Here is a 115,343-nt window from a genome sequence, read left to right as displayed (position 1 = left end):
GTCACTGGCGGATAATGATCAGCTGGCGGTGAGCGGAGGCACAGACGAGGCGGCAGGGATACCGGTGGAAGAGACGGTCAAGTCCCCGCTGGAACCGGACAGCACAGCATCGGAAAATGCAGGGGAAGCAAAACTTGTGATCGAATACACACGTTCTGATCTGGAGGAGCGCCTTGAGGCGGTTAGAACTGAGGCGGAAAAGTACCAGGATGATCAGACGATGAGTCAGACCTCCCGGTATGCGACGGCGGAATATGTGAGAAATCTCTGGGACCGCGAGCTGAACCTGATCTATTCAAGCATCCATAAAGAGATGGACGAGAGTGCAGCGGAAGCGCTCCGCCGGGAAGAAGTGGAGTGGATTCGAAAGCGCGACCTGGCGGCGGATAAAGCCAGTGCGAAGTCAAACAGCACACCATCCCAGAGCATCGAGTATGTCCGCACATCAGCGAGCGTGACGATGGACCGATGCTATGAACTGCTGGAAAATTATGGGGATTACCTGGAGCCTGAGAAAAAATAAAAGACGACACATCGGCGCATTTGAATCACTAAAAAATTCAGATGCGCCGGTTTCACTTATGAAGAAGTGACAGAAAAGCCGTTTGACGGCAGAAAAGGTCCACCAGAATGCCACGGAACAGAAAAAACATCTTGCCAACAGAACGAGAAACGATTATAGTATAAGTTATGAGAATCTGCGCAGAAGACCGGCGCACCGGCTTTATGGGCAGATCCCGAAAAAATAATATAAATAGAAACTGTACAAATGTGTCATTTTAAACACAGGCGTCTGAATTTTAGACAGCCGGAGAAGGAGGCGTTTTTATGTCCGCATTTTTCGCATCATGTATTTCAACAGCTTTAGAGGCTGTGATTCTGGCCGCAGTTGCCCTGGCGGGTATCGTTCTGGGTAAGAAATTCAGAGATAAAAAAAGTACACAACAGTAACCAGGAGGCAGTACCATGCAGAAATATGGTGTAAACGAACTGAGGAGAATGTTCCTTGAATTCTTCGAGAGCAAGGAACATCTTGCGATGAAGAGTTTCTCCCTCGTTCCGCACAACGATAACAGCTTACTTTTGATCAACTCCGGTATGGCACCGTTAAAGCCGTACTTCACAGGCCAGGAGATCCCACCGAGGCGCAGAGTCACCACATGCCAGAAATGTATCCGTACCGGCGATATCGAAAATATCGGTAAGACAGCCCGCCACGGCACATTCTTCGAAATGTTGGGAAACTTCTCCTTCGGCGATTACTTCAAGACAGAAGCGATCCACTGGGCATGGGAGTTCCTGACCGAATGCGTAGGAATCCCGGCAGACCGTCTCTATCCGTCCGTTTACCTTGACGATGATGAGGCTTTCCGCATCTGGAACGAGGAGATCGGAATCCCGAAAGAGAGAATCTACCGTTTTGGCAAAGAAGACAACTTCTGGGAGCATGGTGCAGGTCCGTGCGGCCCGTGCTCTGAGATCTACTATGACCGCGGAGAGAAGTATGGTACAGGCCCGGAGGACGTTATGGGTGGCGAGGGAGACCGTTTCATGGAAGTATGGAATGTCGTATTCTCCCAGTTCAACAATGACGGACACGGAAATTACACCGATCTGATCCAGAAGAACATCGATACAGGTATGGGACTCGAGAGACTGGCTGTTGTCTGCCAGGATGTGGCATCCCTTTTCGATGTAGATACAAACCGTGCCCTGATGGACGAGGTGGGCGCTCTTGCACACTGCAGATATGAGGAGGACGACAAGAAGGACGTTTCTCTCCGTATTATCGCTGACCACGTAAAGAGCTGCACATTTATGGCATCTGACGGAATCATGCCGTCCAACGAGGGCAGAGGTTATGTATTCCGCAGACTTTTAAGAAGAGCAGTACGTCACGGACGTATCCTCGGCATCGAGGGAAGCTTCATGACAAAGCTTGCACAGGTCGTTATCGATCTCTCCAAGGACGGTTATCCGGAGTTAGAGGAGAAGAAAGATATGATCCTCCGCGTGATCGACCAGGAGGAAGAGCGTTTTGCCAACACCATCGACAAAGGTCTTGAGATCCTTGCTGATCTTGAAAAAGATATGGAAGCAAAGGGAACAAAGGTCCTTGCCGGTGAGGATGCGTTCAAGCTCTACGATACTTACGGATTCCCGATCGACTTAACAAAGGAGATCCTCGACGATAAGGGACTCACTGTCGATGAAGAAGGTTTCCACAAGGCAATGCAGGTTCAGAGAGAGACTGCAAGAAGTGCCAGAAAGACCACAAACTACATGGGACGCGACGATATCTACCAGAAACTCGACGCATCCTTAACATCCGCTTTCACAGGATATGACAAGCTTGAGGATGAGTCCAAGGTGACAGCCCTCGTAAGACTTGCCGCTGATGAAGAGGGCGAGGATGAGATCGCAGACGCGGTGACAGACGGTGAGAAAGCATGCGTTATCACCTCTGAGACTCCATTCTACGGAACCATGGGCGGTCAGGTCGGTGACCGCGGCGTGATCGAGAGTGCGAACGGCAAGTTCGAGGTAGAAGATACGATCCATCTTCAGGGCGGAAAGATCGGTCATATCGGACATATGGTAAGCGGTATGTTCCAGACAGGTGAGACAGTAACTCTTAAGGTAGATGAGGAGAACCGTTCCCTGATCGGAAGAAACCACAGTGCGACCCACCTTCTCCACAAGGCATTAAGAACCGTACTCGGCACACACGTTGAGCAGGCTGGTTCCCTTGTAACAAGAGACAGACTTCGTTTCGACTTCACTCACTTCTCTGCAATGAGCCAGGATGAGATCAAGGAAGTTGAGAATATTGTAAATAAAGAGATCCGCGCGGCACTTCCGGTTGTTACAGATGTTATGAGTCTGGAGGACGCAAAGAAGACAGGCGCGATGGCGCTCTTTGGAGAGAAATACGGCGATAAGGTCCGTGTCGTAAGAATGGGAGACTTCTCCACAGAGCTCTGCGGCGGTACCCACGTTAAGAATACCTCCGAGATCAGCTGCTTCAAGATCCTTTCCGAGGCTGGTGTAGCAGCAGGTGTAAGACGTATCGAGGCACTCACCTCTGATGGTCTGATCCATCACTATGAGAATGTAGAGCAGGAGCTTCATGCGGTAGCAGCTGCAGCAAAGTCCACTCCGGCTGATTTAAAGACAAAGATCGAGTCCATGATGGAGGAGATCAAGACACTCCACTCCGAGAACGAGAAGTTAAAGAGCAAGCTTGCCAAAGAGGCAATGGGCGATGTAATGGATCAGGTTCAGGAAGTGAAGGGCGTGAAAGTCCTCGCAGTCCGCGCAGACGGCGTTGACATGAACGGCTTAAGAAACTTAGGCGACCAGTTAAAGGAGAAGATCGGAGAAGGCGTTGTTGTGATCGCATCCGTTCTTGACGGCAAGGTAAATCTTATGGCTGCTGTGACAGACGAAGCCCAGAAGAAGGGCGCTCACGCAGGTAACCTCATCAAGGCCATCGCAGGTCTTGTAGGTGGCGGCGGCGGCGGACGTCCGAACATGGCGCAGGCCGGCGGTAAGAATCCGGAAGGCGTTGCGGACGCACTCATAAAGGTTGCGGAAGTCGTTTCTGAGCAGGTAAAATAAGTTAAGAATGAAGGCTGTTTCAAGCCTTTTTGATGCCGGGCTGTGCAAGGTTGCCCGGCATCAAAAATAAATTTGAAAAAAATGCATTTTTCTAGTAAAAATAGGTTGACGAATGTGTAATTTATGATATAATCATACCAGTGCTAAAAAATACCCAAACAGTTGTATTATGCACAATTACACAACTGGAGGGAGGTTAGGTGTGAGCTATGTCAAACGTAATCGTTAAAGATAACGAAAGCCTGGACAGCGCTTTACGCAGATTCAAAAGAAACTGCGCAAAGGCAGGTATTCAGCAGGAGATTCGTAAAAGAGAGCATTATGAGAAGCCGAGCGTAAGACGTAAAAAGAAGTCTGAAGCGGCAAGAAAGCGCAAGTACAACTAATAAGCGTACAGGGGCTGTTCCTTTGGGGACGGCTCCTTTTTCTTTTTTAATACGAGAGATCTCACCGAAGTTCCAAAATTAAGGGTTGTGGTGATAAAACCGATACGGAGCAGGGGACAAAATACGGTTGCGGGATAAAAAGAGACGTACTATACTATGGAAAGAGAGGCGGATATAGCTGCAAAAAAGGCGGCAGTCTGCGGGAAGCATTGTCAGCAGTATATGAAAATGGATATGCGTGCAGACAAGCATCAAGTGCATCAGAGGAAGGAGACAAACAAATATGGAAAAGAAAATTGAAAGTCTGATCAGGGAACATAAAATTATTGCGATCTTAAGAGGTGTACCGTCTGAAAAGATCGTTGATGTTGCAAAGGCATTATATGATGGTGGGATCCGCCTTTTAGAGATCACTTTTAACCAGAAATCCGAGACAAAGCTCATTGATACTCCGAATGCTATCCGCGCGGTCCGCGAGGCGCTGGGGGACAAGATGGTGATCGGAGCCGGAACCGTGATGTCTGTGGAGGAAGTTCGTGCGGCGAAAGAGGCAGGCGCATCCTTCGCACTTGCTCCGAATGTGGACGAGACTGTAATTAAAGAGACTGTAGCATGCGGTCTTGAGTCAATTCCGGGCGCTATGACTCCGTCTGAAATCGCTGACGCTTACCGTTGCGGCGCATCTGTTGTAAAACTTTTCCCGGCAGGAAATCTTGGTCTTTCTTACTGTAAGGCTGTCATGGCACCAATCAACAACGTTCCGATGATCGCAGTTGGCGGTGTGGATGACAAGAACCTTCCAGACTTCTTAAAAGCTGGCTTTATCGGTCTTGGAATCGGTTCCAGCCTTACAAACAAGAAGATGATCGAAGAGGGCAGATACGATGAGTTGAAGGCCTTGGCTGAGGTTTATGTAAAAGCAGCAGAGAACTAAAACAACAGGAGAGCAGTCATAAAATGAAAAACTATACGATCACGATCGACACAGGAACAACGAATACCCGTGTGTACCTGTTTAATGAGAAATATGAGGCAGTGGCATCCGCAAAATCCGAGATCGGTGTCCGCATCACCGCTATCGACGGTAATAATAACCGCTTAAAGGCAGCAATCAAGGGCTGTCTTGAGGATGTCTTAAAGCAGGCTGATATTACATATGACGATGTAAAGCAGGTCGCTGCGTCCGGAATGATCACCTCCAACGTGGGACTCACAGAGATCCCTCACGTGGTTGCCCCGGTATCTGCAGAGGACCTTGCGAAGGCGGCAAAGAGTGTTCTTATCGAGGATGTATGCCCGCTCCCGATCCTCTTTATCCCGGGAGTGAAAAACCGCGACGGAAAGCTGGATCTTACGACCTTCGAGTCGATGGATATGATGCGCGGCGAGGAGGTTGAGACCGTTGCTGTGATCGAGAGCCTTCCAAAGGGACAACCGTATCTTCTCGTTCTTCCTGGTTCCCACACGAAGTTTGTCTCCGTGGACCGCGACGGAAAGATCACTGGCTGCCTCACAACGATCACGGGAGAGCTCCTCTCCGTTATCACAAACGATACCCTGATCGCGGATGCGGTTGGACATTCCTTCGCTTCTGAGGAGACTTATGCGAAAGAGTATGTTCTCGCGGGATACGAGACTGCCAGGAAGACGGGAATCGGCCGCGCATGTTTCTCTGCAAGGATCTTAAATACCTTCGCGGAGCCGGATAAGACGAAGATCGCAAGCTATGTTCTCGGCGCTGTCTTACAGAACGATATGGAGGCCGTAAAGAACAGTAGCGCGTTAAAATGCGATGCTGATACAACGGTTGTGATCTACGGGAAGAATCCCCTGAGAGAAGCTCTCATGGACCTCTTCGCTAAGGAGAATTTCTTCAGGCATGTGACGGAATTCATCCCGAAGGACTCCGTTCCTACATCTGCCAAAGGAGCCCTGCATATTGTATCTCTGACAGAAAAAAATAAGTAAAATTACGAAAACTCAGATAGAATTCACATCAATTTTATTGATCTATCACACAACTTAACACGTTCTAAGCGCCTGACAGCTTGACGGCAAGGGCTGGTTTTCCTAAAATAGATATGTATAAAGAATCTCTAAACTTTCTGAAAACAATGGGAAGAGATTCAGAAGAAAATATCTAAAAAGGAGAGACTTGTTATGAAAAAACGAGTATTAAGCTTGGCCCTCGCCGCAGCAATGGCGGCATCCCTCACCGCATGCAGCGGTAATTCTACCACAACAGAGACAACGGCAGCTGTCGAGGAGACGAAAGCTGCTGAAAATGCAAATACAGAGAGCAAAGAGGCTGACGGTTCCGGCGTGGATGTATCCGACTGGAAGAATAAGACGGTTACATGTATCGTTCCTTACGATGCAGGCGGCGGTACCGATACAGTTATGCGTGCCTTAGCAGACGCCGCAAAGGGCTCCTTCAAGAATATTTCCGTTGAAAACCGTTCCGGCGGCGGCGGAGCGACAGGTATGCTCGCGGGTGCCAATGCCACGGCAGACGGAACTACCGTTACCATGATCACGGTAGAGCTCGCGACACTTGAGGCAATGGGGACAAACGCAGGACTTACATATTCCATGTTTAAGCCGATCATGATGGTAAACAGCGCATGCTCTGCCATCACGGTAAACGCGAAGGACGACCGTTTCAACACCATCGAGGATTTCATCAACTACGCGAAGGAGAACGAGGTCTCCATGGGCAATTCCGGTAACGGCGCGATCTGGCATCTTGCGGCAGCTGGCCTTGCAAAAGAGACAGGGGCGAAGTTCAAACATGTCGCTTACGACGGAGCAGCAGGTGCGATCACAGACCTTCTCGGTGAGCATATCGATGCGGTAGCGGTTTCCTACGCAGAGGTTGCAAACTATGTTGAATCCGGCGATTTAAAGGTTCTTGCAGTTATGAATGATAAGCGTCTTGACACGATCCCGGATGTTCCGACATGTAAAGAAGCCGGTTACAATGTAGTTCTCGGTACCTGGAGAGGTCTCGGCGTTCCGGCAGGCACACCGGATGAAGTGGTAGATCAGCTCTATCATATCTTCTCTGACGCGGCACAGTCAGACGCGTTCGTTGATTTCATGAACAAGTCCAACAATGTGATCGATATCATGGATGGACCGAGTTTTGAGGACAGAATCATTGCTGACCTTGAAACTTATAAGACTCTTGTAACTGATCTCGGATTAAAGATTCAGTAAATATCAAAAGGGGACCGCGGTATCAGCCGTGGTTCCCATCTGGAGGCTATGCCGGAGGAAGCAATTTCCGGGTGCCCGGCAGAAAACGATATTATGAAGAATCGAGGTCTCAGCTATGAGAAAAGGAAATATTATTGCGGGCATTGTCTGTGCGGCAGTTGCCCTCTATGTCATCGTGACATGTCTCAGTTATCCGAGGGCGGAAGCTTACGGTACAGGTGTTCCGGGTCCGGGACTCTGGCCGGGCATCATCGCGGCGCTTCTCCTCATCTGCTCGGTCGGTCTGATCGCCGGAACCCTGATGATGAAAAAAGAAGATCTCCCGGAGCTTCCGATGTGGACACCGGGAACAAAGCGTGTGTACATTTCCATGGCGATCCTGCTGGTTTACATGTTGGTGTTGTCCACGGTTGGATTCATCATCCCGTCTGTGATCATGCTGTTTGCGTTCTGCCAGTGGTTCCACAGAGGGGCCGTCTGGAAAAATGCGGTGATCTCCATCGCGGTGATCCTTGTGATCTACTATGTATTCAAAAATTTCCTGAACGTGCCGATCGATTTCGGTATGTTCAGCATATAGGAGGGCTGAGATATGAGTTTCTTTCTTGAAGTTGTACAGTCAGCGTTCAGCCCGATGGTCTTATTCTACATGTTCGCGGGGGTTGCGGCGGGTATCTGCATCGGAGCACTTCCGGGACTGACCGCAACAATGGGTGTAGCACTTCTTCTTCCGCTTACCTTTGGTATGGATGCTACATCCGGTATCTTAATGTTGCTTGGGATTTATGTCGGCGCGATCTACGGTGGATCTATCTCTGCGATCCTCCTTCATACGCCTGGTACACCGGCATCCGCGGCCACAGCTATTGACGGATATCAGTTCTCCAAACGCGGTGAGGCGGGGCGTGCGCTCGGTATCGCCACACTTTCCAGCTATATCGGCGGTGTTGTGAGCTGTCTCTGCCTGTGGCTCATCAGCCCGCAGCTCGCGAAGCTTGCGTTAAAGTTCAGCTCGGCTGAGTTCTTTTTACTTGCGGTATTCGGCCTTTGTATCATCGCCAACATCTCCGGTGAGAACATGGCAAAGGGCCTGATCTGCGGATTCTTAGGAATCTTAACAGCTACCGTTGGTATCGACAGCGTAACAAGCTACATTCGTTTTACAGACAACGCGAACCTTCTCTCCGGTATCCAGTACATTCCGGTCATGATCGGCCTCTTCGCGATGAGCCAGGCCTTCGAGACCATCGAGGATATCTACAGCACCGACGAGATCGATGCGACGGTGACAAGACTTCTCCCGACAAAAGAAGATATGAAGACCATGTTCCGGGTCGCTCCGGTTACCGGTCTCATCGGAACCATCATCGGTATCATCCCCGGTGCAGGTGCCGATATCGGATCCTTCGTTGGATACAACACCGCCCGCGGCATGTCCAAACATCCGGAACTGTTCGGAAAAGGAAGCCCGGAGGCCGTAGCTGCTTCTGAGGGCGGCAACAACGGTGTAACCGGTGGTGCCATGATTCCGATGCTGACACTCGGTGTTCCGGGTGATGCTGTAGCAGCTATCATGATCGGCGCGTTAACGATCCAGGGTCTTACCCCGGGACCGATGCTCTTTAAGACCAACAAGGTTCTCGTTTACACGATCTTTCTTGGAATGTTCGTGGCAAACACCATCATGGTGCTCCTCGGATTCTCCTGTATCCGCCTTTTCACAAAGGTACTTAGCGTTCCGAAGACGATCCTCACACCGGTCATCTTTATCCTCTGCGTCGTGGGAAGCTATGCGATGAGGAGCAACTTCTACGATGTAGGAACGATGTTGATTGCAGGCGTGATCGGCTGGCTCATGGGTAAAGTAAAGATCCCGACAAGCCCGGCGATTCTCGGCCTGATCTTAGGCCCGATGGCTGAGAAGAACTTCCGCACCGCGCTCTTAAAGTCCAGCGGGAATGTGGGTGTATTCTTCAATACCCCGATCTGCTGGTTCTTTCTGGCCCTGATCGCATTCACCCTCTTTGGCGCGATCCGCGGACAGTTAAAGAAAAAAGCGGAATAGCTGTTAAGAAAAAATACATAAAAATTCAGGGCACCCTGACCGGGTTTTAAATTAATTTCCAACGGTCAGGGTGTCTTTTTTGGTAAAAACCTACAAAAATTATGAAAAACCATAGGAAATCAAAAGTATCTTTTGTGAAGACTTTCCATAAAACCATTGACAAGTTGTTCACAAACGTCTACAATATGTCGTGTGAAAATTTCATAAAGAAACCTAAAAAATCGTTAAGAAAGTATTAGGAAAGAGAAAAGGAGTAGGTTTTATGAGAAAAAGAGTAGTATCGCTCGCAATGGCAGCAGCTATGGCTCTCTCCCTGACAGCTTGCGGAAGCAGCTCCAGCAAAACAGAGACAACTGCAGCAGCTACAGAGGCAGCAAAAACAGAGACAACTGCAGCAGCTGAGGGAGCAGCTACAGAGGCAGCAGCTTCTGGCGTTGACACATCCGCATGGAAGGATAAAACAGTTACATGTATCGTTCCTTACGATGCAGGCGGCGGTACCGATACAGTTATGCGTGCTTTAGCAGACGCAGCGAAGGGTTCCTTCAAAAACATCTCCGTAGAGAACCGTTCCGGCGGCGGCGGAGCAACCGGTATGCTTGCTGGCGCAAACGCTAAGGCTGATGGCACAACCGTTACCATGATCACAGTAGAGCTTGCAACTCTTGAGGCTATGGGAACAAACGCTGGTCTTACATATTCCATGTTTAAACCGATCATGATGGTAAACAGCGCATGCGCAGCTATCACAGTAAACGCGAAGGATGATCGTTTCAACACGATCGAAGACTTCATCAACTACGCAAAAGAGAACGAGGTTTCCATGGGTAACTCCGGTAACGGCGCGATCTGGCACCTTGCAGCAGCAGGTCTTGCAAAAGAGACAGGCGCTCAGTTCAAACACGTTGCTTACGATGGAGCAGCAGGTGCGATCACAGACCTTCTTGGTGAGCACATCGACGCAGTAGCAGTTTCCTACGCTGAGGTTGCTAACTACGTTGAGTCCGGCGACTTAAAGGTTCTTGCAGTTATGAACGACAAACGTCTTGATTCCATTCCGGACGTTCCGACATGCCAGGAAGCTGGTTACAATGTAGTTCTTGGTACATGGAGAGGTCTTGGTGTTCCGAAGGATACTCCGGATGAGGTTGTTGACCAGCTCTATGAGATCTTCTCTCAGGCAGCACAGTCTGACGCGTTCGTTGACTTCATGAACAAGTCCAACAACGTGATCGACGTTCTTGACGGCGCTACATTCGAGGAGCGTATCAAATCTGACCTTGAGACATACACAGCTCTGGTTACAGATCTTGGTCTGAAAGTACAGTAATGTAAACCGGCTCACCGGGGAGTGGGAAACCCACTCCCCGGTTTTGTCTGTGAGGGCTTTCCCCAGGGAGACCTCTGCGAGACAGTTGTTTTAGAATGGAGTTTCAATATGAGAAAAGGAAATATTATCGCAGGTCTGATCTGCGCAGCTTTAGCTGTTTATGTGATCGTTACCTGTCTTGGCTACCCGAGAGCAGAAGCTTACGGTACAGGCGTTCCGGGTCCGGGACTCTGGCCGGGGATCATCGCAGCCCTTCTTCTGATCTGCTCCGTAGGCCTTATCGTCGTTACCTTGATGATGAAGAAAGACCAGTTCCCGGAGCTTCCGATGTGGACACCGGGTACAAAACGTGTATACATTTCCATGGCGATCCTGCTTGTATACATGCTGGTATTATCTACACTTGGATTTATCATTCCGTCAGTGATCATGCTGTTCGCGTTCTGCCAGTGGTTTCATAAAGGCGCTTTCTGGAAAAACGCACTGATCTCCGTGATCGTGGTCCTGGCAATTTACTTTATTTTCAAGAACTTCCTGAATGTGCCGATCGACTTCGGTATGTTCAGCATTTAAAGAAAGGGGTAGCAGAATGAGTTTCTTTTTAGAAGTATTTCAGAGCGCGTTCAGCCCCATGGTACTGTTCTACATGATCGCAGGTGTAGCAGCCGGAATCTGTATCGGAGCACTGCCGGGACTTACCGCAACTATGGGTGTAGCCCTTCTTCTGCCGCTTACATTCGGTATGGATGCCACAGCAGGTATCCTCATGTTACTTGGAATTTACGTGGGAGCAATCTATGGCGGATCTATTTCCGCGATCCTTTTACATACACCGGGTACACCGGCCTCTGCTGCAACCGCTATTGATGGATATCAGTTCTCCAAGCGCGGTGAGGCAGGACGTGCACTCGGTATCGCAACACTTTCCAGTTATGTGGGCGGTGTTGTCAGCGTTCTCTGCTTATGGCTCATCAGCCCGCAGCTTGCGAAGCTTGCATTAAAGTTCAGCTCTGCTGAGTTCTTCTTACTCGCGGTATTCGGACTCTGTATCATTGCCAACATCTCCGGCGAGAACATGGCAAAGGGCTTGATCTGCGGATTCTTAGGAATCTTAACAGCTACTGTCGGTATCGACAGCGTAACAAGCTACATCCGTTTCACAGACAACGCAAACCTTCTCTCCGGTATCCAGTACATTCCGGTTATGATCGGTCTGTTCGCGATGAGCCAGGCTTTCGAGACCATTGAGGATATCTACAGCACGGATGAGATCGATGCGAGCGTAACAAGACTTCTTCCGACAAAGGAGGATGTGAAGACGATCCTTCGTGTTGCTCCGGTTACGGGCCTCATCGGAACCATGATCGGTATCATCCCTGGTGCCGGTGCCGATATCGGATCCTTCGTTGGATACAACACTGCCCGCGGCATGTCCAAACATCCGGAACAGTTCGGTAAAGGAAGCCCGGAGGCAGTAGCTGCTTCTGAGGGTGGTAACAACGGTGTAACCGGTGGTGCCATGATCCCGATGCTGACACTCGGTGTTCCGGGTGATGCCGTAGCAGCCATCATGATCGGTGCGTTGACGATCCAGGGTCTTACCCCGGGACCGATGCTCTTTAAGACAAACAAGGTCCTCGTTTACACGATCTTCCTTGGAATGTTTGTGGCAAACACCATCATGGTACTCCTCGGATTCTCCTGCATCCGCCTTTTCACAAAGGTATTAAGCGTTCCGAAGACGATCCTTACACCGGTCATTTTCATCCTCTGCGTCGTAGGAAGCTACGCGATGAGAAGCAACTTCTACGATGTAGGAACGATGTTAATTGCAGGCGTGATCGGCTGGCTTATGGGTAAAGTGAAGATCCCGACAAGCCCGGCGATCCTCGGCCTGATCTTAGGACCGATGGCTGAGAAGAACTTCCGTACCGCACTGTTAAAGTCCAGTGGTAACCCGGTCGTATTCTTCAACACCCCGATCTGCTGGTTCTTTCTTGCCCTGATCGCGTTCACACTGTTTGGTGCGATCCGCGGACAGTTAAAGAAGAAAACAAATTAAAAATTGTGAATTTTTAAGCCGCGTCTGCTCTCCGGTTTTATGCCGGGGAGAGGGGCGGCTTTTGTAATAGAAAATTTTGAGGAATTTCCTGTATATGGCGAAAGGATGCCGGTTGACAGAAGGCAGGAAAGAATAATGGAAAGACATGGCGCATAAGATTTTGCAAGGCATAATTCGGCGGAGTAAGACATGAGAGGGCAGAAAAACGATGATGTTACCCGGACGGACTCCGCCGGGGTGTTTGCGGACGCATTGGGCGGGGAGACGCTTTTGACGCTCATCGGGACACGGGCGGTACATATTGAAAATTACAGGAGCATTCTTGTATACACGGATTCAGAGATCCGGATCCAGTGCAGGCACTATATTCTTTCTGTCTCCGGGAAAAAGTTAAAGATCTGCTATTACGATAAAGATGAGATGAAAATATCCGGCCGCCTGGAGGTGATCCGGTTTGAATAGATTTGAAAAATTGTGGGAGGGAAGCGTGAAAGTCCGGATCGATGGGAGAGGGATGGAGCGCTTTTTTAATATCGCGGCGCAGAGAGGGATCGTGATCGAAAAAATCGAGACAAAAGAGATCCCTGCTGCGGAATATGACGGCAATCGGCATGATCGATATGATAACCATGTTGAAAAGAAAGAATTGGAAAAAGAGGACAAGAAACAGGGGAAAACTGTCTGCTTCGAGATATCACCGAGAAACTTTAAACGTCTGAAGCCGATCGCCCGGAAAACAGATGTCCGTCTGCGGATCACGGAAAAGCACGGTTTTCCATTCTGGCTGATCCTGGGCCGCCGCAGAAGTCTCTGGGCCGGAGGTCTGGCAGCCTTTTTTCTGCTGATCTATCTTTCATCTTTTTATGTGTGGGACATTTCCTTTGATGGAAATCATCGTTTTACGGATGAGATGCTGCTGCATTTCATGGACACGATTCCGGTGCAGTGTGGGATGAGAAAAAAAGAGATTTCCTGTGGGGATCTGGAAAAACAGATCCGGAACGCGTTCCCGGAGATCGGCTGGGTATCCGCAGAACTGACCGGCACAAGGCTTACAGTCCATGTGCGGGAAAATGACGGGATCCTGAAGGCGGAGACCGGATCAGATGCGCCCTGTGAGCTCACAGCAGGATCAGATGGCACCGTGACAAAGATCATCGTCCGGAACGGGATTGTCAGGGTGAAAGCCGGGGACGAGGTGAAAACCGGGGATGTCCTGGTCTCGGGGAAGCTTCCGATCTACGATGATTCCGAGACACTTGTGAAGACAAACTTAGTCCATGCGGATGCGGAAGTCTACGCAGAAACAACGAGAACGGTTACATGGAAGATCCCGGTTGTGGAGGAGATCCGCGCGGGAACAGGAAAGAAACGCAAGGGCGTGTTCTTTAAATTCCTGGATACGGAATTCTGTTTCCTGATGCCGGACCTAAAAAAAGAAAGCAGCTGGGAACTTTTCATGGAAGAATCCCAGCTCAGATTTTCGAAAAATTTTTACCTTCCGGTCTACGGCGGGATCCTTGCTGCCAGGGAATATATTCCCTACGAAAAAGTCCTCACAAAATCAGAAGTTTCGGATTCTGCTGACCGGTATTTGAACGAATATATGCAAAATCTCACCGAAAAAGGTATACAAATCCTTGGTAGTGATGTTAAAATAGAGAGAAGTGAATCACACTGGAAGATTCATGGAACACTGACGGTGGTGGAGGACATCGCGAAAGAATCCCCCATGCCGGAAGATCAGGAGGAGATTCAGACAGTAGATGAGCATCATTGAGACAATCATAGACATTCCGGCAGAACATGAGCGGAAGGTCTGCGGACAGTTTGACAGTTATCTGAAAAAAATCGAGCGGACGCTTCACGTATCCATGGTGGCGCGGGACGGGGAGATCAAGGTCATCGGACCAGATCATGCGGTAAAGCGCGCGAAGAGCGTATTTTCAACGCTTCTGGAACTCTCGAAGCGGGGCGAAGAGATCGGGGAGCAGAATGTGGATTACGCCCTGGCTCTTTCCTTTGAGGATAAGGACACGGAAATGCTTTCCCTGGACCGCGATATCATCTGTCACACCATAAATGGAAAACCGGTAAAACCGAAGACTCTTGGACAGAAGCAGTATATCGATCTGATCCGGAAAAAGATGATCGTGTTCGGCGTGGGACCTGCGGGAACCGGAAAAACGTATCTTGGCATGTCCATGGCAATCCAGGCCTTTAAGAATGGAGAGGTGGGCAGGATCATCCTGACACGTCCGGCCATCGAGGCGGGAGAGAAATTAGGCTTCCTTCCGGGCGACCTTCAGAGCAAGATCGATCCGTACCTGCGCCCACTTTACGACGCCCTCTACCAGATCATGGGCGCGGACAGCTATCTTCACAATTCAGAGAAAGGCCTGATCGAGGTGGCGCCTCTCGCCTACATGCGCGGACGTACCTTAGATAACGCCTTTATTATCCTGGATGAGGCCCAGAATACGACCCAGGCACAGATGAAGATGTTCCTTACAAGGATCGGTTTCGGTTCCAAGGTCATCATCACCGGCGACCAGTCCCAGAAGGATCTGCCTGCAGGCCAGGTATCCGGCCTCGACGTGGCGCTTAAGGTACTGAAGAATATCGACGATATCGGAATCTGCCGGTTCTCCAACGAGGACGTGGTAAGACATCCGCTTGTCCAGAAGATCGTAAAGGCATATGATGAATATGAAGGCCGTGAGAAACCGGAGAGAAGATCTTACACGGAACATGGAAAAAGCGGCCGGGAAGGACGGGAACAGAGATGACAGTGACAGTGGAGTACGAAGCGGAGGAAAAACTGGATCTTCCGTACGAAGAGATCATTAAAAACGTGATCGAGGAATCCCTGGATTATGTAGAATGCCCGTATGACGCGGAGGTGAATGTCCTCCTTACGGATAATGCCGGGATTCACCAGATCAATCTTGATATGCGCGGGATCGACAACCCGACAGACGTTCTGTCGTTCCCGATGTGCGATTTTGAGACACCGGGTGACTTTTCCCATCTTGAAGAAACACCGGAGGAATACTTTGACCCTGACACAGGGGAGTTACTTATGGGGGATATCGTAATTTCCGTGGACAAGGTGAAAGAGCAGGCAGAGAAGTACGGCCACTCCCAGACGAGAGAGCTGGCATTCTTAGTTGCGCACAGCATGCTTCATTTATCCGGCTACGACCATATGGAGGATGATGAGCGGATCCAGATGGAGGACATGCAGAGAGAAATTCTGGAACGGAGGGGTTACAGGAGATGAGAAGACGGGGCAGAGCATTTATTATTGGTATTGGAATCATGATGGCTGCGGCAGCTCTTTCCGGGTGCGGAAAGAAGGCTGAAGAAGCAGCTGTGACAACGGAGGCGCCTACAGTGATGCCGGAAGAGACGAAGACCATCGTTCTTGAGACAGAACCGACGACGGAGGCGGAGACGGAGCCGGAAGGCCCGGAAGAGCGCAAAGAGGTCGACGGAAAGATCCAGAGTTACCTGACCGGTGAGATGGTGGATGTGGCGAAAGCTAACAGACGCCCTGTTGCGGTCATGATGAGCAATGATAAAGCATCTCTGCCCCAGTACGGCATCAACCGGGCAGATGTTGTCTACGAGGCGCCGGTGGAGGGCGATATGAACCGCTACATGGCGATCTTCGAGGACTATGATGATATCGAGCGGATCGGTTCCGTCAGAAGCTGCCGTACCTATTATACATATTTCGCAAGAGAGTACGATGCGATCTATGCCCACTACGGACAGAGCACCTTCGCAGTTCCGTATCTGAAAAGTGTGGACAACATCAACGGTGTCGATGGCACAGGCGGAAACGCGTTCTACCGCACAAAGGACAAGAAGGCGCCGCATAATGCCTATACAAGCGGCGCGAAATTAAATAAGACCATCGGCCAGCTGGGCTACCGCACTTCCTACAGCGATACCTACACGGGACATTTCCAGTTCTCGAAGAATGCGTATGTCCCGGCGGAATCCGACGCGAAGGACGCGTACAAGTTCTACCCGTCCTACACGATGAATAATCCGTGGTTTGAGTACAATGAGGGAGACGGAAAATATTACCGGTTCCAGTACGGCGGAAAGCACAACGGAGACGGCGGCCAGATCGCTGTCAGGAACGTGATCTTCCAGTACGTGGAGTGGGGACATTACGCCAGCACCGATTACCTCAATATCAACGTTCACAAGGGCGGTGCGGGTTATGTGTTTACAGGCGGAAAGTGCGTTCCTGTGTCCTGGAAGAAGGACGGGGACTTCGGACCGACCCGCTACTATGACTCTGAAGGAAAGGAAGTTATGCTTAACAAAGGAAAGACCTGGATCTGCATTGTAGGGGCGGACAGGTACAGTAAAGCTGAGATTTATGGAAAGTAACAGACAGAAAAAGAGGAAGGAATCCAATTTCGTCGTCCAGGGAAGTATCCTTGCAGTGGCATCCATCGTCGTGAGGATCATCGGAATCGCTTACCGTATTCCGATGATCAACATCATCGGCGATGAAGGAATGGGATATTACGGAACAGCATTTAATGTATACAATATTGCACTGCTTCTCTCATCCTACAGCCTGCCGCTCGCTGTGTCGAAAATGGTTTCCGCGAGACTTGCGGGAAAGCAGTACCGGAACGCAGCGAGAATCTTACGCGCGGCGCTCTGTTATGCCACCATCGTGGGTGCCTTTGCGGCTGCGGTGATCTGGTTCGGTGCTGATTTCTTCGCGAAAGACGTATTTTTTATGCCCTATGCGGCATTCGCGCTAAGGACATTAGCCCCGACGGTATGGATCATGGCCTATCTCGGCGTGTTCCGCGGATATTTCCAGGGACAGGGCACTATGGTGCCCACCGCCTTTTCCCAGGTCTTTGAGCAGATCGTAAACGCCATCGTCAGCGTTGCGGCGGGAAGCTTCCTCTTTAACGAGGCGTTAAAGACAGAAGTGTTAAAGAATCAGACGGGAGACGGATATTCCAACGCCTGGGGCGCTGCAGGCGGTACCATCGGTACAGGTGCGGGCGCATTTACCGCATTGATCTTTCTGCTGTTTTTATTTGCAGCCTGCGCGAAGATGAGAAAGCGCCGGATCAGAAGAGACCAGACGGAGGTTCTGGAGAGCTATGGGGACATCACAAGAGTCCTGTTCTTCACGGTAGTCCCGGTCATCTTGAGCTCCGCGATCTACAACTTAAACAGTGTGCTGGACAACGGGATCCTCGCGTACAATTTTAAGACTCTCGGACAGGGGGATGAGTTTGCCTCCATTTGGGGTGTGTATACAGGAAAATACCATCTGCTGATCAACGTGCCGATGGCGATCTCAAATGCCCTTTCTTCCTCTCTGATCCCGTCCGTATCAAGGGCGGTGGCTATGGGAGATAAGAAACTTGTGAGAGAGCGCGTGGCATCCGCGATCCGGTTCTCCTGTATCGTTGCGATCCCGTCTACGGTGGGACTCACGGTGCTTGCGGGACCGGTAAACAACCTTTTGTTCTCCGGGGATAATTCCCTGGCGATCCGGATGACGATTTACGGTTCCCTTGCGGTGGTATTCTACTCCGTGTCCACGGTCACAAACGCGATCCTTCAGGGCATCGATAAAATGCGCCTTCCGATCTTCCACGCGGTGATCTCCCTGGTGCTTCACCTGATCGCCCTGGAGATCATGGCTCTCGGATTCCACATGGGAATCTACAGCATGGTATTCTCGAATATCCTGTTCGCGCTCTTCATGGTCTTGATGAACGCGAGATCAATCCGGAAGCTTCTCGGCTACCGGCAGGAGATGAAGAAAACGGTGATCATTCCGGTGATCGCCTCCGCGGTGATGGGAATCTTCACCTTCGGTTCCTACCAGCTCGCGCATCTCGCGGTGAAGAGCAACGCGATTTCTACGTTGTTTGCGATGATGATCGCAGTAGTTGTTTATGGCGTGCTGCTTATTAAGCTTGGGGCATTGTCCGCGGCAGAGTTAAAGACGATGCCGGGCGGAACGAAGCTCCTGAGAGTGTTCAGAAAACTGCATCTGATGTAGAGGCGGAAAGTACAGAAATAAACCGGGACAGCTGACTGTCAGTGCATGGACAAAAATTTGGTTTTTATGTGTTTAAAAATAGAAAAGAAAGCAGATAATACTTTCAAAGGAGGAATATTCCTATGAAAAAGTATGTATCCTGCTTTCTTTTCTTTTTCTTACTGACATCCGCGAGCTTGATCACATTGTTTCTCATGACGGTCGGGGAGGAAGCCCAGAGGGCGGAAGAGGTACAGATGCAGGAATCTGTGGAGGAACCGGTATTTGCGAAGGAGACAAAAGAGGAGATCCATGTGGTCTTGAATATGGAGCAGGTTGAAAATCAGACCGTGGCGGAGGATGAGGAACGGTATTTCCTTGTGGCGGAGGAAGGTTATCTCATCGTTTATGATAAAGGACAGGAGACCACAGACCTCTTCACCCATATGCCCCTGGCGGAATTCCCGGCGGAGGAGCAGGAGCGGCTGATGACGGGGATCTGGTTTCCGACAATGGCTGAAATTTTCAGTTACCTAGAGTCTTACAGCAGTTAAAATTCCGCCCGGAAAGTCAATTTGAGGTACTTTTTGCCTGAAATGGGTAAGATGCGGGACAGTTACTACTTGAAATTTTTGCGTCAGGTCGATATACTAGTATAAAAATTGTGTAATTGCCTGGCAGGTCTGCGCATTTGCTGCGCTGACCGTGAGAAAACTTGGCGGCGGAAAGCAAAAATCCTATCGGCGAAGCCGAGCTGGGATGGATTTTGCACGTAACTGTGAGGGTACTGAACAGTTACGAAATTGTTTGATACTGGGGTAGAAGACTTAAAGTCTGGAAATCGGTCTCAGATCACAGGAAAAACCGGAGACAGGGAGAAAAAGAATGACGGAGAACTTTAGAGGACGGAAAGGAATCATTATCGGCGGCGGCGCATCGGGACTTATGGCTGCGATCACGGCGGCAGAGCAGGGCGCGGCTGTTACAGTAATCGAGCACACGGCCCGTCCGGGAAAGAAGATCCTGTCCACAGGAAACGGAAAATGCAACCTGACGAACCTCTATATGGATCCGTCCTTCTACCGGAGCGATGAAAAGGGCTTTTGGGGGACTGCGATCCGAAATTTCCCGCCGAAGGCAGCAGTCGCGTTCTTTCGGAATCTCGGAGTCCTGACCATGGACCGCGGCGGATATGTCTACCCTATGTCCGGTCAGGCGCAGACGGTTCTGGATGCACTTTTAAGGGGTGCGAAAAGAGCCGGCGTTAAGATCGTCACCGGGTGCGAAGTGGAAAAGGCGGGAAGAAAAAAAGAACACTTTGAGGTCACAACGAATCTGGGAACCTTCACAGGGGATTTCCTGATCCTCGCCTGTGGATCGAAGGCAGCAAAGGCTACCGGATCCGACGGCAGCGGCTATGAGCTGGCGAAGCAGTTCGGACACCGGATCATAAAGCCTCTCCCGGCGCTCGTACAGCTCCGCTGTGAGGGAGATCTTCTCCCAAAAGCGTCCGGTGTCCGGGTGGATGCCCTTGTGAGCATCCAGACGGCGGATGGAAAGACGGCAGCAAAGGACCGCGGGGAACTGCAGATTACAGACTACGGAATCTCCGGCATTCCGGTATTTCAGGTGAGCCGGTACGCCGCAAAACTGCTGGACCAGAAAAAGAAAGTTCTGGCATCTTTAAACTTTCTGCCGGATCTTGATGAGACGAAGGTCCGGTATCTCTTGAGAGAACAGCGGGAAGTCCTTTCCGGGGAAACGGCGGAGGACTTTTTAAGCGGTATTCTTAATAAGAAATTAGCGTCGGTGCTTTTGAAGGCGGCGAAGATCCAGACGGACAAAAAAGCGGGTCTTCTGACATCGGAGGAGCTGGAACGTCTGGGTGCCACGATCCGGGAATTTAAGATCCCGGTGAAGGAGACAAATCCCTTTGAACAGGCCCAGATCTGCACCGGTGGTGTCGACACGGCAGAGATAGAAGCGGAGACCATGCAGTCGAAACGTGTTCCCGGCCTTTATATAGTCGGGGAGCTCCTGGATGTAGATGGAATCTGCGGCGGATATAATTTACAGTGGGCATGGTCCTCCGGGTACGCAGCCGGATGCCATGTGGCAGCAGGAATCGTTCCCGGGTATTTAAGAAACAGCCGTGCAGCAGGAAAAACGATGACGTTTTCCGGTGCGGAGGGAAACAGGACCCAGGGAAAACAGGAAAGGAAAAAACATACATATGATCCGGATCAATCAGCTCACACTTCCCGTGGACCACGGGGAAGAGGCCATAAAGAAAAAGGCGGCAAAGCTTCTAAAAGTCGATGAATCGGCGATCGGGGAGATCAGGATCGTCCATAGATCCATCGACGCGAGAAAGAAGCCGCAGCTGTTATTCAGCTATATTGTAGATGTGATGCTCGCGAACAGTAAAAGAGAAGGTACTGTCATAAAAAAGGCGGCGAACCAGAACATCCGGGCCGAAGGCTCCCGTCCATATGCGTACCCGGAGCACGGAACTGCGGAAATGAAAAAGCGCCCGGTGATCATCGGCGCCGGTCCTGCCGGAATGTTCGCGGCCCTGGCACTCTCCGAGAACGGCTGCGCTCCGATCCTTTTGGAGCAGGGAGATGCCGTGGAGGAGAGGACGAAAAGAGTAGAAGATTTCTGGAAGAACGGGGATGAGGCCCTGGATATCCGATCCAACGTTCAGTTCGGAGAGGGCGGAGCCGGAACATTCTCCGACGGAAAGTTAAATACACTGGTAAAGGATCCCTCGGGAAGAAACGGGAAAGTTCTCTCCACGTTTGTGGAGATGGGAGCCGATCCTTCGATCCTTTACGACCATGCCCCACATATCGGAACAGATGTGCTGCGGGGTGTGGTTAAAAATATAAGAAACCGGATCATCGCCGGCGGCGGAGAGGTGCATTTCCGGACGGAAGTCACGAAAATTCTGGAAGAGAATGGAAGAGTCACCGGCGTGATGACTGCAGATGGCGCTGTGATTGAGACCGATCATGTGATCCTGTCCGTAGGACACAGTGCGAGAGACCTGTTCGCGGAGCTTGATCGGATGAAGGTCTTTATGGAACCGAAGCCGTTCGCGGTGGGACTCCGGATCCAGCACCCCCAGGCGCAGATCAATAAGAACCAGTATGGAATGGAGGACGCCGGAAAGCTCGGAGCGGCGCCCTATAAAGTGACGGCAAAGACCACCAGTGGCCGCGGTGTGTATTCATTCTGCATGTGCCCGGGCGGAATGGTGGTGAACGCGTCCTCAGAAAAGGGACATCTCGCTGTCAATGGAATGAGCAATTTTAAGAGAGACAGCGGTATCGCGAACAGTGCCCTGATCGTGGCCATCACCCCGGCGGATTTCCCGGAAGCAGGACCTTTGGGCGGCATCGCGTTCCAGAGAAGCCTGGAAGAGCGTGCGTTCGCCCTCGGCGGAGGAAAGATCCCGATCCAGCTCTACGGCGATTTCGCCGCGAACCGACCGACGGTGGCCCTGGGAGACGTAGATCCTGTATTTTGCGGAGGTTTCTCCTTCGCAAACTTGCGGGAGCTGATGCCAGAGACCTTAAACGGAGCGTTTCTGGAAGGAATGGAACAGTTTGGAAGACGGATCAAAGGGTTTGACCGTGCCGACGCTGTCCTTGCGGGAATTGAGAGCCGTACGTCATCACCGCTCAGGATCTGCCGCGATGAGAGCCTTCAGAGCAGTTTGAAAGGGCTTTATCCATGCGGCGAGGGAGCCGGGTACGCCGGGGGGATCACATCGGCGGCCATGGACGGCTTGAAGGTTGCGGAAGAGATCATAAAGCGATATGCGGCGGCTGAGTAGTCAAACGTAAACAGTCAGCAGTGCGTTAAATAGCACTGAGGATTCCGCTGAAAGGAGACTTTTCATATGACAGAGAGAGAATTATTAAAAGATAAAAAGAGAATCGTGATCAAGATCGGATCTTCTTCACTGACACACGCGGAGACAGGCGATCTGAACCTTGCAAAGATCGAGAAGCTTGTCCGCATCATCAGTGACATGAGAGGCATGGGAAAAGAAGTGATCCTTGTTTCCTCCGGTGCCATCGCCACAGGACGCCAGACTCTCGGCGGAAAGAAACCGGAGACGGTTGCCGAGAAACAGGCATACGCAGCTGTGGGCCAGGCACGTCTCATGATGGTGTACCAGAAGCTTTTCTCCGAGTACAACCAGACTGCGGCACAGATCCTGATCACAAAGGCGACGATCCTGGATGATACCTCCCGCACGAACGCGAAGAACACGTTCAATGAACTTTTAAAGCTCGGAACGGTGCCGATCGTAAATGAGAACGATACCGTATCTACATATGAAATTAAATTCGGTGATAACGACAGACTGTCTGCCATCGTTGCAGCCCTCGTGGAAGGCGACCTGCTATTCCTTCTCTCCGATATCGACGGCCTCTACACCGACGATCCGAAGAAAAACCCGGACGCGAAGTTCATCAGCCAGGTGGATGATCTTACCGATGAATTTATGGCTATGGGTAAGGGAACCACAGGAAGTGACGTGGGAACCGGTGGAATGGCGACGAAGCTCCATGCGGCAAAGATCGCGACGGAGAGCGGAGCCGACATGGTGATCGCCAACGCGGACGATCTGGAAGTTATGTGGCGGATCTTAAAGGGCGAGGAGATCGGAACGCTCTTTAAAGCGAATAAGAGCAGTGAATTTGCGCTGTTGGATTATATCCAGAGCATTCACGCGTAATATGGGCTCTGAAAAGAAACTGAGAGGACAAGAGAAACAAATATGAAACAGGAACAGATCGACAGAATCAATGAGCTTTACCATAAATCCCAGGCCGTAGGACTTACGGACGCGGAAAAAGAGGAACAGGCAGCTTTGAGAAAACAGTATGTTGCCGATATCAAGGCGAGCCTCAGAGGCCATTTAAACAATATCTCCATCGTTGAGAAGGATGGCTCCGTGACAGATCTTGGAAAGAAATACGGAAATGTTGGAAAAACAGAAAGCTGATCTTAGAAAAGAAATACGAGGCCAGTTAAGGTTACTGCCGGAAGAAGAAAAAGAGATCCTGGACCGCCAGATCGCGGAGCGGGTCCTGACTCTTCCCGCGGTCACTGATGCCGGGGCAGTTTACGGATATGCGTCTTTAAACTGGGAGACTGGGACTGCGGAGATCTTAAAAGAGCTTTGGAAGAAAAAATGCATTGTCTGCCTTCCAAGAGTCATGGGTGAGACGATGGAGTTTTTCGTGACTGACTCAGAGGATGATCTCACTGAGGGCGCGTTTCACATTATGGAGCCTAAGAACGGATGCCGGAGCGCAGAGGAGTACCATTCGGAAATAGCTTCGGAAAAGATGGACCAGGAATTTCATCAGAAATCCAGGTATATTTTTCCGACAGCACCGATCCTGGTGCCAGGCATGGGATTTACGGAAAACGGCGTCCGCCTTGGAAAAGGCGGCGGATATTATGACCGGTATCTGGAGACGCATCCCGGTCATAAGACCATTGCCCTGGCATACGAGTTCCAGATCCTTCATGAGCTCCCGGCGGAGCCGTATGACAAGAGCGTGGATATGATCGTGACAGAAAAACGGGTGATCCGGTGCAGCATTAAGTAACAATATACAGACTGATATTTTTTGGACCGAAAATACCGTATGATACATTGCATGATCAGGCTCATAAATCAGGGAGGAAACAGTCATGTTAATAGAAATCGGACAGAAAGCAAAAGAAACTTCCTATATCCTCGGAAAAATGGGGACAGACTTAAAGAACGCGGGACTTCTGGCTGCGGCCCAGGAGATCTTGGATGAAGAGGATGAGATCTTAAAAGCCAACGCGGCGGATGTCGCAAAAGCGAAAGAAAGAGGAATGGCTCCGGGACTTGTGGACCGCCTGGAGCTGAACCACAAGCGGATCGAGGGAATCGTGGAGGGCATGCGCCAGGTCGTAGGTCTCGAGGATCCGGTGGGAGAGGTGATCTCCATGAAGAGGCGCCCGAACGGACTCCTGATCGGGCAGAAACGGGTGCCCTTCGGTGTTATCGGAATCATCTACGAGGCGAGACCGAACGTTACGGCAGATGCTTTTGCGCTCTGCTTTAAGACGGGAAATGCTGTGATCCTTCGCGGCGGCAGCGACGCGCTGGAATCCAACAAAGCCATCGTCACAGCGATCAGGAATGGTTTAAAGAAGGAAGGAATCCCGGAGGATGCCATCTCCCTGATTGAGGACACAAGCCATGAGACCGCGAGAGAGTTCATGCGGATGAACGGATATCTCGATGTCCTGATCCCGAGAGGCGGGGCAGGTCTGATCCGTACCGTTGTGGAGAACAGCACGGTTCCGGTGATCGAGACGGGTACCGGAAACTGTCATATCTATGTGGATGAGAGCGCGGATTTCGATATGGCGTTAGATATCATCTTTAATGCGAAGACCCAGAGGATCGGTGTCTGCAACGCCTGCGAATCCACCTTGGTACATAGAAAGATCGCAAAGGAATTCCTGCCGCTGATGAAAAAGCGTCTCGATGAGAAAAACGTGGAGATACGCGCTGACGAGGGTGCCCGCTCCATCGTGCCGGAATTTACGGCGGCCACAGAGGAAGACTGGGGAAAAGAGTACCTGGATTATATTCTTTCCTGCAAGATCGTGGACTCCGTGGATGAGGCTATCGCCCATATCAACCGGTACAATACGGGGCATTCCGAGGCCATCGTGACAAAGGACTACGAGAACGCCCAGAAATTCTTAAATGAGGTGGATGCGGCGGCAGTTTATGTCAATGCCTCCACGAGATTTACTGACGGATTTGAGTTCGGCTTCGGCGCTGAGATCGGTATCAGCACCCAGAAGCTCCATGCGAGAGGACCGATGGGACTTCTGGCGCTGACATCCACGAAGTATATTATTTACGGGGATGGACAGATCCGCAAATAGAAATACAGGCTGTAAAGCATTCCGGCGGATTTCCGCTGACGTTGGTCATGGGCGGAGAAGTAAAAAACAACGTAACTGTTCAGTAGGTCTGCGCACTTGCTGCGCTGACCGTAAGAAAACATAGGCTGGAAGGCAAAAATCCCATCAGCGAAGCTGATCTGGAATGGATTTTTGCACGTAACTATGAAGGTACTGAATAGCTACAAAACAACAAGGTTGCATTTTCGGGGAATCTTGGGTATAATCATTCGGGACAGTTCAGCCAGGGACGTTTATGCCAAAAAGAGAACGGCTGAACATAAAGGTTTATAAAAATAGTTGGAGAAATATCAGAATGACAGATAAAAATATTATCGCAGGTGCCCCGACAGAGGAACCTGCGAGACAGCAGTACTTTATGGAACAGGTGAAGAAGCTCGTGGAGGCGGAGAGCGCGAAAAAAGGCCGTCCGCTCACCTGTTTTATCAACACCTTCGGGTGCCAGATGAATGCCAGAGACTCCGAAAAACTCCTTGGAATCTTAAAGGAAGCCGGTTATGAGGAGGGAACCGATGAGAATTCAGATTTCGTCCTCTACAATACATGCACCGTTCGTGAGAACGCGAACTTAAAGGTTTATGGCCGCCTTGGATATTTAAGCGGTGTAAAGAGAAAGAACCCGGATATGATGATCGCCCTCTGCGGCTGCATGATGCAGGAGCCGGAGGTAGTCGCAAAGATCAAGAAGAGCTACCGCCATGTGGATCTGATCTTCGGAACCCACAATATCTTCAAGCTTGCGGAGCTGCTCTACGAGCGCTTCATGGAGAAGAAGATGGTGGTCGATGTATGGGAAGGAACAAACGAGATCGTGGAGGAACTCCCGATCGAGAGAAAGTATCCGTTCAAATCTGGTGTCAACATCATGTTCGGCTGCAATAACTTCTGCAGCTACTGCATCGTGCCGTATGTGCGCGGACGCGAGAGAAGCAGGGAGCCGGAAGATATTATTAAGGAGATCGAGGGACTGGTGGCTGACGGTGTCGTGGAAGTCATGCTTCTGGGACAGAACGTCAACTCCTACGGAAAGAATCTGGAAAATCCGATCACATTTGCGGAACTCCTGAGAAGAGTGGAAAAGATCGAAGGTCTTGAGCGGATCCGTTTCATGACCTCCCACCCGAAGGATCTCTCCGATGAGCTCATCGGGACCATGAAGAACTCCAAAAAGATCTGCAGCCATTTACATCTGCCGCTTCAGTCCGGCAGCAGCGAGATCTTGAAGAGAATGAACCGCAAATACTCGAAGGAACAGTACCTCGCCCTGGTGGAGAAGCTCCGTGCGGCGATGCCGGATATTTCCCTGACCACCGATATCATCGTGGGATTCCCGGGAGAGACAGAGGAGGACTTCGAGGAGACCATGGATGTGGTGAGAAAAGTGCGTTACGACAGTGCTTTCACCTTCATCTACTCCAAACGTACCGGAACACCGGCGGCTGCTATGCCAAACCAGGTTCCGGAGGACGTGGTAAAGAACCGTTTCGACCGCCTGCTTAAGGAGGTCCAGGACATCGCGGCTGAGGTCGTAAAGCGCCACGAGGGAACAGTACAAAAAGTCCTTGTGGAGGAGATCGATACTCACGAGGCAGGCTTTGTGACAGGAAGACTTTCCAACAACACAGTCGTACATTTCGCTGGAGACGCATCTCTGATCGGAAAGATCGTTGATGTCTCCTTAGACGAGGCAAAGGGATTCTACTATATGGGATCTCTTGTAAAATAAGATGAAACACATGTGACGCCCGGAGCCGAGTGCTTCGGGCGCTGTGGGCATGTTAAGGAATAGGAGAAAAGACGTGGGACAGATTTCACCAATGATGACACATTATCTCGAAACAAAAAAACAGTATCCGGACTGTATCCTTTTTTACCGGTTGGGTGATTTCTACGAGATGTTTTTTGAGGATGCCAAGACGGTTTCAAGAGAACTGGAACTGACACTGACGGGAAAGGACTGCGGCCTGGAAGAGCGGGCACCGATGTGCGGTGTGCCATTCCACGCGGTGGAAGGTTATCTCACGAGACTTGTCCAGAAAGGCTATAAGGTCGCTATCGCGGAGCAGATGGAGGACCCGAAGCTCGCAAAGGGCCTCGTAAAGCGCGAAGTCATCCGCGTTGTGACACCGGGAACCATCACGAGCTCCCAGGCCCTGGATGAGACAAAGAACAACTACCTGATGGCGGTTGTGTATACCGGAAACAATTACGGAATTGCGACGGTCGACATTACGACCGGAGATTTTTTTGTTACAGAAGTGACGAGCGAGCGGGCACTGCTTGATGAGATCAATAAGTTCACACCGTCGGAGCTCGTGTGCAACGAGGCACTCTTTATGTCCGGGCTGGACATGGATGAGTTAAAAGAACGGTATCATTTTGCCGTGACCGCCCTGGAAAACAGGTTTTTCTCGGACGATGACTGCAGAAAGATCTTAAAAGAGCACTTCCATGTGATGAGTCTGGAAGGACTGGGCCTGGGCGACTACGAGAACGGAATGATCGCCTCCGGTGCTGTTCTTCAGTACCTCTATGAGACGCAGAAGAATGACCTGTCCCATCTGACGAAGATCACACCGTATACGACAGGTCAGTTCATGATGATCGACACCTCCACGAGACGAAATCTGGAGTTAGTTGAGACCTTAAGGGAAAAGCAGAAGCGCGGATCCCTGCTCTGGGTTCTCGATAAGACAAAGACGGCCATGGGAGCGAGACTTCTCCGTTCTTTTATTGAACAGCCGCTGATCGATAAAGAGGAGATCGAGCGCCGTCAGCAGGCCATCGAGGAACTGAACATGAACTATATTTCCAGGGAGGAGATCCGGGAATACTTAAATTCCGTCTACGACCTGGAACGCCTCATGGGCCGCATCAGTTACAAGACAGCGAACCCGAGAGACCTTCTCTCCTTTAAGAATTCCCTGGAGATGCTGCCGTATATCAAAGATATTCTCGGAGAATTCTCCTGCGAGCTCTTAAAAAAGATGAATGAGGACCTGGACCCGCTCCGGGACCTCTATGAGCTGATCGACCGCTCCATTGTCGACGAGCCGCCGATCACGGTCCGCGAGGGAAACATCATCAAGGACGGATACAGCGAGGAAGCCGACAAGTACCGGAAGGCGAAGACTGAGGGGAAGGCATGGCTGGCGGATCTTGAGACGGAGGAGAAGGAAAAGACAGGGATTAAAAATCTGAAGATCAAGTACAACAAGGTGTTCGGCTACTATTTTGAGGTGACGAACTCCTTCAAGGACTTAGTTCCGGAGTACTTTATCCGTAAACAGACGCTGACAAACGCAGAGCGGTACACCACAGACCGCCTGAAAGAGCTGGAAGACATCATCATGGGCGCGGAGGACCGCCTCTACACCTTAGAGTATGACCTGTTCTGCGACGTGCGTGATCAGATCGCGGCGGAAGTCCTGCGGATCCAGAGTACCGCGAAGGCTATTGCGGGCATTGACGTGTTCACATCCCTGTCCACGGTGTCCATGAGAAATAACTATGTGAAGCCGAAGATCAACGAAAAAGGCGTTATCAACATCAAGAACGGACGCCATCCGGTGGTTGAGAAGATGATCAAGGACAGTCTGTTTGTCGCAAACGATACATATCTGGACAATGGAAAGAACAGGATCTCCGTCATCACGGGACCGAACATGGCCGGTAAGTCCACCTATATGAGACAGACAGCCCTCATCGTCCTCATGGCACAGATCGGAAGCTTTGTCCCGGCAGACGAGGCTAACATTGGAATCTGCGACAGGATCTTTACGAGAGTCGGCGCCTCCGATGACCTGGCTTCCGGCCAGAGTACGTTTATGGTTGAGATGACAGAGGTGGCGAATATCCTGAGAAACGCCACAAAGAACAGTCTTCTTGTCCTCGATGAGATCGGCCGAGGTACGAGTACCTTCGATGGCCTGTCCATTGCCTGGGCGGTCATCGAGCACATCAGCAACCCGAAGATCCTCGGCGCGAAGACATTGTTTGCGACTCATTACCATGAGCTCACGGAACTTGAGGGAACTATAAGCGGAGTTAACAACTACTGTATCGCCGTTAAGGAACAGGGGGACGATATCGTGTTCCTCAGAAAGATTGTAAAGGGCGGAGCAGACAAGAGTTACGGAATCCAGGTAGCGAAGCTTGCGGGAGTACCGGAGCCGGTCATCGCCCGTGCGAAGGAACTCGTGGAGGAGCTTGCCAGCGCCGACATCACGGCCCAGGCAAAGGAGATCGCCCAGATGAGTGCGTCCCCGCAGCACAAGGCGGTGGCGAAGCCGGACGAGGTGGATCTCAACCAGATGTCCATCTTTGACACGGTGAAGGACGACGATATCATAAAGGAACTCGGGGATCTGGAGCTTTCCAGCATGACCCCGATCGATGCGTTGAATACGCTGTACAGACTGCAGACGAAGCTTAAGAACCGCTGGCAGTAATGATACGAAAAAACCTTGTGGGTGCGGGTTTTCGCATGAAACGGCATGAAAGACAAATACCGGCGAGGGTAAAATATGAAAGAGAGGGAGAGAGACTATGCCGATTCAGGTGCTGGATCAGAGTACGATCAACCAGATCGCTGCGGGAGAGGTTGTGGAGCGGCCTGCTTCCGTGGTGAAAGAGTTAATGGAAAACGCCATTGATGCCGGTTCCACGGCGATCACCGTGGAGATCCGTCAGGGCGGTATCGGGTTTATCCGGATCACGGACAATGGATGCGGGATCAAGAAGGAAGAGCTTCCGTTAGCGTTTCTTCGCCACTCCACCAGTAAGATCCGGACAGCGGAAGATCTGCTCACGGTCTCTTCCCTTGGATTCCGTGGCGAGGCACTTTCCAGTATCGCGGCCGTCTCTCAGGTGGAACTGATCACAAAGACCTCTGGCAGCCTCACGGGATCCAGATACAGGATCGAAGGCGGCGAGGAGAAAGGCCTTGAGGAGATCGGCGCGCCGGACGGAACCACATTTATCTCCAGGAACCTCTTTTTCAACACACCTGCCAGACGGAAATTTTTGAAGACGGAGACCACGGAAGGGGCACACGTGACAGATCTCGTGGAAAAGATCGCCCTGTCCCACCCAGAGATCTCCATCCGGCTTATCGTGAATAACCAGAGCCGTCTCCACACCTCGGGGAATCACAACCTGAAAGACATTATCTACACCGTCTACGGGCGGGAGATCGCGGCAAACCTTCTCCCGGTGGAGGTGTCAAACGGAATCGTGAAGATCTCCGGATTTATCGGAAAGCCGGTGATCGCCCGGGGAAACAGAAATTTTGAGAATTATTTCATCAACGGGCGGTACATTAAGAGCGGACTCGTGTCCAAGGCCATCGAGGACGGGTACAAGAGCTATATGATGCAGCACAAATATCCCTTCACGCTGCTGCACCTCACCGTGGAGCCGGAGTTTATCGATGTGAACGTACATCCGTCAAAGATGGAGCTTCGCTTCAAGGACGGCGAGAACATGTACCGGGTGATCTGCCAGGCGGTGGTGGACGCCCTTTCCGGGAAAGAATTGATTCCGAACGTGAGCCTCATGTCGGAGCGGGAAGAGCGCGAGCTTGAGAAAAAAGAGACTGCCGCGGCGGGAAATCCGATCCCGGGAAGCGGGATGAGTGAGCCCGTAAAGAACGCCCGCGGTCCGGAACCTTTTGAGCACCGGCGCATGGAAGCCATGGGCATCCGCGAGGAACGACCGGCCTACGGGGAGAAGAAGCAGAAGAGCGAATGGATCCTGCCGCCGAAACCGCTGACAAGGGAACTGCCGCCGGAACGCGCACAGGCACAGCAGCCAAACGAGACAGGAGCGGCAGCGATGCCTGCGGCTTTGGAAGAGAAAGCTCCGGAGACGACAGGTGCGGCTTTGGCTGCGAAGAAAGCGGTCCCGGCTGAGAAAGAAGCACCTCTGGCAGAGAAGGAAGCGCTTCCTAAGCAGATGGAAATGTTCGACAACCGCCTTCTCTCGGAAACCGCGAGAAAGCGCCACCGTCTGATCGGCCAGGTCTTCGAGACTTACTGGCTTGTGGAGTACGACGGCAGTCTCTACATTATTGACCAGCATGCCGCCCACGAGAAGGTCCTCTTCGAGAAGAACTTCGCGTCCCTAAAGACGAGGGAATACACCTCCCAGCTCGTGAGCCCGCCGATCATCCTGACACTTTCCTTACAGGAGGCGGATCTCTTAAAACGCCACATGAAGGTGTTTACGGACATCGGCTTCGAGATCGAGCCTTTCGGCGGAAACGAGTACGCGGTGCGGGCGGTGCCGGACAATCTGTTCTCCCTGGCGAAAAAGGACCTTCTGATGGAACTCATCGACGGACTCTCCGATGAGAGTATGGGAAAGAATGTGGAGTCCATCTACGACCGGATCGCCACCATGTCCTGCAAGGCGGCGGTAAAGGGAAACAACGAGCTGTCCTTCGCCGAAGCGGATAAGCTCATCGATGAACTGTTAAAACTGGAGAATCCATATAACTGCCCGCACGGAAGACCGACGATCGTCGCGATCAGCAAATATGAGATGGAAAAGAAATTCAAGAGGATCATATAATGAAAAAGCCTTTGATCATAATCACCGGGCCGACGGCGTCCGGAAAGACCGCCCTGTCGGTGGAACTCGCGAAAAAGGTCGGCGGCGAGATCATCAGTGCCGATTCCATGCAGGTGTACCGCCACATGGATATCGGTTCCGCAAAGGTGACGAAGGAGGAGATGGACGGTGTCAGACATCACCTGATCGATGTTCTGGATCCGTGGGATGAATTTAACGTGGTCGTTTTCCAGAGACTCGCAAAGCAGGCCATGGAGGAGATCTACGCCGCCGGACATATCCCGATCATCGCTGGAGGCACCGGCTTTTATATCCAGGCACTGGTGAACGATATCGATTTTACGGAAAATGACAGTGATACGGGATACAGGGAAGAATTGGAGTGCCTGGCGGCAGAAAAAGGCGCGTCTTACCTTCACGATATGTTAAAGGAAGTGGACCCGGAGTCCGCAGAGGCGATCCACGAGAACAACGTGAAGCGTGTAATCCGCGCCCTGGAGTTTTACAAGAAAACCGGGACAAAGATATCCGAACATAACGAGGCGGAGCGGCAGAAAGAATCGCCATACAACTTCGCTTACTATGTACTGAACATGGATCGCGAACGCCTGTATCAGAGGATCGACCTGCGGGTGGATCTCATGATGAAGAACGGCCTGCTGGCGGAAGTGGAAAAGTTGAAGGAGATGGGCTGCACGAGAGATATGGTGTCCATGCAGGGGCTTGGATACAAAGAGATCCTGGATGCCCTGGATGGAACGATCTCCTTAGATGAGGCGGTCTACATCATTAAGCGCGACACCAGACACTTCGCGAAGCGCCAGCTCACCTGGTTTAAGAGAGAAAAAGAAGTTACCTGGGTGGATCAGGGAAACTTTGATTTTGATAGGGAAAAGATCCTCATGTGGATGCTTGAGGATCTGCGCGAAAGAAACATTATGGCAGTTAGAAAAAAGGAGAAATCATGGAACTTATAAAGATGTACGGAGAGCTTGGAATCTCTGAGAAGGTTTTAAATTATGGAAGAGAGATCGAGAAAAGCCTGCACGACCGTTTCGAGGCCATCGATAAGACAGCAGAATACAATCAGTTAAAGGTCATTAAAGCCATGCAGGAGGCGAGAGTCAGCGATATCCATTTCGCCGGAACTACGGGATACGGCTACAATGACCTTGGACGTGACACGTTGGAGGAAGTCTATGCGAAGGCATTCCACGGCGAGGACGCCCTTGTCCGCCCACAGCTGATCTCCGGAACCCATGCGCTTACCATTGCTCTTTCCGGAAATCTCCGCCCGGGCGATGAGATCCTTTCCCCAGTAGGAAAACCGTACGATACTTTAGAGGAAGTCATCGGAATCCGTGATTCTGTCGGTTCCTTAAAGGAGTTCGGCATTACCTACAGCCAGGTGGATCTTCTTCCGAACGGTGATTTCGACTTTGAGAACATCAAAAAAGCTATCAATGAGCGAACAAAACTCATCGAGATCCAGCGCTCCAAGGGATATGCCACAAGACCAACCTTATCCGTAAAGCGTATCGGCGAGCTGATCTCCTTTATCAAGTCTATCAAGCCGGATGTGATCTGCATGGTAGATAACTGCTACGGCGAGTTCGTGGAGGAGATGGAGCCGACAGATGTGGGAGCGGACATGATCGTCGGTTCCTTAATTAAGAACCCGGGCGGCGGACTTGCCCCGATCGGCGGCTATATCGTCGGACGCAGGGACTGCGTGGAGCGGGCGGCATACCGCCTGACAGCTCCGGGTCTCGGAAAAGAGGTTGGTGCCAGCCTCGGTGTCAGCCAGTCTCTCTACCAGGGACTTTTCCTGTCTCCGACCGTTGTTGCTGGTGCGTTAAAGGGCGCGATTTTCGCAGCAAACGTGTACGAGAAGCTGGGCTTCGGCGTCGTTCCGAACGGCACTGAGAGTCGTCACGATATCATCCAGGCCATCACCTTCGGAACACCGGAAGGCGTCATCAAGTTCTGCGAGGGCATCCAGGCGGCAGCGCCGGTGGACAGCTTCGTGACTCCGGAGCCGTGGGCGATGCCGGGATACGATTCTGATGTCATCATGGCAGCAGGAGCGTTCGTTCAGGGGTCCTCAATCGAACTTTCCGCAGACGGTCCGATCAAGCCGCCGTACGCGGTATACTTCCAGGGCGGACTCACATGGTATCATGCGAAGCTCGGTATCTTAATGTCCCTTCAGAAGTTAGTGGATGCAGGGATCGTGACACTGTAAGAGTGTGAACTTTTTCTTAACTCATTGTTTTTGGGCGTGAAATATGCTAAAATTTCCTGCATAGGCGAAACAAACAGCCGCCGGGACTGACGATCATGCGCAGTTCCAGCGATCGAGAGGAATGAAACAGTATGAAGAGTAAAAGTTCCTGGGCGCTGCTTCTCCTTCTGCTTTCCGGAATCGTTTTGGGAGGCTTTATCGGGGAGATGACAGCGAAGGTGCCGGGACTTTCCTGGTTGAATTTTGGAGAATCCTTTGGTCTTAACGATCCACTGATCCTTAACCTCGGGATCCTCGTGATCACGTTCGGACTCAGCATCCGGATCACGATGGCGAGCATCATCGGCGTGATCATTGCAATTTTAATTTACCATTTTCTGTAGGAAAAGGGGACATCTGCCGTATCGTGTACTTGGAGAGACAGGAAAGGCGGAATGTCAGTATGGAAAAGAAAAATGGAAAGACAATGAAGGGGCTTCCGATCTCAGAACGCCCCTATGAGAAGGTGCTGGAGAAAGGTCCGGTATCCCTCTCGGACGCGGAGCTTCTCTCCGTGATCCTGCGCTCCGGGACGAAAAATATCCCGGTGCGGGACATGGCGGAGGAGATCTTAAATGCCGGAAATCCGCCGGGACTCGCAGGACTTCTCCATGGAACAGTGGAAGACTATAAGGAGATCCGCGGTGTCGGTGAGGTGAAGGCGATCCAGCTTGCCTGTATCGGAGAACTCTCCGCCAGAATCTGGAAGGCGGCGGCATCGGAGAAGACCATCGTCTTTGACGCACCGTCGAAAGTGGCGGCTTTTTATATGGAGGAAATGCGCCATTTAGAGCAGGAGAACTTAAAGCTTCTGCTCCTGAACACGAAAAATATTCTGTTGAGGGACATCACAGTCTCCAGGGGAACGGTGAACGCATCCTGCGCGACACCGCGGGAGATCTATATCGAGGCGCTGCGCTTCAGGGCCTGCGGGATCATCCTGCTCCACAACCATCCCAGCGGGGACCCGGCACCCAGCCGGGAAGACTGCCTCTTCACAGAACGGGTCCGGGAAGCAGGGAGTCTTATGGGAGTCCCGCTTTTAGACCATATCATTATCGGAGATAATTCCTATGTGAGCCTTAGAGAACGGGGAATTTTTGAAACATGAAAAACAATACGAAATATTTTCTATTTGGACTGTCGCTTCTCTGCGTCTGCATGATCGGAATCACGACCATCAAGGGAAGCATCTTAAACCCGCTGAGAACCGCGGTAGGCTATGTGCTGGTGCCGATCCAGTCCGGCGTGAACCGGGTTGGCGGCGGCCTCTACAATGAACTGAGCAGTGTCGGAAAGCTTAAGACGGCACTGGCGGAGAATGAGACCTTAAAGACGAGAGTGGATGAACTGACGGAAGAGAACACGAGACTCCGCTCCGAACAGTTTGAGTTAGAGCGTTTAAGAAGCCTCTACGAGCTGGATCAGGAGTACATGCAGTACCATAAGATCGGTGCCCGGATCATCGCAAAGGACTCCGGCTCCTGGTTTTCCGTATTTCGCATCGACAAAGGGTCTGATGACGGAATCAAGGAGGACATGAATGTCATCGCAGGCGGCGGTCTTGTTGGCATCGTCACAGACGTGGGCGCGAACTACGCCACGGTCCGCTCCATCATTGATGATTCCAGCCGTGTGAGTGCCATGGCACAGCAGTCCGGGGACTCCTGCATCGTGGCAGGTGATCTGCAGCTCTTTAAAGAGGGCCGCTTAAAGCTTTCTTACATGGAAAAGGACGATGATATCAAGGACGGCGACATGATCGTCACCTCTAATATCAGCGGAAAGTTCCTGCCGGGAATCCTAGTGGGATATGCCACGGACATCACGGTAGACTACAATGACAACCTGACAAAATCGGGATACCTGATTCCTGCCGCGAGGTTCGACAGACTTCAGGAGGTCCTGGTGATCACAGACTTAAAGGATGCGGGGCCGGAGATCAATGAATAGCAATATGAAACGGATCATCGTAAACTTTGTTCTGGTGATTCTGGCATTTATCGTGCAGACGTGTATTTTTCCGCTGCTGCCGTTCCTGGCGGTATACCCAAACCTCATGGTGATCCTGGTGTTCTCCTTTGGATTTATCAGGGGAAGCGCATGGGGGATGGGCTACGGTCTGATCGTAGGACTTTTGATGGATCTGTCATCCGGAGGTCCTTTGGGGTTCCATACGCTTGTCTTTATCTGGATGGGCTATGTAAACGGAATCTGTACAAAATACTATTATGAGGACTATATTACGCTGCCGCTGGTGCTTTCGGCGCTGAACGAAGTATTTTATAATTTCTATCTTTATGTATTCGGCTTCCTGGTGCGGGGAAGATTGAATTTCGGTTATTATTTTATCAATATTATCCTGCCGGAGACGATCTTCACCGTTGTGACAACACTGATCCTGTACCGGCTGTTCCTGTATATCAGCCGCAAACTGGAAGAGATGGAAAAAAGGAGAGACACAACGATTGTTTAACGATTTTTCTGAGATCCTGAAAGAGTTTTTGAAAAAGCTGCTGTCGTCAAGACTTGTGATCCTGTCGGTGGTATTTGTGGGCCTTTATGCGATCCTGGGCATGCGCCTGTTCAAGCTGCAGATCATTGAGGGAGAGCAGTTCCAGGAAAACTATATGGCAAAGACGGAGAAAAAGATCAGTCTTACCGGTACCCGTGGAAATATTTATGACAGAAACGGGAATGTTCTTGCATATAATAAACTGTCGTACAATGTGACGCTTCAGGATAACGGAGATTACAAGAGATCCAATGACAGAAACCGGATGCTTTTAGAGCTTGTCCGGATTTTGAACCGCCATGGCGAGAGCGTGGAAGGTGATTTTTCCATTGGATATGATTCCTCCGGCGAGATGATCTTCACGACAACCAGTGAGACGGCAAGAAGACGTTTCCTGAGCGATTACTACGGATTAAAAAAGACGGACGAGCTGGATGACGCGGAAGGAAAATATCCTTCCGATGTGACGGCGAGGGAAGTCTTTGACGACAGGGTGAAGTACTACGGTCTTGACCAGCTGAAGGATGACAACGGAGCTCCTATCGAGTTCACCGACGAGGAAGCTCTCGGGATCATCAACATCCGCTACACGATGGGACTCACTGCATACCGGAAATATGAGTCCACGACGATCGCCTCCGATGTCAGCAAGGAGACCATGACGGATATCCTGGAAAACTCCGGAAACTTAAAGGGTGCAGAAATCGAGGAATCTACGATCCGTGTATACAATGATAGTGTATATTTTGCGCCGATCATCGGCTATATCGGAAAAGTCTGGGATGATGAGCTCGGAAAACTGCGGGAGACGAACCCGGATTACGAGCTGACAGACCTTGTGGGTAAGACCGGAATTGAAGCGTCCATGGAGACGGAACTTCAGGGCAAGAAAGGTTCCCAGACCATGTATGTGGACAGTATGGGACGGATCCTGGAGGTTGTTAAGAGGACGGAGCCGGAGGCCGGACATGACATCTACCTGACGTTGGACCGTGATCTTCAGATCGGTGTGTACCATATTCTGGAACAGCAGCTCGCCGGTATCATCACGGACAAGCTTGTAAACCGTGACCTGGATGACAACGATTACAAGAAAGCGGCGAATATCCCGATTCCGGTGAAGGATGTTTACTATCAGCTGATCAACAACAATGTTCTGGATCTTTCTGCGTTCTCCGCGCCGGAGGCATCCCAGACAGAGAAAAATATTTACGCGAAATACAGTCAGTCGAGAGAGCAGATCCTGGCTCAGATCAGGAGCGAGCTCACGGACGGATCCGCAAGAAAGATGGTGGACCTGCCGGAAGATATGTTTGCCTATATGCAGTATATCTACACGCTGCTTTCCGAACGTCAGATCATCAAGACGGATAAGATCGACCAGGAGTCCGACACCTACAAGGCATGGAAAGACGATTCCATCAGCCTCAGGGATTACCTGTACGATGGAATCGCTGAGAGCTGGATCGACACGACAAAGTTAAAGATCGAGTCCAGATATTCCGACGCGGACAGCATTTACCGGACCATCGTGGATTATGTGCTGGATGACCTGCAGAACGATGCGGCCTTCACAAAGAAGATCTTCCGGTATCTCGTAAACAACGGCACCGTATCCGGAAAGGAACTCTGCCTCGCCCTCTATGACCAGAATATCCTGGCATACGACGAGAATGAAGTCCGGATGCTGGAGGCGGGAGGAGACGAGTACGCGTTCCAGTTTATCAGAAAGAAGATCTCCGATATCGAGATCACACCGGCCCAGCTGGCTCTGGATCCGTGTTCTGCCAGCGCGGTCATCACGGACGTCCACACCGGTGAGGTGCGGGCGCTGGTGACATACCCGAGCTACGACAATAACAAGTTCTCCGGAACTGTGGATGCGGAGTATTACAATAAGTTAAATAATGACCAGTCCCTGCCACTCTTCAACAATGCCACTCAGGCACAGAAAGCGCCGGGTTCCACCTTCAAACCGATCATCGCGGTAGCGGCTTTGGAGGAGGGAGTCATCGGATTAAACGACACGGTGAACTGTACCGGCATCTATAAGGAGATCTCACCGGCGTTGAGATGTTGGATCTATCCGGGACAGCATGGACCTCTCGATGTGGTCCACGGTATCCAGAACTCCTGCAACGTGTTCTTCTCCGAGATGGGACACCGTCTCTCCATGGACGAGAACGGCAACTATTCACCGGAGCTCGGTATCGAGAAGATCCGGAAATACGCGTCACTGTTCGGTCTGGATGAGACATCTGGAATCGAGATCGCTGAGAGAGAGCCGCAGATGACAACGGAGAAGCCGGAGGCGTCCTCCATCGGACAGGGTAAGAACTCTTACTCTAACGTCCAGCTTTCCAGATATATCACGGCTGTGGCCAACAAGGGAACAGTCTTCAAACTGAGTCTTCTCGATAAGATGACAGATTCTCAGGGAAATCTCTTAGAAGATTTCACTCCGGAGGTCCGCTCTGTCATCGATGTGAAGGATTCCACATGGAACGCGGTCCACACCGGTATGCGCCGGGTTATCTCCGACGGCTCCGCGAGAAAGATCTTCAGCGATCTTGAGGTGGATATCGCCGGCAAGACAGGTACCGCCGAGGAGATCAAAAACGGACACCGCATCAACCATGCGTTCTTCGTTTCCTTTGCACCGTACCAGAATCCCGAAATCGCGGTGACGGTAAATATTCCCTATGGGTATTCGTCATCCAACGCGGCGACGGCCGCGAAAAATATATATCGTTTCTACTACGGATATACAGACCTGAATTACATTCTGAATAACAGTGCGTTGAACTCTTCGAACGTAGAGATCGGAGACTAATCCACGCACTGCACAAACAAAAAGCTGCAGCCCGGCGAATCTGCCGGGCTGTAAGGCGTTGACGGACCGGCGGTCTGGTTTACCTGCCGAAGTTACATAAAGGGGGATTTCAAGATGAAAGATGCTGTCGTAATCAAGGGAAATAAAGCGGGAATGACGGTCTATCTGGAGAAAGACCTGGATTTTGATGAGGTTCTTCAGGCAATCGCAAAGAAATTCAAGGCGACGGCGAAATTCTGGGGAGCTGCCCAGATGACACTGACACTGGAAGGACGGGATCTGACACCGGAGGAGGAGTACCGCGTCGTTCAGACTATCACGGATAATTCTGATATCGAGGTGCTGTGTCTTCTCGACACGGACGGAAACAGGACAAAGAAGTGTGAGAAAGCGCTGAACGAGAGGTTGATGGAGCTGTCGTCCCTCACGGGACAGTTTTACAAGGGAAATCTCCGGGACGGGGATGAACTGGAATCGGAAGCCAGTATCGTCGTGATCGGTGACGTGGAAAAGGGAGCGAAGGTCAGCGCGAAAGGAAATATCGTCGTCTTAGGGGCGCTCCGCGGAGCGGCTTACGCAGGTATCTGCGGGAATGAGGACGCGGTGATCGTCGCCTTCGAGATGGCACCGATGTCTGTGCGGATCGCCGGGCTTTCCCTGAAAAAAGCCGGGAACGGACGTCACCTGGGACGGGGGCCGATGATGATCCTGTCTGAAAACGGGAAAGTTGTAGAGGAGCCGATCAAGAAGAGCTTTCTGAGCGCACTGAATTTTATTTAAGCCAAATGCCTAACCGTCCTTGCGTGCAGGCACGCAGTCCGTTTAGTTGCTTGACAACCTTTAACTGTAAATTTTTTATAAACTCTATTTTTTACTGGAATTTTTTGCTTTTTTCATGTAAAATATATTTTGTGGATTTATGTCCAGGCAGCGCCATTCTCAGATAATAGAACCGCTGCGGTACATTACAACTGAATACAGGAGGATATTCTTATGAGTGAAGTCATTGTTGTTACATCCGGAAAAGGGGGTGTTGGCAAGACGACGACCTCAGCGAATGTCGGTACAGGACTTGCCATGCTTGGGGAAAAAGTAATTCTGATCGATACAGATATCGGTCTGAGAAACCTCGACGTGGTGATGGGACTGGAGAACCGCATCGTCTACAACCTTGTGGACGTCGTGGAGGGAAACTGCCGTCTGAAGCAGGCACTGATAAAAGACAAAAGATATCCAAACCTGTTTTTACTTCCGTCCGCCCAGACCAGGGACAAGTCTTCCGTGACTCCCGGCCAGATGCGAAAGCTGGTGGATGACCTGAGAGAAGAGTTTGATTATGTACTGTTAGACTGTCCTGCCGGAATCGAGCAGGGATTTAAGAATGCCATCGCCGGAGCGGACCGTGCCTTTGTGGTGACGACTCCCGAGGTGTCAGCAATTCGTGACGCTGACCGGATCATCGGTCTTCTGGAAGCAGAGGAGATCTCAAAGATGGATCTCATCGTAAACCGGATCCGGATGGATATGGTCCGGCGCGGGGATATGATGTCAATGGAGGACGTGACGGATATTCTCGGAATCCCAATCCTCGGCGCGATCCCGGACGATGAGGAGATCGTGATCTCCACGAACCAGGGGGAACCTCTGGTGGGAATGAATTCCTTTGCCGGACAGGCTTATCTTAATATCTGTAAGCGGATACTTGGTCAGGAGGTGCCGCTTATGGGGCTTGAGAAAAATAAAGGATTCTTCCATATGTTTAGCGGTCTCTTAAAACGGGCATAAATGAAGAAGAGGCTATTCCATATCCTGACAGGAAGAAATTCCGGAAACATAGCAAAAAAACGGCTTGAATTTCTGCTGATCGCAGACCGGGCCGGATGTACGCCGGAGATCCTCGAGATGTTAAAAAACGACATGATAAAAGTCATATCAAGATATATGATGATCGATCCGGAGCAGCTGGAGGTCAAGGTGATCCATATGGACCACAAAAGGGTGGGAGAGAAGCTCCCTGTCCTGTACGCCAGCATCCCGGTTCGTGAACTGCTAGTTAAGGGGACATTTTAATACATGTTTTCAGAATACAATTTTAAAAACTTCAATTTCCGCCTGCTGTTCTATGCCCTGGCATTAAACGCCATCGGGCTTCTCGTGATCAACAGCGCGGTAAACGGAGACAGAAGCTATATCAACCGCCAGTTGATCGGCCTTTTCGGCGGACTGGTGATCATGCTCTTCCTGGCTCTGACAGATTACCACAAACTGATGCGCTGCACCGGCGTGATCTACCTTGGATGTGTGGTGATCCTTCTCGCGATCATCGTTGCGGGACAGTTCGGAGGAGCCGGAACCGGTGCGAGACGCTGGATCACGCTTCCTGTTATCGGACGTTTCCAGCCGTCGGAATTTGTTAAGATCGGTCTGATCATTTTCTTCTCCTGGTTTCTGCAGCGAAATCAGGAGAAGATCAATAATCTCCGCACGTTGATCATCGTCGGAGCGTTTGCTGCTGTTCCGCTGCTTCTAATTATGAAGCAGCCGGATCTGTCCACGAGTATCGTTATCATGTTTATCATCGTATGCCTGATCTTTGTCGCGGGACTCAGCTACAAATGGATCGTCGGCGCTGCCGCCGTCGTGATCCCGGGGCTGGCCCTCACGGTATTTCTCGCCGAGCGGGGCGCTGTGCCGTTTCTGACAGGATACCAGGTAAACCGAATCCTTGCCTTCGTCAATCCTGGAAAATACGCGGACCTGAATGTCCAGCAGGATAACTCAAAGATGGCCATCGGATCGGGAATGCTGTATGGAAAGGGCCTGCTCAATGAAACGGCCATTTCCGTAAAGAACGGAAATTTCTTATCGGAGGAACACACCGATTTTATTTTCGCCGTGATCGGCGAGGAGATGGGCTTTGTGGGCTGCATGCTTGTGCTGGTCCTGTATCTTCTCTTTGTATTTGAATGCCTGCGAATGGCAGGGAGAACGAGAGACCTGACTGGAAAGCTTCTCTGTACGGGAATAGCTGCTCTCGTTGGATTCCAGGCATTTACAAACATTGCGGTTGCCACCGGAATTTTCCCGAACACCGGGCTTCCGCTTCCGTTTATCAGTTATGGTGTAAGTTCTCTGGTAAGTCTTTATATCGGCATCGGCGTTCTCTTAAACGTCGGACTGCAGCAAAATAAACTAGAATTCTAGGAGGTATTGTTATGAATGTTGGACTGATCGCTCATGATTCCAAAAAGAAACTGATGCAGAACTTCTGTATTGCGTACAAGGGAATCTTAAGTAAACATAACCTCTATGCGACCGGAACCACCGGCAAACTCATCGAGGAAGTCACAAACTTAAATATCCATAAATTTCTGCCGGGGCATCTTGGCGGAGAGCAGCAGATGGGAGCACAGATCGAGAACAACGATATGGATCTCGTGATTTTCTTAAGAGATCCGCTGTCCCCGAAGTCCCATGAGCCGGATGTCAACAAGGCTGTGAGACTCTGCGATATCCACAATGTCCCGTTAGCGACAAACCTCGCTACGGCGGAACTTCTGATCAAGGCCTTGGACCGCGGCGATCTGGAATGGCGCGAGATGTATAAGTAATGGGAAAGAAGATAAGATGGATCCCGGGAATCGTGGGACTCTGCCTGGTTCTTGGCGCGTCTGGCTGCGCGAAGTCCGCAGGTGCAGGAAGCTCCTACGCCCTGGATCAGAGGATCGGGACGTTTGCCGCCTCCGGAAGCGGAAGGACGGCGGATGGATTTGCGGCAGATCTGGCGGTAGTGACAGATGAAACGAGCATGGATGAGACGCTCACAGCGGAGTCTGCCGGAGTGTTTCCGTTAGACGGCGGAAATGCTGTTTTCGCACAGGATGTCTTTGAACGGAGAAACCCTGCCAGCACGACAAAGGTCATGACGGCACTTATTGCTTTAAAATATGGGAATCTTGATGATGTGGTGACGGTTCCCCAGGAGTCGGTGATCACGGAGATCGGTTCCTCCATGGCGGGAGTCGTTCCCGGAGACAAGCTGACACTGGAGCAGCTTCTTTACGGCCTTCTGATCCCATCTGGAAACGACGCGGCGAATGCTATCGCGGTCCACATGGGCGGATCCATCGAGGGCTTTGTGAAGATGATGAATGAAGAGGCTGTACAGATCGGTGCAACAGGGACGCATTTTGCGAATGCCAACGGTCTGACGAATGCGGATCACTATATGACCGCCTATGATCTCTATTTGATGTTCCATGAGGCGTTAAAGTATGAGAAGTTCCGGGATATTATCGGGACGAAGACATACACGGGGACCTATAAAGGGGCGGACGGATCGGACAAGACCGCATCCTGGAGTGTCAGCAACTACTATATGCTCGGAAAGAAAGAGATGCCGGAGGGCCTCTCCGTATTCGGCGGAAAGACCGGAACCACCCAGGCGGCGGGCTACTGCCTGATCATGGGGGAGAGGGACGCGGACGGAAAAGAGTACGCATCCGTTGTAATGCACGCGGACAGCCGCGATGCCCTCTATTCGGATATGTCGACGATCATTGAGAAGATCGACCGATAGCGGAAAACAGGAAGAAAAAAGCGTGAATGAACAGGATATGAAAGTTTTCGGGGGATTCGGAGGCTTTCGTGTCCTGTTTTTTGCTCCCGGCATCCGTAAAGAACTGTCGGCGGCAGATTCTGCAGGTGTTGGAAGTACATTCTGCTTTTGTATGAAATTATTTCGAAATTTAGAAATAATGGTTGCAAATTTTCAGCAAATAGTCTATAATAAATTTACAAACAAGAGATTTTTTATACAAAATATATAAAATCCAAGGAGGAGTGCATTATGGTTCAGATCATCGCAGGACGGAAGGGAAAAGGAAAAACTAAATATTTACTTGATATGGCTAACACAGCTGTGAAAGAGGCAAAAGGTTCAATCGTTTACCTTGATAAGAGCTCGAAACATATGTACGAGCTTAACAATAAGATCCGCTTAATCAACGTAGCGGAGTTCTCTGTAAGTACGGCTGAAGGCTTTATCGGTTTCATCTGCGGAATTATTTCCCAGGATCACGACCTCGAGGCTATGTATCTCGACAGCTTCTTGAAGCTCGCTGGTCTTGAGGGAGAAGATATCACTGCAACTCTCGCAGAACTGGATCAGATCAGTGCAAAATACCATGTAAACTTTGTATTAAGCGTATCCATGGATGGTGAAGAACTTCCGGAATCTGCAAAAGATATGGTACTGGTAGCTTTATAAAATAATCGCTCCTTCCTATATAAGAGTACATAAACACCTGCCTGACGGCGGGTGTTTATGTTTTATGGAAAAATGAAAAGCCCGGTTTAACGGGATATTTCCAGATCAGAGGACATATATTGCCAGGTGTCTGAAAAGAAAAATTAAAAATAAATAAAACGTCAAGCAAAAACACTTGACAACCATCTCCGTTTATAGTATGATATCGAAGGTGACCTGATATGGAAAAAATTGTAGCACAGGGTCTTCTGTATGATTTCTATGGAGAGCTCTTAACGGAGCACCAGCGGCGTGTATATGAAGATGTGGTATTTAATGACATGTCCCTCAGCGAGATCGCCGAAGAACAGGGAATCAGCAGACAGGGCGTGCATGACTTGGTGAAGCGCTGTGACAAGATTCTTTCCGGATACGAGGAAAAACTGAAGCTTGTCGAGAAATTCAACCAGACAAAGAAAATGGTAGAAGAGATTAAGGAACTGGCTGGCCAATATAAAAAGGACGGCGACCGATCCCTGATCGACAGGATCGAAGCAATTTCCGAGGAGATTGGGAAGCTGTAAGCCAGAGGGAGAGTTTTCATGGCATTTGAAAGTTTAGCCGATAAATTACAGAATGTCTTTAAAAACTTAAGAGGCAAAGGAAGACTGACAGAGGCAGATGTAAAAGCTGCCCTGAAGGAAGTCAAGATGGCTCTCCTGGAAGCCGATGTAAGTTTTAAAGTTGTTAAACAGTTTATCAGTTCTGTACAGGAGCGTGCAATCGGACAGGATGTCTTAGAGAGCCTGACTCCGGGACAGATGGTAATAAAAATCGTAAATGAGGAGCTCGTAAAGCTTATGGGTTCCGAGACCACAGAGATTGCCTTAAAGCCCCAGAATGAGATCACCGTGATCATGATGATCGGACTTCAGGGTGCAGGTAAGACAACGACTACGGCAAAGCTTGCCGGAAAGTTTAAGGCGAAGGGCAGAAAGCCGCTCCTTGCGGCCTGCGACGTTTACCGTCCTGCTGCGATCAAACAGTTACAGGTAAACGGTGAGAAAGTCGGAGTTCCGGTCTTCACGATGGGTGATAACCAGAATCCGGTGAATATCGCGAAAGCCGCTGTGGAACATGCCAGAAAAGAAGGCATGAATCTCGTATTCCTCGATACGGCAGGACGTCTTCAGATCGACGAGTCCATGATGGATGAGCTCGTCAATATCAAGGAAGCCGTTGAAGTCGACCAGACGATCCTCGTTGTCGATGCGATGACCGGTCAGGATGCAGTAAATGTAGCCGGAAGCTTCAATGATAAGATCGGTGTCGACGGCGTGATCTTAACAAAGCTTGATGGTGATACGCGAGGCGGTGCGGCGTTATCGATCCGTGCCGTAACGGGAAAACCGATCCTCTACGTCGGTATGGGCGAGAAGCTCTCCGATCTGGAACAGTTTTATCCGGACCGTATGGCTTCGAGAATCCTTGGAATGGGTGATATCCTTTCCCTGATCGAGAAAGCCGAGTTTGAGGTGAGCGAAGAGAAGGCGAAAGAAATGAGCCAGAAACTTCGCAAAGCAGAATTTGATTTTAACGATTTCCTGGATCAGATGCGCCAGATCAAAAAGATGGGCGGCATGAGCAGCATCTTAAACATGATGCCGGGAATGTCTCAGATGAAGGGAAATGTTGAAATAGACGAGAGATCCATGGATAAAGTGGAGGCGATCATTCTCTCCATGACGAAGGAGGAGCGGGCGAATCCGTTACTCTTAAATCCGTCGCGAAAGCAGAGGATCGCAAAGGGAGCCGGCGTAGATATTGCCGAGGTGAACCGGATCGTCAAACAGTTTGAACAGTCGAAAAAGCTTATGAAGCAGCTTCCCGGAATGATGGGAGGCGGCAAGCGGAAAGGGCTTGGCGGACTGGGCGGGATGCTTGGAAAGATGAAATTACCATTCTAAGTACCGCATTATGATAAGAAGGCAAATGCGATTCCCGCATGGCTGATAAACGAAAAAACCAAGGAGGTGAAATTGTCATGGCAGTTAAGATGAGATTAAGAAGAATGGGTCAGAAGAAGGCTCCTTTCTATAGAATTATCGTTGCAGATTCCCGCTCCCCGAGAGACGGTCGCTTCATCGAAGAGGTTGGATACTACGATCCGAACACAGAGCCGAGCACCATCAAATTCGACGAGGAAGCAGCTAAGAAGTGGTTAGGAACAGGCGCTCAGCCGACTGAGACTGTTGCTAAGCTCTTAAAGGCAGCCGGTATCCAGTAATCGAGGTGGATTCAATGAAGGAATTGGTAGAAGTTATCGCCAAAGCGCTGGTTGATAATCCAGATGAAGTCGTTGTTACGGAATCTGAAAAAGAAGAAGAGATCGTCATTGAGCTCAAGGTTGCCCCGACCGATATGGGAAAGGTGATCGGAAAGCAGGGAAGGATCGCGAAAGCCATCCGCTCCGTTGTGAAGGCGGCTTCTTCCAAGATGGATAAGAAAGTGATTGTTGAAATTCAGTAATCGTGAGGGACTGTGGACAGGATTTTTCCCGGCTGCAGTCCCCTTTCTGTCATTAAGGAGACAATATGGAAAAATATCTTCGCGTAGGCGTCATTACCTCCCCGCACGGCGTGCGCGGCGAGGTGAAGGTCTATCCGACCACAGATGATGTGATGCGCTTTAAAAAATTAGATAAAGTGATTCTGGATCTCGGAAGAGGAGAGACACGGGAGTTAAAGATTCGTCAGGTGAAATTCTTTAAAAATATGGTCATCCTGAAATTTGATGGCGTGGATACCATGAATGAGGTGGAAGGCTGGCGTCAGAAGGATCTTCTTATTACAAGAGATCAGGCGATCCCGCTGGAGGAGGATGAGTTCTTTATCACAGACCTCATCGGACTTAACGTTGTCACAGACGAGGGAGAGACACTTGGAACTTTGACGGATGTCATGGAGACCGGAGCGAATGATGTGTACTGCGTGAAGACACCGGAGGGAAAAGAGCTTCTTCTCCCGGCGATCCGTGACTGCATCCTAGACGTGGATCTCGACAAGGAAGAAATGCTTGTTCATGTTCTCCCGGGACTTCTCGATCTGTAGGGGAGGTATCAATGAACTTTCATGTACTTACCCTGTTCCCGGAAATGATCATGAACGGTCTGGAGACGAGCATTCTCGGCCGCGCGGCTGCAAAGGGAATCGTATCATTTGAGGCAGTGAACATCCGTGATTATACGCTGGAGCGCCACGGCAAGGTGGATGATTATCCATACGGAGGAGGAGCCGGGATGGTCATGCAGGCAGAGCCGATTTACCGCGCTTACGAGGCCCTTGTGGAGAAGATCGGAAAGAAACCACGTGTGATCTATATGACACCGCAGGGTCAGACCTTCAACCAGGGCATCGCGGAAGATCTCGCGAAGGAGGAAGATCTGGTGTTCCTCTGCGGCCATTATGAAGGCGTGGATGAGCGTGTCCTCGAGATGATCGCTACAGATTATCTCTCCGCAGGAGATTATGTCCTTACGGGAGGTGAACTGCCGGCGATGATGATGATCGACTGCATCTCAAGACTTGTGCCGGGAGTGCTGAACAATAACGTGTCCGCGGAGTTTGAGACGTTCCATGATAATCTTCTGGAGTATCCCCAGTATACCCGTCCGGAAGTATTCATGGGCAAAAAGGTGCCGGATATCCTGCTTTCCGGCCACCACGCGAACGTGGAGAAATGGCGCAGGGAACAGTCCATTATCCGCACGTTAAAGAACCGGCCGGAGCTTCTTGAGGATGCGGTCCTGTCGAAGAAGGAGCAGAAATTTCTCGACGAACTGTTGAGACAGCAGGAATTGGAGAACGCCCAGAAGGTCAAAAATAAAGAGAAAGCAGCGGCGGAACATGACGGGGAAGAGACCGTCTGATCCGTGCAGCAGCTGGAAAAATGAGACTTTTGCTCCACAAATATTGGTTACAGTTCAGCCATTACATCTTCTTGTTTTCATATTCATGAAAACAAGAAGCTTGGTGGTTCCACCATATGCTGATTTGGATGAAAAAGTGCTTATGCAAGCAAGCTTGCAACACACTTTCTCATTCAAACCAGCGCATGGCTGAACTGTAACAAATATTGTGCGATTTTTGAGAAAACCGCTTGCATTTTGGCTGACGGTATGGTAAAATACAAAACTGTGGTATCCGAAAGACGGGGAAATCCTGTCGATACGGAGGCTTAAATCATAAGAGATGGTCCGCTGCCGCAGGAAAAGATGATGCGGGTAAGAACATCGAATACTTTAAGGAGGTTCATATCAATGAACGACATTATCAAGAACATCGAAGCTGCACAGTTAAAAGAGTCTGTACCGAGCTTCAACGTAGGTGACACTGTAAGAGTATCCGCTAAGATCAAAGAGGGAAACCGTGAGAGAATCCAGGTTTTCGAGGGTACAGTTATCAAGAGACAGAACGGCGGCGTTAGAGAGACTTTCACAGTAAGAAAGAACTCCAACGGTATCGGCGTTGAGAAGACATGGCCGCTTCATTCCCCGTCTGTTGAGAACGTTGAGGTTGTTAGAAGAGGTAAAGTTCGTCGTGCAAAACTTTACTACTTAAGAACAAGAGTAGGTAAGGCAGCAAAGGTTAAAGAATTAGTAAAATAATTCATAACTGTACAGAGAGTCAGTAGATCAAAGGGGCAATGAAAATTGTCCCTTTGTTTTTAATGTAACAGGAAATTCCGAGGAATTCCCTGTTACATTAAAAGGCACTAACGTGCCAAGGATGCGCACTCGTGCGAAGATGTAGATTGTCGCAAGCGACCGCGCGAGGCGCGAGAATGTGCCAAGGCACATTCTTTTTATATGAAAGTGTTGTTAAGCGGATGACCAGACTGCGTACTTGCGCGCAAGGATGGGCAGACATTTGACAGCCAAGCCGATATAAGTAAGCAGGGCGATAGCCCGGATTACGAATTTTGGCGGCAATTGTGGGAGTGACTTAGTCACGGAACAATTGCCTTTCAGAGAGGGGGCCTCGCCATGGAATTTTTTGAGGAAAAGGAATCGAACAGACTTCACTGGCTCACGGAATGGGCGGTCGACTGCGCAGTCATGGTTGCCCTTGCGTGTTATCTTGTGTTTTGTTTTGGAAGCAGGATTGAGATGAATGGAAGTTCCATGAAGCCCGTGCTGGAATCCGGAGATGTGGTATTGATGAACCGCCTGTCCTACGATATCGGGAAACCGAACCGGCTTGATGTCGTTGTGTTTGAGCGGGAAGGGCAGCAGCCTGGAATCAAGCGGATCATCGGACTTCCGGGGGAAACGGTCCAGATCAAAAACGGGTCCATCTATATCAATGGGGAACTCTTAAAGGCGCAGGACGGTCTTGGTGAGGCCACGATCGCCGGGGCAGCCGAATATCCGGTGGAGCTTGGGGAGGATGAATATTTTCTCCTGGGAGACAACCGGGAATCAAGTGAAGACAGCCGGTTTTCCGGCATTGGAAATATAAAACGGGAAAATCTCATCGGACGCGTCTGGCTGCGGTTTCAGCCATTTTCCAGACTTGGTTTCGTCCGGTAGCAGGAAAGGACGGAGACAATTACTATGAATATACAGTGGTATCCAGGCCATATGACAAAGGCAAAACGCGCCATGAAAGAGGATGTGAAGCTTGTAGACCTCGTGATCGAGCTTGTGGACGCGCGAGCACCGTTAGCCAGCCGTAATCCGGATATTGACAGTCTCGCGGCGGGAAAAGGCCGGGTGATCCTTTTAAACAAAGCAGACCTCGCTTCCGAGAAGGCAAACGCGGCGTGGATCGCCTACTTTGAGAGTCAGGGCTTCCAGGTCATGAAGATCGACGCGAGGGCGAAGGCAACCTTAAAGCAGTTGAATGCCCTGATCCAGGAGGCATGCAAGGAGAAGATCGAGCGCGACAGAAGACGCGGAATCTTAAACCGCCCGGTACGCGCCATGGTGGTGGGGATCCCAAATGTAGGAAAATCCACCTTTATCAACAGCTTTGCCGGAAAGGCGGCTGCGAAGACCGGAAATAAGCCTGGCGTTACAAAAGGAAACCAGTGGATCCGCTTAAATAAGCAGGTGGAGCTTCTTGATACCCCAGGTATCTTATGGCCGAAATTTGAGGACCAGAGAGTGGGACTTTTACTGGCGTTTCTGGGTTCTATCAACGACGAGATCTTGGAAAAAGATGAGCTGGCATCAGAGCTTGCGGATTATCTTAGGAATATCACTCCGGGACTTTTAAAGGAGCGTTATGGAATCGAGGAGGACGGAAAGAAACCGTATGAGCTTCTCGATGAAATCGCGACAGCCCGTGCATGCCTGACGAAAGGCGGAGTGAATGATCTCACGAAGGCAGCGAGACTGCTGCTCGATGAATTCCGGGGCGGAAAGCTCGGAAGGATTACGCTGGAGATGCCGGAAAAGAAAGAAGAAGCGGAATAGTATAGAACTCTGAAAATACAGAGGTATGCAGATATTTCCCGGAAACACTCAGATGATGACTGTTTTGATGAAATTAAAGGGAGAAAATCTGTGCATACAGGCAGAGAAATTATGTGAAGATAAGGAGCTGGGCAGAATATGGCAAGACGGGTGCTGACGGGAGAAAAACTGGAGAAGGAACTGGAACGTCTCTCTCTTATGCGGGAATTCGAAAGACAGTATGAGGATTGCGCGTTCATCTGCGGAATCGATGAGGCAGGCCGTGGACCTCTTGCGGGCCCTGTAGCAGCTGGCGCGGCGATTCTGCCGAAGGATTGCCGGATCCTTTATCTGAATGACTCAAAGAAGCTCTCTGAGAGCCGACGGGAGGAACTATTCCTGGAGATCAAGGAGAAAGCCATCGCCTGGTCGGTGGGGATCGTGGGTCCGGAGCGGATCGATGAGATCAACATCTTGCAGGCAACCTACGAGGCGATGCGACAGGCCATCTCGAAGCTCGATCCGGTGCCGCAGGTCCTCTTAAACGACGCGGTGACGATCCCGGGCGTTGCGATTCCCCAGGTGCCGATCATCAAGGGCGACGCGAAGAGCGTTTCTATCGCGGCAGCCAGCATCCTCGCAAAGGTGACCAGGGACCATATGATGGAGGAGTACGATAAAGATTATCCGGAGTATGGTTTCGCGAAGCATAAAGGATACGGAACTCCGGCGCATATCACGGCGCTCAAGGAGTTTGGTCTGACACCGATCCACAGACGGACGTTTATTACCAAATTCGTATAAATTGGCAGGCTCGAGGATCAGGTGTAAAGAGAGAATAAAAATGTTTATGCGGCTGCAGGAGATGAGCTGTATGACTGCATTGTCGTAAATCGGGGGATGAGTGTGACAAAGAACAATCGGGCAAAAGGCAGCATCTATGAGGAAAAGATCGCTGCCTTTTTAAAACAGAGCGGATTTGTGATCCTGGAGAGGAATTACCGCTGCAAGCAGGGCGAGATTGACATTATCGCGAAGGACGGAAAATATTTCGTGTTTATCGAGGTGAAATTCCGTGCCAGCGGTTCGGCTGGCTTTTCGCTGGAAGCTATCGATCACAGAAAGACCATGCGGATCCGGAACGCGGCGGTGTATTATCTGTTTTCCCATCACCTTCCGGAGGAGACTCCGTGCCGGTTTGATGCGGCGGGGATCGATGGGGAAGAGATCACATATATCAGAAATGCTTTTTAATGAAATAGTCTTATGTTTTTTGCATGAGATATCTCGGAAAGGGGAAAATTTATGAATCAGTGGATCAGAAAAACAGATGCGGCGGATCATATGAGAGAAGTGACAAAGAGCGGTGTCACATATCTGACATTTCCGGTACTTGATGCCACGGGAATCGTTACTCACGCGTTCTCCACGAGAATGGGCGGTGTCAGCGAGGGCTGGTATTCGACCATGAATTTTTCCTTTACCCGCGGTGATAACCGGGAACATGTGCTGGAGAATTACAGCAGGATGGCGGCGGCTCTCGGTGTAGACCGGGAAAAAATGGTCTTAACCTGGCAGACCCACACGACAAATATCCGAGTCGTCTCCGCGGATGATCTCGGAAAAGGCGTTGTGAAGGACCGGGACTACCGGGATATCGACGGACTTCTGACGAACATGCCGGGCGTGACGCTTGTGACATTTTTTGCGGACTGTGTCCCGTTATATTTTGTAGATCCGAAACACCATGCCATTGGTCTCGCACATTCCGGCTGGCGAGGAACCGTGAACCGCATGGGGGAAAAGATGATACATGCGATGAAGCAGGAATACGGAACTGTCCCGGAAGACCTGATCTGCTGCGTGGGACCGAGTATCTGCAGCGACTGTTATGAGGTTGGGGAAGATGTGGCGGACAACTTTCGTGATGCATTTTCGAAAGAGGATTGTGAACACATTGTCTTCCCGTCTAAGAGCGGCGTGATCGGGAAGCGTCAGCTGGATCTCTGGGAGGCAAATCGCCGGATCCTGATGGAAGCCGGAGTGCCGTCAAAGAATATTTCCGTCACAGATATCTGCACAAAGTGCAACCCGGATAAGCTGTTTTCCCACAGGGCGATGGGGGAGAAACGAGGGAATCTCTGCGCGTTTCTTGCACTTAAAGAGAGATAAAAAGTCTCGAAGCCGCTGATATTGAATTGCAGGCAGAGCCGACAGACAGCACGAAGTGGTTGAATTGCAAGAAAACGACATTTCACACAAAACCTTCCAGTGTATTATTTTTCAGGACGATCATACTAGGAACGTACCATCAAACATGCCCGATGCGAAAGCAGGAAAGGCATTACACTAAAAGGAGGCGTATCTTATGTCTAACACAAGCAGTTCTTCTAACCGTGTAGTAGTTCCGGAAGCAAAGGAAGCGATGGACAAATTCAAAATGGAGATCGCAGATGAGCTCGGAGTACCGCTCACAAACGGCTACAACGGCAATCTGACTTCTTACCAGAACGGCAGCGTCGGCGGCTATATGGTCAAGAAGATGATCGAAGAGCAGGAAAAGAAGATGGCAGGTAAATAAAGCCTGAGCATCCGGAAAGCCTTCGCAGGAAAGACGGGACCTCATCAGTTCCATCTGCCCTGTGAGGGCTTTTTCCGTGTCACGGTTCACGCCTTGCGCAGACAGTGACTGAGTATGTTACAGCAAAAAATACTTGTATAATAGAAAGAATGCGATTATAATGGGTATGCTTTCTTACGGTCAGCGCAGCAAGTGCGCAGACCTGCTGAACAGTTACGAATAATTGCAATATTCAGAGGTTGAAATATGAGAGTGATTGCAGGCAGCGCGAGACGGCTGCTTTTAAAGACGGTGGATGGAATGGAGACAAGACCCACCACGGACCGGATAAAAGAGACCCTGTTCAATATGCTTCAGAATGACCTTTACGGGGCAAGATTCCTGGATCTTTTCGCGGGAAGCGGCGCGATTGGAATCGAGGCATTAAGCCGCGGGGCGAAGGAAGCGGTCTTTGTCGATAAGGGTGACGGACAGATTTCCTGCATCCGGGAGAATTTAAAGACAACCCACCTGGAAGAAAAGGCCAGGGTTATGTCTGCGGATGTGACAGAGGCAGTTCGGAGACTTGACCGGGATGGAAAGTCGTTTGACTTTATCTTTATGGATCCACCGTACCGGATGGATCTTCCGAAAAAAGTCCTTGAGGCATTAAAGGACACCTGTCTCGCGGACGAAGAGACGCTGATCATCGCTGAGGAAGCTCTTGACGTGGATTTTTCCTGGGCTGGTGCACTCGGGTATGAGATCGTGAAGATCAAAGAATATAAGACGAATAAACATGTTTTCCTTAAAGTTAAGGAAGTGTAATGAAGCGACCAGTACGAATGACAGATCACAGGCTGGAAATTACCAGAACAAAGCCAGAAAAAACACATAAAATGGGGAGATAAACCGCAGCAGCCTGCGGCATAGACAAAAATCATGAAGACAGCAATCTATCCGGGAAGTTTTGACCCGGTCACACTGGGACATATCGATGTTATCAAGAGGGCATCAAAATTATTCGATCATCTGATCATCGGCGTTCTCAATAATCGCGCGAAAACGCCATTGTTTTCTGTGGAAGAACGTGTTAAGATGTTAGAAGAGGTCACAAAAGACATTCCGAACGTGGAGGTAAAGAGCTTTGCGGGACTTACCGTTGACTTTGCGAAGGAATGCAACGCCAACGCCGTTGTCCGTGGACTCCGCGCGATCACTGACTTCGAATATGAACTCCAGATCGCCCAGTTAAACCGCGTGATGGATACCAGCATAGACACAGTATTTCTGACCACGAGCCTTGAGTACGCGTACTTAAGTTCCAGTACCGTAAAGGAAGTTGCGGCTTACGGCGGGGATATTTCGAATTTTGTAACACCTTATGTGGCGGATGAAGTACATAAGAGACTGCGTGAGAGACAAGGCAGTCAGGTGTAAGGGAAAGGAAAAGGAAACGACATGAGCAGAATTGAACAGTTAATCAATGAAATTGAGGAATATATCGACAGCTGTAAATTTCAGCCGTTATCTACAACAAAGATCATCGTAAATAAAGAGGAGCTGGACGAGCTTTTAGTGGAGCTTCGCTTAAGAATCCCGGATGAGATCAAGCAGTATCAGAAGATCATCAGCAACCAGGATGCGATCCTCTCTGATGCCCACAGCAAGGCAGACGCAATGCTCGCAGAGGCGACTGCCCAGACAAACGAGCTTGTAAACGAGCACGAGATCATGCAGAGAGCTTACGCTCAGGCAAATGAGATCATCGAGCAGGCTCAGGCCCAGGCTCAGGCCATCGTTGACAAAGCAGTCGCTGACGCGAACAATGTCCGTCAGGGATCTATCCAGTACACAGATGATATGTTAAAGAGCCTTCAGACAATTATGAACCACACAATGGAAGGCGCCCAGGGTCGTTTCGATGCGTTCATGAACTCCATGAAGTCCAGCTACGATATCGTTTCCTCCAACAGAAAGGAACTTTCCTCCGGAATCATCACAGAGAAAGAGGAAGACGCTGCGCCGGAGACCGAGGGTAAGAACGCTTAATGCAGTCAGTCTGTACAGAATCGCTGATGGAAACAAAACGAATTTAAAATATGGAAAAACGCAGAACACCGGTGAGGACTGCCATGACGGCAGCTGTCAGGGAGGCGTGGGCAATTTTCCAGAGAAGATACTGCCGGATGGAGAGTCCGGCAGTTTTTTCGTGCACAGAATTCTGCCGGCCGCCGCAGGAGATCGTCCTGCCGGCGGATCCCGATGAGGATCGGTGTATCCGGATCACTGCATTTGTCTGCGACATGGCGGAAAAGCCGCCGAAGGAGAAGACAGCAGCAGCTGCAATTGCAGAATATGGGTATGTAAGGGAAGCGCTGACTGCACGGATCCCTGTCGTGATCTCCAGTGTACCAGAGAAAAACAGGCGGACTGGGGCTGGAATCTCAGGATTATTCCGGATCACAAGAATCAAAATGGAATAAAAGACCAGATAGCCGCCGATCTTTACAAGAATCTCTGCGGAGTTCAGGATAGCGGCATCCAGGGAAAGTACAGAACTGGACGATTTATCGGATCGTGTGGGTTTTGAAAAAAGCGCACTGGTGAAATCCAGCGTTGGACGTTGTTGGAGAATACCGAAATTTTCCTGGATGGATTCAGGATTAAAAGGCGCTCGATAAATGAAGTGTGCCGGGATAGCGAGCAGCAGGAGCGGCATGTAAATGGCAAAGACAAAGCACAAAAGCGGTAATTGAGCGGCAAACATGGGATAGACGAAACCTGCGAGAAACATCGGACTCGGGTGATTACAGAGGGCGAAGAGAAACTTTGCCTCGCTGGAGCTGAGCCGCCCTTCCGCGAGAAAGTCCGCACACGTTTTTGCCCCCATAGGACAGCCGCAGAGGAGCCCTGTGAGGAGGACATACCATCCGTCTGCAGACAGCCCGCAGAAACGGAAAACCACCGTAAACGGCTGCATGAGCCGGGAGATCCCACCGGAGGCAGAGAGGACGGATGACAGAACCATAAATGGAAACAGCGCCGGTACCACTGCAGAATACCACAAAAGAAGTCCTGCAGCTGCACCTTTTGTCACAAGGTCCGCATGAAAGATCATAAAAAGCAGGGAGAAAAGAGCCAGGATCGATGTCTTTGTCATAAATACTCCTAATAAGGATATTTTGATCAGGTTTACCGGGCGCCACCAGATAGTTACAGTTCAGCCATTACATCTTCTTGTTTTCATATTCATGAAAACAAGAAGCCTGGTGGTTCCACCATATGCTGATTTGGATGAAAAAGTGCTTATGCAAGCAAGCTTGCAACACACTTTCTCATTCAAACCAGCGCATGGCTGAACTGTAACACCAGATAAACTCTTTCTATTATTTTCATTGTACTTTCACCGGAATTTTGATATGATAAAGATAGTGTGCTTTTTTATTTAAAAGTCCATATTTTCCGGGAATTCTGCATTTCCCAATAGAATGAATACGGACTGGACCAGAAAAGCACGGGATTCGGAAGGAGAGAAATACTTGGAAAAAGCAATCCGGTTGGATAAATATCTGGCTGACATGGGAAAAGGCACGAGGACGGAGCTCAAGGAGATGATCAGGAGAGGACGGATCACGGTGAACGGTGTGATCGTAAAAAAGCCTGAGACGAAGATAAAGAAAGGCGAAGACACGATCTGTCTTGACAATGCACCGGTGGAGTATGTGGAACTGGAATATTACCTTTTAAATAAACCCCAGGGTGTGATCTCCGCGACGGAGGACCGCCGCAGGGAGACGGTTGTGGATCTGATTGACGAAAAGAGCAGAAAAGACCTGTTCCCGGTGGGACGCCTGGATATCGATACGGAAGGCCTGCTTCTCATTACAAACGACGGGGCGCTGGCCCACCGACTCCTCGCGCCGGGACATCATGTGGACAAGGTGTACGAGGCGAGATGTGAGGGACTTGTCCCGGACGAGGCAGTGCAGAGGTTCCGGGAAGGAATGACGCTCGCAGACGGACTTTCCTGCATGCCTGCGGAACTTGAAATTTTAGAGCGGAAACCGGAAGATCCGGAGATGGGAACGGCTGCGGAGAGTCTTGTACGACTCACGCTTCACGAGGGGAAATTCCATCAGGTTAAGCGCATGATGGAGGAGACCGGCTGTCCGGTGCTTCACTTAAAACGCCTGTCTATGGGGCCGCTGAAGCTCGATGATGCTTTAAAGACCGGGGAATACCGGAAACTGACGGATAAAGAACGGGAGTTGTTGGAAAACTTATGATAAAGAATTTTTTGGAAAATAAAAAGGCGATGCTTTTTGATCTGGATGGGACCCTGGTGGATTCCATGTGGATGTGGGAGGCGATCGATATCGAATTTTTGGGAGCTTACGGCTATGAATGCCCGGATGATATCCAGAGAGCGATCGAGGGAATGAGCTTTTCGGAGACGGCGGTATATTTTAAGGAGCGGTTTGATCTCCCGTTAAGTCTTGAGGAGATCAAGGCGGTCTGGACCCGGATGTCGATCGACAAGTACCGTCATGAAGTGCCCTTGAAGCCGGGTGTGCTGGAATTTTTAAAATACTGTAAGGAGAACGGGATCCGCACAGGGATCGGGACCAGCAACGGAAGCGAGATCGTAGATGCGGTCCTGACATCTTTGAATGTGAAAGAGTACTTTGATGCGGTGGTGACAGCCTGTGAGGTGGCTCACGGAAAGCCGGAGCCGGATATCTACCTCGAAGTCGCAAAGCGTCTTGGTGTGCAGCCGGAGAACTGCCTCGTGTTTGAGGATATCCCGGCGGGGATCATGGCAGGCAAAGCGGCGGGGATGCCGGTGATCGCCGTGGAGGATGATTTTTCGGCAGATCTGATGGATGAGAAGAGAGAGCTTGCGGACGCGGTGATCTCCGATTACAGAGAATTACTGTAGTTTTTATAAGATTGGCTCATTTGCCGGTTCAACAATAAAATGAATAAGGACATAACATATGATACATGATTTTCTCCCGGTATGCCGGGCAGATATGGAAAAAAGAGGCTGGGACCAGTGTGATTTCGTCTATGTATGTGGAGACGCCTATGTGGACCATCCGTCCTTCGGTTCAGCAATTATCAGCCGTGTGCTGGAATCCTACGGATACAAGGTCGGGATCATCGCCCAGCCGGACTGGAAGGACAAAGAGAGCATCCAGGTTCTCGGAAGACCGCGTCTCGGCTTCCTCGTGAGCGCCGGAAATATGGACTCCATGGTAAACCATTATTCCGTCTCAAAAAGACGCCGCGATAAGGATTCCTACACGCCGGGCGGTGTTATGGGAAAGCGGCCGGATTACGCGGCGGTGGTTTACTGCAACCTGATCCGTTCCGTTTATAAGGATATCCCCATCGTGATCGGCGGGATCGAGGCGAGCTTACGGCGCCTGGCCCACTATGATTACTGGTCGAACAAGGTGAAGCACTCGATCCTCGTGGATTCCCAGGCAGACCTGATCTCTTACGGAATGGGCGAGAAGTCTATCGTTGAGATCGCGGACGCGCTGAACTCCGGTCTTGATGTGAAGGATATCACATTTATCGACGGAACTGTCTATAAGACAGACAGTCTGGATTCCGTATACGATGCGGTTACCCTGCCGTCCTATGATGAGATCAAAACAGATAAGAGACGTTATGCGGAAAGCTTCAATATCCAGTATAAAAATACGGATGCCTTTTCGGGAAAACGTCTTGTGGAGCAGTACCGGGACAACCTTTATGTTGTCCAGAACCCACCGGCAAAACCGCTTTCTGTTCAGGAGATGGATGATGTCTACGCACTTCCTTATATGAGGCGGTGGCATCCGTCCTACGATGCGGCAGGAGGGATCCCGGCGTTCTCGGAGGTGAAATTCAGCCTGATCAGCAACCGTGGCTGCTTCGGCGGCTGCAGCTTCTGTGCGCTGACGTTCCATCAGGGGCGTATTATTCAGGTACGAAGCCACGAATCGATTATCGATGAGGCGAAATACCTGACAAAGGAACCTGATTTTAAGGGATACATCCACGATGTGGGCGGCCCGACGGCGAACTTCCGCTTTCCGGCCTGCAAAAAACAGCTGAAATACGGAGCATGTCCTGGAAAACAGTGCCTCTTCCCGAAGCCGTGCGAAAACCTGATCGCGGACCATACGGATTATATCGCCCTCTTAAGAAAACTCCGGGCGCTGCCGAAAGTGAAAAAGGTGTTTATCCGTTCCGGCATCCGTTTCGACTATGTTCTCGCGGACAAGAAAAAGGATTTCTTAAGAGAACTCTGCATGTACCATGTCAGCGGACAGCTGAAGGTCGCCCCGGAGCATGTCTCGGATCAGGTGCTCAGACTTCTCGGAAAGCCGGAGAATTCCGTCTATGAGAAGTTTGCTCAGGAATATAAAAAGATGAATGAGAAGCTGGGATTAAAGCAGTATCTCGTTCCATACCTGATGTCCTCCCACCCGGGTTCCACCTTGAAAGAGGCGGTGGAGCTTGCGGAACACTTAAGGGATCTTGGATACATGCCGGAGCAGGTACAGGATTTTTACCCGACACCGTCGACGATCTCTACATGTATGTACTATACAGGGCTGGACCCGCGGACGATGGAACCGGTCTATGTGCCGACGAATCCGCATGAGAAGGCGATGCAGCGTGCCCTGATCCAGTACCGGAATCCGGACAACTATGATCTTGTAAAAGAGGCACTGATCAAGGCCGGAAGAGAGGATCTCATCGGATTTGACCAGAAATGCCTGATCAAGCCAAGGAAGATAACGAAGGACATCGCAGATAGAAAAAAAGTCGGAACGAGGACCGGAAAAAAGACCGGGAACGGGAAAACGGAAGGAAAAAGCCGCCAGGTCTTATCCGGCAGGGCAAAGGGAATGGCCGGACAGACCGGTGGGAGAAGACCGAAGCCGAAGCAGGGAGGACGAAAGAAATAACGGCGTTATCCTGCGCGGATCTGTAAAAAGATGAGCATTGATACAGCTCGACCATATTTTTAGAAAGGCAGATTTCATGAGTGGAAAAAAGATTGCGATCGTGACCGGCGCGTCGTCGGGAATGGGAAGGGAGATGGTGTATCTCCTTGCGGATCACTTTGCGGCACTGGAGGAGATCTGGGTCATCGCCAGACGAAAGGACCGCCTGGAGGAGCTCGTTGGAAAGGTTCCTGTATCCTTGCGGATCCTGCCGTTCGATCTTTCAGGCGAGGAAGACCTCCGCAGGCTTTCCGGACTTTTAAAGCAGGAACAGCCGAATGTGAAGATCCTCGTAAATGGCGCGGGATACGGAAAGACAGGTGCCGCGGGAACGATCCCGCACGGTCTTTCCACCGGAATGGTGCGGTTAAACGATGAGGCTCTGGTGGCGGTGACGGAGATGGTACTTCCGTATATCTCAGGGAACAGCCGGATCATCCAGTTTGCCTCCGCGGCAGCGTTTATGCCGCAGCCGGGATTCGCGGTCTACGCCGCGTCAAAGTCCTTTGTGCTGAGCTACAGCCGGGCGTTGGCTGCCGAGTTAAAAAAGAGGGAGATCTATGTGACAGCGGTTTGTCCGGGACCTGTTGAGACGGAGTTTTTCGGGATCGCTCTCAATGGGGGAAAGCTAGCACCTATCAAGAAACTCACGATGGCAGATCCGAAAAGAGTAGTGAAAAAAGCTCTCCTGGACAGTATGAAGGGCAAACGGATCTCGGTATATGGCCCGTGGATGAAAGCATTCTATGTTATCTGCCGGATCGTTCCGCATGAGATTCTGATGGGGTTTATCAACTGGTAACCTCCGGCTGCGGGACAGAGCACTGAAAATTTACAAAGTATAGCAGAAAAGAGGGAAAAACTTGAAATTACGACTGGAAAAAGGAACTTACCGTTACCGTACCGCCCATAAGAAACGTCAGCTTTTCTTTGTGGTACTGTTTATTCTGGCGATCGTTGCGCAGCTTATTTTAAGAAACTTTATCACGGCGCAGATCTATAAAAATCTTGTCACGATCAGTGCGATCCTCACGGTGCTGCCGATGGCAAACCTCGCATCCCCTCTGGTGGTTGCAGCGAGGATCCCGGAGGTCCCGGCGGAATTTCACGACGCGTGTGTTCCATACGAGGAGGAATTTCCGATCTTATACGATCTGATCATTACATCGAATGACCTGATCATGCCGGTGGACGCTGCGGTGGTCCATCCGACCGGGGTCTACCTCTACTGTCCGAACAAAAACGTGGACAGGAGGAAGGCGGAAAAATTCTTAAACGAGATGCTGGTGGGCTGGAAGCTGGACGGAAACGCGAAGGTCATGAACGAGGAGAAAAAGTTTCTCCGGCGGCTTTCTGAGCTTAAGACCGTTACAGAGGAAGAGGATGACGGAAGCGCTCCACATGTTTTAAAGTTATTAAAGAGTCTTTCCATGTAGGGGAATAAAAGATGAGAGAGATCGTGATTGAAAAGAACGAGGCGGGACAGCGACTGGATAAATTTCTCGCGAAGTACATGAATGAGGCGTCGAAGAGCTTTTTCTATAAGATGATGCGCAAGAAGAACATCACGCTGAACGGGAAAAAGTGTGAGGGAAATGAAAAACTCGCCGAAGGCGATGTCGTGAAGCTGTTTCTTGCGGAGGACACCATTGAAAAATTTTCCAGTGTTCAGGTGCAGGAGGTAAAGAAAGTAGATCTCGATATTCTCTATGAGGATGACGAGATCATTCTGGTCAACAAACCGGCGGGTATGCTGTCGCAGAAGGCTAAGGAGACCGATGAGTCTCTGGTGGAGTATCTGATCGATTATCTTTTGGGGAGCGGCAAGCTCACGGAGAGCGGGCTGCGCGCGTTCCGCCCGTCGGTCTGCAACCGTCTGGACCGGAATACCAGCGGTATCGTGGCAGCAGGAAAATCTCTGGCGGGTCTTCAGATGCTTTCCGGCGTGTTTAAAGACCGCTCGATCCACAAGTATTATCAGTGTCTTGTATCCGGCGAGATCCGGGATGTGAAGACGGTGGACGGCTGGCTTTTAAAGGATGAGAAGAAGAATCAGGTGCGGATCCTCACGGAGGCGGAGGCAAAGCGCTTTGGAGGAAGAGGCGGAGACGAGGAGCCGAAACGGATCCGGACAAAATATGAGCCGATCGCAACGGATGGAAGGTTTACGCTGCTTAAAGTGACACTTCTGACAGGACGTTCCCATCAGATCCGCGCCCATTTAGCGTCTCTTGGGCATCCGATCGTAGGGGATTTCAAGTACGGCGGAGTTTCGAAAGTCAACCCATCAGGGCGGACCGTGAAGTATCAGCTCTTACATTCTTACCGTCTGGAGTTTCCGAAACTTGCGGAACCGTTTGTCTATCTATCCGGGCGGGTGTTTGAGGCGCCGCTGCCGGGATATTTTGGTTCGGTACTGAAAGAGACAGGGATCAGGTCGCCATAAAATCTGGCAGCACCGGACAGACATGTGACAAACAGCTGGTTGACATAAAAAACTTATGTAAATCACTCAAAAATATTTGCATTGATGATAAGGAACAACTATGGGAACATGGAAAACCAGGGGCCTTCGTGGCTCCACGCTGGAAGATCTGCTCAACCGGACCAATGACAGCTACCGGGAAAAGAAGCTGGCTCTGATCCAGAAGATCCCGACCCCGATCACGCCCATCGAGATCGACAAAAAGAGCCGTCATATCACGCTGGCGTACTTCGATATGAAAAGTACGGTCGACTATATCGGTGCGGTTCAGGGGATTCCGGTCTGCTTTGACGCGAAGGAATGCGCAGTGCGGACGTTCCCACTCCAGAATATCCACCCGCACCAGATCGCATTCATGAAGGAATTTGAAGCCCAGGGCGGAATTGCTTTCATTATCCTCTCCTTCACAGCGGAGAACGAGATCTATTATGTTCCTTTTGATGTGGTGAACCGTTTCTGGGTACGGATGGAAGAGGGCGGAAGAAAAAGCTTTACCTATGATGAGGTGGTGCCGGAAGCGTACAGGATCCGGAGCCACCGGGACATGTATGTCCATTACCTGGAAGGGATCCAGCAGGATCTTGACCGGAAGGAAGAAAAAGGAGGAGACAGCGAATGATTGAGATGGTCATATGGCTCGTTGTGATCGCGGCGTTCGTGTTCCGGGCGTTAAAAAAGAACGGGACACTGGACGAACTCTTTGCGGGTGCAAAGAAGCGGAAAGAAAATAAGGCAGAGCGCGTGGTGTACGAACAGCCGGAGGAAGGTTCCGGGAAGAAGGAGAAGAAGAAGAAGGGGCCGGGGATCCGGGTCCCGAAGCACACAGGTCTTGCGGTGACTGCGGTTGTGATCGTCCTCGCGGCGGCAGTGCTTTCCTTCGACAGCTTCTATACTCTTTCCGAGGAGGAGATGGCGGTGGTCACCACGTTCGGAAAACCGGCAGTGGAGGAGGCATCAGGTCTTCACTTTAAAATTCCGGTGATCCAGCGCGTGACTAAGGTTTCCAAAGCCATCACGGGTATGCAGATCGGCTACACGACGGACCCGGCCCGGGCGGACGGCGCCTCCATAGACAATCCGGTATCTATCGAGAACGAGAGCCTGATGATCACAAAGGATTTCAATCTGACAAACGTGGATTTCTATGTGGAATACATGGTCACAGATCCGGTTCAGGCGGTGCGCCACAGAAGTGTGTACGAGTCTATCATCAAGAACCTGGCTCAGAGCTATATCCGCGATACCGTCGGCGTTTATAATGTTGATGATGTGATCACTACCGGAAAGACTCAGATTCAGGAGCGGATCAAAGAGCAGCTCACAAACCGTCTTGTCGAGGAAAATATCGGATATGGAATCTACAACGTGTCGATTCAGGATACGGAAATGCCGAGAGATGATGTGGCGAATGCGTTCAAGGCGGTTGAGGATGCGAAACAGGGCATGGAGACGGCGATCAACTCCGCAAAGAAATATCAGTCTGAGAACATTCCGGAGGCGAAGGCAAAGGCCGATAAGCTTTTGCAGGATGCCGAGGCATACAAGGAACAGCGGATCAACGAGGCAAACGGACAGGTGGCGCGTTTTGAGGACACATACGCGGAGTATGTGAAGTACCCGCTGATCACAAAAAAGCGTATGTTCTATGAGACTATGGAGGAAGTTCTTCCGGATCTCAAGGTCATCATCACCGGCGGAAACGGCACACAGACGCTGCTGCCGTTAGAACCATTTTCAGAGGCAGTTTCCGGCAGCGCAGCACAGACGGGAGGAGGGAACTAAATGAAAAAGACAGGAAAAAGAATCATAGGAATCGTTGTTCTTCTTCTGATCGTTGTTCTGCTTCAGGGAAGTATGGTGAGCACATACAATGACGAGTATAAGCTCATTCTCCAGTTCGGAAAAGTGGTCCGGGTGGTCGAGACGCCGGGTCTCAGCTTTAAGATCCCGTTTCTTCAGACAACACAGTCGATTCCTAATTATGAGATGATCTATGACCTTATTCCGAGTGAGGTTAATACAAGGGATAAAAAGGTGATGGTAACGGATTCCTTTGCATTGTGGAGTGTTACAGATCCGCTGGCATACCTTTCCAGACTCGGAGCGAACAAAGCAAATGCGGAAAGCCGAATTTCCGTCGTTGTATATAATGCTGTAAAAAATGTCATTTCCTCCACGGATCAGGCAGATGTGATCTCCGGCCGTGACGGAAAGCTGGCAGAGATGATCACAGAAAAGATCGGTTCTTCTCTGGACAGCTACGGAATCAAGGTAAAAAAGGTGGAGACGAAGCTTTTAGACCTCCCGGATTCCAACAAGGAGGCTGTTTACCAGCGTATGATCTCCGAACGGCAGAATATCGCTGCCGGATATATCGCAGACGGTGAGTACCAGTCCAATGTCATCAAGAACAGTACGGATAAAGAGGTCTCCATCATCATCTCCGAGGCGCAGGCCCAGGCGGAGAAGATCCGGGCGGAAGGAGAGGCGGAGTATATGAGGATCCTTTCCGGCGCGTACAATGACGAGGGAAAGGCTGATTACTATAATTATATCCGCAGTCTGGACGCGTTAAAGGCGAGTCTCAAGGGAGATAATAAGACGATCATTCTGGATGAAAATTCAGAGCTTGCGAAGATCCTTAGGGGAAACTATTAAGGAACGGCCAGGATAAAACCGCAACAGCGGAAAATTCCTGTGAAGCAGTGATGCTGTGGATCCGGAACGATCCGGACGAAGCAGGCTGCTGCGGGACATAACCGCGGTCAGTAAAAAAGATCGTGGATGTCTGATAAATAATGATACGGTAAAGGAGAAGGGTTATGTCAAAAGTAGTTGATTATTTCCTCAAGTATGTAGCATTCGATACGCAGTCCGCAGAGGATGCGGGGACAGTTCCGAGTACGGAAAAACAGTTCGCGCTGGCGAAGCTTCTGTCCGAACAGTTAAAGAATATCGGGGTGAAGGACGTCTCCATGAGTGAGCACGGCTACGTGTACGGAACGATTCCGGCAAACGGGGATTATAACTGCCAGACCGTCGGCTTCCTCGCGCATATGGACACTTCACCGGATTGTCCGGATGAGAATGTCCGCCCGCAGCTCGTCAAACACTACGACGGAAAGGATATCACTTTAAATAAGGCGCTCGGAGTGAAGATGACAACAAAGATGTTCCCATTCTTAAAAAACTATGTGGGACAGGATCTGATCACCACCGACGGAACGACACTGTTAGGTGCAGATGACAAGGCGGGAATTGCCGAGATCATGACCATGGCAGAGACACTTCTGACACATCCGGAGATCCCGCACGGAACCATCAAGATCGCTTTCACACCGGACGAGGAAGTCGGACACGGTGTTGACTTCTTTGATGTTCCCGGCTGGGGCGCAGATGTGGCTTACACCGTTGACGGCGGCGCCTGGGGCGAGATGGAGTATGAGACCTTCAACGCGGCATCCATGAAAGTCACGATCCATGGAAGCAACATTCATCCGGGCAGCGCGAAGAACAAGATGAAAAACTCGATCCTGATCGGTCTGGAATTCCAGTCAATGCTGCCGGAGAACGAAAAGCCGCAGTATACGGAAAAATATGAGGGATTCTTCCATCTGAACAACATCGGCGGAAATGTCGAGAACACGACTCTTCACTATATTGTCCGTGACCATGATATGGCGCGGTTTGAGGAACGGAAAGCACTCGGAAAGAAGATCGGTGCGTTCTTAAACGAGAAGTACGGTGAGGGAACTGTTCAGGTGGAGATCGCAGACACCTACTACAACATGGCAGAGAAGATCCGCCCGCATATGTATTTGATGGATATCGCGGCGGAGGCATTTAAGGAGCTCGGCGTCGAGACACCGGTCGTAAATCCGGTCCGTGGCGGTACTGACGGATCCAGACTTTCCTACATGGGACTTCCATGTCCGAACCTCTGTACCGGCGGACATAACTATCATGGAAAGTATGAGTTCATCTGCATTCAGTCCATGGAGAAGACAGTGGAGCTGCTTCTTAAGATCGCAGAAAAGTTTACGAAGGTTGAGAAGCAGGCATAAAATCCGGATCAGGATATGGCTGTTTAGAAAATGCGGGAGGCGCTGGATGTCGCTTCCCGCTTTTCTTTTTGGATGTATGAATGTAATTTAGAACATGGCTTTATGTTGAAGGGGCAGATTATTCATGATATAATGAGCGAAAGTGAGTCAGAAGCGTGCTTGCACGGTTATGGCGAACGGCGAAATTAGTGAGTGACGAAGTCACGATATAATCATGCGCAGAAAGGCGGTACAGATTATGATAAAAACGATTCAAAGACGTCTGGACGCGATCCTGCATTGGAATATTTCCTTTGTGGGCGGTTTCCTCGGCGGTTATGCAATCCTTTCCCATGCCGGAGTCTTCGGCTCTGCACAGACAGGAAACCTGATGGAGATGGCTTCGAACGTCCGATTTATGGAATGGGAGGAATTGGGACTCCGTCTGCTGGCGATGGTGATCTTCGCCTGCGGTGTGATCGCCTCCTATATGCTGACAAACTATACAAACTTACATATGCGGAAGCTGGCGATCTGGGTGGATGCGGCCGGTCTCGGACTTACGGCCCTGCTGCCGGATTGGTTCTCGCCGATTGCGGGTGTTTACCCGATCTTTTTTTGCTCAGCATTCCAGTGGGGGGTATATTCCGGCGCAGATGGTTTCAACAGCGCGACGGTTTTCATCACAAACAACTTCAAACAATCCGTCCTCGGCTGGACGCAGTATGCGTTGACAAAAGATAAAGAATTTAAGAGAAAAGCCGTGCTCTACAGCAACACGGTACTTATGTTCTTTCTCGGTGCCCTCCTCGGTGTCACCGGTGTAGCTGCCTTCGGCAACGCACTCGGTGCCTGCGTAGGCTTTATTCCCCTTGCTGTCGCGCGGATCTTTATCAGCATCGGTGAACTTCCGATAGAAGATGAGACTCCGGAGGAGACAGAGGAAGAGGCAGAAGAGATGATGGAAGAGGCGAAGATTTTGGAGAAGGAAGAGAAGAAGAAAATTTAAAAATTGTATATTTGATGAATGGGAATAGGCAGTTGATTCAGGGATGGGTCGGCTGCCTGTTTTGTATATCGGGAAATGCCGAAAAATTCCCTGGTACACAAAAAGACACGAATGTGCGAATGATAGTAAACGGAATTTACTTTTGAAATTTTCACGTGAATCAAAAAATCCATACCCCCATTGCAATTCTCCGCTATTTTGCGTATACTTATAATATGAGTGGATAGATGCAGCCGCTATGTGTTGGGCATTTTGCCTGCCGTAGTAGAACGGGGCACTATCCACTCTTTATGCTTATGAACAATCAGTAGCCCTTACGCGGACTCCCGCAGCAGCCGGATCAGCTCCTTCATCGCCGGAAGTGTCTGTTTCCCTTTCAGCGTAACGATGGAGTAGCTGGTGGTGTCATCTGGATTACCGATCCGGAAGCAGCGGACAGGCTTTGGATAGTGGAAATTTTTCATGTACTGGTAGAAGTTGAAAGCGATGCCATAGCCTTCTGCTGCGAGCTGACAGGCAGATTCAAGATTTTCAAGGAGAAAGACCTGTCCCGGTTCGGCGTGATCATAAGCAATGGCAAGGTCTGTGTAGTGTCTGGAGGACTGCTCCGGCTTTTGCAGGATAAAACGTTCCCCGTTAAATTGTTTGAGATCGATCCTCGGACATGGATCTTTCCGGCTTTTCTTTGCCGCGCCGGTGCACAGTGGGTGCCCGGCGGAGACAACAGCGACCATATAGTCCTCATAGAGAGGACGGTATTCCAGCAGCGGATGGCTGGAGGATTCGTTTACGATGGCAAAATCAAGCTCTCCGGCAAGCAGATGCCGGATCATCTGCTCAGTAGATTCCTCGCATGGGATCAGCTTCACGTCCGGATAGCGGGCGGAAAAAACAGGCAGCGCCTTCGCAAGAAGGTAAAGTGTTCTTCTGGGATGGATTCCGAAACGGATCGTTCCCGAAGAGCCACCCATGTATTTTTGAAGCTCATTTTCATAATGGGCTTCTATTTTTATCATTTCTTTTGCATGTTCCAAATAAATCTTTCCGGCCTCGGTTGGGACAAACTGTTTCCCGATCCGGTCAAAAAATTTTGTCCCGGTGCGTTCTTCAAGATTTCCTAAAAATATGCTGAGTGCAGGCGGAGAGATGTGCAGGGCCTGAGCCGCATCCTTAATTCCCCTGTGTTTTTCAATTTCAAGCATATAGAGCTGTTCCCGCATATCCATGGCCTTTCGCTGGTCCTTTCCCTGAATAAATATTTGCAATTTCGCATAAAAATAAACAATATTAAATAAAACAATAAAAATATTAAACTTGATTTAATTTTATATCTTGATTATAGTCTAAGAAAGAAAACAAATCAAGGAAGGATTGGAAGTATGAAACCATTAAAAGAAAAAAAGCCTTTTCAGGCGCCGCACACATTTGTGATCCTTGTAGTGCTGATCCTTCTGGCAGTCGCAGCCACTTATGTTGTGCCTGCCGGAGAGTATACCCGGTATACGGATGAGGCGACAAACAGAACCCTCGTGGAAGCGGGGAGCTTCCATTATGTCGAATCTCATCCGGTAAGCTTTTTAACCGTTCCGGCACTGATCTACAGGGCAATCGTAAAGGCGGCAAGCACAGTTACGTTTATCCTTATTATCGGCGGCTCCTTTGAGATCATCACATCCACAGGGATCCTCACAGTTCTCTGTAAGAAGATGGCGAAAGCCTTCCGCGGCCGCGAGTATTTTGTGATCCCTGCATTTCTGCTGTTATTTTCTGTTTTTGGAACAACGATGGGAATGTCTGCCGAGGTCATGATCTTTGTGCCGATCGGAATTGCCCTTGCGGCATCTCTGGGACTTGACAAAGTGACAGGTACCGCAATGATCGCTATGGGCGCCGCATCCGGATTTACAGCCGGAATCCTGAATCCCTTCAATGTCGGTGTTGCTCAGGATATTGCGGAGATCCCGATGTTTTCCGGTATGGGATACCGCATTTTTATTCTCGGAGTTCTTCTGGTGATCGATACGGTCTACATTACCTGGTACGCAAAGCGCGTGAAAGCGGACCCGACAAAGAGTATCATTTACGGAGAGCCTGAGGACCAGGAATTTACTTTCGATGATACAGAAGAAGTGCTGAACCTGACCCATGGTCTGACTCTGGCAGTGATCGTAGCCGGCTTTGCGGTCCTGATCTATGGACTCAGTAAGCTCGGCTGGTATTTTGAGGAGATGTCTGCGATCTTCATCGCGATGGGTGTGCTCTGCGGTATCGTGAACCGCTATAGCCCAAACAAGATCGCCGCTACGTTCGGAAACGGAGCGAAGGGAATCGTTGTGGGAGCTCTGATCGTCGGTATTGCCCGCGGTGTTGAGCTTGCATTATCTGACGCGATGATCCTTGACACCATTGTCCATGCGATCGCAAGTATCGTAAACATTCTTCCGCAGTCCTTAAAAGCCATCGGAATGTTCCTTGCACAGTCACTTGTCAACTGTGTGATCACCTCCGGTACCGGACAGGCCGCGGTTACCATGCCGCTTATGGTACCGGTTGCGGATCTGATCGGTATCACGAGACAGACAGCCGTCCTTGCGTTCCAGCTGGGAGACGGATTTTCAAACTCTGTTCTTCCGACATCCTCCGCGCTGATGGGGTATCTCGTCGTTTCGAAGATCCCGTATGTAAAATGGTTAAAATTCATGATGCCGTTATTCCTGATCTGGACATTCTTCGGATGTCTGTTCATGCTTGGGGCACTCATGATCGGCTATTAAGACGGAGGAAAAGAGAAGATGCAGGATTTTGAAGTGAAGGAGCGTTTAAGAGAACATCTGGAGTACCTTTGTTCGTTCGACAAGCTTTCCGGTGAACCCGAGGCGTATCGCGCGGTCGAGTATATTCTTGAGGTATTGGAGAAATCCGGGATCGCCTGCCATGAGGAGGATTTTCCAGCTTATCTGAGCAATCCGGTGAGCAGTGTCCTTATCGCAGATGGTGAGGAGTTCCCATGCCGTCCAAGGTCTTTCTCGGAGAGCACAAAAGGGAGGATCGAGATCCCACTGATCTACGATCCCGGAACAAAAACGGAAGTCTCCCTTTCAGAACAGAAACAGTTTATGGAAACGGTTGCCGGAAAGCTTGTCCTCGGGTACGGATTTGATGAGCGTTACGCAAAATTGCTGGAGCAGCATGGAGCGGCCGGGTGGATCCAGATCTGGACCTCCGACGAGGATGCGGTCCATGAGGACACGGTAAGTCCTGTCTGGGGAACTCCGGATATGGACTCATCTCTGTTCCAGTTACGGATGCCGGTGGTCGCCGTCTCAAAGCCCTGCGGGGAGAAACTGATCCGGAAGCTGAAAACATATGAGGCAGAAGGAAAACAGCTTTTTGCGCAGCTTTCCAGCGAGGTGGACACATGCGTAAAAAACGTCGCGCTGCCGATCGCCGAGATCCCGGGAAAGAGCAGGGATTTTGTCCTGCTCTCCGGTCACTATGATACCTGGTACCGTGGCGCTTTTGACAACTGCACGGCCAATGCGCTGGCTCTGGAGCTTGCCCGTTTTATGAAAGAACATCAGGATGAGCTGTTTTATTCCCTGCGGATCGCCTGGTGGCCGGGACATTCCAACGGGCGCTATATGGGATCCACCTGGTATTGTGATCACCACTGGGATGAGCTTGAGGAGCACTGCATCGCTCACCTGAATCTTGATCTTCTGGGATCAAAAGGAACAGACCATACGCTTGCGATCCGGACAGCGGGGCTTGAGGGCGAAGAATGGCTGAAAGAGCAGGTGCGGAAGGTAGATCCGGCGGCGGAAATGATGTTTGGGCGTATCGGGCGGGGAGCGGACCAGTCGCTCTGGGGCGCAGAGATCCCATATCACATCAATCCCCGTTATGAGGCGAAAAAAGAACGAAAACACTCGGATGCTCCGGGTCCCGGCGTGTACTGGTGGCATACGATCGACGATACCTTTGATAAGATCGATCTTGACGGGCTTTTGCGGGATGGGAGAGTCGTGGGCATTCTGCTGTATGAACTCCTCTCGAAGGAGAAGCTTCCTGCCGATTATCGCGGCTATGCAAAAACCTGGCTCCCATACTTTGAGACGTTAAAAAATTCAGAGGAGCATGAACAGGCGGCGGATGAGATCGAAACACTTCTAAAAGAGGTTCTGGATCGTTGTGAAACGCTCGAACATATATGGGGAACGGAGAAGACCGAAGAACATAACCGCCTTTGCCGTCTCGTCGGAGGAGTTTTCAGCCGTCTTATGCACTCCACAGGCTCCGAGTATGAACAGGATACTTCTTTTGCATATGGTCCGCTGCAGCTCCTTAAAGCTTCTGCGAAGGCGCTTCCGGAAAATAGTCCTGCGGATTGGAACCTGTTCTATCAGACGACTTTCGTGAGACAGAGAAACCGGATGGTGACGGAGCTTAGAAAGTTGCTGCGGCAGATCGATCTGGAATTCAGGAATTGATCGGATCGCTTTGGGTCTTCGCGAAATTGTGACAGGAGAATGGAGATATGAAGAAAGAGACAATAAAACAGGCCGTTGCGCCTTACATGGCAGAGCTTACCAAAATGGCAGACAGGATTTATGATCTGGCGGAGCCGGGACTTGAGGAAGTCCGCTCCAGCGCGATCCTTACAGATTATCTGGAGAAAAAGGGATTTCAGATCGAGCGTGGGATCGCGGGTCTTCCGACCGCCTTCCGTGCTGTCTATGAACAGGGAAAAGGAGGACCTTCCTTTGGATTTCTCGCAGAGTACGACGCGCTGAAAGGGATCGGTCACGCCTGCGGTCATCACATGCAGGGACCGTCTGTGATCGGAGCGGCCCTGGCACTTCGGGATCTCTGTAAGGATCAGCCCTATAAGATCGTGATCTACGGGACACCGGCGGAGGAGACAGTCGGCGGAAAGATCATTATGAAGGAGAAAGGATGCTTTCAGGATATTGATCTTGCGCTCATGATGCATGCAGCTCCCAATACCTGCGTTGATGTCCGCTGTATGGCACTTGAGTGCTTTTATGTTACCTTTCATGGGGTAGAGGCCCATGCCGCCATGAGCCCGCACAAAGGGAAGAGCGCCTTTGATGCCGCGCTTCTTTCTTTTCAGGGGATCGAGTTTATGAGGGAACATGTTCTTGAGGATTCCAGAATGCATTATACGGTCCTTGATGCCGGCGGTCCATCGAACATCGTTCCCGGGACGGCAAAGGCAGAGTATACACTTCGCTCTTATAGTACGGATTACTTAGAGAAGGTCATTGTTCCGAGATTTCAGGACATCATAAAGGGTGCGTGCCTGATGACGGGAACGACCTGTGAGACAGAGAGAAGCTATCCATTTCAGGCAAAGATCCCGTGCCTGACCCTGAATGACCTGATCATGGAAAATGCAAGAAAATTTGAGGCACCACAGCTCGCCGGACCGCGTGAAAAGACGGGCTCCACGGACTTTGGAAATGTTATGTATGATGTGCCCGGATGCTGCATCCGCACAGCGTTTGTGCCAGAGGGTACCGCGGCGCATTCGCAGGAATATCTCGATGCGGGAAAGACGGAGCGGGCCCATGAAGCAATCCGGTCCGGTTCGGAGATCCTTGCGGGAACATGCATCGACATGATTGAAAGACCAGAGCTTTTGAAACAGATCAAAGAGGAGTTTCGGAAGCGGAAACAGGAAGAAACCGCAAAAATATGACAAAATTGTCATTTTCCAGTCATGAACAATTAAACTGCTGTCTGTAAAATATGAATCTGTAAGGAATTTAACAAATACCCAGAAAGGAAGATGATTATGACAGCAGCTATTGGTTTTCTGATGATCATCGCGATCGTAGCACTGCTCTTAAAGGGCAAAATGTCTCCGATCGTGGTACTGGCGGTGATTCCGGTCATTGCAGCCCTGATCCTCGGCTTCTCCCCGGTAGAGGTCATGGACTTCATTGCGGATGGAATTAAAACCACCACAAGCAATGGTATCTTATTTATCTTTTCAGTAATTTATTTTGGTGTTCTGGCAGACACCGGACTCTTTGATGTTATCGTAGGCTGGCTGGTAAAAAAAGCCGGAAACAATGTGATCGCGGTCACTGTAGTTACAGCGCTGATCGCAACGATCGCTCATCTGGACGGTACTACGGCTGTCACCGTTCTCATTACGATTCCGGCGATGTACCCGGTATATAAGAAGATGAACATTGACTCCCGTAGCCTTCTCTGCCTGACAGGTGCCTGCATGGGTGTTATGAACCTGCTTCCGTGGGGCGGTCCGACAGCGAGAGCGGCTACGGTACTCGCTATGGATGCCACTGAGTTATGGCACATGCTGATCCCGCTTCAGGTTGTCGGCCTGATAATGAACATCGTTCTTGCTGTACTTCTCGGCATGTTTGCGATCAGGCATGGTGCCGGCGCTGGAAAGGGCGTAGAGGTGGAGTCTGATGAGAAAGCGAAGAAAGAGGCGGCTGATTTAAGAAAATCCAACGCTTACCTGATCTTCAACTTCTTACTTACAGTAGGTGTGATTGCCCTGTTATCCACAGGTATCGGTAAATCCTATGTAATCTTCATGCTTGGTCTCTGCATCCTTCTGGCTGTCAACTACCCGAACCAGAAGACTCAGGACAAGCTGATCAAGAAGCACGCTCCGGCAGCCCTGATCATTTCCGCAACCCTGTTTGCCGCAGGTGCTATGGTAGGTGTCTTCGACGGAACCGGTATGCTGGAAGCAATGGCAAATGCGATCATGGCGATCATTCCGGCGGCTCTCGGAAAGTACGTTCACATCATCTTTGGTATTCTTGCGCTTCCGCTTGGTCTCTGCGTTGGAACAGACGCATACTTCTATGGCATCATGCCGTTAGTTATGCAGGTAGGCGAGACCTATGGCGTGGCTTCCCTGAATACTGCTCTGACCATGCTGATCGGTAAGAACCTCGCGTTAATGGTAAGCCCGTTAGTACCGGCAACTTACCTTGCGATCGGTCTGACCGGAACAGAGCTGAAAGATCATATGAAATTCAGCATTCCGCCGTACTACATTATCAGCCTTATCATGCTGGTATTCGGTGTGATTCTTGGCATTGTTGCCATCTAAATGATACATAACGAATGAAAACCCTGTTCTGCAGTACGGATCTTGTACCGCAGAACGGGATTTTTTGCTATAATGAAAGAAAAATGACGCAGGAGAAAGTTTATGAATACAGAAAAGATCCTACTGGTGGACGATGAGCGGGCGATCCGGCTGGCTGTGCGGACCGCCCTGACCCGTGAAGGAATGCAGGTGACGGAGGCAGCCGATGGAAGCGAAGCTCTGGAACTTTTAAAGAAACAACAGTTCCATCTGGTGATCCTGGATGTAATGATGGAACATGTGGGTGGTTATGATGTGCTGCAGGCAATGCGCGCCGCTGGAGACCACACGCCGGTCATGATGCTGTCGGGAAAATCCGATGAGATGGATCAGGTGCTGGGACTGGGCTTTGGCGCGGACAGTTATCTGACAAAGCCGTTTCATACGGCGATCCTGATCCAGACAGCAAAGGCACTGATCCGCAGAAGTCAGATCTACAGCCAGGGAGCGTCCGGAGACGCCGGGATCCGCAAGGGCCCGTTTACGGTAGATACCTTAAAGATGGAGTGCCTGAAAAACGGTGAGCCGTTAAATTTTACTGCCAGAGAGATGACCCTGTTCCGATTCCTGATGGAGCATCCGGGACAGGTGTTTACGAAGGAACAGCTTTATACTCAGGTGTGGAATGAGGCAGTGGTGGATGACAATACCATCACCGTCTATGTGAAACGGATCCGGAACAAGATCGAGGATGACCCGAAGCAGCCCCGGTATCTGAAGACAGTACGTGGAATCGGATATATGCTGAATGTGTAGGGATAAAAAATGGAAGAATTTTTAAATAAAAGGAAATCAAGACTGGTGGCGGTCAGTCTGTTGATCATTTTATCAGTGGTTGTGATATTTGCAGGTTCCCGGCTTTACAGTCAATACCGGGAGCAGGTGATCCGGACGGAGGAAAGCCAGCTTTTAACCATGGCGGGAATCGTCGGAAATAACCTCAATTCCTACATGGAACAGCAGCTTGAGGAGATTGACCTGTTTTATTCTCAGGAAGGAATGCCGGAAAATGTCTGGGCGGAGTCTGGCGGAATCAATGCGAGGACAGCTTACTTTTTAAAGAATAATGCAGGGGTCTATAACTGGATTACTGTGACGGAACCGGATGGAACAAAATTCCGGTATGAACCGGGAAAAAAGACGTTTCGGGAATCTGCGGACGGAGAAGTGAAAGCAGTGGATCCGCAGGACGGAAATCATCCTGCAGAGATCACGGGAAAAGAAATATCGGATCAGACGGGATGGTATGAGCTTTATATTGAGAAGAATGTCCCTGTCGGATCCGAGGTCTATATGCTCACATTTGCCATGGACCTTGGAGCGCTGTATGAGAAGATCGTCGCGCCGGTAAAGATCGGAGAAGCCGGATATTCCAGCGTCAAAGACCAGAATATGAACATCATCATGCATCATGTAAAAAACCAGATCGGTCTTGAAGCGGTGGATGGACGTATTGAGAGGTATCCATATCTTGACATGAGCAGCCTGAATGCCTGGATCATGAGGCAGGAAAATGAGGACTCCGGAACCGGTGTGATCGATACATATGTCTGGGATGATCCTGAATTAAAGAGAGTCCGCCGCGTCGTTGCGTTTCAGGCAATCTCGATTCAGGGAGAACGCTGGATCGTCAATTCCACACTGCCGATCCATGAACTTTCGGGACCGCTTGAGAGCATGATGACCATGCTGATCGGCGTGATGATCCTGTACATGATGATCCTTGTGGTGATCATGGTATTTTTCCTGAGAAACCGTTTTCTGGCGGAATCCCAGCAAAAGGAGATCACGTATTTAAAAGAGATCAATCACGGAATGGAGATGCTGGTCCAGAAAAACAACGAGATCCGGCATTACCAGCGGATCCAGTCTCTGGGAATGATGGCGAGCCACATTGCGCATGAATTCAACAATTATCTGACACCAGTGCTGATCTATGCGGAGCTTCTTGAGAATGATGAGTCCATTTCTTCCGAGAATCAGGAGATGATCCATGAGATCACAAAGTCGGTGGATCAGGCATCGAATCTGTCAAAAGAACTGCTTGCCTTTTCCAGACAGGATACCGGTGTGCGGCTGGAACCGCTGAACTTTACGGAAGAAGTCGGGAATGCGGTATCTATCGTGCGGCAGCTTGCCCCGGCGGCGATCACGTTGAAAACAGAGATTACGGAGGAACCACTGTATGTTTTAGGACGCAGACGGATGGCGGAACACATATTGATGAATCTCTGCAAAAACGCGTTTCAGGCTATGGAAAAGACCGATAGAAAGGAGCTGCGGATCCGGCTGGAGGCAAAAGGGAACGATGCGATCCGCCTGCAGGTATCTGATACTGGCTGCGGGATCGGAGATGATGCCATGCAGAAGATCTTTGAACCGTTCTACACAACAAAAGGATCCAGACAGGGCACCGGACTCGGTCTTTCAGTGGTCCAGAATATGGTGACATCGGTCGGCGGAACGATCTGTGTAGAGAGCAAAGCGGGTGAGGGAACAACATTTGTCATTGAGATCCCGCAGAGCGGCCCGGAAGTGGAAGCTGACGGCCGGAAACGGCTGAAGCATGTACAAAAGATTGCGATTGTCTCCAGTGAAGAGTCCGCGAAGACCTGGAAAGCGGCCGCATCTCACAGCCGGAAGACGGTAGATCTGTACGCACACCCGGCGGCCCTTATCGACCGGGTCCAGAAAGATCCGTCAGCCTATGATCTTCTGATCGCGGAGTACACACTGCCGACCATGAACGGAATCGAGCTGTGTGAGGTGGTCCGCCGCATCAATCCGGAGATCCGCCTGATTCTCATCGCGGAACAGAGAGGAGCCGATTTCGAATGGTATCTGAACAACGGCATGATCGACCGGTTTATGCTGAAAGATGAGTTTGCGGAGGAATTTGCGGAGATGTTTGAGGGGTGACTTGAGGAATTACAGTATCTTGTACTTCCAAATAAAATTAGCTATAATAAGCACAGACAACAGGAAATGGACTGCGAAGCCTGATGATATGTTTTGCATGAAATAGATACATCTATGTAAAATATTTATAAGTATGTTTTAGGGAGGAGAATCTGGACCAGACGGCAGACAATGCGTTAAAGCAGATTGAGGAGCGGGGTATGAAAAGGACCTGCTGGCAGTGGGAATTCCAGTGGATAGAATTTACAAACTGGGCTTTGCGTTTTCCGGGAAAGATGTGCTGATGAAAGAGATAAGGTAAGTGAAAAAAATACCTAGGCATATTGGATATGCCTGGGTATTAGTCTGGATGGAGCAGATTTACAGCTTTCCGTATGCAATCAGCGGATCCCCGCTTTTTACACCGAGACTTAAAGTGTAATACAGCACAACACCGTCAAACGGAGCAGTATAGCAGGCAATTTCATTTCCATAAGAATCCTTCAGGGTGCCAAGCAGGGTGCCCTGTTTTAATTTCTGACCGGCTGCCGACACGGCGGGATACCAGAAGCCATCCGCGGGAGCTTCTTCGTAGACGGCTCTGCGGATTTCGGCCTGCTGGAGGCAGGGAGAAACGGAAGCTGCATTCAGGATTCCCAGATGCCTCATCAGCTCATACACATTTTCCCGGCATGCGGCAACTTCTTTTTCACTCCACAGGCCGCGATCTCCGCGCTCTACCAGGAGGGCCGGGATACCGCATTGGGCTGCCCAGCTGTAAAGTCCGTTTTGGGAGGTGGATGCAACACGGTAAGGAACAGAGAGACTTTCAGCGGCAGCCGAAGCAGCGGCAGACAAGGATTCCGGAACGGATGCTGGGAAGAAGACCAGCGGAGTCAGTGCTTCATTGACATCACCGCCATGCAGGTCCATCAGGAAATCCGCTTCGGGGTACAGGGTTTCTTCCAGTACTCTGGCAAGCTGGCTGGAAAAGGTGCCATCCGGTTTGCCGGGAAACATACGGTTTAAGTTCTTGCCGTCAGCCGGGATGGTCTGTTTGCTGCCCTGGTAGAAGCCTTCCGGGTTTACCAGGGGCAGCAGGATCACGCGGCCAGACAGGGCGGCGGGCTCCAACTCTCGTTTCAGGCGGTTCAGTGTTTCGATGCCGACGTATTCACAGCCGTGAACACCGGCTGTCACCACCAGGTTTTTTCCTGGGCGGCTGCCGCAGATCACGGTCATTTCTACAGAATAGGGGCTGGTGACAGGCAGCGGAAGTGTCTGTTTTACTCCGCTGCCGGCTTTGAAGTCAGACAGTCTCATAAGTCTTAAAAAATTCTCCTTTAGTCAAATTCGATAATGGAAGCCAGGAGCTTCTTCGCGTATTCGTCTTTGGTCTCCGCAATGCGGGATACCGGGATGTGCTCGGTGATGCGGCCATGGTAAAGGAAAAGCACTTCATCGCAGAGGTAGGTGACAGAAGTCAGGTCATGGGTGATGAAAATATAAGTCAGTCCCAGCTTTTCCTTCAGTTCATGCAGAAGGTCCATGATCTGGACCTGGGTGTGGGCATCCAGGGAGGAGATGGCTTCGTCAAAGAGAATGATCTCCGGCTGGCAGGCCACAGCCCGGGCAATGCAGACACGCTGCAGCTGCCCACCGGATAACTCATGGGGATACCGGTCTGCGTAGGAAGCGTTTAAACCGACCAGCTCTAAAAGGCGGCTGGTTTCTTCGGCCCGGTTTAACCGGATTTTCTGGTTGCGCTCTCTTGCGGCCAGTCCTTCTGCAATGATCTCCTTTACCCGGAAGCGGGGATTTGCGGAAGTGGTATAGTCCTGAAATACAACACTTAAGCGCTTCTGCAGGTTTTTTCTGCCGCTTCTGGAGGCGTAGACGGAAGTGTCGTGAATCTTCAGTTCGCCGCTGTCGGGCTTTAACAGACCGCAGATCACGCGGCCCAGGGTAGATTTTCCGCTTCCGGACTCTCCGAGGATTCCAAGACAGGTCCCCTTGGGCACCTTTAAGGAGACATCAAAGAGAACCTGGTCCCGGGTGGTGCCGAACAGCTTTTCCTGGCGTTCGCTGCGGAAGCTGACGCAGACGTTATTTACTTCAAGCATGGGAACTCTCCTTTCCGTGTAAGATCTGGCGGTAGCGGTGCATGACGGCAGATCGTTTCTCCACCAGCATGCGGGTGTACGGGTCATCGGCATGCTTAAGGATGTGGTAAAACTTCCGCTGTCCACCACATGTCCGCTGTTCATGACCAGGATGCGGTCAGCTACTTTGGAGATGGCGCCCAGGTCATGGGTGATGAACAGCATGGCGGTATTTTTCTGCTTTTTGATACGGATAAATTCTTCCAGAATCTCGTACTGGGTGATGGCATCGATGGCGGTGGTCGGCTCATCGGCAATCAGAAGCTCCGGCTGCAGGGCCATGGCAATGCCGATCATGATACGCTGGAGCATGCCGCCGGAAAGCTGGTGTGGGTATTTTTCCAGAACCTCTTCTCCGTTTCGGATCCGCATCTGTTCCAGAATTTCCAGAGAGCGGGTGCGGATTTCCTGCGCATTCCAGGAGGTGTGGGTGGCAAAGGTTTCTGCCATCTGGTCTCTGCGGCCTCGGCGGCGTTCCATAAGGTGTTGCGGTCAGCGTACTCCGGCGGGGCATGGAGCGACAGCATGATTTCCGTGTGGACGATTTCGCTTTTATGGGAGTAGTATTTCTGCTTCTGGTCGCACTCGGAAAAGAGCCGTTCCCCGCTTTGGTAGGCAGCGGAAGCAACGGCAGACTGGCGTTTACTCCGCTGGACAATTCTCAAATCAAAGTGCGGGCATGGTGGCATGACGAGTGTGACCTCCTTTCTCCCGGCGTCCGGGCAAAGAAAAAGCAGGAAACCAAAATCGGTTTCCTGCTGATAATATTTATCCCAAATGTTTAATTTCGAGTCATAATATAATATCCACAAAATTTACTATAGTTAGCATAGGAATAATTTCTATTTGCCGTTTGTGGATCTGTAATAAAGTTTCCTGAAGCATCGACTTTTGTGCAACTGGTTGTACCAGGTTTGTGTGACCAATAGCCATCAGAATTTTGAACATACCAGTGATAATCCACACCAGGAGCAATGACAATTGCCACTTTGTATTCATTACTCCTAGGTTTCTCATTTTTTGAAGAACTTCTAATACTTCTTCCGTTTCCCAAATAAGGGCCATCATTTTTAGTCCCAGTATACATTAATGAACAAATATTACTTTTACTTAAATCTTCAAAGGTAATTTCTCCACCGCCGTAATGTCCAGGATTGACACCGCCTACAGTACTAGTAATAACATCCATCGCATAGATATAACAGTTAGCATACAGTTTATTTTCTTCCCAGTAATTGAAATTATATACTGGTTCACCACCACCTGTTGGTAATAGTGATGCACGAGATGATAAATCACTTACTTCTGCACCTTGAGATAAACCGGTTTCCTGAGTAGACTCACTTTGTCTCTTATTACTACCGGGTCGAAAATTAATACGTTGCTGAATATCCGCCGGAAGGGAATTAAACCAATCCCACCATTCTGCTTCAGTTGTAGGAGTAGAAGCTGGTTGATAGTTAGTCTGTTTTTCTTCTGCTGCAAAAGCTACAGTAGTAAAACATGCCATGATTATTAAAGCTAATAGAATTATCTTTTTCTTCATTTCACACATTCCTCCTATCTACTATAATTAAGTTTTAAGTAAATAATTTCCCCCCCATTGGAATCCCCTCCCTATATTTTATGTAAAAATCATAACAAAAATATGGTTTCATGTCAATCTATTTTAGGAAAATTCACCAAACTAGGTAGCTGGAACAAGCCAGCGCAGGGGATGGGTAGCTTCCCCTGTGGGGATTTGGAGCGGATTGAAAATCAGCGGAAAATCCATAGCTTTCCGCAGGACCCCCCCGGCAGGGCGCAACGCACCGGCTCGACTGGTGTATAATTGCGCCATCTTTCAGAGGGGCAGCCCACGGGCGGACGAACTGGAAGCCAGTCAAGGCCGTTCCCAGTCTGTGTCCTTTGCTTCTAAACTGCCGTTTCCAGCGAAAATCCGTTCCATGAGCTGGCGGGTGCTGTCCTGATGGAACAGCAGCTTTAAAAACAAGCTGACCTGTTCATCCGTGATTGCTGCCGGGTGGGGCAGGTAGCTTTCCAGCATGACGGCCCTGGTGCAAAGCCGGTGCGTCCGCTCTTTCCTCGCCAATGCCTTTGCCTAGTGTTCCAGACGCTTTTCCTCCTGACAATGGCAGCCAGTTTCTAAAATGGGATGGATGGGACTATGGTTCCGGCAATCCGGAGGGAAATCAAGGCAATGACCCGTATAATATTGATGATGACGTAACGGACACCAATGGACTTTTAAAATATTCTGCCGGCACCGGAACAGCACATAGGGATACGAAGACGTATACATACACAAAGGGCTTTTGCGGCGGACACCCGGCAAAACCGGAACCGGAAGAAGATCCGGAAACCGGGGAAATCTTAAACAAGGATGAAATTGAGAACTGGGAGAATGAAGTTTCCACCTGTGAGGATTTGATCTCAGAATCCAATACCGGATTCTTCTGTGCAACAGCGGAAAATGGCTATGAAAATGGTGAAGATGAAGATGGTTCAGAATCCAAAAAAGAAATGGAAGACGACCGGGATAAGTATTACGAACAGTTCATCAGCCTGACATATGACTATTCCGCAAAAGAGATCAAAGCAAGAGACGGATACATCCTGCATGATATCCATACGGATGATATTCCGATCGAGACGAAGACCGTAACCAGTTCCCAGTATAAGGATTACAATGATTCCTGCGGTGGGAATGTGACGAATCTCCCACACCAGGACAGCCCGTCCGGTGGAAATTCCGGCGGAGGCGGGTCAGAAAATCCGGATGAAGATATAGATAATGATTACGAATACGAAGAATATCAGTATACCGGTACGATCACCATGATAAACTCCAGTAAGATTACGATCAAGAGTGATGATGGGGACCAGTATCGCTATTCCACGGATAAAATATACGATCTTCTTTCCGAGGAAGACATCGAGCATTTAACCAAGGGATGCCGCGTATCCGTATCAATCATTGTATTCCAGGGTGAGGAATATATTGATCATTTTGAAAAACACGCACCGCATTCTCGTTACTTCAGTGATGAGTTAGGTGCGCTATTTATTTACAATAATATCGAACATGTGTTTACATGCTTAGTAACATATGGTATAATACCTAAGGAAAGTATCAGATTCAGAGCAGTCAAAAAAGAACAGCTTACACAAAAGATAAGCTGCTCTGAATGTGATTCTTTCCGATTGTACCAATTCGCGGGACTTAGTTGGATACCGTATGGAAAAAGCATTCTTCCCAGAAAGTAAAAACAGAAAATTGAGGTGCCCTGTAATGCAGGAAAGGTGAATTTTTCAAAGCAGTTTCCGTTTTTGGGCATGCTTCGCAGACCTTCCGGTGGGAGGTCTCAAAAAGTGTATGAAAAACCGAAGTATCAGGAGGGAGAGACATAGCACCTTCCCAGTTGTTTCATGGCTGCATGCCCACATTCCGGGCAGAGACAGATGTCAAATTTCCAGACAGCCTTCAACAGTTCTGCCATGGACATACCGGCATAGCGCTGCTTAAACTGCTGACTTCCCTGAAGCTTAAAGATCACCTTTAAGTTAGTGGATTTCATGCGATTGTTCAGAAAACCATAATAGCGGATTTTCTGAAAACCCGGAGGAAGCACGTGCATCAGATACCGGCGGATAAATTCCCTGTTATCCAGGGTGATCAGACGTTTTGGTTCGCCCGGTTTCTTCCCTCTGGCAGAAAAGGTAACCATATCCTGTGTAACAGAAAGAATCCTGCTGTTGGAAATGGCAATCTTGTGGGTATAACGTCCAAGGTATTCAATGGCATTGCCGAAACCGTTAAAGGTCTCTTTAATATAAGGGCACCAGTCTTTTTCGTAAAGGCTATTTTTCCATTCTTTCCAGTGATAGGAATTCCTAAGATCATCACAGGAAGAAGAAAAAATCAGGGAACCGTTATCATAAAGAGCGGAAAGGTGTGCCATAAATTTACCCTTGAATTTATCCCGAAGCACTTCCGTGCGGATAAAAAAGTGATTGGAGGATTTGCGGATTTTTCCATCCTTCGTGAGCCCGCCGCCGGAAACAATGCAGTGCATATGTACATGGTAGGCAAGTTCCTGATTCCATGTGTGGAGCACCTGGATGATACCGGGTGTTGCCCCGAGCCACTTCTTATCCGCAGACAATTCCAGAAGTGTTTCGGCGCAGCATCTGTGAAAGAGATCATACAAAAGCTTCTGGTTACAGTAAATGAGCGGGTTTAATTCATGCGGAAGAGTGAAGACCACATGAAAGTAGGGGGAATCAATGACCTCAGCCCTGCGTTTATCCACCCAGACCTCCTTGAGAACTGCCTGACAGTTAGGACAGTTACGGTTGCGGCAGGAGTTATTGTGTATCTCCACATGTTCACAATTACTGCATCTGCTTATGTTTACACCAAGTTTCCCGGATTTGCAGTTTAAGATGGCAAGTGCAGCTTTCCGCTGTATGTCTGACCGGTAATGGTTTTCTGCAGAATAAGCTTCATAGGAAAGATCAAATATCTGCCGGATCTTGAATCTATTCATGGAAAACACCAGCCAGGCGGTCAAAAGGGCTGACCGCAGAGGAAGTTCCATTGGCAGCAAGGTGCACATAGACAGCAGTGGAGGTCAGAGACTTATGTCCCATAAGAGCCTTTATGGTAAGCAGGTCAACCCCATCCTCATAAAGGGGAGTGCCAAAAGCGTGACGGAAAGAATGACAGGTAATCCTGCGTTCCCATCCCAGTCTGTCCTCATGTGCATGGATATGCCTTGAAAGGAAAAAAGCGTCAATAGGTCTGTCTCCGCCATACTGCTTTGGAAAAAGATAGCCCCTGGGCCTGCCACATTCAAACCAGTACTGAGTCAGCAGGTCGAGAGCTGCTTTGGAAAGGATGGCATACCGGGCAGAACGGTTTTTGGTGTGGGGGATGTAAAGCCTCATATTTTTGCGGTCGACATCCTTATAACGAAGCCGGCATACCTCACCGATGCGAAGTCCTGAGGAATACATGACAGTAACCATGGTTTTCTGCTTTAGATCAGGCATGGTGGAAATAAACTGCCATGTTTCCTGTCTGGAGGGAACGTAAGGAAGATATTCATCAAATTTACGCATGGGAAGCTGTGTATCATCCCATTGTTTATGAAGAACATACAGTGTAAAAAAGCGCAGTTGTGAGATGGCACAGTTGACAGTGCGGTCAGAGAGGGCTCTTGATTTCTGAAGCCAACGGATGTAATCACGCAGCTCTTCCCATGAAACATCTTCAGGTGATTTGTGAAGGATGTCAGTCAGATAATGCAGATAAGCCCGGATATAGGTGCAGTAGTTTTTTTGGTATGGTCAGTAAGACCGCGAAGGGAAATCATTTCCCTGTAAGAATCCAAATATTTGTCCATGATAAATCTCCTTTGAAATGTGATAAAAGCAATGTCAACATTAAAAAAGGTGGCGGACGAATAAAAAAATAAGATATGTAGTTGTTGAGATTAAAAATCCATGATAAAGTAAGCATAGCAGTTTTTGTGTATGTTTATGTTAAGGTAGGGGTATCTCAACAATACAACATATATTCAAAAACTGCTACTTTTTTTGAAAGTGGTGAAATAATTGTATCTGGGGCTGGCCGTCGCGCCAGCGACTTGGCACAATCACAAAGTAGGAGGGATTCAGAATGGCATTAGCGAACAAATTGGGAATTCGAGATTCCGCAGAATTAGCCAGATTGGAAGAAAAACTCAGTAAAAAGAAAGCTGCTGAACTCTTTGAAAAGGGATTACTTGATACATTTGAAGTGGGGACCTTTGCGGGACTTGCAAAGATTCATAAATATTTGTTTGATGATATTTATGATTTTGCCGGACAGCTCCGAACTGTCAATATAGCAAAAGGGAATTTTCGATTCGCTCCATTAATGTATTTACAAACAGCTCTCGAAAATATAGACCATATGCCACAAAGTAATTTCGATGAAATTATCGAAAAATATGTGGAAATGAATGTAGCGCATCCGTTTCGAGAGGGAAACGGAAGAAGTACCCGCATCTGGTTAGATGCAATGCTGAAAAAAGAAATTGGACAAGTTGTGGATTGGAGCCAGGTGGATAAAGAAGATTATCTTTTGGCTATGGAAAGAAGTCCGATTAAGGATATTGAAATCAAATTCCTTTTAAAAAATGCACTTACAGATATGATTGATGACCGTACAGTGTACATGAAAGGTATTGATGCAAGCTATTACTATGAAGGCTACAATGTTTTTAAGACGGACGAGCTTAGTTAAAAAGAGAGGGGAGTTGCCATTAGCAGCTCCCATTTTTACTTTCCGAGACGGGTGTTGAGGATATTCTAAACGTATTGCATATTACGGATACCAACGGCCACATTATGCCCGCAAGCAGCCATAATCTGTTTTGTAACAGCCGGCGCAGAACAATCCTTTGTTCTGCTTGATTGCCTAACCTCATAGACTGCAACACTTGTCAATAGAGGCATTTATGCCTGGCTTTAACCCTTGCTATTGATGAGTATTGCAGTCTGTGATACCGACCGTCTTGCTTCGGAAAGCAGCCGTTCTAAAACGGAATGGCGACCGCCAAGCACCGTAAACTGCACGTATTGTTCCATGGGAACTCTACAGCTCTGGCTCTCAGGATTCCATCCTGAGAAGGATAGCAAAGCTATCTGATACGTTAAATCTTGCTATCTGAGAAAATAACTTTTATTATAGTGCGCAAGATGGTGTGGGAGATAGTGTGCAAATGAATGCTCTGCTCCGGTGTACCATTAGTTATCATGGCTATCGGGAAGAGGACATATAAAATGGATACTATCGATCTTTCTAAAACGACATCAGAAATATTTTCTCCGCTTTTCTTATACGGAAGAAGTTACATTATCAAAAACACCTGTAAAGGATCAGCTCATCTGCAGTGTGGATCTTGGAATCAATACGGATGCAGTCTGTAGTATCATGCGGTCAGACGGAACTGTTCTGGACCGGAAATTTATTAATTTCCCCAGTGAAAAAGACCGGCTGTCCCATGTACTCGGAAGGATCCGGAGATTCCAGAAGGAACACGGTTCCAGGCAGATCGGAAGCCGATGGGCGTATGCGAAACGTCTGAATACGGAACTTGCCAGAAAGACTGGCCGTTCGATCGCAGAATATGCTCATGAGAATCATGCGGATGTGATCGTGTTTGAGTACCTGGAAATGAAGGGAAAGATTTCAGGAAAGAAACGACAGAAACTGCATCTTTGGAAAAAACGGGAGATCCAGACTATGTGCGAACACAAAGCACACCGGTATGGGATCCGTGTGTCCCGTGTCTGCGCATGGAATACCAGCCGTCTGGCGTATGATGGAAGCGGACCGGTCAGCCGAGATCCGAAGAACCACAGCCTGTGTGTTTTCCAATCTGGAAAACAGTATAACTGTGATCTGTCAGCATCCTACAATATCGGAGCGAGATACTGGATTCGGGAAATCATAAAAACCTTACCGGAAACGGAAAGGTCTTCACTGGAGGCAAAAGTACCTGCGGTGAAGCGCAGAACCTCATGCGTTTATGCTGACCTGCTCATCCTTCAGAATGAGCATGGATGTTTGAAAGCTGCATAAACACAGGCAGATATCCGGAGGACTACCTGTTATGTGGAACCCAGCCGTACCCGGCATGGAGGATGCGCATATCTGCGCAGTTCTAAGTTTCAGGCGTATCCGCCGGTATCCGGTCTTGCCGTTTAAAACGGTTGAGAAGTATGTGACTTTAGTCATGTGAGGTTCACGGAAACCCTGATTTTTGAGATTCCCGGATTTGATAAATATTCGGAAAACTTGATAAAAAGTTCGACGATAGGAGCTCGAAAAATCGCTTCCCGGAAAGAATCTGTTGCGGAAACGCGAGAAATACCGTATAATAATGCGGTCTGATCTTTACATTTAGAGCGGATTTATCCGTAAAATGATGGAAAATCCGAATTGTGCGTATTTCAGAAAAAACTTTTTTTGTCGTAAGAGCGAAAAATATTATGTAAACTGTCCGTGACAAAAAAACACTTGACAAGAATTTGTGTTTTTTCGCTTACGGAGAAAATCAGAAAAAAGAACTAAAAGGAACCAAAAACAGCGATGAATACATCGCAAAAAACATGAGAAATGTAGGTAAAATAAGGTTTTATGAGAAAATTAGCATTGCCAGAAGAGATACTCTTGAGTATCCAGCAGCCCGCCCGCTACATCGGCGGTGAGGTGAACATGGTGAAGAAAGATCCGTCCACTGTGGACATCCGGTTTGCCATGTGTTTCCCGGACGTGTATGACATCGGTATGTCCCATCTGGGAATCCAGATCCTTTATGACATGTTTAACAAGTACGAGGACGTATACTGTGAGCGTGTGTACTCCCCGTGGTCGGATCTCGACAAGGTCATGAGAGAGAAACACATTCCGTTATTTGCCCTTGAGTCCCAGGACCCGGTGAAGGAGTTTGATTTCCTCGGAATCACGCTTCAGTACGAGATGTGCTATACAAATATTTTACAGGTGCTGGAGCTTTCCGGCATTCCGCTTCACGCGGAGGATCGTACCTGGGATGATCCGGTCGTCATCGGTGGCGGTCCGTGTTCCTACAACCCGGAGCCGATCGCGGTGTTCTTTGATATGTTTTATATCGGAGAGGGAGAAGTCTCCTACCGGAAGCTTCTTGATGTATACAAGGAGTCCAGAAAGAACGGGGATTCCAGACAGGAGTTCTTAAGAAAGGCAGCGGGAATTCCGGGAATCTATGTTCCGTCCTTATACGAAGTGACATATGAGGAAGACGGCACGATCAGGAGCTTTCTGCCGACAGCGCCGGGGGTGCCGGAGAAGGTGGAAAAGCAGCTTGTTATGGAAATGACAGAGTCCGTCTACCCGGAGAAACCGTTGGTTCCGTTTATCAAGGCGACCCAGGACCGCGTGGTTCTCGAGATCATGCGCGGCTGCATCCGCGGCTGCCGTTTCTGTCAGGCGGGAATGATCTACCGTCCGGTCCGCGAGAAGAACGTAGAACGCTTAAAAGAGCTGGCTTATAAGATGTTAAAGAGCACGGGACATGAGGAGATTTCCTTAAGCTCCTTAAGTTCCAGTGACTACAGAAGTCTGGAAGAACTTGTAACATTCCTGATCGATACCTTCCACGGCAAAGGCGTGAACGTGTCCCTGCCGTCCCTGCGTATCGACGCCTTCTCCCTTGACGTTATGAGCAAGGTTCAGGATGTCAAGAAGAGCAGCCTGACCTTCGCGCCGGAGGCGGGTTCCCAGAGACTGAGAAATGTTATTAATAAGGGACTGACAGAGGAAGATATCTTAAACGGCTCCGCATTGGCATTTCAGGGCGGATGGAACCGTGTAAAGCTGTATTTCATGCTGGGACTTCCGACAGAGACCGTGGAAGATATGGAAGGAATTGCCCTGCTTTCCGAGAAGATCGCGGAGAAGTACTACGAGATTCCGAAGGACAAGCGAAATGGAAAGGTACAGGTCGTTGCGAGTACGTCATTCTTCGTTCCGAAGCCATTTACCCCGTTCCAGTGGGCGCAGATGAGTACAAAAGAGGAGTTTCTCGGAAAAGCCCGTATTGTAAACCACAAGATGCACGAGATGCTGAACCACAAGAGCTTAAAATACAACTGGCATGAGGCGGACGTGACGGTCCTCGAGGGCGTTCTTGCCCGTGGAGACCGGAAGGTCGCTGCTGTCATTGAGGAGGCCTACAGACAGGGCGCGCTCTATGACGCATGGTCTGAGAGCTTTAACAATGAGATCTGGATGAATGCCTTTGAGACATGCGGCGTGGACATCGATTTCTATACGACGAGAGCACGCTCCCTCGATGAGATATTCCCGTGGGATTTCATCGACACAGGTGTGACGAAGGAATTCTTAAAGAGAGAGTGGATCAACGCGACAAAAGAGACTGTCACCCCGAACTGCAGAATGCGCTGTTCCGGCTGTGGTGTGAGAAGATTTGGAGGAGGTGTCTGTTATGAAGATCAGAATTAAGTTTTCCAAGCAGGGAGCCATGAAGTTCATCGGACATCTCGACACGATGCGCTATTTCCAGAAGGCCATGCGCCGCGCGGATGTGGATATCCGCTATTCTGAAGGTTTCTCCCCACACCAGATCATGTCCTTTGCGGCACCGCTCGGTGTGGGACTTACCGGATGCGGCGAGTATCTGGATATCGAGGTGTTATCCACGGACTCTTCCGCGGAGATGGTGAAGCGGCTGAACGACACGATGGTGGAAGGCGTTGAGGTATTGAGCTACCGGAAACTGCCGGATGACGCGGAAAACGCCATGTCCATCGTTGCGGCATGTGATTATACCATCGTCCTGAGAGACGATTACGAGAACGGACTTTCCATGACACCGGAAGAATTCTACAACGGAATTCTTGATTTCATCGAAAACGGAAACCTGAATATCGTGAAAAAGACGAAAAAGGGCGAGAAGGAGATGGATTTAAAGCCTCTGATCTACGAGGCACACCGCGGGGCGGACGGAAACGGACTCTTCCTGCAGCTTTCTTCCGGAAGTGCTGCGAACGTAAAGCCGGAGCTGGTCCTCGAGGCATACTGTAAGTCTCTGGGAAAAGAATATCCGCAGTTCGCGTTCCGCATCAATCGTGAGGAAGTTTACGCGGACGCGGGAGAACATGACTTTGTGACTCTGGAATCCTTCGGAGAAGAAATTGGAGAACACGTTGGATAAACTGATCATTACGGCACTGCGCGGGAAGACCGCCGCAGTGCTTTTTAAAGATGGACATGCTGCCCAGATCGACTTTGAGCCGGAGGCGGCGGAGGAAGAGACCGGCGTGATCTTTGTCGGAAAAGTGAAGAATATTTCAAAGAACATCAATGCGGCTTTTGTGGAGTACCGGCCGGGTGTCAACGGGTTTTACAGCCTGAAGGAAAATGCGCGTCCGATCTACGCGGACGGGAAGACGGAACATGGACCTTTAAAAGCAGGGGATGAGATCCTGGTGCAGGTGGAACGGTCCGCGGTGAAGACGAAGGACGCGGTGCTGACCTCAAATCTTACGCTGACAGGGCAGACGGCGGTTCTGAGTGCCGGGAAAAGTTCTCTGGGAATTTCCGCGAAGATCCGGGATAAGGAATGGCGGGATGCAGTGAAACAGCGCTGGGAGGCGACAGAACACGGAGACAGCGGTCTTGTCGTCAGGACGAACGGAGAGGCGGCTGGGATCGATAAGGTGTTTGAGGAGTTTGCAGCGCTTTATGAACGGTATCTGGCAATCTGTAAGGCGGCGGCAAACCGGACCTGTTACAGTGTGCTGTATCGGCCGGAGAGTTTTGCGGTTCGTGCGGTCCGGGATCTGAAGATCTGTGATGGACTGGAAGTTGTCACGGATCTGCCGGAAGTTTATAAAGAACTGCAGGATGCGTTAGGGATTACAGACAGCAGGGCAGCGGAGAATTCCGGGACAGCAGCGGATTCTGAGGCAGCAGAAAGCTCCTCAGCAACAGCGGATTCCACAGCGGTTGATTCTGCAAAGATGGCATGTCCCATGGCAGCAGGAATGCCATCACTCAGACTTTATACCGATGATTTTCCACTCACAGCCCTCTATCATCTGGAGACGATCCTGTCCCAGGCGCTCTCAAAGACGGTCTGGTTAAAATCTGGCGGAAATCTTGTGATCGAGCCTACAGAGGCGCTCACGGTCATTGATGTAAATACGGCTAAGAGCGTTTCAAAGAAGACGTCCGAAGAGACATACCTGAAGACAAATCTGGAAGCGGCGGAGGAGATCGCTGTCCAGCTCCGTCTCAGGAATCTCTCCGGGATCATGATTGTGGACTTTATTGATATGAAGGAAGAGGAGAGCCGGAAGACACTTCTCGCAGCACTGCGGCGCGCTGTAACAGCAGACCCGGTGAAGACCGTACTTGTTGATATGACACCTCTTGGTCTCGTGGAACTTACGAGAAAGAAGATCCGCAGACCGCTGCATGAACAGGTACGGTGAGTCCGGGAAAAGGACTGCCGGGTACGGAAGAGCCGGATAAACAGGTCCGGAGAACGGATGCAGGAAACGTTATTGTTCGGCCATAATGAAAAATGTTACAGTTCAGCCATTACATCTTCTTGTTTTCATATTCATGAAAACAAGAAGCTTGGTGGTTCCACCATATGCTGATTTGGATGAAAAAGTGCTTATGCAAGCAAGCTTGCAACACACTTTCTCATTCAAACGAGCGCATGGCTGAACTGTAACCGAAAAATATCGAAATTGGATAAGTTTTAGAATGAAAATCGACAAGAGGTTATAAAGCCTCTGCCGATTTTCTTTTTTTATAGGAAACAGCAGAAAAGAAGAGCGTGCAGAGCGTAAAAACTCTGACACGCTTATTTTTTTACCATAAAAGCAAATGAGGACGGAAAGGAGCATAGAACATGGCGAAACGAAAGTACAAGCGTCTGCATTACGAGGACAGGCAGACCATAGAGGCTATGAGTAAGCAGGGCAGCAGTGTAAGTGATATTGCAGAGGCACTGGGAACGCATAGGGACACAATTTATAGGGAGTTCAAACGCTGCAACGCCACACTGAAAACCTACACGGCGGCAGCAGGGCAGCAGGCGTTATAAACAAGAATAACAAAAGAGAGGTAAGACACATGAAAAAAGTAGATTTTAATAAATTGCAGGCAGGCGACTTAGTAGAAGTGCCACGCACACAGTTTGCACCTATGCGTAGCGGCTGGAATGGCTGGTTATTCAGTGAGGCAGTAGTAATAAGAAAGGGCGTAGGAAGAAAAAGCAAAAAGAATGTAGTCGTAGTGGAAATGAGAACACCAGCAGGAAAGAACAGCTACGGGACTATAGAGGCTACATTTTACGCAGAGAATGTTTTTACTACGCCAGCAGTAAAGAACGCAAGAAACATTTTGAAGAAATACGGAATAGAGGACGCAGAGAGCTTTTACAAATTCATTGAGCGGGACGACGTAACGGGCTGCGACTGGATAAGGTTTTTAATAGAAAAAGGCTTTTTATTTAATGAGTAGGCGGCAGCAGCCGCCACGAGTGCCGTTAGTTCAGTTGGTTAGAGCAGCCGCCTCATAAGCGGCAAGTCGTGGGTTCAAGTCCCACACGGCACATTGTGTAGCAGGCATGGCGAGCCTGCGGCAGAGGGTAGCAGGCTAATAGCTGCAATCTGTATACCGTGGAAAAATAGCGGCGGTCATACCAGCCAGAAAGTATGTGGACAGTCAACAGGTTTTCAGTTGCTTTTTAATGCGAAAAGCAGCCCGCACGGTAAAACCAAACGCCAGAACAGGAGAGCGGCACACATGGAAAGACAGAGAGCGCCGCCGAAAGGAAGAGAGGCAGAGAATGGCAGCAGAGGCATTGATAGTAGAGGACGCATACCAGAAAGGCTACGCAGATGCAATGGCAGATATGCGTAAGAAAAAAGAGCAGAGGCGGCAACAGGAGCAGGCAAAGAAAGCCCGCCGTTGGTATTTCATTAAACAGAAAGCCTGTGGGCTTGCAATGCTTGCAATTACCGTGCTGGCAGTATGGGCGACAGAGGGCGACATAACGATAGCATTTATTACAGTACCGCTGGGGCTTACGTGCATTTTCAGTAAAGAAATGCTGATTATGAATGATTACTATTTTACTACGAAAGAAAGGAAAAAGAACCATGATACAGATTTTAGAATTGTTCGGCGGGATAGGTAGCCCACGTTGCGCACTGCGCAATATTGGCATACCAGTAAAAGCCATTGACTATGTAGAGATAGACGAAAAGGCAGTACGTTCCTATAACGCAATGTTTGCGGACGAGCTGCCATATAAGACGCAAAGCGTCGTAGGCTGGAATTTAAAACCAGACATTTTAATACATGGCAGCCCTTGCCAAGATTTTAGTATAGCAGGACACCAAGGAAAAGCGACAGCAGAGGCGGGACGGATAAATAGAGGTAAGGGAGCAGACAAAGGTAGCGGCACACGTTCAAGCCTTATGTGGGAAACAATTCATATTATCGAACAAATGGGAGAATGGAAACCAAAGTACGTAATATGGGAAAACGTCAAAAATGTGTTAAGCCGCTATATGCGGGTAAATTTCAACTTGTATTTATCAGAAATGGAACGGCTGGGATATAGTAGCAATTTTGAAATACTGGACGCAAGAGAGTTTGGTTTACCACAATCAAGAGAAAGAGTTTTCACAGTATCTGTATTGGGAAAAGAAAAATTTTCTTTTGATGATTTAATAAAAACGCCCATGAAAGATATTAACGACTTTTTACTACCAGATGCGCCGCCAGTGTATGACGTGACACAGCCGAGCGTTTTAGATGCAATCGGAAAGAAAGGAATACGACGGGCAACGGTAATAGAGGATTGCGCTTTTACAATTACCGCAAGGCAAGACAGAACACCAGCACAGGTAATAGATATGGGCGGCGGGCGCTACAGATACCTTACAGAACGGGAGTGCTGGCGCTTGCAAGGCTATACAGATGCAGACTACGAGGCGGCTGCTGCGGTACATAAAAAAGTAGGGCGTTACACAATGCCACTGTATAAGCAGGCGGGGAACAGCATACCAGTACCGATTTTTGAGAGTATGTTTAGAAAAATATTGCTGGGCGAAACAACGGAAAGCGGGGCGGGAGAATGAGCCACAGATATTACAGCCCTTTACGCCCGTTATCACGGGGAACATTTCCAAAGCCGCAGGGAAACGAGATTTTACATATAGAAAATTTTGAGGAACGGCAGAACGTACCAGAGATAGAACGGCAGGCGTGGGGATACATTGAGTACAAAGAGGCGCTTACAGAAATAGAGGCGGCAGCTTATGAGCTGATACCGTCAAACTGCATTTCTGAAATAGAAAACTTAGAGGCAAGGAGATAAAGGCAATGAGCGAGGTATATATACGCAGCCAGAATAAAGAAAAGCTGTATAGACTGGGCGGTAATTACGCCTGCGTAGAGTATGGAGAGTACGAGGACATAAAGAAAAAGAGAGGCGGCGCAGAGGCAGACAAAAAGCGCCACGTAATTTGCATAAGTGACGGGTGTTTAGAGGAAATCGGAGAGTATGCCACAAAAGAGCGCTGCTTAGAGGTTCTGGACGAGATACAGAAAGCGTGCGTAAGCTATCTGTTTACGGCTGGCGGTGCAGCCGTAATAAGGGGCGGCATGGACGTACAGCCGTTTGCAGCAGTAATACCAAGGCTGTACGAAATGCCAGAGAAGTAGGAGAGGCAGACTGTGACAGTAAAGGAATTTATAGGCACGCTGGAGAGTTCAGACCGCCTGCGCATTATCGAGGGCAAAGCAGAGGTTTACGTAGGGTATCTGGCAGCGTTCAAACCGTTTGCAGACCATGAGATAAGCGAGGAATACCGAAAATACAGCGGGCATGAGGTAAAGAAGTTTAGAGCAGTGCCGGAGATAACGCACAGACGCTGGGAAGAGCTGGGGCTTATGAAACCATTAGAGCCAGACCAGACAGCACAGTATAAGTTTAGTGATTTGCAGATGTCGCTTTACTACACCATTTACATATAAGAAAGGAAAGGGCAGGAAGTATGACAAAGAAAAAGCCAGATTTTTTACGAGATTTAGATACTGCAATCATGGACGAGCTTACAGGTGGCGGTATCAAGGGAAATGCAGCGGGACTGGTAGGAACGCTTACACAGATTAAGGAAATCAAGCAGCTATGCGGGCTGCCGTTTTGTGGTTATATGGCAAAGTTGGAAACGGTAAGACCAAGCGGCGTGCCGGACGAGGTAACGGTAGTATTTGCAGAGGACGTACCATACAGGGCTTGCAACGGCATAGAATTTGACGTTATGCAGGAATTTGTAGAGGGCAGCAGGCTTTTACTGACAGGTAAGGTGCAGACGCTTAAGGACTTCCAGAGCGGTAGACTGCTGGTATATATTCTGGCAGATTTTGTGGCGGTATCGGAAAAGGCAGTAGAGCAGGACGAGGCAGCAGTAAGAGGCGCTATAGCGAATAAGCCAACATACAGAGAAACACCGAGAGGCAAGCGCATTACTGATATTACGGTAAAGGTAAGAAATGAGCTTACAGGCGGCAGCTGCTTTTTACCGTGCATCTGCTGGCAGGAACAGGCAGACGAGGCGGCGCAGTGGCAGCAGGGCGACACTGTAGAGCTGCTGGGACGGTATCAGAGCCGCCAGTATGAAAAGGTGCTTGACGCAGCCACAGGAGAAAGAGAACAGCGCACAGCTTATGAGGTATCGGTACGGCTGATTAGAAGAAAGGAAGAGGCAGAAAATGAGCGTTGAACATATCGGCAAGGGTTATGTAAAAATCTGCGTGAGCGAGGAAGAGTTAGAGAACAGCATAGCTGGGCTTAGCCAGTTAAAACCTATTTTGCAAGCGCAAGTAATGAAAGGGAACGGAAGAAACATAAAGCAGGGGCTTATTGACGCAGCAGAGCTGGGGAAACATTTTGATACAGCGATAGATGCAATGACTATGCTTTTGGCTGTGTTTAAGGAAGAAAGCGAGGCACAGAATGAAGAGTAAAACAATTTTAGGAGCAGACGGCGCAACAAAAATGCGGCAGATTACAGTAGGGATACACGGAAAGGGCGGCGAGGCAGGCATAAAGGCAATACAGCAGCTTGCAGGCATGGTGGACAGCTTAAAGCAGTGCCAGACACCACAGGAAGTATACGACAGATATTTACAGATTACGGGGTACTGTAAATGCTGCGTTGATTGTAATTTTATAGACCAAAAGGGAGCAGACGAGCTGATGTGCTTAGCAGCATATCTGGCAGGAAATGAACAGGCACGGGCAGAGGCACAACAGAAAGCGGGTAAAAAGGCATGAGAAAAGTTTATATATGCAGCCCATACAGGGCGAAAGACGGCGCAGAGCTGGACAGAAACATAGATTATGCGCAGCAGCTGACACGGCAGGCGTTAGAGGCGGGCTTAGCACCCATTACGCCGCATTTATATATGACGCAGTGCATGGACGATAAAAAGCCGGAAGAGCGGGCAAGGGGCATGGCTGCGGGGCTTGCGCTGCTGAAAGGCTGCGATTTTGTTATTGCTGGTGTGAAATACGGCATAACAGAGGGAATGGACAGAGAAATACATACAGCAAATATGCTGGGAATTGCGGTTATAGATGCAAACCAGATTAAACGGCATCTGGAATATGAGGAAAAGCGACAGGAGAGGGCGGCGAGCGATTACGCAAAGCTGCATAGCTGCGAATTTTGCAAGGGCAGCAAATTATACAGCTGCACGGGCTACGATTGCAGAGAGCCATACAGACGGGCTTATGAGTATGCCTTAAGCCGCATAAGAGAGCGGCAGGAAACATGAAAAAATAAAAGCGCCTACGGTGGGGAAACACCATAGGCGCTAAGCTATACAGCTTTGAAATACTATAAAAATTATAAGCTATGTATGGCGCAAAGTCAAGAAATTTAACGGGCAGGCAGCCCGTTTTAACACTTGATAAAAGTATTAACGAACCGACAGAGAGGTAGATATATGCCATACGTAGAGAGGGTAACAAAAGCAGGAAATACGATAGAGATAGAGAGGTACTTTACCAGCAGATACAAAAAGAAAGGTATCAGCAGAGGGGATAAGGTAAAGCCAACAAAAGAAGAGCAGGAGAAAGTAAACACCAGACAGGCAGAGAGAAAGTTAAGGATACTCATAAATGCAAACTATGGCTATGGGGACTACCATTTAGTGCTTGACTATATCCGCAGGAAAGGAGAGCCGGACAGAACGCCGGAGCAGATGCGGCAGGACATAGACGTATTTTTGAGGGAGTGCAGAAAGGAGTACAGAAAAGCAGGGTTAGAGTTCAAATACATACACGTTATGGAGATAGGCAAGAAAGGTGCGAGGCATCACCACCTTGTAGTAAATAAAATTGATACAGAGATTTTACAACGCTGCTGGTATAAGGCATACGAGGGGCATAACAGGGTTAAGGTATTCCCACTGGACGATAGCGGCAACTATGCAGAGCTGGCAAGTTATTTAATCAAGTACACAGGAACGCACAAAAAGGGTACTGACGGAGCATTACAGGGCAAGCGCTGGAATTGCAGCAAGAATTTAGTAAGACCAGAACCAGAGTACCACATAATTTCAGACCGTGAGTATTTCAAGAAAGAGCCAAAGGCAATAAAGGGCTATTACGTGGATAAGAACAGCGTGAGCATGGGAGTACACAGCCCAGAGTATTACGGCTACGGGTATTTAAGATACACCTTAGTAAAAATAACAGATAGGGGGGGCTGAAATGCAGATAATCAAGGGCATTGCCATTGCAGCAGAGCTGATAATAGCCGGACTGCTGGTGTTGATTGTGGCGGCATATCTGGCGTTTAGAATTGCGGCGGCTATTTTTGAGCAACAGGAGAGCTGGAAAGACAGCGGCAGCAGAAAGGGCAGAAAACATGATAGAAAAAATTAAATACTGGTTATTCCAGAAAGGCAAGGACTGTAAGCGCTGCTGCCTGCGGTGCAGATACTACGATATATGCCGATGGGACGTACTGGGAAATGCAGGACTACAAAGCGAGGAAACAATAACGCTTTTGGCGATAGAGAACAGTAAGCCGCATAAGGACGGGCTACTTTTTAGAATTTGCCAGTATGTAGAATTTAAGCAGAAAGCGAGGCGAGAAAATGAGAAACTTTAGACTGGACGACGAAAGCGGGCATCAAGAGGCATTATTTAGCTGGGCTGCATACAGAACAGAGATTATGCCGGAACTGCAATATATGTATCATGTGCCAAACGGCGGCAAACGTGATAAAGCAACAGCAGCGGTGCTTAAGAGGCAGGGCGTAAAGGCTGGCGTGCCAGACATTATGCTACCAGCTGCAAGGGCTGGGTATCATGGGCTTTACATAGAGCTTAAGGCAGGCGAGAACACGACGACCAAGAAACAGAAAGAGTGGTTAGAGTATCTGCGGCAGCAGGGCTATTATACCGCCGTCTGCTACGGCTGGCAGCCAGCAGCGCAGCTGATAGAGCAGTATTTATTACATTCAGACGAGCTTACAAAAGAACAGGAAACAGTAACCATGCGTTAGGGGCGACGCAGGAAAGAGAGGCAAAGAATGAAAACAATAAGCATTTTGAACTTAAAGGGCGGCGTAGCCAAGACCTTTACAGCGGCAAACATGGCGTATGAGCTTTACAGGCGAGGTTATAAGGTGCTGCTGATTGACAACGATAAGCAGGGAAACTTAAGCAAGGCGTACAGCAGATATGATGCAGAGAACGTAGCACCAGCCACAAGGCTACTGGCTGGGAATTGGGAAAACGCAGACGAGCTGATACAGCATACAGAGTATGAGGGTATCGACATTGTAACGGCGAATATGTCACTATTTGGGGCTACATGGAATTTAACCAAAGAGGACAGCGAAAACCAGATAGAGAGATACAAAGCGCTGGTAACAGCGAAAGTGCTGGGGTTCGGGTATGCAAAATTTGACTACATAGAAACAGAGCGGGCGTATGATTACTGCATCATTGATAACCCGCCGGATATTGGGCTTAATGTTGTAAATGCGCTGGCAATCACGGACGAGGTAATAGTACCCGTAAAGGTGGACGAGGACGCTTTAGAGGGGCTGGACATTGTGACAGAACAGATAGAGGACGCAAAGGCATTTAACCCAGCATTAAAGCTGGCAGGCGTGCTGATTACGTCATACCAGAACACGGACGGCGAGGCAGCAGGCGTAGAGTGGCTGGAACAAAAGACAGATTTTAATATTCTGGGTATTATTCGGTATTCCAAGAAAGTAGCAGAAAATACTTTCATGCGTAAGCCGATTTATGAGTATAGCCCATGCTGCGGAGCGGCGCAGGGGTACAAGAAATTTGTAACAGCGTATACAGGGAAAGCGAGGTAGCAAGCGTGGCACATAAAGAGAGATTATGCGTTTACTGGTATTGCCGCAGGACTGGCGGTACGGAGTGCTGGAACTGGGGTAGCAAATTTGCAGGGAAGAAATGCCCGCAAAGCGACGCTTGTGAGCATTGGAGAACGTGCGAAATGTGCAACGGAGTAATGGGACAGTGTAAGAAAAAACAAAGGATCGAGAAAGCGAGGTAGAGAATATGGCAAAGTTTGGTATTAACGACATTCTGAACGCAAAGACGAAAGCAGCAGGGCAGCAGGCACAGACGGACGGATACAAAGAGATTTATTTAAGCCCTTATGAGGTAAAGGCAGCGCAGGAGAATACGCACCAGAAATTAGAGAACATAGAAGAGCTGGCAGACAGCTTTTTACACGTAGGACAGGAACAGCCTACAGTATTGGCGAGAGTAAACGGGGAATACCGTATAATCGACGGACACAGACGTAATGCGGCAAATATTTTGAACTTAGAGCGGGGGCATAAGGAGTATGAGAAAGTGCTTTACCGCTTTATGGATATGAGCGAGGCAATGTATGAGCTGCGCTTATTGGCTGGCAACGGATATACGCAGGAACTTACAGCCTATGAAAAAACCAGATTAGTAGAGCGCACCAAAGCTGCACTTATCAGAGCCAAGGAAGAGGACGGCTTAGAGATACAAGGCAAAATGCGTGATTTAGTGGCGGCTATGATAAACGAAAGCAGCACAAACGTAGCCAGAATGGACGCAATCAACAACAACGCAACGCCGGAGATTAAAGAGCAGCTGAAAGAGGGCAATTTAGGTATCACTGCTGCATACGAGGCAGCAAAGCTGGACGAGGACGAGCAGAAAGAAATAGCGGAAAAAGCAGCAGCGGGCGAAAATGTGAGGGCAAAGGAAATAGCGGAAAAGGTAGCAGAGAAAAAGGCAGGGGACGATTACGAAACACCGCACCCAGAAAGCATAACGTCTTTGTGCTATTCCTGCCAGAAATACAAGGGCTGCAACGTAAAAACGGGAACGTGCCAGAAATGCGACCAGTACATAAACAAGGCAGAGGCTGAAAAGACGGACGAACAGCGGTACAGCGAAGAGCAGGACGCTATAGACCGCCAGACAAAGAAGAAATTGCAGGAGCGGGCAGACGCAGAAAAAATGGAGCATCTGCCAAGCGAGGGAAACACAGAGCATAAGCAGCATGAGATAAAAATAGTGGCATCTGATTACGAGGACGTAGTAAGCGGGAAAAAAGGCTTTGAGCTGCGGAAGAATGACAGAGGCTATAAACAGGGCGACAGCCTTAAAATGCTGGAATTTAAGGACGGTAAGCATACAGGGCGCACGATTGATGCAGATATTATTTATATGCTGGAAGATTATACAGGGCTTACAGAGGGCTACTGTATTCTGGGTATCAGAGTAACAGACTATACGGGTAAGGTGTCCGAAACGGACACAGAAAGCGGGGTAGAGCATGAATAGACGGCAGCGGAAAAAGAAGAAAGCACAGGTATTTACAATTATTCTGGGTTGTACGGCATTTTGCAAGGCAGAGCAATACGAGAAGATGCGGAAAAGCGTAGAATATCAGTTACGAACAGGCAGCGTGGTTATGCTGCCTGCATACTTGCACGTAGAGGCAATTATAAAGCAGCGAGGCGGCAGAAATATTGAGATTAAGCAGGAAAACGGGGTAGTAAATGTTTGAGTATATGGACGGCATAGTAAATGCAGTGGAAGAATTTGGACAGGCAGCAGTAGACATAGCGGTATATATGCTGATATGTGTAGCAAAACTGGCGTTGATAATAACAGCGCCAGTATGGCTGCTGCCGTATAAAATGTGGAGAAAGGGGCGCAAGGAATGAAATACAGACAGTGGAAAAAGAACTACAAGAAAAAGCACGGAGTAAACCCGCCGTTAGAGCTGGACAAGCGAAAACAGCGCAGGCTTGCAAGAAAAATGGCAAGACAGATAAATAAAACATTGCCAACAGCAGCAGAAACATTGACGGCAGCTATTAACAGCTGGGTGCAGAGTATAAAGCCAGCACTGGCGACATTATGCGAGAACGTAGCAGCGGCGTTTAGCAATATGGCAGCGGGATTGAGAGAAGAAAGCGAGGCGGTAGAAAATGACTAATATTTTACTGGGAATTATAGCACTGGAATTGCTGGCTATATTTTCAAAACTGGACAAACTGGAAGAGAGGGGCAGAGAGAATGAATAACGTATCACTTACAGGGCGGCTTACAAGAGAGCCAGAGCTTAGATATGGCGGGCAGGACAATAGCACAGCTATTACCCGCTTTACGCTTGCGGTAGACGACGGGAAAGACACAGATTTTATAAATATTAAGTGTTTCGGACGTACTGCGGAATGGGCGCAGAAATGGTTAAGCAAAGGCAGCAAGGCAGAGGTTACTGGTAAGATTAAAACAGGCAGCTACGAGAGCCAGCGCACGGGCAGCAAGGTATATTACACAGAGGTTGTGGCAAATAGCGTAGGATTTGGAGAGAGCAAAGCAGAGGCAGAGGCGAGAGGGCAGCAGCTGCCGGAGAGTGACGGGTTTATGAATATCCCAGAGGGAGCAGACGAAGAGCTGCCGTTTAATTAACAGAAAGCGAGGTACAGAACATGGAGCAGGAAGAAACAAAGACAACAGCGGCGGCAGGGGTAGAAATGCCGCCAGAGGCTGAAAGCTGGGTACAACTGCATGAAAGCGAATTAACAGAGCTGATGCAGAAACAGGCAAAGGCTGCAATAACGGAACTGAAACGACAGGAAAAGCAGGAGAGGAAGAAAGAGAAATACCACAACACTTTTACGCTTATGAAATGTTACCGTGATATGGCTTTTCATATCGAGAACGCAATAAGCGACGGGCAGCAGTTAGAACTTAAAGGCATGACGGACGAGCAGCAGCGTACATACTTAGAGAGTATCAGACGCACACGCTTTAAGACATTGATAATGACAGCACATATAGACAAGGCGGTAGAAGAGATAGAGCGCCGCAGAGAGGCAGCAGGCAGAGGCGTAGAGTACAAGGCGTTTGAAATGTATTTCATGCAGGGCATGGACTATGCGGAAATTGCAGAGGAACTGGACACAGGAAAGAACACACCGAGGCGCTGGGTAACAGGTATCATAAACGAGCTGTCAGTATTGTTGTGGGGGATTGATGAAGAGCGCACAGCTGGCGTGGTAAAGTAATGGTAAAAACGTGGTGTTTACATGGGAAAACAAAAGAGATACAATGGTAGCATGAAATGAGTAGGCGATAGCTTAAGCCATGTGCGGCAGCAGTTGCCTACTCTTTTTCTATTCATTCTTTAGCCTCCACCCAGCGCATGAAACTTAGGGCGCTGGGGAATGAAGAAAGAGAGGGGACAGTATGAAAGCATGGGCTAAGAGTTTTTATTTATCAGCGGCATGGGAAAAAACCAGAGCCGCTTATTTAATGTCACAAGATTATATTTGTGAACGCTGCGGGCAGCCTGCAAAGATAGTGCATCATAAGCGCTGGATTAACAGAGAGAACATAAACGACATAAGCGTTACGTTGTGCTGGGATAACTTAGAGGCGTTGTGCCAAGACTGCCACAACAAGGAACACCACAAACAGGAGAGGCATAAGCGGTATCGGTTCGACGAGAACGGCGGCATACTCCCCCCATATCAGAAAAATAATTAAAGGGGGCGAATACCGAGGGGGATACCCTAAAATTACCCTACGGGCGTGCGCACGGGTGGTGTAGGGGGTGTGGTGCGGCGCAGGAATGGAAAGCGGGGTAAAGGAATGGCAACAAAGAAAGAGAAAACCAAAGAACAGAGGATAAAGACCGAAAAGACCAGACTTAAGGGAATTTTCAAGGACTTAGACGAAAACAAAAGAAAATTAGTAACGCCGCTGATAGAAAAGGCTGCATTTATGAGCATTGAGCTGGACGACTTGCAGGCGAAACTTGAAAAAGACGGCTGGACGAGTGAGTACCAGAACGGGCAGAACCAGTGGGGAACAAAGAAAAGCCCAGAGGCAGAAACCTACATAGCACTTAGTAAGAACTATGCAGCAGTGATTAAGCAGCTTACGGAATTAGTACCAGCTGCGAAACGAAAGACAAGCAGGCTGGCGGCTTTGCGGGAAGAGTAAGCAATATTGCCGCCTTATCGAAATTATATCTATGAGTACCACGCAAAGATTACAAGCGGCGAAATCATAGCGGGAAAATGGATAAAGAAAATATACGAAATCATTATAAACGGGCTGCAAAAGCAGGAGTATTTTTTTAATGCAAAGGCTGCGAATAAGGCTATACGGTTCATAGAGAACTTTTGCCACCACAGCAAGGGACGTAATGATTTAATCAAGTTGGAGCTATGGCAGAAAGCCATAGTTTCTGTTATTTTTGGCATACAGGACGCAGAAAAAATACGTATTTTCCGTGAAATTTTTATTGTAATTGGCAGAAAAAACGGAAAAAGTTTATTTGCATCTGCGATTATTGCATATATGGCGTACTTAGAGCCGGAGTATGGACAAGAAATATACTGCTTAGCGCCGAAATTAGACCAAGCGGCGCTGGTGTATGACGGATTTTATCAAATGGTACAGGCAGAGGACGAGTTAGCGGAGCTGGCAAAGAAACGGCGCAGCGATATTTATATTGCGGAGAGCAACACGGTAATAAAACCGATTGCTTTTAATGCCAAGAAGTCAGACGGATTTAACCCGCAGCTTGTGGTATGTGATGAAATGGCAGCATGGAGCGGGGACGCTGGACTAAAGCAGTATGAGGTTATGAAATCCGCTTTAGGCGCACGTACTCAACCTATGATATTGAGCATAAGCACTGCCGGATATATCAACGACAGTATTTATGATGAACTAATGAAACGTAGCACAAGTTTCTTGAAAGGAAACAGCAAAGAGCGCAGGCTATTACCATTCCTTTACATGATTGATGATGTGGAGAAGTGGAACGACATAGACGAACTGAAAAAGGCTAACCCTAACATGGGCGTATCCGTAAAGGAAAGTTTCTTTATGGACGAGATAGCCGTAGCAGAGGGCAGCTTAAGTAAAAAAGCAGAGTTCCTTACAAAGTATTGCAATATCAAGCAGAACAGCTCTATTGCATGGCTGGAATATCAGACAGTAGAGAACGCCGGAGTAGAAAAGACCTTAGAGGACTTTAGGGACTGCTACGCAGTGGGCGGTATCGACTTAAGCCAGACAACGGACTTAACGGCAGCCAGTGTGGTTATTCAGAAAGACGGCACACTGTATGCGTTTACGCAGTTCTTTATGCCACGGGGCAGGCTGGAATACTTACAGGCTACGGACGGCGTGCCGTATGACATATTTGTTAAAAAGGGGTTGATAACCTTAAGCGGCGAGAATTACGTAGACTACCACGACGTTTACGACTGGTTTACTATGTTACTGGAAGATTACGGCATACGACCTTTAAAAATCGGCTACGACAGATACAGCGCCCAGTACCTTATTACTGATATGGCAAATTATGGTTTCCACATGGACGACGTTTACCAAGGCGAAAACCTTACACCAGTTATAAGGGAGTTTGAGGGCATCATAAAAGACGGCGATTTTAAGATAGCCGACAACAATTTACTAAAGACACATTTCTTAAATGTTGCGCTTAAGCACAACATGGAAACAAGAAAATTCAGACCTATAAAAATCGAGCAGCGGGCGCATATCGACGGCTTTGTATCTGTCATAGATGCAATGACCGTGCGGCAGAAATACTGGGAAGAGTGCGGCGAGCTGCTTAAAAATGCCGCATAGAAAGGAGAGTAAACGGCATGAAATTTTTAGATTATCTTTTTCATGGTAAAGAGCTGCGATATATCGACAGCTATTTTAAAATGCTGAACGGATACAGCCCGACGTTTACCAGTTATAACGGCGGCGTATATGAAATGGATTTAACCAGAACGGCAGTAAACAGCTTTGCGACACATTGCAGTAAACTTAAGCCGGAGATTGAGGGCAGCGCCCTTAAGTCACTGGAAAAGACACTACAACATAAGCCAAACTATTTTATGGACACAACAAAATTTATTAAGCGTCTGGCAACGTATGTAGCGGTGGAACACACCGCTTTTATTATACCTATCGAGGACGAGTACGGGCGGCTTTGTGGCTGGTATCCATTGAGAGCGCAACGCTGCGAAGTCGTAGAGGCAGCAGGGCAGGTGTATTTACGGTATCTGTTTGCAAATGGCGAGCATGGAGCTATAGAGTTTGAACGTGTAGGCATTATGACAGACTTTGAATACACAGACGACCTTTTCGGAGAGGACAACAGAACACTTAAGCCAACAATGCAGCTGATACATACGCAAAACGAGGGAATTATAAACGCTGTCAAAAATTCTGCAAATATCCGCTTTCTGGCAAAAGTGGCAAATATGTTGAAACCAGAGGATATAAAGAAAGAGCGACAGCGTTTTACCGAGGATAACTTAAGCGCCGACAACGATAGCGGCATGATAATTTATGATAACAAGTTTAGTGAGCTGAAACAGGTAGAGAGCAAACCATACACGCCAAACGCATTGCAGATGCAGAATATACAGGAAAATGTATGCACGCATTTTGGTACAAACATGGATATTTTACAAAATAAATTTGATGAAAATACGTGGAATGCTTACTACGAGGGGAAAATAGAACCGTTTGCAATACAGCTATCGCTTGTTATGACAAATATGAGTTTTACCGAGAGAGAAAGAGCTTGCGGTAATGCTATTTTCTTTTCTGCAAACCGCCTGCAATATGCCAGCAACGCCACAAAGTTAAGTGTAAGCACACAGCTTTTTGACCGTGCGCTATTGAACAGAAACGGCGTTATGGATATATGGAACATGGCACACGTTGAGGACGGGGAAAAGTATTATATCCGCAAAGAGTATACCGAGGTAAGCGAACTGCAAAACAGTAATGGAAAGCCACAGATAATTATACAGCAAGCGCCCATAGCAACAGGGCAGCAGGCAGAGCCGCAGCAGACACCGCCAGCGGCAGCAGGCGAACCAGCAGGCGGGCTGGGAGAGAAAGAGGGTGTAAATAATGCCGATTAAGAAAGAGCGGGAATATAGGGCGCTGGCAGCGCCATTGACAGCGCAGAGTGCAACGAAATTGATACAGACGGAGTATTACGTAGAGGGTTACGCCACTACGTTTGATACGCCGTATTTGCTGTATGAATTTGAGGACGGCACAAAGATTTACGAAAGAATAGACGCACACGCTTTAGACGGTGCAGACATGAGCGACGTTATCATGCAGTACGACCATGAGGGCAGGGTATTTGCAAGACAGTCAAATAAGACACTGATTTTACAGCCGGACTATAAAGGGCTTAAGGTGGCAGCTGATTTAGGCAAGACAGATTTAGCCCGTGGGCTATACCAAGACATAGAGGCGGGCATGATAAATAAAATGTCATGGGCTTTTAGCGTAGCAGAGGAAAGCTACGACAGAGAAACACATACAAGGACGATTTTGAAAATCAAGAAAGTTTATGATGTATCAGCCGTGAGCATTCCAGCAAACGGCGATACTGAAATAAGCGCCCGTGCTTTTGCGAGTAGGAGTTACGAGCAGGAGCGGCAGGAGTTGCTTAAGAGGCGGGCAGCAATACTAAAGATTAGAGCGAGCTTATAAAATCCAAGACCAGAAAGGAAACATAACAATGAGATTAAAAGAAATTGAGGAAAGATTAGCAGCAATTAAAAACGAGCTTACCACAAGAGCAGCGGAGCTGAAAGAGGAAGAAATTACAGCGCTGGAGAATGAGGTAACAGCTTTACAGGAAGAGAGAGCGGCAATTAAGGCAGCAGCAGAAAAGCGTAGCGCACTGCTTGCGAGAATTGCAGCAGGCGAAAGCGTAGGCGACGGAGAGGGAGACGGCAGCGGACAGCAGAGAGTGCTTAGAAATTTCAAGGGAGCAGCTGGCGAGGGCGATAACGACGACAAATACGGCAGCATGGAATACCGCAAAGCATTTATGAAATATGTATGCAGAGGCGAGGCGCTGCCGAAAGAGTACAGAGCAGATGCGGTAAGCAAAAGCACAGACGTAGGCGCAGTTATCCCTACCACAGTGCTTAACCAGATTGTAGAAAAGCTGGAAAGCACAGGTATGATTTTAGCCCTTGTAACCAGAACTGCATACAAGGGCGGCGTTTCTATCCCCGTATCTACTGTAAAGCCTACTGCAACATGGGTAAATGAGGGAGCAGGCAGCGACAAGCAGAAAAAGAATATTGCAAAAGACGGAATGATTACTTTTGCATACCATAAGTTGCGCTGTGCAGTAGCCGTATCTCTGGAAGTAGATACAATGGCAATCAGCGCTTTTGAAACACTGCTTATTAACAATATTGTTGAGGCAATGACAAAAGCGTTAGAGCAGGCAATCATTGACGGAAACGGAACAGGAAAACCGAAAGGAATTTTAGCAGAGACACCAGCCGACGGGCAGACAATCGAGAGCGCCGCACCGTCTTACAGTGATTTGATTAAGGCAGAGGGTGCTTTACCTATGGCTTATGAAAATGGCGCTGTGTGGTGCATGAGTAAAAAGACCTTTATGGAGTATGTAGGCATGACAGATAAGAACGGGCAGCCTATCGCAAAAGTGAACTATGGAACATCTGGAAAGCCGGAGAGAACGCTTTTAGGCAGAACAGTTGTACTCTGCGATTACGTAGCAAGCTACAGCGCAGCACTTGCGAAAGATACAATTTTTGCATTCCTTTTCAATTTCAAGGACTACGTGCTTAATACAAACTACTCTATGGGCGTAAAGAAGTATGAGGACAACGACACAGACGACCAGATTACAAAGGGCATTATGCTTGTAGACGGCAAGGTAGTAGACAAAAACAGCCTTGTAGTTGTAAAGAAAATCGAGGCAGTGTAATTAACAAGGCAGCTGGTGTATAAACACTGGCTGCCAGAAAGCGAGGTAGACCATGAAAGGGTATTTAGACGCTAAAGAACTGGAAAGCTACAAGAAAGAAGATTTACAGGAACTGGCAAAGCAGCTGGGTGTAGATGCAGAGGGAACAAAGAAAGAAATTGCTACACGCTGCGCAGCGGTTGAGGTAGACATACCGGACGAAAGCGAGCTTACAGAAGAGGATAAAAGAGCAGCGGAAGAGGCGGCAGCAGAGGCAGCAGCTAAAGCCGAAGAGGAAGAGGCAGCCACAGAGCTTGTAAAAGTAAAAGCACAGCGCCGTTTCCTTGACAAGGAATTAAACCAGATTAAGGATACTGGGGACGAATACGCAGTAAGCAGAGAACGTGCAGCAGTTCTGGAAGAGGCAGGCGTAGCAGCAGTAATAGAAGAGTAAGAAAGAGGGTGCAGGCTATGGCAGCAGATACCACAACATTAACCGAGAAAATGCGGGCGGCGCTGCGTATCAGCAGCACCAGTGAGAAAATCACAGAGGAAATAAACGACTGTATAGCCGCCTGCAAAGCTGATATGAAAAACGACGGCGTAAAAGTGATAAAAGAGACAGACGGGTTGATTATCAGAGCAATTACACTGTATTGCAAGGCAGAGTTTGGTTTTAACAATGCTGCGGAACAATTTAGAAAGTTATACGACGCACTTAAAATGCGCTTATCTTTATCAGCAGAATACAACACAGCGCCGCAAGTGTCCGAAACGGACACCAACAGCACAGAAAGTGGGGTGTAAAGCGGTGGAGTGGCTGGACGAATTAACACTTATTGCAGAAACAACAGCAGAAAACAGGGTAAATAAAAACGGCTTTGCAGTAAAGCCGGAAGAAAGCACCCGCACTGTATTCTGTAACAAAAAATCAGTAGGGTACAGTGAATATTTTAAGAGCCAGCAGACAGGAAAATTGGTAGAGGCAAAGTACGAGGTACACAAGGCAGATTATGGCGGCGAGGACGTAGTAGAAGTAAACGGGCGGCGCTATTTTGTACTTAAGACCTACGATACAGGAACAGACACCATAGAGCTTACGCTTACAGATTTACGCCACAGAAACGAGGTGTAAGCATGGGAGAGTTTAACACAGTCGGGCTGGAAGATATTATAGACGCTTTCAGCCGGAGAGAGGCGGCTACAGTTGAGGCAGTCCCCAAAATGCTTAAAGCTGGTGCTGATGTGCTGATAGAGGCACAGAGAGCAGAGGCACAGGCAATGGGACTGAATGAAACGGGCGGTTTTATCAATTCCATAAAAGCTACGGACGTAAAGGGCGACGATACGGAGAAATACGTAGAGATATACCCACAGGGACGGGCAAAGCATGGAAACGACAGAAAAGGAGATAAAAGCAAGGTGCGCTATGCAACAATCGGCTTTGTGGCAGAGTACGGCACAAGTAGCCACGCTGCACGCCCTTATATGACAGTGGCAAACGAAAAGGCGCACGAAAAGGTGGTAGAGGCACAGCGCAGTATATGGGAGAGTGAAACAGGCGAATGAGTATACAGGAGATTTTAGAAAGCGCAGGGTTGCCAGCCCAGAGAGGCGTTTACACTGGACGGGATAAGCCAGACGCATATTATACGTTTCTGCGGCTGCTGGGTACGCCTGCGGTAAATGCAGACGACGAAGAGAAAGAGCGCAGGGAAATGTATAGAGTTACGCTTTTCCATAAGGGCGATTTTGAGGCGCAGCTTGATAAGACAAAAGAGGTATTGAAAGAAGCAGGCGTTTATATCAACAGCATAGACGCAGAAAGCTACGAAACAGAAACGGGGTACTGGTTAGTGCCTATCACAGTCGAGATTTTGAAAGAGGAGTGATTAAACAATGACACTGGGACTGAAAGATTTATATTACGCCGTATGCACAGAGGCAGACGGAGCAGAGAGCTACGGGACACCTAAGAAAATGGCAGAGGCAATGAGCGCTGATTTATCCGTAAAGACAGCAGACGGCAGCTTGTATGCAGACGACACATTAAGCGAGAGCGTCACGGAGTTTGCAAGCGGAACGCTTAAGCTGGGAATTAAAGACCTTACGCCGGAAGTGCTGGCAGAGCTGCTGGGGCAGGCAGTAGATAAGAACAGCGTAGTATGGGCGGGAAAAGAGGACGAGCCGCCGTATGTTGCTGTAGGGTTCAGAGCTAAGAAAACGGGTGGTAAATACCGTTACGTATGGCTGCTTAAAGCAAAATTTAAAGTACCGTCTGAAAAGTACGAAACAAAGGGCGAGAGTATCAAGTTTAACACGCCGGACATTGAGGCATCTTTTACAACAAGAAAGAAAGATAACTTGTGGAAAGCAGACTTTGTGGGAACAGAGGAAAGCGCAGCGGCTAAAACGTGGTTTACAGCAGTGCCGGAAAAGGCAGCAGCAATGGAAAGTGTATAAAACAGGAAAGGAGAGAGGCGTAGCATGGGCTGCGCCTTAATTTTATATCATGGGAGCATTAAAGAGCGGGGCTTTTCCCGTAGAGCTGAACGGCAAAGAATATGGTTTACTTTTTTCGCTGAACGCATTAGACGAAGTGCAGGAAAAGTTTGGGGGCTACGACAAATTAAGTGAGGTATTCAATAAAGATAACCCAAACCTTTTTAAAGATACAAGGTGGTTACTTACGCTGCTTATTAACGAGGCACTTTTAGCAGAGGACGAAAACGCCCAGCTGCTTGAAGAGAAGAGGGTAGGCAGACTGATACACGCAGGAAATTTGCAGGAAGTACAGAACGCTATTTTTAAATCGTTCTACAGAGGAACTGCGGGAGACAACAGCGACACAGAGAACGAAAACGACGGAGAAGAAACAACAGAAGAGGGAAACAGGACAGCCGTGCAGGAAAATTAGATACTGCACGGCTTTTGTATATTGCAGTAGTGCTTTTGAGATACAGGGAACGTGAGGCGTGGAGAAAAACACCATACCAGATAACGACACTGTTTAAATATCACAAGGAATATAACCCGCACATTTTCCGACAGGAACAGGCGGGAACACCAGCAGCTACAGAAAACATGGACGATATAGACATAGCGTTAGGGGGCTTTTGATTATGGCAGATAAGACGCAGAACGTCAAAACAAGGTTAAGTTTTGACGGAGAGGCAGAGTATAAAGCAGCCTGCAAGGAAATTAACAGCACCCTTAAAGTGCTTAATTCTGAAATGAAACTTGTAACGGCTGAATATAAGGACAATGCAAGCAGCGTAGATGCGCTGAAAGCAAAGCAGGCGGTACTACAGAAAACATACGACGAGCAGGCAAAAAAGGTAAAAGAAACCGAGGCGGCCTTAGAAAAATGTCGCAAAGCAACAGGAGACAATAGCGAAGAAAGTAAAAAACTTGAAACCCAGTTAAATTACCAGAAAGCAGCGCTTGTAAAGACAGAGCAGGAATTAGGCAAAACGACTGACGAAATGGAAAAAGCAGAAAAAGCCGCTGACGAAATGGGAAAGGAAATAAAAGACAGCGGGGAACAGGCAGACGACGCAAAGGGGAAATTTTCTGGATTTACAAGCGTGCTAAGCGGAATGGGTACAGCGCTTAAAGCAGCAGCAGCGGCGACGGCGGCAGCAGTTGCGGGAGCGGCAACAGCCATAGGAGCGCTTACCACAAAAGCGATAGAGGGATACGCAGCACAGGAACAGCTTGTAGGCGGTGTAGAAACTCTTTTCAAAACGTCGTCTGATACGGTTGTTGGTTATGCAAACGACGCATATAAAACAGCCGGAATGTCTGCAAATGAGTACATGGAAACAGTTACCAGCTTTTCAGCGTCGCTGCTTGCCAGTATGAATAATGACACGGCAGCGGCAGCAGAAAAGGCAAACGTGGCAATTACGGATATGTCAGACAATGCAAATAAAATGGGTACTGATATATCGCTTATACAGAACGCCTATAACGGTTTTGCAAAGCAGAATTATACCATGCTGGATAACTTAAAACTGGGATATGGCGGTACAAAAGAGGAAATGCAGCGACTGCTTGATGATGCAAGCAAGCTATCCGGCATTAAGTATGATATTTCATCATATTCAGACGTTGTAGACGCTATTCACGTCGTACAGACGGAAATGGGCATAACAGGGACAACGGCAAAAGAGGCAAGTACAACAATAGAGGGTTCGGTTAGTTCTATGAGTTCAGCGTGGGACAACTGGGTAGCTGGAATGGCAGACAGCGAGGCGAATTTCTCACAGCTTACAAGCAATCTGGTAGACAGTATTGTAACAGTGGTAGGGAATATAGCACCGAGGGTAATAGAAACAGTGCCGAGGCTGGTAAGCGGACTGGGAGAAATCGTAGAGCAGCTTGCAACGTATATACCACAGGTTATACAGGAGTTATTACCGCCTTTAATGAGCGGCGTACAGGACTTGCTTAATACGCTGGTTGGAATGCTGCCGGAAATGATAAGCATAATCGGGCAGATTATACCGACAATCATAGATACGCTGCTTACTATATTACCGCAGCTTTTAGAGGCAGGCGTACAGATTATTACGGAATTGGCGCAAGGTATCGCACAAGCATTACCTACATTGCTGCCAACAATCGTAACGGTGGTTACGAACATTGTAACCATGCTGATAGAAAATATACCGTTGCTGATTACAGCAGCATTACAGCTGCTTACGGGGCTGGCACAGGGGCTGGTAGCAGCGCTGCCTGTACTGATTGAGGCACTGCCGGAAATCATAACGGCTATCATAAATGCACTGGTTGAGGGCATACCGCTTATTATTGAAAGTGCGGGCGATATTATAGTTGCATTGATTGACGGCATCATAGATGCAATACCGCTTTTAATCGCAGCCATACCGCAGATTATAGCAGCCATTGTAACAGGACTGATTACGGGGCTGCCTAAGATTTTGACGGCGGCAGGCAAGCTGGTAACGACAATCATAAATAAAATAAAAGAGCTACCTACTCTGATACCGCAGGCAATCGCTGCGGGCGTTGAGAAAATAGCAGAGTGGGGCGCAAATATGCAGGAAAAAGGCGGCACAGTTATAACAGGTTTTGTAACGAAAGTTATAGATATTGTTAAGGAGCTGCCGCAGAAAATCTGGAACAGTATAGTAAGCGCAGTAACCAGAGTGGCTACGTGGGGCGCAAATATGCAGACCAAAGCCAAAGAAGTAATGAACACAATGCTTACGAACATTGTAACGATTGTGAAAGAAACGCCTGCTAAAATCTGGAACAGTATAGTAAGCGCAGTAACCAGAGTGGCTACGTGGGGTAACAATATGCTTACGAAAGCCAAAGAGGTAATGAACGCCATGGTAACAGGCGTTATTACGATTGTTAAGGAACTGCCGCAGAAAATCTGTGTTGTGGTCAAGCTTTTTTGTAACACTTGTGGC

Annotated in this window: 125 protein-coding genes, 1 tRNA gene and 1 pseudogene (1 of these 127 cut by a window edge); 118 read left to right on the top strand and 9 right to left on the bottom strand. The window is 49.2% G+C overall.

Going from position 1 to position 115,343, the window contains the following annotated elements:
- The 59 genes from DW826_RS06260 to DW826_RS05975 all read left to right on the top strand — a co-directional run.
- Positions 1-523, top strand: the 3' portion of a protein-coding gene (locus DW826_RS06260) for a lysozyme inhibitor LprI family protein (RefSeq protein ID WP_117552312.1). The gene continues 401 nt to the left of window position 1, outside the view; only the last 523 of its 924 coding nucleotides appear in the window; its start codon lies beyond the left edge, outside the window; its stop codon occupies positions 521-523.
- Between the two features lie 305 nt (positions 524-828).
- Positions 829-951 (top strand): hypothetical protein, encoded by a 123-nt coding sequence (locus DW826_RS18845; protein ID WP_015554298.1) that lies wholly within the window; start codon positions 829-831, stop codon positions 949-951.
- Between the two features lie 15 nt (positions 952-966).
- Positions 967-3,621: an alanine--tRNA ligase gene (alaS, locus tag DW826_RS06255; protein WP_117552311.1), complete on the top strand. Its 2,655-nt coding sequence runs from the start codon at positions 967-969 to the stop codon at positions 3,619-3,621.
- 209 nt (positions 3,622-3,830) lie between these two features.
- The gene (gene rpsU / locus DW826_RS06250; RefSeq protein WP_003504099.1) at positions 3,831-4,007 is read left to right on the top strand and encodes a 30S ribosomal protein S21; all 177 of its coding nucleotides are present in this window, start codon (positions 3,831-3,833) and stop codon (positions 4,005-4,007) included.
- Positions 4,008-4,290: 283 nt separating this feature from the next.
- Positions 4,291-4,941 (top strand): bifunctional 4-hydroxy-2-oxoglutarate aldolase/2-dehydro-3-deoxy-phosphogluconate aldolase, encoded by a 651-nt coding sequence (locus tag DW826_RS06245; protein ID WP_117552310.1) that lies wholly within the window; start codon positions 4,291-4,293, stop codon positions 4,939-4,941.
- Positions 4,942-4,964: 23 nt separating this feature from the next.
- On the top strand, positions 4,965-5,975 hold the full coding sequence (locus DW826_RS06240; protein WP_117552309.1) for a 2-dehydro-3-deoxygalactonokinase: 1,011 nt from the start codon (positions 4,965-4,967) through the stop codon (positions 5,973-5,975).
- 192 nt (positions 5,976-6,167) lie between these two features.
- The gene (locus tag DW826_RS06235) at positions 6,168-7,226 is read left to right on the top strand and encodes a tripartite tricarboxylate transporter substrate binding protein (protein WP_015554302.1); all 1,059 of its coding nucleotides are present in this window, start codon (positions 6,168-6,170) and stop codon (positions 7,224-7,226) included.
- Positions 7,227-7,341: 115 nt separating this feature from the next.
- Positions 7,342-7,806, top strand: a complete 465-nt coding sequence (locus tag DW826_RS06230) for a tripartite tricarboxylate transporter TctB family protein (protein WP_015554303.1) — start codon at positions 7,342-7,344, stop codon at positions 7,804-7,806.
- Positions 7,807-7,818: 12 nt separating this feature from the next.
- Positions 7,819-9,291 (top strand): tripartite tricarboxylate transporter permease, encoded by a 1,473-nt coding sequence (locus tag DW826_RS06225; RefSeq protein ID WP_117483176.1) that lies wholly within the window; start codon positions 7,819-7,821, stop codon positions 9,289-9,291.
- 262 nt (positions 9,292-9,553) lie between these two features.
- Positions 9,554-10,621: a tripartite tricarboxylate transporter substrate binding protein gene (locus tag DW826_RS06220; protein ID WP_015554305.1), complete on the top strand. Its 1,068-nt coding sequence runs from the start codon at positions 9,554-9,556 to the stop codon at positions 10,619-10,621.
- Positions 10,622-10,729: 108 nt separating this feature from the next.
- Complete coding sequence (locus DW826_RS06215; protein WP_015554306.1) at positions 10,730-11,194, top strand: tripartite tricarboxylate transporter TctB family protein; 465 nt, start codon at positions 10,730-10,732, stop codon at positions 11,192-11,194.
- A gap of 16 nt (positions 11,195-11,210) precedes the next feature.
- Positions 11,211-12,683, top strand: a complete 1,473-nt coding sequence (locus DW826_RS06210) for a tripartite tricarboxylate transporter permease (RefSeq protein WP_015554307.1) — start codon at positions 11,211-11,213, stop codon at positions 12,681-12,683.
- Positions 12,684-12,872: 189 nt separating this feature from the next.
- Positions 12,873-13,145 (top strand): YabP/YqfC family sporulation protein, encoded by a 273-nt coding sequence (locus tag DW826_RS06205; protein WP_117483175.1) that lies wholly within the window; start codon positions 12,873-12,875, stop codon positions 13,143-13,145.
- Complete coding sequence (locus DW826_RS06200) at positions 13,138-14,463, top strand: sporulation protein YqfD (RefSeq protein ID WP_117483174.1); 1,326 nt, start codon at positions 13,138-13,140, stop codon at positions 14,461-14,463. Before DW826_RS06205 ends, DW826_RS06200 begins: the two co-directional genes overlap by 8 nt.
- Entirely contained in the window at positions 14,450-15,472 is a 1,023-nt protein-coding gene (locus DW826_RS06195; protein ID WP_117483173.1) for a PhoH family protein, read from the top strand. The genes DW826_RS06200 and DW826_RS06195 overlap by 14 nt, the downstream gene beginning before the upstream one ends.
- On the top strand, positions 15,469-15,966 hold the full coding sequence (ybeY, locus tag DW826_RS06190) for an rRNA maturation RNase YbeY (RefSeq protein WP_015554310.1): 498 nt from the start codon (positions 15,469-15,471) through the stop codon (positions 15,964-15,966). The genes DW826_RS06195 and ybeY overlap by 4 nt, the downstream gene beginning before the upstream one ends.
- A complete protein-coding gene (locus tag DW826_RS06185; RefSeq protein WP_117483172.1) occupies positions 15,963-17,093 on the top strand; it encodes a DUF3048 domain-containing protein in 1,131 nt (376 codons plus the stop codon). The genes ybeY and DW826_RS06185 overlap by 4 nt, the downstream gene beginning before the upstream one ends.
- A complete protein-coding gene (locus tag DW826_RS06180) occupies positions 17,083-18,747 on the top strand; it encodes a polysaccharide biosynthesis protein (RefSeq protein ID WP_117483171.1) in 1,665 nt (554 codons plus the stop codon). The genes DW826_RS06185 and DW826_RS06180 overlap by 11 nt, the downstream gene beginning before the upstream one ends.
- Positions 18,748-18,869: 122 nt before the next feature.
- Positions 18,870-19,280: a hypothetical protein gene (locus tag DW826_RS06175; RefSeq protein WP_015554313.1), complete on the top strand. Its 411-nt coding sequence runs from the start codon at positions 18,870-18,872 to the stop codon at positions 19,278-19,280.
- 331 nt (positions 19,281-19,611) lie between these two features.
- Entirely contained in the window at positions 19,612-21,048 is a 1,437-nt protein-coding gene (locus DW826_RS06170) for an NAD(P)/FAD-dependent oxidoreductase (RefSeq protein ID WP_117483170.1), read from the top strand.
- Entirely contained in the window at positions 20,960-22,567 is a 1,608-nt protein-coding gene (locus tag DW826_RS06165) for an FAD-dependent oxidoreductase (RefSeq protein WP_117483169.1), read from the top strand. The genes DW826_RS06170 and DW826_RS06165 overlap by 89 nt, the downstream gene beginning before the upstream one ends.
- Positions 22,568-22,633: 66 nt before the next feature.
- Positions 22,634-23,479, top strand: coding sequence for a glutamate 5-kinase (proB, locus tag DW826_RS06160; protein WP_015554316.1), 846 nt, complete (start codon positions 22,634-22,636; stop codon positions 23,477-23,479).
- A gap of 42 nt (positions 23,480-23,521) precedes the next feature.
- Positions 23,522-23,749 carry a DUF896 domain-containing protein gene (locus DW826_RS06155; RefSeq protein WP_015554317.1) on the top strand — a complete coding sequence of 76 codons (228 nt, stop codon included), beginning with the start codon at positions 23,522-23,524 and terminating at the stop codon, positions 23,747-23,749.
- Positions 23,727-24,362, top strand: coding sequence for a 5-formyltetrahydrofolate cyclo-ligase (locus tag DW826_RS06150; protein WP_117483168.1), 636 nt, complete (start codon positions 23,727-23,729; stop codon positions 24,360-24,362). Before DW826_RS06155 ends, DW826_RS06150 begins: the two co-directional genes overlap by 23 nt.
- An 85-nt stretch (positions 24,363-24,447) precedes the next feature.
- Positions 24,448-25,689, top strand: coding sequence for a glutamate-5-semialdehyde dehydrogenase (locus DW826_RS06145; RefSeq protein ID WP_021904356.1), 1,242 nt, complete (start codon positions 24,448-24,450; stop codon positions 25,687-25,689).
- 334 nt (positions 25,690-26,023) lie between these two features.
- On the top strand, positions 26,024-27,454 hold the full coding sequence (gene miaB, locus DW826_RS06140) for a tRNA (N6-isopentenyl adenosine(37)-C2)-methylthiotransferase MiaB (protein WP_117552308.1): 1,431 nt from the start codon (positions 26,024-26,026) through the stop codon (positions 27,452-27,454).
- A 91-nt stretch (positions 27,455-27,545) separates the two neighbouring features.
- Positions 27,546-30,179 (top strand): DNA mismatch repair protein MutS, encoded by a 2,634-nt coding sequence (mutS, locus tag DW826_RS06135; protein ID WP_181968004.1) that lies wholly within the window; start codon positions 27,546-27,548, stop codon positions 30,177-30,179.
- A gap of 97 nt (positions 30,180-30,276) precedes the next feature.
- Complete coding sequence (gene mutL, locus DW826_RS06130) at positions 30,277-32,301, top strand: DNA mismatch repair endonuclease MutL (RefSeq protein WP_117471773.1); 2,025 nt, start codon at positions 30,277-30,279, stop codon at positions 32,299-32,301.
- Positions 32,301-33,278 (top strand): tRNA (adenosine(37)-N6)-dimethylallyltransferase MiaA, encoded by a 978-nt coding sequence (miaA, locus tag DW826_RS06125; protein WP_117483165.1) that lies wholly within the window; start codon positions 32,301-32,303, stop codon positions 33,276-33,278. Before mutL ends, miaA begins: the two co-directional genes overlap by 1 nt.
- Positions 33,266-34,546 carry a methionine gamma-lyase family protein gene (locus DW826_RS06120; RefSeq protein ID WP_015554322.1) on the top strand — a complete coding sequence of 427 codons (1,281 nt, stop codon included), beginning with the start codon at positions 33,266-33,268 and terminating at the stop codon, positions 34,544-34,546. The genes miaA and DW826_RS06120 overlap by 13 nt, the downstream gene beginning before the upstream one ends.
- Positions 34,547-34,677: 131 nt before the next feature.
- The gene (locus DW826_RS06115) at positions 34,678-34,929 is read left to right on the top strand and encodes a DUF4321 domain-containing protein (RefSeq protein ID WP_015554323.1); all 252 of its coding nucleotides are present in this window, start codon (positions 34,678-34,680) and stop codon (positions 34,927-34,929) included.
- 59 nt (positions 34,930-34,988) lie between these two features.
- Complete coding sequence (gene radC, locus DW826_RS06110) at positions 34,989-35,696, top strand: DNA repair protein RadC (protein ID WP_117469546.1); 708 nt, start codon at positions 34,989-34,991, stop codon at positions 35,694-35,696.
- Complete coding sequence (mreC, locus tag DW826_RS06105) at positions 35,693-36,538, top strand: rod shape-determining protein MreC (protein ID WP_015554325.1); 846 nt, start codon at positions 35,693-35,695, stop codon at positions 36,536-36,538. The genes radC and mreC overlap by 4 nt, the downstream gene beginning before the upstream one ends.
- Positions 36,531-37,061 (top strand): rod shape-determining protein MreD, encoded by a 531-nt coding sequence (gene mreD / locus DW826_RS06100; RefSeq protein ID WP_021904363.1) that lies wholly within the window; start codon positions 36,531-36,533, stop codon positions 37,059-37,061. Before mreC ends, mreD begins: the two co-directional genes overlap by 8 nt.
- Positions 37,054-39,933 (top strand): penicillin-binding transpeptidase domain-containing protein, encoded by a 2,880-nt coding sequence (locus tag DW826_RS06095; RefSeq protein ID WP_117483164.1) that lies wholly within the window; start codon positions 37,054-37,056, stop codon positions 39,931-39,933. Before mreD ends, DW826_RS06095 begins: the two co-directional genes overlap by 8 nt.
- Before the next feature lie 114 nt (positions 39,934-40,047).
- Positions 40,048-40,713, top strand: a complete 666-nt coding sequence (locus DW826_RS06090) for a septum site-determining protein MinC (protein ID WP_117483163.1) — start codon at positions 40,048-40,050, stop codon at positions 40,711-40,713.
- 213 nt (positions 40,714-40,926) lie between these two features.
- Entirely contained in the window at positions 40,927-41,718 is a 792-nt protein-coding gene (gene minD / locus DW826_RS06085) for a septum site-determining protein MinD (RefSeq protein ID WP_015554328.1), read from the top strand.
- A complete protein-coding gene (gene minE / locus DW826_RS06080) occupies positions 41,719-42,003 on the top strand; it encodes a cell division topological specificity factor MinE (protein WP_015554329.1) in 285 nt (94 codons plus the stop codon). It abuts the gene before it with no gap.
- A gap of 3 nt (positions 42,004-42,006) precedes the next feature.
- Positions 42,007-43,137: an FtsW/RodA/SpoVE family cell cycle protein gene (locus tag DW826_RS06075; protein WP_015554330.1), complete on the top strand. Its 1,131-nt coding sequence runs from the start codon at positions 42,007-42,009 to the stop codon at positions 43,135-43,137.
- An 11-nt stretch (positions 43,138-43,148) separates the two neighbouring features.
- Positions 43,149-43,544, top strand: coding sequence for a methylglyoxal synthase (locus tag DW826_RS06070; protein ID WP_021904367.1), 396 nt, complete (start codon positions 43,149-43,151; stop codon positions 43,542-43,544).
- Positions 43,544-44,512: a serine hydrolase gene (locus DW826_RS06065; protein WP_117471777.1), complete on the top strand. Its 969-nt coding sequence runs from the start codon at positions 43,544-43,546 to the stop codon at positions 44,510-44,512. Before DW826_RS06070 ends, DW826_RS06065 begins: the two co-directional genes overlap by 1 nt.
- Positions 44,513-44,534: 22 nt before the next feature.
- Positions 44,535-44,762, top strand: a complete 228-nt coding sequence (locus DW826_RS06060) for a hypothetical protein (RefSeq protein ID WP_117469552.1) — start codon at positions 44,535-44,537, stop codon at positions 44,760-44,762.
- A 20-nt stretch (positions 44,763-44,782) separates the two neighbouring features.
- Positions 44,783-45,202, top strand: coding sequence for a hypothetical protein (locus DW826_RS06055; protein WP_015554333.1), 420 nt, complete (start codon positions 44,783-44,785; stop codon positions 45,200-45,202).
- A 221-nt stretch (positions 45,203-45,423) separates the two neighbouring features.
- Complete coding sequence (gene ylxM, locus DW826_RS06050; protein ID WP_015554334.1) at positions 45,424-45,765, top strand: YlxM family DNA-binding protein; 342 nt, start codon at positions 45,424-45,426, stop codon at positions 45,763-45,765.
- A gap of 18 nt (positions 45,766-45,783) precedes the next feature.
- Positions 45,784-47,148, top strand: a complete 1,365-nt coding sequence (gene ffh / locus DW826_RS06045; protein ID WP_117552307.1) for a signal recognition particle protein — start codon at positions 45,784-45,786, stop codon at positions 47,146-47,148.
- 77 nt (positions 47,149-47,225) lie between these two features.
- The gene (gene rpsP, locus DW826_RS06040) at positions 47,226-47,468 is read left to right on the top strand and encodes a 30S ribosomal protein S16 (RefSeq protein WP_015554336.1); all 243 of its coding nucleotides are present in this window, start codon (positions 47,226-47,228) and stop codon (positions 47,466-47,468) included.
- A gap of 14 nt (positions 47,469-47,482) precedes the next feature.
- On the top strand, positions 47,483-47,710 hold the full coding sequence (locus DW826_RS06035) for a KH domain-containing protein (RefSeq protein ID WP_015554337.1): 228 nt from the start codon (positions 47,483-47,485) through the stop codon (positions 47,708-47,710).
- Between the two features lie 65 nt (positions 47,711-47,775).
- Positions 47,776-48,291 (top strand): ribosome maturation factor RimM, encoded by a 516-nt coding sequence (rimM, locus tag DW826_RS06030; protein WP_015554338.1) that lies wholly within the window; start codon positions 47,776-47,778, stop codon positions 48,289-48,291.
- Positions 48,292-48,302: 11 nt separating this feature from the next.
- Positions 48,303-49,109: a tRNA (guanosine(37)-N1)-methyltransferase TrmD gene (gene trmD, locus DW826_RS06025; RefSeq protein WP_117552306.1), complete on the top strand. Its 807-nt coding sequence runs from the start codon at positions 48,303-48,305 to the stop codon at positions 49,107-49,109.
- Positions 49,110-49,499: 390 nt separating this feature from the next.
- Entirely contained in the window at positions 49,500-49,847 is a 348-nt protein-coding gene (rplS, locus tag DW826_RS06020; protein WP_015554340.1) for a 50S ribosomal protein L19, read from the top strand.
- 378 nt (positions 49,848-50,225) lie between these two features.
- Positions 50,226-50,771: a signal peptidase I gene (gene lepB / locus DW826_RS06015; RefSeq protein WP_117513512.1), complete on the top strand. Its 546-nt coding sequence runs from the start codon at positions 50,226-50,228 to the stop codon at positions 50,769-50,771.
- A 24-nt stretch (positions 50,772-50,795) separates the two neighbouring features.
- Positions 50,796-51,659, top strand: a complete 864-nt coding sequence (gene ylqF / locus DW826_RS06010; RefSeq protein WP_117513510.1) for a ribosome biogenesis GTPase YlqF — start codon at positions 50,796-50,798, stop codon at positions 51,657-51,659.
- A gap of 138 nt (positions 51,660-51,797) precedes the next feature.
- Positions 51,798-52,442: a ribonuclease HII gene (locus DW826_RS06005; protein WP_117483158.1), complete on the top strand. Its 645-nt coding sequence runs from the start codon at positions 51,798-51,800 to the stop codon at positions 52,440-52,442.
- Positions 52,443-52,544: 102 nt separating this feature from the next.
- Entirely contained in the window at positions 52,545-52,892 is a 348-nt protein-coding gene (locus DW826_RS06000; protein WP_347472289.1) for a YraN family protein, read from the top strand.
- Between the two features lie 51 nt (positions 52,893-52,943).
- Positions 52,944-53,810 carry a peptidoglycan editing factor PgeF gene (gene pgeF, locus DW826_RS05995; RefSeq protein WP_117471780.1) on the top strand — a complete coding sequence of 289 codons (867 nt, stop codon included), beginning with the start codon at positions 52,944-52,946 and terminating at the stop codon, positions 53,808-53,810.
- Between the two features lie 196 nt (positions 53,811-54,006).
- A complete protein-coding gene (locus DW826_RS05990) occupies positions 54,007-54,219 on the top strand; it encodes an alpha/beta-type small acid-soluble spore protein (protein ID WP_117469559.1) in 213 nt (70 codons plus the stop codon).
- A 246-nt stretch (positions 54,220-54,465) separates the two neighbouring features.
- Positions 54,466-55,026 carry a 16S rRNA (guanine(966)-N(2))-methyltransferase RsmD gene (rsmD, locus tag DW826_RS05985; protein ID WP_117483156.1) on the top strand — a complete coding sequence of 187 codons (561 nt, stop codon included), beginning with the start codon at positions 54,466-54,468 and terminating at the stop codon, positions 55,024-55,026.
- A gap of 114 nt (positions 55,027-55,140) precedes the next feature.
- Entirely contained in the window at positions 55,141-55,638 is a 498-nt protein-coding gene (gene coaD / locus DW826_RS05980) for a pantetheine-phosphate adenylyltransferase (protein WP_015554446.1), read from the top strand.
- A gap of 21 nt (positions 55,639-55,659) precedes the next feature.
- Positions 55,660-56,250 carry a hypothetical protein gene (locus DW826_RS05975; protein WP_015554447.1) on the top strand — a complete coding sequence of 197 codons (591 nt, stop codon included), beginning with the start codon at positions 55,660-55,662 and terminating at the stop codon, positions 56,248-56,250.
- 43 nt (positions 56,251-56,293) lie between these two features.
- Here the strand turns inward: DW826_RS05975 and DW826_RS05970 are convergent, their stop codons facing one another.
- Entirely contained in the window at positions 56,294-57,361 is a 1,068-nt protein-coding gene (locus DW826_RS05970) for a hypothetical protein (RefSeq protein WP_117483155.1), read from the bottom strand.
- A 379-nt stretch (positions 57,362-57,740) separates the two neighbouring features.
- On the opposite strand from DW826_RS05970, the gene DW826_RS05965 reads away from it, so the two are divergent.
- The 11 genes from DW826_RS05965 to DW826_RS05915 all read left to right on the top strand — a co-directional run bounded on the left by DW826_RS05965 (position 57,741) and on the right by DW826_RS05915 (position 68,745).
- A complete protein-coding gene (locus DW826_RS05965; RefSeq protein WP_347472288.1) occupies positions 57,741-58,487 on the top strand; it encodes a pseudouridine synthase in 747 nt (248 codons plus the stop codon).
- The gene (locus DW826_RS05960; RefSeq protein WP_117483153.1) at positions 58,484-59,140 is read left to right on the top strand and encodes an HAD family phosphatase; all 657 of its coding nucleotides are present in this window, start codon (positions 58,484-58,486) and stop codon (positions 59,138-59,140) included. Before DW826_RS05965 ends, DW826_RS05960 begins: the two co-directional genes overlap by 4 nt.
- A 58-nt stretch (positions 59,141-59,198) precedes the next feature.
- Positions 59,199-61,169: a YgiQ family radical SAM protein gene (locus DW826_RS05955; RefSeq protein ID WP_117483152.1), complete on the top strand. Its 1,971-nt coding sequence runs from the start codon at positions 59,199-59,201 to the stop codon at positions 61,167-61,169.
- A 76-nt stretch (positions 61,170-61,245) separates the two neighbouring features.
- A complete protein-coding gene (locus DW826_RS05950; protein ID WP_117483151.1) occupies positions 61,246-62,010 on the top strand; it encodes an SDR family NAD(P)-dependent oxidoreductase in 765 nt (254 codons plus the stop codon).
- Positions 62,011-62,071: 61 nt separating this feature from the next.
- The gene (locus DW826_RS05945) at positions 62,072-62,644 is read left to right on the top strand and encodes an O-linked GlcNAc transferase-like protein (protein ID WP_242994053.1); all 573 of its coding nucleotides are present in this window, start codon (positions 62,072-62,074) and stop codon (positions 62,642-62,644) included.
- A gap of 11 nt (positions 62,645-62,655) precedes the next feature.
- Positions 62,656-63,654, top strand: a complete 999-nt coding sequence (locus DW826_RS05940) for an RluA family pseudouridine synthase (RefSeq protein ID WP_015554453.1) — start codon at positions 62,656-62,658, stop codon at positions 63,652-63,654.
- 100 nt (positions 63,655-63,754) lie between these two features.
- Positions 63,755-64,312, top strand: coding sequence for a Holliday junction resolvase RecU (locus tag DW826_RS05935; RefSeq protein WP_117483150.1), 558 nt, complete (start codon positions 63,755-63,757; stop codon positions 64,310-64,312).
- Complete coding sequence (gene hflK, locus DW826_RS05930) at positions 64,309-65,475, top strand: FtsH protease activity modulator HflK (RefSeq protein WP_015554455.1); 1,167 nt, start codon at positions 64,309-64,311, stop codon at positions 65,473-65,475. The genes DW826_RS05935 and hflK overlap by 4 nt, the downstream gene beginning before the upstream one ends.
- Positions 65,476-66,351: a protease modulator HflC gene (locus tag DW826_RS05925; protein ID WP_015554456.1), complete on the top strand. Its 876-nt coding sequence runs from the start codon at positions 65,476-65,478 to the stop codon at positions 66,349-66,351.
- A gap of 164 nt (positions 66,352-66,515) precedes the next feature.
- Positions 66,516-67,757, top strand: coding sequence for a peptidase T (pepT, locus tag DW826_RS05920; protein ID WP_117483149.1), 1,242 nt, complete (start codon positions 66,516-66,518; stop codon positions 67,755-67,757).
- A gap of 238 nt (positions 67,758-67,995) precedes the next feature.
- A complete protein-coding gene (locus tag DW826_RS05915; RefSeq protein WP_117552305.1) occupies positions 67,996-68,745 on the top strand; it encodes a YoaK family protein in 750 nt (249 codons plus the stop codon).
- Between the two features lie 314 nt (positions 68,746-69,059).
- Here the strand turns inward: DW826_RS05915 and DW826_RS05910 are convergent, their stop codons facing one another.
- Complete coding sequence (locus DW826_RS05910) at positions 69,060-69,947, bottom strand: LysR family transcriptional regulator (protein WP_181968001.1); 888 nt, start codon at positions 69,945-69,947, stop codon at positions 69,060-69,062.
- Positions 69,948-70,124: 177 nt separating this feature from the next.
- Between DW826_RS05910 and DW826_RS05905 the strand changes: the two genes are divergently transcribed.
- From DW826_RS05905 to DW826_RS05880, 6 genes are all read left to right on the top strand, one after another.
- Positions 70,125-71,519 (top strand): AbgT family transporter, encoded by a 1,395-nt coding sequence (locus DW826_RS05905; protein ID WP_117552303.1) that lies wholly within the window; start codon positions 70,125-70,127, stop codon positions 71,517-71,519.
- Between the two features lie 18 nt (positions 71,520-71,537).
- Positions 71,538-73,235, top strand: coding sequence for a M28 family peptidase (locus DW826_RS05900; protein ID WP_117552302.1), 1,698 nt, complete (start codon positions 71,538-71,540; stop codon positions 73,233-73,235).
- Between the two features lie 47 nt (positions 73,236-73,282).
- Entirely contained in the window at positions 73,283-74,467 is a 1,185-nt protein-coding gene (locus tag DW826_RS05895) for a M20 family metallopeptidase (protein ID WP_117552301.1), read from the top strand.
- A 96-nt stretch (positions 74,468-74,563) separates the two neighbouring features.
- On the top strand, positions 74,564-75,865 hold the full coding sequence (locus DW826_RS05890) for a citrate:proton symporter (RefSeq protein WP_117552300.1): 1,302 nt from the start codon (positions 74,564-74,566) through the stop codon (positions 75,863-75,865).
- A gap of 102 nt (positions 75,866-75,967) precedes the next feature.
- On the top strand, positions 75,968-76,660 hold the full coding sequence (locus tag DW826_RS05885) for a response regulator transcription factor (protein ID WP_117483142.1): 693 nt from the start codon (positions 75,968-75,970) through the stop codon (positions 76,658-76,660).
- 9 nt (positions 76,661-76,669) lie between these two features.
- Positions 76,670-78,823: an ATP-binding protein gene (locus DW826_RS05880; RefSeq protein ID WP_117552299.1), complete on the top strand. Its 2,154-nt coding sequence runs from the start codon at positions 76,670-76,672 to the stop codon at positions 78,821-78,823.
- Positions 78,824-79,183: 360 nt separating this feature from the next.
- Here the strand turns inward: DW826_RS05880 and DW826_RS05875 are convergent, their stop codons facing one another.
- The 3 genes and pseudogenes from DW826_RS05875 to DW826_RS05860 all read right to left on the bottom strand — a co-directional run.
- The gene (locus DW826_RS05875) at positions 79,184-80,125 is read right to left on the bottom strand and encodes a M14 family metallopeptidase (RefSeq protein WP_117552298.1); all 942 of its coding nucleotides are present in this window, start codon (positions 80,123-80,125) and stop codon (positions 79,184-79,186) included.
- Between the two features lie 20 nt (positions 80,126-80,145).
- Positions 80,146-81,414 (bottom strand): ABC transporter ATP-binding protein, encoded by a 1,269-nt coding sequence (locus tag DW826_RS05870; protein ID WP_343220141.1) that lies wholly within the window; start codon positions 81,412-81,414, stop codon positions 80,146-80,148.
- Positions 81,411-81,623, bottom strand: a pseudogene (locus DW826_RS05860) (MobA/MobL family protein); the annotation flags it as partial. The pseudogene DW826_RS05860 and the gene DW826_RS05870, both read right to left, overlap by 4 nt.
- Here DW826_RS05860 and DW826_RS18590 point away from each other — a divergent pair.
- Positions 81,519-81,749 (top strand): hypothetical protein, encoded by a 231-nt coding sequence (locus DW826_RS18590; RefSeq protein ID WP_242994057.1) that lies wholly within the window; start codon positions 81,519-81,521, stop codon positions 81,747-81,749. The pseudogene DW826_RS05860 and the gene DW826_RS18590 overlap by 105 nt on opposite strands.
- Here the strand turns inward: DW826_RS18590 and DW826_RS05855 are convergent.
- On the bottom strand, positions 81,746-82,510 hold the full coding sequence (locus DW826_RS05855) for a hypothetical protein (protein ID WP_117552296.1): 765 nt from the start codon (positions 82,508-82,510) through the stop codon (positions 81,746-81,748). The genes DW826_RS18590 and DW826_RS05855 overlap by 4 nt on opposite strands.
- 336 nt (positions 82,511-82,846) lie before the next feature.
- Positions 82,847-83,011, bottom strand: a complete 165-nt coding sequence (locus DW826_RS18585) for a hypothetical protein (protein WP_343220140.1) — start codon at positions 83,009-83,011, stop codon at positions 82,847-82,849.
- A gap of 50 nt (positions 83,012-83,061) precedes the next feature.
- On the opposite strand from DW826_RS18585, the gene DW826_RS18210 reads away from it, so the two are divergent.
- Positions 83,062-84,231 (top strand): hypothetical protein, encoded by a 1,170-nt coding sequence (locus DW826_RS18210; protein ID WP_242994056.1) that lies wholly within the window; start codon positions 83,062-83,064, stop codon positions 84,229-84,231.
- A gap of 125 nt (positions 84,232-84,356) precedes the next feature.
- Here the strand turns inward: DW826_RS18210 and DW826_RS05840 are convergent, their stop codons facing one another.
- Both DW826_RS05840 and DW826_RS05835 read right to left on the bottom strand, forming a co-directional pair.
- Complete coding sequence (locus tag DW826_RS05840) at positions 84,357-85,514, bottom strand: IS91 family transposase (protein WP_117552295.1); 1,158 nt, start codon at positions 85,512-85,514, stop codon at positions 84,357-84,359.
- Positions 85,507-86,088 (bottom strand): tyrosine-type recombinase/integrase, encoded by a 582-nt coding sequence (locus DW826_RS05835; protein WP_242994052.1) that lies wholly within the window; start codon positions 86,086-86,088, stop codon positions 85,507-85,509. Before DW826_RS05835 ends, DW826_RS05840 begins: the two co-directional genes overlap by 8 nt.
- 559 nt (positions 86,089-86,647) lie before the next feature.
- On the opposite strand from DW826_RS05835, the gene DW826_RS05830 reads away from it, so the two are divergent.
- The 40 genes from DW826_RS05830 to DW826_RS05625 form a co-directional block, all read left to right on the top strand.
- Positions 86,648-87,256 (top strand): Fic family protein, encoded by a 609-nt coding sequence (locus DW826_RS05830; RefSeq protein ID WP_117552294.1) that lies wholly within the window; start codon positions 86,648-86,650, stop codon positions 87,254-87,256.
- A gap of 651 nt (positions 87,257-87,907) precedes the next feature.
- Complete coding sequence (locus tag DW826_RS18445) at positions 87,908-88,597, top strand: IS200/IS605 family accessory protein TnpB-related protein (RefSeq protein WP_242994051.1); 690 nt, start codon at positions 87,908-87,910, stop codon at positions 88,595-88,597.
- Between the two features lie 558 nt (positions 88,598-89,155).
- On the top strand, positions 89,156-91,021 hold the full coding sequence (locus tag DW826_RS05820) for a TIGR03960 family B12-binding radical SAM protein (protein ID WP_117552293.1): 1,866 nt from the start codon (positions 89,156-89,158) through the stop codon (positions 91,019-91,021).
- Positions 91,005-91,733, top strand: coding sequence for a TIGR03936 family radical SAM-associated protein (locus DW826_RS05815; protein WP_117552292.1), 729 nt, complete (start codon positions 91,005-91,007; stop codon positions 91,731-91,733). Before DW826_RS05820 ends, DW826_RS05815 begins: the two co-directional genes overlap by 17 nt.
- On the top strand, positions 91,714-93,015 hold the full coding sequence (locus DW826_RS05810) for a ribonuclease E/G (RefSeq protein ID WP_117552291.1): 1,302 nt from the start codon (positions 91,714-91,716) through the stop codon (positions 93,013-93,015). The genes DW826_RS05815 and DW826_RS05810 overlap by 20 nt, the downstream gene beginning before the upstream one ends.
- 428 nt (positions 93,016-93,443) lie before the next feature.
- Positions 93,444-93,638: a helix-turn-helix domain-containing protein gene (locus tag DW826_RS05805; protein WP_002591239.1), complete on the top strand. Its 195-nt coding sequence runs from the start codon at positions 93,444-93,446 to the stop codon at positions 93,636-93,638.
- A 29-nt stretch (positions 93,639-93,667) separates the two neighbouring features.
- Positions 93,668-94,057, top strand: a complete 390-nt coding sequence (locus DW826_RS05800) for a hypothetical protein (RefSeq protein WP_117469144.1) — start codon at positions 93,668-93,670, stop codon at positions 94,055-94,057.
- Between the two features lie 19 nt (positions 94,058-94,076).
- Positions 94,077-94,150: transfer RNA gene (locus DW826_RS05795), tRNA-Ile, on the top strand.
- Positions 94,151-94,385: 235 nt separating this feature from the next.
- Positions 94,386-94,736, top strand: a complete 351-nt coding sequence (locus DW826_RS05790; protein ID WP_242994050.1) for a hypothetical protein — start codon at positions 94,386-94,388, stop codon at positions 94,734-94,736.
- The gene (locus DW826_RS05785; protein WP_117552290.1) at positions 94,699-95,685 is read left to right on the top strand and encodes a DNA cytosine methyltransferase; all 987 of its coding nucleotides are present in this window, start codon (positions 94,699-94,701) and stop codon (positions 95,683-95,685) included. The genes DW826_RS05790 and DW826_RS05785 overlap by 38 nt, the downstream gene beginning before the upstream one ends.
- Positions 95,682-95,924 carry a hypothetical protein gene (locus DW826_RS05780; protein WP_117552289.1) on the top strand — a complete coding sequence of 81 codons (243 nt, stop codon included), beginning with the start codon at positions 95,682-95,684 and terminating at the stop codon, positions 95,922-95,924. The genes DW826_RS05785 and DW826_RS05780 overlap by 4 nt, the downstream gene beginning before the upstream one ends.
- A 5-nt stretch (positions 95,925-95,929) precedes the next feature.
- Positions 95,930-96,271: a hypothetical protein gene (locus tag DW826_RS05775; RefSeq protein ID WP_002591245.1), complete on the top strand. Its 342-nt coding sequence runs from the start codon at positions 95,930-95,932 to the stop codon at positions 96,269-96,271.
- 12 nt (positions 96,272-96,283) lie between these two features.
- Positions 96,284-96,583, top strand: coding sequence for a hypothetical protein (locus tag DW826_RS05770; protein WP_117552288.1), 300 nt, complete (start codon positions 96,284-96,286; stop codon positions 96,581-96,583).
- A gap of 20 nt (positions 96,584-96,603) precedes the next feature.
- Complete coding sequence (locus DW826_RS05765; protein WP_117552287.1) at positions 96,604-97,332, top strand: single-stranded DNA-binding protein; 729 nt, start codon at positions 96,604-96,606, stop codon at positions 97,330-97,332.
- Positions 97,322-97,576: a toxin PIN gene (locus tag DW826_RS05760; protein WP_117552286.1), complete on the top strand. Its 255-nt coding sequence runs from the start codon at positions 97,322-97,324 to the stop codon at positions 97,574-97,576. The genes DW826_RS05765 and DW826_RS05760 overlap by 11 nt, the downstream gene beginning before the upstream one ends.
- Positions 97,566-97,886: a hypothetical protein gene (locus DW826_RS05755; RefSeq protein ID WP_002591249.1), complete on the top strand. Its 321-nt coding sequence runs from the start codon at positions 97,566-97,568 to the stop codon at positions 97,884-97,886. The genes DW826_RS05760 and DW826_RS05755 overlap by 11 nt, the downstream gene beginning before the upstream one ends.
- Positions 97,883-98,389, top strand: coding sequence for a hypothetical protein (locus DW826_RS05750; RefSeq protein ID WP_117552285.1), 507 nt, complete (start codon positions 97,883-97,885; stop codon positions 98,387-98,389). Before DW826_RS05755 ends, DW826_RS05750 begins: the two co-directional genes overlap by 4 nt.
- A gap of 171 nt (positions 98,390-98,560) precedes the next feature.
- A complete protein-coding gene (locus tag DW826_RS05745; protein ID WP_022279754.1) occupies positions 98,561-99,328 on the top strand; it encodes a hypothetical protein in 768 nt (255 codons plus the stop codon).
- A gap of 1 nt (position 99,329) precedes the next feature.
- Entirely contained in the window at positions 99,330-99,503 is a 174-nt protein-coding gene (locus tag DW826_RS05740) for an N-acetylmuramoyl-L-alanine amidase (protein ID WP_117552284.1), read from the top strand.
- Positions 99,504-99,718: 215 nt separating this feature from the next.
- Positions 99,719-100,129, top strand: a complete 411-nt coding sequence (locus tag DW826_RS05730) for a VRR-NUC domain-containing protein (protein WP_003023388.1) — start codon at positions 99,719-99,721, stop codon at positions 100,127-100,129.
- 27 nt (positions 100,130-100,156) lie between these two features.
- Positions 100,157-100,960 carry a ParA family protein gene (locus DW826_RS05725; protein WP_117552283.1) on the top strand — a complete coding sequence of 268 codons (804 nt, stop codon included), beginning with the start codon at positions 100,157-100,159 and terminating at the stop codon, positions 100,958-100,960.
- A gap of 208 nt (positions 100,961-101,168) precedes the next feature.
- On the top strand, positions 101,169-102,437 hold the full coding sequence (locus DW826_RS05720; RefSeq protein ID WP_117552282.1) for a DUF3850 domain-containing protein: 1,269 nt from the start codon (positions 101,169-101,171) through the stop codon (positions 102,435-102,437).
- Between the two features lie 218 nt (positions 102,438-102,655).
- Positions 102,656-102,823: a hypothetical protein gene (locus DW826_RS18205; protein WP_002591258.1), complete on the top strand. Its 168-nt coding sequence runs from the start codon at positions 102,656-102,658 to the stop codon at positions 102,821-102,823.
- The gene (locus DW826_RS05710; protein ID WP_002591259.1) at positions 102,820-103,098 is read left to right on the top strand and encodes a hypothetical protein; all 279 of its coding nucleotides are present in this window, start codon (positions 102,820-102,822) and stop codon (positions 103,096-103,098) included. The genes DW826_RS18205 and DW826_RS05710 overlap by 4 nt, the downstream gene beginning before the upstream one ends.
- Before the next feature lie 80 nt (positions 103,099-103,178).
- The gene (locus tag DW826_RS05705) at positions 103,179-103,574 is read left to right on the top strand and encodes a single-stranded DNA-binding protein (protein ID WP_117552281.1); all 396 of its coding nucleotides are present in this window, start codon (positions 103,179-103,181) and stop codon (positions 103,572-103,574) included.
- Positions 103,575-103,594: 20 nt separating this feature from the next.
- A complete protein-coding gene (locus DW826_RS05700) occupies positions 103,595-104,173 on the top strand; it encodes a hypothetical protein (protein WP_117552280.1) in 579 nt (192 codons plus the stop codon).
- A gap of 181 nt (positions 104,174-104,354) precedes the next feature.
- Positions 104,355-104,654, top strand: coding sequence for an HNH endonuclease signature motif containing protein (locus DW826_RS05695; RefSeq protein WP_117552279.1), 300 nt, complete (start codon positions 104,355-104,357; stop codon positions 104,652-104,654).
- A 105-nt stretch (positions 104,655-104,759) separates the two neighbouring features.
- Positions 104,760-105,113: a hypothetical protein gene (locus DW826_RS05690; RefSeq protein WP_174805388.1), complete on the top strand. Its 354-nt coding sequence runs from the start codon at positions 104,760-104,762 to the stop codon at positions 105,111-105,113.
- A gap of 6 nt (positions 105,114-105,119) precedes the next feature.
- Complete coding sequence (locus tag DW826_RS05685) at positions 105,120-106,775, top strand: terminase large subunit (protein ID WP_009297814.1); 1,656 nt, start codon at positions 105,120-105,122, stop codon at positions 106,773-106,775.
- Positions 106,776-106,792: 17 nt separating this feature from the next.
- The gene (locus DW826_RS05680; RefSeq protein ID WP_009297815.1) at positions 106,793-108,073 is read left to right on the top strand and encodes a phage portal protein; all 1,281 of its coding nucleotides are present in this window, start codon (positions 106,793-106,795) and stop codon (positions 108,071-108,073) included.
- Positions 108,063-108,659, top strand: coding sequence for an HK97 family phage prohead protease (locus DW826_RS05675; RefSeq protein WP_009297816.1), 597 nt, complete (start codon positions 108,063-108,065; stop codon positions 108,657-108,659). Before DW826_RS05680 ends, DW826_RS05675 begins: the two co-directional genes overlap by 11 nt.
- Before the next feature lie 28 nt (positions 108,660-108,687).
- On the top strand, positions 108,688-109,920 hold the full coding sequence (locus DW826_RS05670; protein ID WP_009297817.1) for a phage major capsid protein: 1,233 nt from the start codon (positions 108,688-108,690) through the stop codon (positions 109,918-109,920).
- Between the two features lie 52 nt (positions 109,921-109,972).
- Positions 109,973-110,353, top strand: coding sequence for a hypothetical protein (locus DW826_RS05665; protein WP_021904695.1), 381 nt, complete (start codon positions 109,973-109,975; stop codon positions 110,351-110,353).
- Positions 110,354-110,370: 17 nt separating this feature from the next.
- Positions 110,371-110,706, top strand: coding sequence for a DNA-packaging protein (locus DW826_RS05660; protein WP_117552278.1), 336 nt, complete (start codon positions 110,371-110,373; stop codon positions 110,704-110,706).
- Entirely contained in the window at positions 110,696-111,034 is a 339-nt protein-coding gene (locus DW826_RS05655; RefSeq protein ID WP_227129905.1) for a hypothetical protein, read from the top strand. Before DW826_RS05660 ends, DW826_RS05655 begins: the two co-directional genes overlap by 11 nt.
- Positions 111,035-111,036: 2 nt before the next feature.
- A complete protein-coding gene (locus DW826_RS05650; RefSeq protein WP_002591273.1) occupies positions 111,037-111,468 on the top strand; it encodes a hypothetical protein in 432 nt (143 codons plus the stop codon).
- On the top strand, positions 111,465-111,791 hold the full coding sequence (locus tag DW826_RS05645; RefSeq protein ID WP_117552276.1) for a hypothetical protein: 327 nt from the start codon (positions 111,465-111,467) through the stop codon (positions 111,789-111,791). Before DW826_RS05650 ends, DW826_RS05645 begins: the two co-directional genes overlap by 4 nt.
- A gap of 7 nt (positions 111,792-111,798) precedes the next feature.
- Positions 111,799-112,362 carry a major tail protein gene (locus DW826_RS05640; RefSeq protein ID WP_002591275.1) on the top strand — a complete coding sequence of 188 codons (564 nt, stop codon included), beginning with the start codon at positions 111,799-111,801 and terminating at the stop codon, positions 112,360-112,362.
- Positions 112,363-112,411: 49 nt separating this feature from the next.
- Positions 112,412-112,816, top strand: coding sequence for a hypothetical protein (locus tag DW826_RS05635; protein ID WP_117552275.1), 405 nt, complete (start codon positions 112,412-112,414; stop codon positions 112,814-112,816).
- Positions 112,817-113,021: 205 nt separating this feature from the next.
- Positions 113,022-115,343, top strand: a 2,322-nt coding sequence (locus DW826_RS05625; RefSeq protein WP_117552319.1) for a PblA, incomplete at its 3' end; no start/stop codon positions are given.

It is taken from the genome of Clostridium sp. AM34-11AC (assembly GCF_003435375.1).
Classification (GTDB): Bacteria; Bacillota; Clostridia; order Lachnospirales; family Lachnospiraceae; genus Pilosibacter; species Pilosibacter fragilis.
The sequence above is the reverse complement of the archived record's forward strand: the minus strand, read 5'-3'. Positions and strand labels throughout refer to the sequence as shown.

Bases quoted from the DNA above. Each gene is read 5' to 3' on its own strand.
- DW826_RS18845 (WP_015554298.1), top strand. From the start codon at position 829: ATGTCCGCATTTTTCGCATCATGTATTTCAACAGCTTTAGAGGCTGTG.
- alaS (WP_117552311.1), top strand. From the start codon at position 967: ATGCAGAAATATGGTGTAAACGAACTGAGGAGAATGTTCCTTGAATTC.
- rpsU (WP_003504099.1), top strand. From the start codon at position 3,831: ATGTCAAACGTAATCGTTAAAGATAACGAAAGCCTGGACAGCGCTTTA.
- DW826_RS06245 (WP_117552310.1), top strand. From the start codon at position 4,291: ATGGAAAAGAAAATTGAAAGTCTGATCAGGGAACATAAAATTATTGCG.
- DW826_RS06240 (WP_117552309.1), top strand. From the start codon at position 4,965: ATGAAAAACTATACGATCACGATCGACACAGGAACAACGAATACCCGT.
- DW826_RS06235 (WP_015554302.1), top strand. From the start codon at position 6,168: ATGAAAAAACGAGTATTAAGCTTGGCCCTCGCCGCAGCAATGGCGGCA.
- DW826_RS06230 (WP_015554303.1), top strand. From the start codon at position 7,342: ATGAGAAAAGGAAATATTATTGCGGGCATTGTCTGTGCGGCAGTTGCC.
- DW826_RS06225 (WP_117483176.1), top strand. From the start codon at position 7,819: ATGAGTTTCTTTCTTGAAGTTGTACAGTCAGCGTTCAGCCCGATGGTC.
- DW826_RS06220 (WP_015554305.1), top strand. From the start codon at position 9,554: ATGAGAAAAAGAGTAGTATCGCTCGCAATGGCAGCAGCTATGGCTCTC.
- DW826_RS06215 (WP_015554306.1), top strand. From the start codon at position 10,730: ATGAGAAAAGGAAATATTATCGCAGGTCTGATCTGCGCAGCTTTAGCT.
- DW826_RS06210 (WP_015554307.1), top strand. From the start codon at position 11,211: ATGAGTTTCTTTTTAGAAGTATTTCAGAGCGCGTTCAGCCCCATGGTA.
- DW826_RS06205 (WP_117483175.1), top strand. From the start codon at position 12,873: ATGAGAGGGCAGAAAAACGATGATGTTACCCGGACGGACTCCGCCGGG.
- DW826_RS06195 (WP_117483173.1), top strand. From the start codon at position 14,450: ATGAGCATCATTGAGACAATCATAGACATTCCGGCAGAACATGAGCGG.
- ybeY (WP_015554310.1), top strand. From the start codon at position 15,469: ATGACAGTGACAGTGGAGTACGAAGCGGAGGAAAAACTGGATCTTCCG.
- DW826_RS06185 (WP_117483172.1), top strand. From the start codon at position 15,963: ATGAGAAGACGGGGCAGAGCATTTATTATTGGTATTGGAATCATGATG.
- DW826_RS06180 (WP_117483171.1), top strand. From the start codon at position 17,083: ATGGAAAGTAACAGACAGAAAAAGAGGAAGGAATCCAATTTCGTCGTC.
- DW826_RS06175 (WP_015554313.1), top strand. From the start codon at position 18,870: ATGAAAAAGTATGTATCCTGCTTTCTTTTCTTTTTCTTACTGACATCC.
- DW826_RS06170 (WP_117483170.1), top strand. From the start codon at position 19,612: ATGACGGAGAACTTTAGAGGACGGAAAGGAATCATTATCGGCGGCGGC.
- DW826_RS06165 (WP_117483169.1), top strand. From the start codon at position 20,960: ATGATCCGGATCAATCAGCTCACACTTCCCGTGGACCACGGGGAAGAG.
- proB (WP_015554316.1), top strand. From the start codon at position 22,634: ATGACAGAGAGAGAATTATTAAAAGATAAAAAGAGAATCGTGATCAAG.
- DW826_RS06155 (WP_015554317.1), top strand. From the start codon at position 23,522: ATGAAACAGGAACAGATCGACAGAATCAATGAGCTTTACCATAAATCC.
- DW826_RS06150 (WP_117483168.1), top strand. From the start codon at position 23,727: ATGTTGGAAAAACAGAAAGCTGATCTTAGAAAAGAAATACGAGGCCAG.
- DW826_RS06145 (WP_021904356.1), top strand. From the start codon at position 24,448: ATGTTAATAGAAATCGGACAGAAAGCAAAAGAAACTTCCTATATCCTC.
- miaB (WP_117552308.1), top strand. From the start codon at position 26,024: ATGACAGATAAAAATATTATCGCAGGTGCCCCGACAGAGGAACCTGCG.
- mutS (WP_181968004.1), top strand. From the start codon at position 27,546: ATGATGACACATTATCTCGAAACAAAAAAACAGTATCCGGACTGTATC.
- mutL (WP_117471773.1), top strand. From the start codon at position 30,277: ATGCCGATTCAGGTGCTGGATCAGAGTACGATCAACCAGATCGCTGCG.
- miaA (WP_117483165.1), top strand. From the start codon at position 32,301: ATGAAAAAGCCTTTGATCATAATCACCGGGCCGACGGCGTCCGGAAAG.
- DW826_RS06120 (WP_015554322.1), top strand. From the start codon at position 33,266: ATGGAACTTATAAAGATGTACGGAGAGCTTGGAATCTCTGAGAAGGTT.
- DW826_RS06115 (WP_015554323.1), top strand. From the start codon at position 34,678: ATGAAGAGTAAAAGTTCCTGGGCGCTGCTTCTCCTTCTGCTTTCCGGA.
- radC (WP_117469546.1), top strand. From the start codon at position 34,989: ATGGAAAAGAAAAATGGAAAGACAATGAAGGGGCTTCCGATCTCAGAA.
- mreC (WP_015554325.1), top strand. From the start codon at position 35,693: ATGAAAAACAATACGAAATATTTTCTATTTGGACTGTCGCTTCTCTGC.
- mreD (WP_021904363.1), top strand. From the start codon at position 36,531: ATGAATAGCAATATGAAACGGATCATCGTAAACTTTGTTCTGGTGATT.
- DW826_RS06090 (WP_117483163.1), top strand. From the start codon at position 40,048: ATGAAAGATGCTGTCGTAATCAAGGGAAATAAAGCGGGAATGACGGTC.
- minD (WP_015554328.1), top strand. From the start codon at position 40,927: ATGAGTGAAGTCATTGTTGTTACATCCGGAAAAGGGGGTGTTGGCAAG.
- minE (WP_015554329.1), top strand. From the start codon at position 41,719: ATGAAGAAGAGGCTATTCCATATCCTGACAGGAAGAAATTCCGGAAAC.
- DW826_RS06075 (WP_015554330.1), top strand. From the start codon at position 42,007: ATGTTTTCAGAATACAATTTTAAAAACTTCAATTTCCGCCTGCTGTTC.
- DW826_RS06070 (WP_021904367.1), top strand. From the start codon at position 43,149: ATGAATGTTGGACTGATCGCTCATGATTCCAAAAAGAAACTGATGCAG.
- DW826_RS06065 (WP_117471777.1), top strand. From the start codon at position 43,544: ATGGGAAAGAAGATAAGATGGATCCCGGGAATCGTGGGACTCTGCCTG.
- DW826_RS06055 (WP_015554333.1), top strand. From the start codon at position 44,783: ATGGTTCAGATCATCGCAGGACGGAAGGGAAAAGGAAAAACTAAATAT.
- ylxM (WP_015554334.1), top strand. From the start codon at position 45,424: ATGGAAAAAATTGTAGCACAGGGTCTTCTGTATGATTTCTATGGAGAG.
- ffh (WP_117552307.1), top strand. From the start codon at position 45,784: ATGGCATTTGAAAGTTTAGCCGATAAATTACAGAATGTCTTTAAAAAC.
- rpsP (WP_015554336.1), top strand. From the start codon at position 47,226: ATGGCAGTTAAGATGAGATTAAGAAGAATGGGTCAGAAGAAGGCTCCT.
- DW826_RS06035 (WP_015554337.1), top strand. From the start codon at position 47,483: ATGAAGGAATTGGTAGAAGTTATCGCCAAAGCGCTGGTTGATAATCCA.
- rimM (WP_015554338.1), top strand. From the start codon at position 47,776: ATGGAAAAATATCTTCGCGTAGGCGTCATTACCTCCCCGCACGGCGTG.
- trmD (WP_117552306.1), top strand. From the start codon at position 48,303: ATGAACTTTCATGTACTTACCCTGTTCCCGGAAATGATCATGAACGGT.
- rplS (WP_015554340.1), top strand. From the start codon at position 49,500: ATGAACGACATTATCAAGAACATCGAAGCTGCACAGTTAAAAGAGTCT.
- lepB (WP_117513512.1), top strand. From the start codon at position 50,226: ATGGAATTTTTTGAGGAAAAGGAATCGAACAGACTTCACTGGCTCACG.
- ylqF (WP_117513510.1), top strand. From the start codon at position 50,796: ATGAATATACAGTGGTATCCAGGCCATATGACAAAGGCAAAACGCGCC.
- DW826_RS06005 (WP_117483158.1), top strand. From the start codon at position 51,798: ATGGCAAGACGGGTGCTGACGGGAGAAAAACTGGAGAAGGAACTGGAA.
- pgeF (WP_117471780.1), top strand. From the start codon at position 52,944: ATGAATCAGTGGATCAGAAAAACAGATGCGGCGGATCATATGAGAGAA.
- DW826_RS05990 (WP_117469559.1), top strand. From the start codon at position 54,007: ATGTCTAACACAAGCAGTTCTTCTAACCGTGTAGTAGTTCCGGAAGCA.
- rsmD (WP_117483156.1), top strand. From the start codon at position 54,466: ATGAGAGTGATTGCAGGCAGCGCGAGACGGCTGCTTTTAAAGACGGTG.
- coaD (WP_015554446.1), top strand. From the start codon at position 55,141: ATGAAGACAGCAATCTATCCGGGAAGTTTTGACCCGGTCACACTGGGA.
- DW826_RS05975 (WP_015554447.1), top strand. From the start codon at position 55,660: ATGAGCAGAATTGAACAGTTAATCAATGAAATTGAGGAATATATCGAC.
- DW826_RS05970 (WP_117483155.1), bottom strand. From the start codon at position 57,361: ATGACAAAGACATCGATCCTGGCTCTTTTCTCCCTGCTTTTTATGATC.
- DW826_RS05960 (WP_117483153.1), top strand. From the start codon at position 58,484: ATGATAAAGAATTTTTTGGAAAATAAAAAGGCGATGCTTTTTGATCTG.
- DW826_RS05955 (WP_117483152.1), top strand. From the start codon at position 59,199: ATGATACATGATTTTCTCCCGGTATGCCGGGCAGATATGGAAAAAAGA.
- DW826_RS05950 (WP_117483151.1), top strand. From the start codon at position 61,246: ATGAGTGGAAAAAAGATTGCGATCGTGACCGGCGCGTCGTCGGGAATG.
- DW826_RS05940 (WP_015554453.1), top strand. From the start codon at position 62,656: ATGAGAGAGATCGTGATTGAAAAGAACGAGGCGGGACAGCGACTGGAT.
- DW826_RS05935 (WP_117483150.1), top strand. From the start codon at position 63,755: ATGGGAACATGGAAAACCAGGGGCCTTCGTGGCTCCACGCTGGAAGAT.
- hflK (WP_015554455.1), top strand. From the start codon at position 64,309: ATGATTGAGATGGTCATATGGCTCGTTGTGATCGCGGCGTTCGTGTTC.
- DW826_RS05925 (WP_015554456.1), top strand. From the start codon at position 65,476: ATGAAAAAGACAGGAAAAAGAATCATAGGAATCGTTGTTCTTCTTCTG.
- pepT (WP_117483149.1), top strand. From the start codon at position 66,516: ATGTCAAAAGTAGTTGATTATTTCCTCAAGTATGTAGCATTCGATACG.
- DW826_RS05915 (WP_117552305.1), top strand. From the start codon at position 67,996: ATGATAAAAACGATTCAAAGACGTCTGGACGCGATCCTGCATTGGAAT.
- DW826_RS05910 (WP_181968001.1), bottom strand. From the start codon at position 69,947: ATGCTTGAAATTGAAAAACACAGGGGAATTAAGGATGCGGCTCAGGCC.
- DW826_RS05905 (WP_117552303.1), top strand. From the start codon at position 70,125: ATGAAACCATTAAAAGAAAAAAAGCCTTTTCAGGCGCCGCACACATTT.
- DW826_RS05900 (WP_117552302.1), top strand. From the start codon at position 71,538: ATGCAGGATTTTGAAGTGAAGGAGCGTTTAAGAGAACATCTGGAGTAC.
- DW826_RS05895 (WP_117552301.1), top strand. From the start codon at position 73,283: ATGAAGAAAGAGACAATAAAACAGGCCGTTGCGCCTTACATGGCAGAG.
- DW826_RS05890 (WP_117552300.1), top strand. From the start codon at position 74,564: ATGACAGCAGCTATTGGTTTTCTGATGATCATCGCGATCGTAGCACTG.
- DW826_RS05885 (WP_117483142.1), top strand. From the start codon at position 75,968: ATGAATACAGAAAAGATCCTACTGGTGGACGATGAGCGGGCGATCCGG.
- DW826_RS05880 (WP_117552299.1), top strand. From the start codon at position 76,670: ATGGAAGAATTTTTAAATAAAAGGAAATCAAGACTGGTGGCGGTCAGT.
- DW826_RS05875 (WP_117552298.1), bottom strand. From the start codon at position 80,125: ATGAGACTGTCTGACTTCAAAGCCGGCAGCGGAGTAAAACAGACACTT.
- DW826_RS05870 (WP_343220141.1), bottom strand. From the start codon at position 81,414: ATGGCAGAAACCTTTGCCACCCACACCTCCTGGAATGCGCAGGAAATC.
- DW826_RS18590 (WP_242994057.1), top strand. From the start codon at position 81,519: ATGGGAGTAGTATTTCTGCTTCTGGTCGCACTCGGAAAAGAGCCGTTC.
- DW826_RS05855 (WP_117552296.1), bottom strand. From the start codon at position 82,510: ATGAAGAAAAAGATAATTCTATTAGCTTTAATAATCATGGCATGTTTT.
- DW826_RS18585 (WP_343220140.1), bottom strand. From the start codon at position 83,011: ATGCTGGAAAGCTACCTGCCCCACCCGGCAGCAATCACGGATGAACAG.
- DW826_RS05840 (WP_117552295.1), bottom strand. From the start codon at position 85,514: ATGAATAGATTCAAGATCCGGCAGATATTTGATCTTTCCTATGAAGCT.
- DW826_RS05835 (WP_242994052.1), bottom strand. From the start codon at position 86,088: ATGCGTAAATTTGATGAATATCTTCCTTACGTTCCCTCCAGACAGGAA.
- DW826_RS05830 (WP_117552294.1), top strand. From the start codon at position 86,648: ATGGCATTAGCGAACAAATTGGGAATTCGAGATTCCGCAGAATTAGCC.
- DW826_RS05820 (WP_117552293.1), top strand. From the start codon at position 89,156: ATGAGAAAATTAGCATTGCCAGAAGAGATACTCTTGAGTATCCAGCAG.
- DW826_RS05815 (WP_117552292.1), top strand. From the start codon at position 91,005: ATGAAGATCAGAATTAAGTTTTCCAAGCAGGGAGCCATGAAGTTCATC.
- DW826_RS05805 (WP_002591239.1), top strand. From the start codon at position 93,444: ATGGCGAAACGAAAGTACAAGCGTCTGCATTACGAGGACAGGCAGACC.
- DW826_RS05800 (WP_117469144.1), top strand. From the start codon at position 93,668: ATGAAAAAAGTAGATTTTAATAAATTGCAGGCAGGCGACTTAGTAGAA.
- DW826_RS05790 (WP_242994050.1), top strand. From the start codon at position 94,386: ATGGCAGCAGAGGCATTGATAGTAGAGGACGCATACCAGAAAGGCTAC.
- DW826_RS05785 (WP_117552290.1), top strand. From the start codon at position 94,699: ATGATACAGATTTTAGAATTGTTCGGCGGGATAGGTAGCCCACGTTGC.
- DW826_RS05780 (WP_117552289.1), top strand. From the start codon at position 95,682: ATGAGCCACAGATATTACAGCCCTTTACGCCCGTTATCACGGGGAACA.
- DW826_RS05775 (WP_002591245.1), top strand. From the start codon at position 95,930: ATGAGCGAGGTATATATACGCAGCCAGAATAAAGAAAAGCTGTATAGA.
- DW826_RS05765 (WP_117552287.1), top strand. From the start codon at position 96,604: ATGACAAAGAAAAAGCCAGATTTTTTACGAGATTTAGATACTGCAATC.
- DW826_RS05760 (WP_117552286.1), top strand. From the start codon at position 97,322: ATGAGCGTTGAACATATCGGCAAGGGTTATGTAAAAATCTGCGTGAGC.
- DW826_RS05755 (WP_002591249.1), top strand. From the start codon at position 97,566: ATGAAGAGTAAAACAATTTTAGGAGCAGACGGCGCAACAAAAATGCGG.
- DW826_RS05750 (WP_117552285.1), top strand. From the start codon at position 97,883: ATGAGAAAAGTTTATATATGCAGCCCATACAGGGCGAAAGACGGCGCA.
- DW826_RS05745 (WP_022279754.1), top strand. From the start codon at position 98,561: ATGCCATACGTAGAGAGGGTAACAAAAGCAGGAAATACGATAGAGATA.
- DW826_RS05740 (WP_117552284.1), top strand. From the start codon at position 99,330: ATGCAGATAATCAAGGGCATTGCCATTGCAGCAGAGCTGATAATAGCC.
- DW826_RS05730 (WP_003023388.1), top strand. From the start codon at position 99,719: ATGAGAAACTTTAGACTGGACGACGAAAGCGGGCATCAAGAGGCATTA.
- DW826_RS05725 (WP_117552283.1), top strand. From the start codon at position 100,157: ATGAAAACAATAAGCATTTTGAACTTAAAGGGCGGCGTAGCCAAGACC.
- DW826_RS05720 (WP_117552282.1), top strand. From the start codon at position 101,169: ATGGCAAAGTTTGGTATTAACGACATTCTGAACGCAAAGACGAAAGCA.
- DW826_RS18205 (WP_002591258.1), top strand. From the start codon at position 102,656: ATGTTTGAGTATATGGACGGCATAGTAAATGCAGTGGAAGAATTTGGA.
- DW826_RS05710 (WP_002591259.1), top strand. From the start codon at position 102,820: ATGAAATACAGACAGTGGAAAAAGAACTACAAGAAAAAGCACGGAGTA.
- DW826_RS05705 (WP_117552281.1), top strand. From the start codon at position 103,179: ATGAATAACGTATCACTTACAGGGCGGCTTACAAGAGAGCCAGAGCTT.
- DW826_RS05700 (WP_117552280.1), top strand. From the start codon at position 103,595: ATGGAGCAGGAAGAAACAAAGACAACAGCGGCGGCAGGGGTAGAAATG.
- DW826_RS05695 (WP_117552279.1), top strand. From the start codon at position 104,355: ATGAAAGCATGGGCTAAGAGTTTTTATTTATCAGCGGCATGGGAAAAA.
- DW826_RS05690 (WP_174805388.1), top strand. From the start codon at position 104,760: ATGGCAACAAAGAAAGAGAAAACCAAAGAACAGAGGATAAAGACCGAA.
- DW826_RS05680 (WP_009297815.1), top strand. From the start codon at position 106,793: ATGAAATTTTTAGATTATCTTTTTCATGGTAAAGAGCTGCGATATATC.
- DW826_RS05675 (WP_009297816.1), top strand. From the start codon at position 108,063: ATGCCGATTAAGAAAGAGCGGGAATATAGGGCGCTGGCAGCGCCATTG.
- DW826_RS05670 (WP_009297817.1), top strand. From the start codon at position 108,688: ATGAGATTAAAAGAAATTGAGGAAAGATTAGCAGCAATTAAAAACGAG.
- DW826_RS05665 (WP_021904695.1), top strand. From the start codon at position 109,973: ATGAAAGGGTATTTAGACGCTAAAGAACTGGAAAGCTACAAGAAAGAA.
- DW826_RS05660 (WP_117552278.1), top strand. From the start codon at position 110,371: ATGGCAGCAGATACCACAACATTAACCGAGAAAATGCGGGCGGCGCTG.
- DW826_RS05650 (WP_002591273.1), top strand. From the start codon at position 111,037: ATGGGAGAGTTTAACACAGTCGGGCTGGAAGATATTATAGACGCTTTC.
- DW826_RS05645 (WP_117552276.1), top strand. From the start codon at position 111,465: ATGAGTATACAGGAGATTTTAGAAAGCGCAGGGTTGCCAGCCCAGAGA.
- DW826_RS05640 (WP_002591275.1), top strand. From the start codon at position 111,799: ATGACACTGGGACTGAAAGATTTATATTACGCCGTATGCACAGAGGCA.
- DW826_RS05635 (WP_117552275.1), top strand. From the start codon at position 112,412: ATGGGAGCATTAAAGAGCGGGGCTTTTCCCGTAGAGCTGAACGGCAAA.